Annotated in this window: 56 protein-coding genes, 1 tRNA gene and 2 pseudogenes (1 of these 59 cut by a window edge); 47 read left to right on the top strand and 12 right to left on the bottom strand. The window is 54.0% G+C overall.

What is annotated here, in order from left to right; genetic code table 11:
• Window positions 1-98: 98 nt before the first annotated feature.
• Window positions 99-767, bottom strand: a complete 669-nt coding sequence (locus tag E6C55_RS18460; protein ID WP_168735735.1) for an IS110 family RNA-guided transposase — start codon at window positions 765-767, stop codon at window positions 99-101.
• Window positions 768-1,149: 382 nt separating this feature from the next.
• Between E6C55_RS18460 and E6C55_RS18455 the strand changes: the two genes are divergently transcribed.
• The 4 genes from E6C55_RS18455 (at window position 1,150) to E6C55_RS18440 (ending at window position 5,699) form a co-directional block, all read left to right on the top strand.
• Window positions 1,150-1,237: transfer RNA gene (locus tag E6C55_RS18455), tRNA-Leu, on the top strand.
• A gap of 749 nt (window positions 1,238-1,986) precedes the next feature.
• Window positions 1,987-3,552, top strand: coding sequence for a helix-turn-helix domain-containing protein (locus E6C55_RS18450; RefSeq protein WP_168735734.1), 1,566 nt, complete (start codon window positions 1,987-1,989; stop codon window positions 3,550-3,552).
• A gap of 61 nt (window positions 3,553-3,613) precedes the next feature.
• The gene (locus E6C55_RS18445; RefSeq protein WP_136371284.1) at window positions 3,614-4,660 is read left to right on the top strand and encodes an ABC transporter substrate-binding protein; all 1,047 of its coding nucleotides are present in this window, start codon (window positions 3,614-3,616) and stop codon (window positions 4,658-4,660) included.
• A 16-nt stretch (window positions 4,661-4,676) separates the two neighbouring features.
• Window positions 4,677-5,699, top strand: a complete 1,023-nt coding sequence (locus tag E6C55_RS18440) for an NAD(P)/FAD-dependent oxidoreductase (protein WP_136371283.1) — start codon at window positions 4,677-4,679, stop codon at window positions 5,697-5,699.
• Window positions 5,700-5,827: 128 nt separating this feature from the next.
• Here E6C55_RS18440 and E6C55_RS18435 read toward each other — a convergent pair whose 3' ends face one another.
• Complete coding sequence (locus tag E6C55_RS18435; RefSeq protein ID WP_136371282.1) at window positions 5,828-7,444, bottom strand: response regulator; 1,617 nt, start codon at window positions 7,442-7,444, stop codon at window positions 5,828-5,830.
• Entirely contained in the window at window positions 7,437-9,230 is a 1,794-nt protein-coding gene (locus E6C55_RS18430) for a cache domain-containing sensor histidine kinase (RefSeq protein WP_136371281.1), read from the bottom strand. The genes E6C55_RS18435 and E6C55_RS18430 overlap by 8 nt, the downstream gene beginning before the upstream one ends.
• A gap of 143 nt (window positions 9,231-9,373) precedes the next feature.
• On the opposite strand from E6C55_RS18430, the gene E6C55_RS18425 reads away from it, so the two are divergent.
• The 19 genes from E6C55_RS18425 to E6C55_RS18340 all read left to right on the top strand — a co-directional run bounded on the left by E6C55_RS18425 (window position 9,374) and on the right by E6C55_RS18340 (window position 36,785).
• Complete coding sequence (locus tag E6C55_RS18425) at window positions 9,374-10,753, top strand: ABC transporter substrate-binding protein (RefSeq protein ID WP_136371280.1); 1,380 nt, start codon at window positions 9,374-9,376, stop codon at window positions 10,751-10,753.
• Window positions 10,754-10,819: 66 nt separating this feature from the next.
• The gene (locus E6C55_RS18420) at window positions 10,820-11,701 is read left to right on the top strand and encodes a carbohydrate ABC transporter permease (protein WP_136371279.1); all 882 of its coding nucleotides are present in this window, start codon (window positions 10,820-10,822) and stop codon (window positions 11,699-11,701) included.
• Window positions 11,698-12,516: a carbohydrate ABC transporter permease gene (locus tag E6C55_RS18415; protein ID WP_136371278.1), complete on the top strand. Its 819-nt coding sequence runs from the start codon at window positions 11,698-11,700 to the stop codon at window positions 12,514-12,516. Before E6C55_RS18420 ends, E6C55_RS18415 begins: the two co-directional genes overlap by 4 nt.
• Window positions 12,517-12,603: 87 nt before the next feature.
• Window positions 12,604-14,574, top strand: coding sequence for an alpha-galactosidase (locus E6C55_RS18410; protein WP_168735733.1), 1,971 nt, complete (start codon window positions 12,604-12,606; stop codon window positions 14,572-14,574).
• Between the two features lies 1 nt (window position 14,575).
• Window positions 14,576-15,502 (top strand): glycoside hydrolase family 43 protein, encoded by a 927-nt coding sequence (locus E6C55_RS18405; protein ID WP_136371276.1) that lies wholly within the window; start codon window positions 14,576-14,578, stop codon window positions 15,500-15,502.
• A gap of 5 nt (window positions 15,503-15,507) precedes the next feature.
• Entirely contained in the window at window positions 15,508-17,937 is a 2,430-nt protein-coding gene (locus E6C55_RS18400; RefSeq protein ID WP_136371275.1) for a glycosyl hydrolase family 28 protein, read from the top strand.
• Between the two features lie 445 nt (window positions 17,938-18,382).
• Window positions 18,383-18,769, top strand: a complete 387-nt coding sequence (locus tag E6C55_RS35430) for an S-layer homology domain-containing protein (protein WP_136371274.1) — start codon at window positions 18,383-18,385, stop codon at window positions 18,767-18,769.
• A 35-nt stretch (window positions 18,770-18,804) separates the two neighbouring features.
• The gene (locus E6C55_RS18390) at window positions 18,805-19,443 is read left to right on the top strand and encodes a hypothetical protein (RefSeq protein WP_136371273.1); all 639 of its coding nucleotides are present in this window, start codon (window positions 18,805-18,807) and stop codon (window positions 19,441-19,443) included.
• Window positions 19,444-19,456: 13 nt separating this feature from the next.
• Window positions 19,457-20,656, top strand: a complete 1,200-nt coding sequence (locus tag E6C55_RS18385; protein ID WP_136371272.1) for a hypothetical protein — start codon at window positions 19,457-19,459, stop codon at window positions 20,654-20,656.
• 171 nt (window positions 20,657-20,827) lie between these two features.
• Window positions 20,828-22,582 carry a sensor histidine kinase gene (locus E6C55_RS18380; protein WP_168735731.1) on the top strand — a complete coding sequence of 585 codons (1,755 nt, stop codon included), beginning with the start codon at window positions 20,828-20,830 and terminating at the stop codon, window positions 22,580-22,582.
• 10 nt (window positions 22,583-22,592) lie between these two features.
• Window positions 22,593-24,227, top strand: a complete 1,635-nt coding sequence (locus E6C55_RS18375; RefSeq protein WP_168735730.1) for a response regulator transcription factor — start codon at window positions 22,593-22,595, stop codon at window positions 24,225-24,227.
• A 148-nt stretch (window positions 24,228-24,375) separates the two neighbouring features.
• Entirely contained in the window at window positions 24,376-26,130 is a 1,755-nt protein-coding gene (locus E6C55_RS18370) for an extracellular solute-binding protein (protein WP_168735729.1), read from the top strand.
• A gap of 76 nt (window positions 26,131-26,206) precedes the next feature.
• Window positions 26,207-27,106, top strand: a complete 900-nt coding sequence (locus E6C55_RS18365) for an ABC transporter permease (RefSeq protein ID WP_136371268.1) — start codon at window positions 26,207-26,209, stop codon at window positions 27,104-27,106.
• Window positions 27,107-27,121: 15 nt separating this feature from the next.
• On the top strand, window positions 27,122-28,015 hold the full coding sequence (locus E6C55_RS18360) for a carbohydrate ABC transporter permease (protein ID WP_136371267.1): 894 nt from the start codon (window positions 27,122-27,124) through the stop codon (window positions 28,013-28,015).
• A gap of 78 nt (window positions 28,016-28,093) precedes the next feature.
• A complete protein-coding gene (locus tag E6C55_RS18355) occupies window positions 28,094-31,819 on the top strand; it encodes a cellulase family glycosylhydrolase (RefSeq protein WP_136371266.1) in 3,726 nt (1,241 codons plus the stop codon).
• A 27-nt stretch (window positions 31,820-31,846) separates the two neighbouring features.
• Window positions 31,847-34,255, top strand: a complete 2,409-nt coding sequence (locus tag E6C55_RS18350; RefSeq protein WP_136371265.1) for an alpha-L-rhamnosidase-related protein — start codon at window positions 31,847-31,849, stop codon at window positions 34,253-34,255.
• The gene (locus E6C55_RS34755; RefSeq protein WP_330999637.1) at window positions 34,255-34,647 is read left to right on the top strand and encodes a sulfatase-like hydrolase/transferase; all 393 of its coding nucleotides are present in this window, start codon (window positions 34,255-34,257) and stop codon (window positions 34,645-34,647) included. Before E6C55_RS18350 ends, E6C55_RS34755 begins: the two co-directional genes overlap by 1 nt.
• Window positions 34,647-35,348 (top strand): sulfatase family protein, encoded by a 702-nt coding sequence (locus E6C55_RS34750; protein ID WP_230986740.1) that lies wholly within the window; start codon window positions 34,647-34,649, stop codon window positions 35,346-35,348. Before E6C55_RS34755 ends, E6C55_RS34750 begins: the two co-directional genes overlap by 1 nt.
• Window positions 35,349-35,966: 618 nt before the next feature.
• Window positions 35,967-36,785 carry an SDR family NAD(P)-dependent oxidoreductase gene (locus E6C55_RS18340; RefSeq protein WP_136371264.1) on the top strand — a complete coding sequence of 273 codons (819 nt, stop codon included), beginning with the start codon at window positions 35,967-35,969 and terminating at the stop codon, window positions 36,783-36,785.
• A gap of 121 nt (window positions 36,786-36,906) precedes the next feature.
• On the opposite strand, the gene E6C55_RS35425 is transcribed toward E6C55_RS18340, so the two are convergent.
• The 3 genes and pseudogenes from E6C55_RS35425 to E6C55_RS34740 form a co-directional block, all read right to left on the bottom strand.
• Window positions 36,907-37,029, bottom strand: a complete 123-nt coding sequence (locus E6C55_RS35425; RefSeq protein ID WP_168735728.1) for an HXXEE domain-containing protein — start codon at window positions 37,027-37,029, stop codon at window positions 36,907-36,909.
• Window positions 37,030-37,040: 11 nt separating this feature from the next.
• Complete coding sequence (locus tag E6C55_RS34745) at window positions 37,041-38,309, bottom strand: hypothetical protein (RefSeq protein ID WP_230986743.1); 1,269 nt, start codon at window positions 38,307-38,309, stop codon at window positions 37,041-37,043.
• Window positions 38,221-38,400, bottom strand: a pseudogene (locus E6C55_RS34740) (acetylxylan esterase); the annotation flags it as partial. The pseudogene E6C55_RS34740 and the gene E6C55_RS34745, both read right to left, overlap by 89 nt.
• Before the next feature lie 215 nt (window positions 38,401-38,615).
• Here E6C55_RS34740 and E6C55_RS18320 point away from each other — a divergent pair.
• The 6 genes and pseudogenes from E6C55_RS18320 to E6C55_RS18300 all read left to right on the top strand — a co-directional run bounded on the left by E6C55_RS18320 (window position 38,616) and on the right by E6C55_RS18300 (window position 49,101).
• Complete coding sequence (locus E6C55_RS18320; RefSeq protein WP_136371262.1) at window positions 38,616-39,536, top strand: ABC transporter permease; 921 nt, start codon at window positions 38,616-38,618, stop codon at window positions 39,534-39,536.
• On the top strand, window positions 39,533-40,399 hold the full coding sequence (locus tag E6C55_RS18315) for a carbohydrate ABC transporter permease (RefSeq protein ID WP_136371261.1): 867 nt from the start codon (window positions 39,533-39,535) through the stop codon (window positions 40,397-40,399). The genes E6C55_RS18320 and E6C55_RS18315 overlap by 4 nt, the downstream gene beginning before the upstream one ends.
• Window positions 40,400-40,476: 77 nt before the next feature.
• Window positions 40,477-42,123, top strand: a complete 1,647-nt coding sequence (locus E6C55_RS18310) for an extracellular solute-binding protein (protein WP_136371260.1) — start codon at window positions 40,477-40,479, stop codon at window positions 42,121-42,123.
• Between the two features lie 185 nt (window positions 42,124-42,308).
• Window positions 42,309-44,621 carry a helix-turn-helix domain-containing protein gene (locus E6C55_RS18305; protein ID WP_168735727.1) on the top strand — a complete coding sequence of 771 codons (2,313 nt, stop codon included), beginning with the start codon at window positions 42,309-42,311 and terminating at the stop codon, window positions 44,619-44,621.
• Between the two features lie 19 nt (window positions 44,622-44,640).
• Window positions 44,641-44,958 (top strand): annotated as a pseudogene (locus E6C55_RS35420) (fibronectin type III domain-containing protein); the annotation flags it as partial.
• A gap of 21 nt (window positions 44,959-44,979) precedes the next feature.
• Window positions 44,980-49,101: a sugar-binding protein gene (locus tag E6C55_RS18300; protein WP_168735726.1), complete on the top strand. Its 4,122-nt coding sequence runs from the start codon at window positions 44,980-44,982 to the stop codon at window positions 49,099-49,101.
• A gap of 198 nt (window positions 49,102-49,299) precedes the next feature.
• Here E6C55_RS18300 and E6C55_RS33870 read toward each other — a convergent pair whose 3' ends face one another.
• On the bottom strand, window positions 49,300-49,674 hold the full coding sequence (locus E6C55_RS33870; protein ID WP_168735725.1) for a hypothetical protein: 375 nt from the start codon (window positions 49,672-49,674) through the stop codon (window positions 49,300-49,302).
• A 63-nt stretch (window positions 49,675-49,737) separates the two neighbouring features.
• Here E6C55_RS33870 and E6C55_RS33865 point away from each other — a divergent pair, with 63 nt between their 5' ends.
• From E6C55_RS33865 to E6C55_RS18240, 12 genes are all read left to right on the top strand, one after another.
• The gene (locus E6C55_RS33865; protein ID WP_330999636.1) at window positions 49,738-50,862 is read left to right on the top strand and encodes an amylo-alpha-1,6-glucosidase; all 1,125 of its coding nucleotides are present in this window, start codon (window positions 49,738-49,740) and stop codon (window positions 50,860-50,862) included.
• A gap of 13 nt (window positions 50,863-50,875) precedes the next feature.
• Window positions 50,876-51,961, top strand: coding sequence for a Gfo/Idh/MocA family protein (locus E6C55_RS18290; RefSeq protein WP_136371256.1), 1,086 nt, complete (start codon window positions 50,876-50,878; stop codon window positions 51,959-51,961).
• A 275-nt stretch (window positions 51,962-52,236) separates the two neighbouring features.
• Window positions 52,237-54,462 carry a helix-turn-helix domain-containing protein gene (locus E6C55_RS18285; RefSeq protein ID WP_168735723.1) on the top strand — a complete coding sequence of 742 codons (2,226 nt, stop codon included), beginning with the start codon at window positions 52,237-52,239 and terminating at the stop codon, window positions 54,460-54,462.
• A 260-nt stretch (window positions 54,463-54,722) separates the two neighbouring features.
• Entirely contained in the window at window positions 54,723-56,450 is a 1,728-nt protein-coding gene (locus E6C55_RS18280; protein WP_330999635.1) for a type 2 periplasmic-binding domain-containing protein, read from the top strand.
• 119 nt (window positions 56,451-56,569) lie between these two features.
• Window positions 56,570-57,427 (top strand): ABC transporter permease, encoded by an 858-nt coding sequence (locus tag E6C55_RS18275; protein WP_136371291.1) that lies wholly within the window; start codon window positions 56,570-56,572, stop codon window positions 57,425-57,427.
• A gap of 11 nt (window positions 57,428-57,438) precedes the next feature.
• Entirely contained in the window at window positions 57,439-58,320 is an 882-nt protein-coding gene (locus E6C55_RS18270; protein ID WP_136371254.1) for a carbohydrate ABC transporter permease, read from the top strand.
• 27 nt (window positions 58,321-58,347) lie between these two features.
• Window positions 58,348-59,625, top strand: coding sequence for an alpha-L-fucosidase (locus tag E6C55_RS18265; protein ID WP_136371253.1), 1,278 nt, complete (start codon window positions 58,348-58,350; stop codon window positions 59,623-59,625).
• Between the two features lie 58 nt (window positions 59,626-59,683).
• The gene (locus tag E6C55_RS18260) at window positions 59,684-64,981 is read left to right on the top strand and encodes a FlgD immunoglobulin-like domain containing protein (RefSeq protein ID WP_136371252.1); all 5,298 of its coding nucleotides are present in this window, start codon (window positions 59,684-59,686) and stop codon (window positions 64,979-64,981) included.
• A 25-nt stretch (window positions 64,982-65,006) separates the two neighbouring features.
• The gene (locus E6C55_RS18255) at window positions 65,007-66,215 is read left to right on the top strand and encodes a Gfo/Idh/MocA family protein (protein WP_136371251.1); all 1,209 of its coding nucleotides are present in this window, start codon (window positions 65,007-65,009) and stop codon (window positions 66,213-66,215) included.
• A 39-nt stretch (window positions 66,216-66,254) separates the two neighbouring features.
• Window positions 66,255-67,406, top strand: a complete 1,152-nt coding sequence (locus E6C55_RS18250; RefSeq protein ID WP_136371250.1) for a Gfo/Idh/MocA family protein — start codon at window positions 66,255-66,257, stop codon at window positions 67,404-67,406.
• Between the two features lie 29 nt (window positions 67,407-67,435).
• Complete coding sequence (locus E6C55_RS18245; protein ID WP_136371249.1) at window positions 67,436-68,611, top strand: dihydrodipicolinate synthase family protein; 1,176 nt, start codon at window positions 67,436-67,438, stop codon at window positions 68,609-68,611.
• A complete protein-coding gene (locus E6C55_RS18240; RefSeq protein ID WP_136371248.1) occupies window positions 68,611-69,417 on the top strand; it encodes a sugar phosphate isomerase/epimerase family protein in 807 nt (268 codons plus the stop codon). The genes E6C55_RS18245 and E6C55_RS18240 overlap by 1 nt, the downstream gene beginning before the upstream one ends.
• A gap of 123 nt (window positions 69,418-69,540) precedes the next feature.
• Here E6C55_RS18240 and E6C55_RS33860 read toward each other — a convergent pair whose 3' ends face one another.
• Genes E6C55_RS33860 through E6C55_RS18230 form a run of 3 tightly spaced genes read right to left on the bottom strand, consistent with a single transcriptional unit; the run spans window position 69,541 to window position 71,879 of the window.
• Entirely contained in the window at window positions 69,541-69,711 is a 171-nt protein-coding gene (locus E6C55_RS33860) for a hypothetical protein (protein ID WP_168735721.1), read from the bottom strand.
• 25 nt (window positions 69,712-69,736) lie between these two features.
• Window positions 69,737-70,789, bottom strand: coding sequence for a Gfo/Idh/MocA family protein (locus E6C55_RS18235; RefSeq protein WP_136371247.1), 1,053 nt, complete (start codon window positions 70,787-70,789; stop codon window positions 69,737-69,739).
• Window positions 70,782-71,879, bottom strand: a complete 1,098-nt coding sequence (locus E6C55_RS18230; RefSeq protein ID WP_136371246.1) for an FG-GAP repeat domain-containing protein — start codon at window positions 71,877-71,879, stop codon at window positions 70,782-70,784. The genes E6C55_RS18235 and E6C55_RS18230 overlap by 8 nt, the downstream gene beginning before the upstream one ends.
• A gap of 156 nt (window positions 71,880-72,035) precedes the next feature.
• On the opposite strand from E6C55_RS18230, the gene E6C55_RS18225 reads away from it, so the two are divergent.
• The 3 genes from E6C55_RS18225 (at window position 72,036) to E6C55_RS18215 (ending at window position 77,567) form a co-directional block, all read left to right on the top strand.
• A complete protein-coding gene (locus tag E6C55_RS18225) occupies window positions 72,036-72,869 on the top strand; it encodes an AraC family transcriptional regulator (RefSeq protein ID WP_136371245.1) in 834 nt (277 codons plus the stop codon).
• A gap of 263 nt (window positions 72,870-73,132) precedes the next feature.
• Window positions 73,133-75,502 (top strand): glycoside hydrolase family 95 protein, encoded by a 2,370-nt coding sequence (locus tag E6C55_RS18220; RefSeq protein WP_168735720.1) that lies wholly within the window; start codon window positions 73,133-73,135, stop codon window positions 75,500-75,502.
• On the top strand, window positions 75,480-77,567 hold the full coding sequence (locus tag E6C55_RS18215; protein ID WP_136371243.1) for a hypothetical protein: 2,088 nt from the start codon (window positions 75,480-75,482) through the stop codon (window positions 77,565-77,567). The genes E6C55_RS18220 and E6C55_RS18215 overlap by 23 nt, the downstream gene beginning before the upstream one ends.
• Here the strand turns inward: E6C55_RS18215 and E6C55_RS18210 are convergent.
• Together E6C55_RS18210 and E6C55_RS18205 are read right to left on the bottom strand one after the other, a co-directional pair.
• Window positions 77,540-79,369 (bottom strand): sensor histidine kinase, encoded by a 1,830-nt coding sequence (locus E6C55_RS18210; protein ID WP_136371242.1) that lies wholly within the window; start codon window positions 79,367-79,369, stop codon window positions 77,540-77,542. The genes E6C55_RS18215 and E6C55_RS18210 overlap by 28 nt on opposite strands.
• Window positions 79,366-80,421, bottom strand: a complete 1,056-nt coding sequence (locus E6C55_RS18205) for a response regulator (protein ID WP_136371241.1) — start codon at window positions 80,419-80,421, stop codon at window positions 79,366-79,368. Before E6C55_RS18205 ends, E6C55_RS18210 begins: the two co-directional genes overlap by 4 nt.
• 274 nt (window positions 80,422-80,695) lie before the next feature.
• Between E6C55_RS18205 and E6C55_RS18200 the strand changes: the two genes are divergently transcribed.
• The 3 genes in view from E6C55_RS18200 to E6C55_RS18190 are tightly spaced (at most 60 nt apart) and all read left to right on the top strand, a layout consistent with a single transcriptional unit that may run on beyond the window.
• Window positions 80,696-82,336 (top strand): ABC transporter substrate-binding protein, encoded by a 1,641-nt coding sequence (locus E6C55_RS18200; RefSeq protein ID WP_168735719.1) that lies wholly within the window; start codon window positions 80,696-80,698, stop codon window positions 82,334-82,336.
• 60 nt (window positions 82,337-82,396) lie between these two features.
• Window positions 82,397-83,299 carry a carbohydrate ABC transporter permease gene (locus E6C55_RS18195; RefSeq protein WP_136371239.1) on the top strand — a complete coding sequence of 301 codons (903 nt, stop codon included), beginning with the start codon at window positions 82,397-82,399 and terminating at the stop codon, window positions 83,297-83,299.
• A protein-coding gene (locus E6C55_RS18190) for a carbohydrate ABC transporter permease (RefSeq protein ID WP_136371238.1) crosses the window boundary here: on the top strand, window positions 83,296-83,892 show its 5' portion. 222 nt of this gene lie beyond the right edge of the window; the window shows 597 of its 819 coding nt (coding positions 1-597); the start codon lies at window positions 83,296-83,298; its stop codon lies off the right edge, out of view. The genes E6C55_RS18195 and E6C55_RS18190 overlap by 4 nt, the downstream gene beginning before the upstream one ends.

Here is an 83,892-nt window from a genome sequence, read left to right as displayed (position 1 = left end):
TCGGGTGGTCCATTCCTGCCGACGTTGTTCTTTCCTTGACATGAGGCAACCTCCTGCTCGATCTGAAGTAGCCTCATCTTCTCATGTACGGACAGCACTTAGAAGGTGTGCATGGTTTGACGCTTACACAACGCCCCACTCAGAGCATCCATGAGTTGGGGCAGTTTTTTCTTGATTGTACCCTTGACAAGGGATTCGACAACGTCTTGGTTCAAGCAGCCATCCGCCATGATTTGCTGGAGCAACGCGCGTCCGGAAACGCCAAACACATCCGAGATGACGGAAGACAACTTGATGCCTCCCGACTCAAGAACCTTCTGGATCCGGTTCTTTTCCGCACTCGCATGTGAGACCAACTTCTTGCGATGGCGCGTCAGTTCGCGGAGTTCTCGAATGTCGGCAGGCGGAACGAAGCTTCCCTCGATGAGCCCGGAACGCAGTAACTTGGCGATCCACTCGGAATCGGCAATGTCGGTTTTGCGACCCGGAACGTTCTTGATCCGCTGTGCGTTGGCGAGCTTGATGTTCATGCTGCCCTCCAGCACGTGGTAGACCGGTTTCCAGTACACCCCAGTGCTCTCCATGGCGATGTGTGAGCAGTTGGCTTCGGTCAGCCACTCGAGCAGTTCATGCAAACCTTTGGACATGGTGGAGAACGTACGAATTTCTTTCTTTGGCCTGCTATCAAGCGAGCCGGTGAGTAAGCAGGCGACAACGGTGTCCCGGTGAACGTCGAGTCCACAGCAGCGTTCTAAAATGGCTTCCACAGCAAAAATCCCTCCAGTAAGAAGTGATGGAGGGACAGACAGGTCGATGAGAGGCAGGATTTTTTTACACGTGCTCATCACTACTGTGATGGCGACAATGGATTGTGCTCATGACGACCACAAAAAGGTTTTTTGCTCGGGGATATACCACCATTAAAAACCACGTATTCCTCTGCCCCTCTCAACCTTATCTTTGACAAATAAACGGGGAAATAGACTCGCAAAGGCTCCCCTTTTTCATTCATGGATTGTGATCGGCACGATCATGAAAGTTTTTTGAGACAAAACTAAGCAAATCGGATGAACGCTTTACAAGACTGTCTGCGCCGTCTATACTAAGTCATGTCGTCTTCGAGAGGCAATGCTTCGAAGCGTGACATATGCGGACGTGGCGGAATTGGCAGACGCGCTGGATTCAGGTTCCAGTGGGCTAACCCCCCGTGGAGGTTCGAGTCCTCTCGTCCGCACCATCTTAAATCTCTAGGATCTTGAATTCGTCTATTTAGACGGCGTTCAAGATCTTTTTTGCATGCCTGGAATGTGCAACGCGTTGCTGATGACCTGCGCCGACGACATCTTGGAGCTGTAGTTCAGATGGGCATAAATGTTTGATCCGTTCCCCCAACTTGTTCACGTAGATATAATCTGCGTATTCATCGGAATACGATTTTTTGTAGAGCAGCTTATTTCTCTGTTATTCCTCCAACAGTCGCAGAAGTAGTTCCTGAAATGCCGGAACGAGTGGGAGCGTACGGTGACTTGATTTATTTGTTGCCCGGTCTTTGACGACTGTGATTCGTTTACCCTCATAAGATACGGGAATGACCGTGTGCAGTGAAGTGGCTCTTTTTGGGCCGCTCGGTTTTATCGGCGGGATTGGTTAAGATCATGTCCATTTGAAGCGCGTGTTGCAGCGCCTGACGGATATAAGCATGAAAGTGCTGGACGGTACTTGCAGAGAGTGCAGAGAGCTTAAATTCCTCTTAGTACGTACTGGTAGAAGTCGAGCAGATACTTTGTTTGAATCGGTCTGCTCGTTCCGTCCTATGCTATAATTGCACGGGAAGATGCGGTGTCAATTGCCTTATCCTCCAATGCCGAACGATGAGAAACAGCGAGGTGACTGCGCGTGTCCAATCTGCCCCCTTCGCGAGTGGTGTGGGAGTGGAATTGCGAGATGTTTCATACGTCCGAACAGGCTATGGGAACAGGCATATATATGCAAGAAAATACGTTGCTGCTGATAGTCGAAGGCAGGGTGGAGTGGCGGATCAATGGCCAAAGCCAAGTGCTTGAGCGAGGCAGTCTGCTTGGAGCGGAAGCGAATTGTCTGGTCGAATCCGTCGTGTCCGCGGCTTCGCCTCTGCGCGGCTGGAAGCTGACCTTCTCCTTATTTCAATTATCTTCCATCAGCCCTGTCATTCAGCAAGCCCATCTTGTGAACTGGCATGCGCCAGGCGCAAAGAGCCATTGCCTGCAATCGCTTGAAGAAGACGAATTGCTCGCCGTTGAGCGGGAGCTGGAACAGGTTACGCGGAACGTGGACTTGGATGCCATTGTATTGCAGGCCGTGTGCGGCAGACTCATGCTGCTGCTTCATAAGAAGCAACAAATGCTCAGTCAACGTCCGGAGCTGGAGCAAGCGGCGCTGCATATGAAGCGGCAGTACCACGCTGCTATCACTCGCGAGCAACTCGCTTCGCTTGCAGGGTTGAGTGTTTGGCATTTCTCCCGCAAATTCAAGGACGAATACGGCGAGACGCCAATGGATTATTTGAGCCGCATCAGGATGATGAGAGCGCAGGAGCATTTGATTGCGGGCGTCAGGGTGCAGGAAGCGGCACGTCTGAGCGGCTTCGCGGATGTCTTCTACTTCAGCAAGCGATTCAAGCAAAGTATAGGCATTGCGCCTTCCGGTTATATGGAAACGATCGATACACGCAGAATAGCCGCGACTTCATCGCTGCTGGCAGAGTATCTGCTGTCGCTCGGTATTGTGCCGCGGCTTGTGTTGGCGTATATACCGCTAGTTGCGAATCATCAGAGCGAGCTTATGGATCGGTATCAGGTGACAATGCTTGATAGCCCGCAATATTCCGATTGTGCAACGGCGCTCTCCCCTCATTCGCCCGAGCTTATTATTGCGCATCAGATGACCGAGAGCGAGAGGGAGAGCCTTGGCGCCCTTGCTCCCGTTATCCATGCCTTCACCAACGACTGCCGAAGCTTGCTTGCCAGATTGTCCGGCCTGTTCAACAAGCGGGAAGCGGCAGCCCGGCAGTTGAAGAGCATGGAGGGGATTGCGCGTTCGGCGCGACAGCAGCTCATGGCTTGCGGAGGCTCGGATGAGACCGTGCTGATCCTGCGAGTGGAGTCGTCGGGATATCGATATGTTAACAGTCGCCGCGGCTTCGGCGCTTCCTCGATTATTTACGGTGATCTGAACCTGAAGCTGCCGCCGGGATTAGATACGGACAGGGCCGCATGCACTCCAATTACGCCGGATGAGCTGGCTCGGGCCAACCCCGACCATTTGTTTATCGAGAAGCGGGTCTCCCAAGAGGGAGGCGCTGATCGTATGATGGAGCAATTGCAAAGTCACGCCCGCTGGCGCGATATCGCTGCCGTTCGGCATGGACGCGTCTATCCGGTGACGACGAGGCTGTGGGTGAACGGCTGCGGTCCGGTAGGATACGGCGAAATTATTGCGCAAGCGGTGTCATGCATCACCGCGCACAATTGTCCATCTCATTGCACACAGTCCGACATGGAGCAGGGGAGATGAATTTGCTATGATCTTAAATGATAACGATTATCATTACTAGATCAGAGGAGAGAAATGTAAAATGAAACGCGCAACTTTGGCAGTGATTCTTATTCTGACGGGACTTCTGCTCCTGGCTGCCTGCGGCAACGCCGAGCTATCGTCGAGCCAGTCGCCGACGAATGCCTCAACCAATAACGAACAGGCTGATCCTTCCCCGTCTGCGTCGGTGGAACCTGCAAGCACGGATGCTGCAGGCGAGGAGTCGGCCACACGCATGGTAACCGATATGTACGGCGAGATCGAGGTGCCCGTTGCTCCCAAGCGCATGCTGGTGACCAATACCCGGTATGCCGAATATTTGATCGAGATGGGTATCACACCCGCGTTCGTGTTGTATGTAGCGGAATCCGAGCCGGACTTCCGAAGTGAATATTTTACGGAGCATGGTGTGGAGATGATCGAATATCCGCAGTATGAACAAAACTTCGAGTTGCTGGCGAGTCTCGACACTGATCTGATTGTCGTCTCCGGCAATGGTACGGACGAGGCTACCTATGAGCAATTGAGTAAAATTGCGCCGACAATTGCCGTTCCGGGTTCTTTCTTCATGGAGGACGGCATGCCAGCTCTGGCACAGGTGTTCGATGTCGAGTCCGAATACGAGCAAGCCATCGCTTCCTATGATCAGTATGTTCAAGAAGCTGTCGCCAAGCTTTCGCCGTATACGACGGGCAAGACGGTCATGGTGCTGCGTGTCGAACCGAAGCAGTATCGCTTCCTGGGCATGAACAGCGCCGGGGCGAGTCAATTGTTCTATCGCCAGCTAGGCTTCGTTATACCCGAAGCGCTGGAGGGAGGCGAGTCCTGGTTTAATCCATTCTCGCTGGAGATTCTTCCGGAGATCAACCCCGATTATATTTTCATTGAGAAACGGGTTGCCGAAGGATCCGATAGCGATGAGTCATGGAACGATCTGATGAATAATGTGCTATGGAAAAATCTTGATGCTGTCAAGCATAATCGGGTATTCCCGGTTGAAACCAGAGATTTGGTGCAGGGAGAAGGCCCGATTGGCTTCCGTCATCTGATTGATCAGATTGTGACCGATATTACATCGGCTGAGTAAATGGAGACGCGCATTCATGGATATCTATGACTTGACCATCGTCGGGGGCGGCCCAGCGGGTATGTATGCGGCATTCTACAGTGGCATGAGAGCAATGAAGACGAAGCTGATCGAAGCGAAGCAAGAGCTTGGAGGCTTCATGAGGATGTATCCGGAGAAGACGATCTGGGACGTTGGCGCCGTGGGGCCTGCCCGATGCGAGGAGTTAATCGCAGTATTGGAGAAGCAGGCTCGAACCTTCCATCCGACTATTGTGCTGGAGCAGGAAGTGCATCATCTTCATCGTCGGGAAGACGGCGTTATGGTGCTGACCAGCGGTTGCGGACAACAGCATCTCACGAGAACGGTGCTTCTCTGTGCAGGCAGAGGCATAATAGACCGGCAGAAGCTGGAGCTGGAGGGCGCCAATCAATACGAGGTATCGAACCTTTATTACACCATTACCGACGTTGGCTCCTTCCGCGGGCAGCATGTGCTGGTGTCCGGCGGGGGCAATTCCGCAGTCGATTGGGCCAATGAGCTGCATGATCACGGAGCGAAGGTTACGGTCGTTCATCGTCGCGAGCAATTCGATGCGTTGGAGTACAACATCGCGCGTATGCACGAGCATGCCCAAATTCTGACGCCTTATACGCTGCATCGCCTGCATGGTCAGCAAGAGAGCATTGAGAGCGTGTCATTGATGAATACCGTCGATGGTACGATTCACCGGATGGCGGTTGATTCGGTGGTTGTGAACCACGGGTATAAACGGGATTACGGTCCGCTGCTCGAATGGGGATTGATACAGGAGAATAATGGCATACGAGTGAATGAGCGCATGCATACGGACGTTCCCGGCGTATTCGGGGCGGGGGATTTCGTTGACTATGGCAGCAAGGTTCGCTTGATCGCTGGCGCTTTTAACGATGCGGTGCTCGGCGTCAACAGTGCACTGCATTATTTGGACCCCGTTGCCAGCAAGCAGCCCAGTGTGTCGTCACATAATGTCCGGTTTCGTGAGCTGAATCGCAAGCTCCGGGAACGGAGCCGGGACTAGAACCGCATGCTGCTGTCGTGCTGTTTCACTATTATCCGCGGGCTGGATGATCATCCGGACAACCGGTGTTCGAGCGACACAAAGCCGACGAATCTATGAATTTCCTCATAGGCTCGTCGGTTTTGTATTTATGACGACCGTGGCCCGCGAGCGAATTCCGAAGGAGTCATTCCGGTCTTCTTCTTAAAGGTCTTGAAGAAGTAACTGGTGCTGTTGAACCCGCACAGGGCGGCGATATCCTTCAGGTCTTCCCGGCCGTCCTCCAGATAGGACTTGGCTCTGTCCAGTCGGGCATCGGACAAATATTCGGCGAAACCGATGTTGACCTCGTTCTTGAACAAGGTGCTTAAGTAAGCGCCACTGATGCCGATCCGGTCCGCCACTTGGGTGAGCGAGATATTGTCCGACAGATGGCTGCGGATGTAACGAATCGCTTGAACGGTATAGTCGGAGTAGCTCCCATTCTCGTCGGCCCGAGCCAGATCGAAATAACGAGCAAACAGCGAATGGAACCACCCTTTGACTTCCTCGAGAGTCTCGAACGCGGCTAGCCTCTCGTGCGGAGGGACGGCGTCCGCATAGAGCATGCTTAGATCCGAACGAATCTCGCGGAACGCGCGGTGCAGCAAGCTTAACAGATCGTTAAACAACAGTTGGCAGCCGTTCATGCTGAGCGCCGCGGCTTTGATCCGCGCGAATAGATCGTCCAGGACGGCGAATAAGCCTGCTGAATCCCGGGTTCTCAGACAGGAGGTCATGCTTTTCTCCGTCTCGATCTCGAGTCCCGCGAACGAACCGCTATCCTTGACGAATGACGCGCTTCGGAGCACCACGCTTTTGCCCAGATGGAACCGGTCCTGCAGCTGCTTCTCCGCTTGCGCATAGCCTTGAGGAATATGCGTCGGCGTCGGGCATGACGGTCCGATGCTGAAGCTGGCGGATAGGTTCAGGAAGGTTCGGAGGCAGCCTGCAATGCGCGAGATCGCATCGCCAACCGACCGGTCGACGGCGCTCTCGCTGCGCAGGCCGGGGAACGAGATCAGGATGGCGAACCGGTCTCCCCCGATATGGCACACCGCGCCGTTGCCGAGCTCGCCCAGGATCTCCTCGACGATATTCAAGATGGAGAATCGCTCGAGTTCGGTCGCTTTCAACGTAGCGCGCGATTGGCGTGCCCGATAGTTGTCGATGGACAGAATGACGGGGACGAGATGCCGGGGATCCAGCTTCAAGTTCAGAGTCTGAACATGATGTTCGAATTCCTCGGGACTGTAATGAAACCCCGCGATCAATTGGGCGATAAATCTTGTGCGCAAGGCGAGGAACTGGTTCGCGTCCGGGCGTTCGCCGCCAGCCTGCCAGGGCCGGGCATCCAGCACGTCCTTGACACGGAACAGCGTTGCGCCAAGCTCTTCCGGATTCAGTCGGTGCTTAAGCAGGTAGTCGACGGCGCCGTTGCGCAAGGTGCCCTTCACGTAGTCGAAGTCGTCGTAATTGCTGAGCATGACCATTCTGCAGCGCGGGAACCGCCGGGCCAGCTCGTCCGATAACTGCAGGCCGTCCATGACCGGCATGCGCAAGTCGGAGACGACCAAGTCGGGGTTCTCCCGTTCGACGATCTCCAACGCTTCGGCACCGTTCGCAGCTTCTCCGCACAACGCGAATCCGTGCTGCCGCCAATCGAGCATCAGCTTCAAATTCGTCCGTACGAGCAGTTCATCGTCAACGAGCAGAGCTTTATACATAGCGTTGCGCCTCCTGCTCGGTCAGGATCGGAACGCTTAACTCTACCGTCGTGAATCGATGTTCCTCGCTCCAGATGCTCAGCCCGTACGGTTCTCCGAACAGGGTGCGGATACGGGATTGAACGTTGGCCAGCCCAATGTGGCGTGCGCCTTGGGACGGAGAGTCGAACGCTTCAAGCTGGGCGGCGTTCATGCCGACGCCGTTGTCTTGAACCCTCATGATCAGCCGCTCTTCGCTTACGAACAGCTTGATATGAATCGCGCCTTGCGTCTTCAGCGGAGCGATGCCGTGCAGCAGCGCGTTCTCCGCAATCGGTTGAAGCAGCATCTTCGGAATCATCAACTCCTCCACCTCTTCCTCCATGCTGTAGTGAACCACGAATTTATCGCTGTAACGGAATTTCTGGATACTGAAATAATCTCTTAAATAATCGATTTCTTCCTTCGCGCAGACGAACGACCGGCCATCCATCTGCGCGTGCATCAGGCTTGACAGCGATTCGGCGACCAGCTTGATGTTATCGGTTCCTTGCAGAATGGACAGGAACTTGATCGTGTTAAGCGTGTTGTGCAGGAAGTGGGGATTGATCTGAGCCTGCAGCGCACGGATCTCCGCCCGGCTTCGCTCGCGTTCGGTGGATCGGACTTCGGCGACCAGTTGGCGGATTCTGCGGGTCATCGAGTTGAATTGGTTATAAAGTTGGCCGATCTCATCCTTGGACTTGATCTCGATGGAGATGTCGAGGTTGTTCCGGGACACTTCCTTCAATGCGCGGCTCAGCCTCAACAGGTTCCGGGTAAGGAACGAGGAGAGAAGCAGGATAACCAGAATGGCCGCGGCGGAGAAAAGAAGCGAGACGTTCAGCATCTTATCACGCGTGGACGAGGAGCCGGCGAGCAGACTCGATTTAGGAATCAGGACCATCGTCGTCCAATGGGTGAAGGAGGAGCTTCGATAGACGGCGTACATGTTCCCTGTCGACAAGCGCGAATAGAAGCTCCCTCCATCGGCATCCAGACGGGCGACTAGCGAAGCGAGATCGGACTCGGTCAAGCTTAGGTTCGGCTGGTCGAGGACGGGCTGGCCCGTTTGCGTATCGAAAATAAGGACGTTCCCGGAATTGCGAATGTTGGTGGCGAACAGGTCTTCCACGACTTCGTAATCGACGTCGGCCGCGACGAAGCCGATGGTTCGCCCGCCGCCGCGAATCGGCCGCGCGATCGTGATGACCTTCCCCTTGCGCGCATCCGCGCTGCTGACGAGGCGAGGATTCGAGTGAGGAGGCCAGAGGATGGCCTCATTGCTCGGGCCCGTCAGCTCGCTAAACGACGGCTGCGACCGCAGAATGTCGAACGGAGTCGTCACGCCGTACTCGATCGTATGCCCAGCCAGATCGGAGATCGTGATTCCCGTCAGGTAATGCTTGAACATGGACACGTTGACCAGGTAGTTCTGAATGTCCCGCTCGGTTTGAATAAGCTCCTGCTTGTCCATGACGTCGTATTCTCCGATGTACTTGCGCACGAGGGCGTTCATGTATTCTCCCGTATTCACGGATAGCAGCGCCACGATCTTGTCGATGTCGCGCAGAGTCGTCTCCAGATTATCGTTCGAGACGTTAATCATCGCCGCGGTCGCCTGACCCGCTTGCCGCTCGGCATCGGCCGTCGAGTTGGCGTACCACATATAAACGGTAACGGACATAAACGTGATGAACAAGAGAAGAATGATGGCGGAGAGCTTGAATTTGATGCTGTTCAGACGGAGGCGAAGCGGCCGGTTCATCGGATCATCTCCATTTCCTCGTGGTGGCGGGAGCTCGTATTTAATAAAAATAAAGCGTTTTTAAAGAAAATACAATCCTTCCGAATTGGGATATTCGTTATATTCTTAATGCAACGGATAATAGCTGACAAGGGGCGAGAACGATGCAACAACGGAAAAAAAAGCTGATTCTATCCGCACTCTCGGCAACGATGGTATTGACAATGGCGGCTTGCGGTTCGAACGACAAGGAAGAGGGAGGAGCGTCTCAGGCGGCGTCTCAGGCAGCGTCGGAATCGGTATCGACGGCTTCCGGAGATAAGCCGCAAGAGGTTAAGACGCTGTCGCTGCTCATGTTCACCGACTGGTATACGCCAGGCTGGCAGGCGCTGGAGAAATATATCGGCGATCATTCTTCGGAGCTCGGCTTCAAGCTGGATATTCAGAAGATTGCGGGCGGAAGCCAAGGCGAGCAAATCCTGAAGACGAAGATCGCCACGAACGACCTTCCGGACCTGCTGCAGAACTATGGGCCGAAGTGGATGGACCAGAACGCGAATGCGCTTGACAAGCTTGTCGATCTGACCGGGCTGGGCAGCTTGGCGGATTATGACGAGACGGCAATGGATGGGGTATACAAGTACAAAGGCAAGTATTATTCCGTTCCGATCGATGCGACGACCTTGATGGGCGTGTTCTACAACAAGAAGGTGTTCGCCGAGCTGAAGCTGACGCCTCCGACTACGTGGGACGAGTTCCTGACCGTCAGCGAGAAAATCAAGGAAGCGGGCAAGACGCCGGTTTATTACTCCGGCAAGGATACGTGGACGCTGCAGACGATCCCGCACTTCGGCTTCTCGCAGGATATCGTGAGCAGCGGCAAGTCGTTCCCGGACTTCTGGGAGGACATGAACACGAACAAGAAGCATTACGCGGAGCTGACGAACTTCATCGATACGATCAAGAAGTCCAAGGAGCTTATCGATAAAGGGTACGTGAACAAGTCGTATCTGTCGGATACGTACGATTCCGCGCAGCAGGCGATAGCGGACGGCACGGCGGCCATGCACGTCAACGGATCTTGGTTCATCGGCGAGATCATCAAGAAGTTCCCGGACAAAGTCGACGACATCGGCGCGTTCCCGTTCCCTCTGACGGGCGACAACTATGTGAATATCTCGCCTCCGGGCTCCTTGTCGGTGACAACATCGGCGAAGGACGTCGAGCTTGCGAAGCGCGCGGTCGACTTTATCGCTTCGGCGGAGGCGCAGCAAGTATACGCGGAAGCGCAGCCCGGCATCTATCTGAACAAGAAGGTAGACGTACAGTTGTCGCCGGCCATCGCCGACCTGAATCAAGCGTTGAAGGACGGGAAGGGCATCCTGCACTGGCAAGGCAACGGAGAACTGTATCCGTACGGTTCGTTCGACAAGTTCATGCAGGATTACTACGTCGGCGGCAAGACGGCTGAGGAAGTGGCGCAGGCTCTTGACGAAGAGACGGCCAAGAACGCGAAGTCCAAAGACGATCCGAACTGGAAATAAAGCCGATCGCCCCTCACTCCATCCGCCTGGAGGGGCGATTCTCTACATAAATAGGAGTGGAGAAAGATGAAATCAACTAGAAACAAGCCCTACACGTACGCTCTCATCCTGCCGGGAATTTTGCTGTACGTCGCTTTTTTTCTCGTGCCGTCCCTCTTCGGAGGCGTCCTGTCGTTCGCGAATGTCGACCGGTTCTCGTTCTCGGCCATTCGATTTGCGGGCTGGACGAACTTTATCAACGTGTTGACCGACGACTATCTAAGCGCGGCGATCCGCAATTCGTTTATCTTCGCTTTCTCCACGACCCTTCTTAAGGTCGGCATCGGCATGGCGCTCGCCGTCTTCCTTAATCGGAAGCTGCGTACCAAAAATTATTTGCGAACGGTGGCCTTCCTGCCTGCGGTGCTCAGCACGGTGGCGGTCGGCGTCTTCTTCACTTCGGCGCTGCACCCGACGACAGGCATGATCAATCGGTTTCTGTACGCGGTCGGGCTCGATGCGCTGGCTCAGGACTGGCTGACCAATCCGCATCTGGCCATATATTCCCTTGTCGGTATCGAGACCTGGAAGTGGTCCGGCTTTACGATGGCGATTCTGCTTGCGGGGCTTCAGTCGATCTCCCATGACTATTACGAATGCGCCGATATCGAGGGGGCTTCCGGCTGGCAGAAATTCCGCTCGATCACGTTCCCGCTTGTGCTCCCTTACTTCAACAACGCGCTTATCGTCAATCTGATCGGCGGGCTTAAGGTGTTCGATCTCGTGCAGGCGGTAACGCAGGGAGGACCAGGCTCGGCGACGGAAGTATTCGGCACGCTGGTGTTCAAGTCGTTCGGCAGCGGCCGATTCGGCGAAGGGGCCGCTGCGAGCATTCTGCTATCGCTGATCGTCATCGCGATTACGCTGCCAACGTGGAAGCTTATTTCTCGCAAGGAGGTGGAGCTATGAGCCGCCAGCGGTCGCGTTGGGCAGCGGAATCGGCAGGCATTCTTGCGAGTCTGCTCGTCGTCTTGCCGCTATTTTTTGTCGTCGTCAATTCGTTTAAGGATAAAGCCGGCGCGGCGGCCATGAGCCTCGCTCTGCCTAAGAAGTGGTACTTCCTGGACAATTATTCCGAGATGATAGACGCCGGAGGAGTGCTGACGGGGCTGAAGAACAGCGCGATCGTCACGTTCATTACGGTGGCGGCTCTGGTTATCCTGTCCTCGATGACCGCCTTCACGCTGCAGCGGAAGAACACGCGGATGTCCGGCCTGCTCTACTTGCTCGTACTGCTAGGCCTGATGATTCCGCTGCAGATCATTCCCGCGTACTTCGTTACTTACTATTTGCATGTCCAAACGTACCTGGCAGCCATCGTCATGCTTGTGGTGACGAATTTCTCGTTCGGGACGTTCTTGTACACCGGATTCTTCAAAAGCATTCCTCGCGAAATCGACGAATCGGCGATCATGGACGGGGTCGGGCCCTACGGGCTGTTCTTCAGCATTATTTTCCCGCTCCTTCGACCGGTGACCGTCACATTGATCATCATTGCGTTCATGGGCGTATGGAACGACTTCGGAATTACGATTTATTTCCTGAACAGTCCCCGGAATTTCACGGTGACGCTGACCATATTCAACTTCCTTGGCACGTACAGCTCGGATTGGAACCTTATCTTCGCGAACGTCGTGCTGGTATCGGCGCCCGTCGTATTGGTCTATCTGCTGCTGCAGCGGCACATTATCGACGGGATGACCGCAGGGTCCGTCAAGGGATAAAGGAGAGAAGCCGAATTGTTCGAACAAGAAGGAGAATGCTATCGAATTTCGCTAGCCGGGGCCAGGATCACCGTCGAAGGCGAGTACATGACGCTCGCCTTAGGCGGGAAATCTTATGCCGTATGTTTGAATCCGATTTTAGACGGATTCCCGTTGCCGGTCTCGTCGTGGAAGCGGGAAGGGGAATCGCTGTTGGGAGAGCTCCCGGACGTCCGATTCCGCGTGAAGCTGACGGCCGGGGAATCGCAAATCGAATATACTCTCGACGGGACCAGCTCGTTCCATGGCGAGATTCGCTATTTCGCCGGAACGGAGTGGACCGATTCCGTCGTCCGGGGTTTTCTGCCGGACCATTACAATCGGGTATTCCAGTCGGGGGAGTCGGCGGAATTCTCGTTCGGCGCGGCGGCCAAGGAATCGCAATTCGATCGCGGGCTGGAGCGGATCTGGATGACGTGTCCGGCCCCGAAGACGCTGGCCTTCCGGGATAAATGGGCGGACGAGGGCCCGTGGTGGGGCGTTATCGTGCCCGATCCGCTTCCAACCTATGAGACGATCGCGGGGTTCCGACAAGGCCGCTTTGATCTTGCGTTCACTCACTTCTGCGGGGTGGCCTACAACGGCCGGTTTCCCAAGGTTCAATTCCACTTCGGACTCGATTCGGAGACGGCGGTTCTGGATCGCTACGTGGATTATTATCGGGAGAACGGGTATTTGCGGGAGCGCGGGCAAGGATTCGAATGGTGGAGCCGCCCTATCTTCTGTACCTGGGGGCAGCAGGAATATCTGGAGGGCAGTTGCGACTTCGAAGCTAACCCCATGACGGAATCCTCGTTGGCCGATTGGGTGGACCGCTTGGAGGAGAAGACGGGCGGCCATCCGTTCACGCTGATCGTCGATTCCCATTGGTTCGATCATTATGGGGAATACGGCGTACACCCCGGGCGATTCGGCAACGTTGCCCGGTTCCGCGGCCTTATCGACTCCTTTAAAGAGCGCGGGCATAAGGTCGTGCTCTGGTACACGCCTTTATGGGTATCGAAGACGTCCCGCTTGGTCCGCGAGCACCCCGAGTACCTGGTGAAGGACTTGGACGGGAATCTGGGCCGAGTCACGAATACCGAAATTTACGACTTCGTCTATCTTCTCGATTGCTCTCGCCGGGACGTGCGGGAACATATCCGCGGCACGGTGCGTTATCTGCTGTCGGAAGAGGAAGGATGCCTGAACGCGGACGGCTTTAAGATCGACATGAATTATTACGGTCCGGTCGGAGGCAAGCACGCTATCGACAACTATGATTGGGGAATCGGAGAGAAGCTCTGGTACGAGCTCATTCGATTCATCGGGACGGAAGCGGAATCGCTCAAGGCGGATGCCTTCCTGACGCTTAGCGGGGCAGAACCGTACTTGCAGCCTTGGGCGCCTGCGCAGCGGCTTAACGATCTGTTCCCCGTCGTGCCGGAGTCGCCCGATCCGTGGTATCGGCGAGCCGCGCTGGTCAACAAGATGTTGCCCGGCGTGCTGATCGACGTAGACGGGTGGCCGAGCGCCCGAACCCGGTCGGCTGAATACTGGATGGTGTCTCCGACGTTCGGCGTTCCGGTCACATACCACCTGGATGGCTTCGATACGAAGGAGAAGTTCGGCGAGGCCGACTTCGCTCGGATGAGGGCGGCGTGGAATGTTTATTCGAATGCTCCGATTACGACGGATATGGCCGTCCATATCGATCCGGACCGCCGCACGTTCTACCGAAAGTACAGATCGGGGCCGCTTGCGGGCTTCTTCTCGGCGATTGCCTTGCATAATAGCTGTCTGCTTACCTACAGCGAGAACCTCTTGATGGCGGCTTCGATAGCCGATATGGTCGTGGAAGCGCCGTTGCCTCCGGGAAGAACGGTCGCATCCGCCTACAAGAGGATGAGCGGGATAAACGTCCTCCTCGATTGGGAAGAGAACGGCGAGGCCGGAACCGTTCGGTTCCGGGTGGAGGATTGCGGCAAAGGGATTGAGGCAATCGTCTTGGAATTAGCGGAAGCGGAGAGGGGCGTCTGACATGAGGAACAGAAACGAGATTCAAATTCGCGATCCGTTCGTCTTGCCGGTGCCGGAAGAGGGAGTCTACTATTTATACGGTACGACAGACCGAAACGCATGGTCCGGCCCCGGTACCGGCTTCGATGTTTATCGCAGCAGCGACTTGGAGCGGTGGGAAGGGCCGTTCCCTGCGTTCCGGCCTGAGGAAGGCTTCTGGGCGAACGAGAACTTCTGGGCGCCGGAGGTTCATGTCTGGCGGGGACGCTATTACATGTTCGCCAGCTTCAAAGCAGAAGGGCAGCGGCGCGGCACGCAGATCTTGTCCGCTGCCGATCCGCTCGGTCCGTTCCGGCCCGTTACGGATCGGCCGCTAACGCCGCCCGATTGGGAATGCCTGGACGGCACGCTCTACGCGGATAGGCAAGGGAATCCCTGGATCGTCTTCTGCCGGGAATGGCTGCAGGTGACTGACGGAGAGATGTACGCCATGCGGCTGACGGAGGACCTGACCGAGCAGGCGGGAGAACCGTTCAAGCTGTTCTCGGCGACCGAGGCTCCGTGGGTGAGGAGCACGACATACGAGATGCCCGGTCGGGAGGCGGTTTACGGTTACGTGACGGACGGTCCGTTCCTGTTCAGCACTGCCGAAGGGGAGCTCTGGATGCTGTGGTCGAGCCATGGGGACGAAGGATACGCGATGGGCATCGCCAAGTCGGCTTCCGGGGAGATTCAAGGTCCTTGGATTCAAGAGGAAGAACCGTTCTTCCGGCGGGACGGCGGGCACGGCATGCTGTTCGCGGATTTGAACGGGCAACTGACGCTGGCGCTGCATTGTCCGAACCGGACGCCGGATGAACGTCCAATCTTCTACCCGGTGCGGGCGGAAGGAGAGACGCTTATGCTGTCGGAAGAGGCTTACAGAACGATATCCTATTCAGGAGGCTGATCCACTTGAAGAAATTATCGATTCGGCTCATACGTCTGCTCATCGCAGCGGCATTGTTCGTCGCTCCGTTCGGCGTGGCCGTTCCCGAGACGAACGCCGCCGGTACGGTGACGGCGTATAGCGCTCCGGCTGGCGCGCCGCGCTCCTATGATTTTACGGTCGATGCCGGGGGCAGCTCAATCGACTTATATGGAGACAACAATGGCTGGGGCCAAACAGTATCATACGGCTACTTCGACATGACCGGCTCCGTGACGGTGGCGGTGACGGTCAACTTCTCCTTTTCCTCGTATAAGCTCGCTCCCGCGTCTCTTGGCCTAACCTCCACCCGGAGCGGGAATACGATTCAGTTCACGTTAAACGGGCCGACGAACGTATCGCTTATTTTGGACGGAGACTACCAGGGACGTACGCTTCACTTGTTCGCCAGCGCTCCCGATCCCAGCGTTCCGAGTCCGACCGACCCGAACGTCATCTATATCGGACCCGGCTATTACGACTATTCTTCGACTCCGACCACGACGATTACGGTCGGTTCGGGTAAGACGCTCTACATCGCCGGAGGAGCGTTCCTTAACGGGCATATCGAAGTGCGGGGAGCCTCGAACGTCGCGATCCGGGGCCGGGGAATCGTCAGCATGGCCTACACGTCGACTTATTTGAATCAACCGATCAGCGTCTTGTCGAGTACGAACGTCCAGATGAGCGGCATTATCGTGGATCGAAGAATTGGGTCCTGGTCGAGTCTTATCGACAACAGCAGCCAGGTGAGCGTCAGCGACTACAAAGTTGTCAGTCCGACTTATGCAAGCACGGACGGGCTGAACCTCGTCAATTCCCATGACGTGACGATCGATCGTTCCTTCTTCCGCACGGCGGATGATTGCATCGCGATTAAGGGCGTCGTTACGCCGGGGTACAACGCGAGCGACAATCCGGCGAACGGGGCGCCTAATTACAACATAACCATTCAGAACAGTCAATTCTGGAGCGATGCCAACGACGTATGGGCGCTCGGAGCGGAGACGCAAGCCGCGTACTACGAGAATATCCGATATATAAACAATGACGTCCTTTACAGCTTTGACGACCGAGACAACCATGGGGTTATCCAGGACCGGGCTGTCATGGACATCACGGCGCTGAACGGGACTCAGTTCCGGAACATCCTATACCAGGATATCCGAGTCGAGCAGAGCGTCAGGCTCGTCAATCTATCGTTCGCGGACAGCTTCTGGTTCGGCTCGCTGCCGGGCAACCAGAGTTACCCGGGGCTGATCAGCGGCATTACGTTCCGGAACATTACCGCCGAAGGTACCGGCTCGAACGAGATCCGGCTGTGGGGCTGGGATCAAGGCAAGCCGGTCAGCGACGTCTTGTTCGAGAATGTATCGGTTAACGGGCAATATCTAACCGATTTAGGAGCTAAACCGTTTAACGTAAACGGCTTCGTGAAGAATGTCGCCGTCAGGCGCTCGACCGATCCGGTCGATGCTTACATCGGCGGGCTGGATTTCTCCTCCGTTCAGGGCTACAAGCAATGGTCTTACCTGGAGTGGAACGGAACCGGTTATCAGAGCATGACATGGAGCGCGGCGGATAACAAGTGGAAGGGAACGGGCTCGTATATCGGAATGTGGGGGCCGAATTTTATTCATCCGGAGAATAACGACGCGGTCAAAGCATGGCAGGCGCCGAGCGCGGGCACGATCCAGATTAAGGGCACCGCGGCCAAGTGGGATGCGGGCGGCGGCGACGGCGTACGGATCAAGATCATGAAGAACAATACCCAGCTGTGGCCGGCGACCGGCTGGCAGGCGATCGCGGCAACCGATCGGCTCGGCGTCCAGTTCGGCATCATCGAGAACGTCGCGGTCGGCGACTTCATCTATATCGTCGTCAACAAGAACGGAACCGACAGCTATGACACGACCGTACTGGACGCTATGATTACCTACAAGCCGGTCTATAACGCATCGACGGACTTTCTGTCCTATCAGGGCGGATGGAACTGGAATTACCTGCAGGGCAACGCCGCTTCGTATACGAGCATGAGCTGGAACGCGACAGACCGAACCTGGAGAGGGACGAATACCTGGAACCTCATCCATGACGGGGGCTTGATGCACCCGGATGCCGACGACACCGTGAGGGCATGGACGGCTCCGGTATCGGGCACGATCAGCGTGACGGGCACCGCCAGGAAGCAGGACACGAACGGAGGAGATGGCGTTCGGTTCAAGATCCTGAAGAATACCGCGCAGCTATGGCCGGCAAGCGGATGGCAGACGATCGCATTCAATGACGCAACGGGCGTCAGTCATGCCTTGACCGTCAGCGTGACGGCCGGCGATGTGCTTTACTTCGTGCTGAACAAGAATGCGAGCAATAGCTTCGACACGACTTACTGGAGCCCGACAATCACGTATTCATAGCGGGAACAGCCCCCTCAAGCTCCGTGATCATGGAGTTTGAGGGGGCTGAAGCCATTCTGCGTACCAGGTAAAACGCTCAATTTGTTCTTTACAAACCATCAAATTATTATCAATAGAGGTCTAAAGTCCCTGTTTCGTTGACGGTACATATTAAAAATAGAGGGTTTTGACGAAGAGCGTTGTGGAGGGGACATGCGCACATCTTCGTTCTTGGCAGGGATATTTACTTTATAGGGGAAGATATCTATGTTATACCAGAGTTGGAAACGTCTTGGGATTATTAAGGGAGCGATACTTGGTTGCGTGTTGTTGCTCTTGACAACGTTGCTGCCTGTTGCATCGGCTGTCGCAGATGAGATTGATAGCGAGGTGTCGGAAGAGGCTTCAGTGCATATCGGGACTGACCAGCAAGCGGCAGTCACTTCAACGCAGCAAGACGAATTGAGTGGCAATTGGGCGGAAGAGACACTGCGTCAGTGGCTGGCGGGAGTCGATTACTCGCGAGGAACTGGCGGTTGTCATTGCACGATTGTTGTATGTCGAGAACACTGATCTTTCGGGGTTGTCCGTTTTTGTCGACAGCGATCAAATCGCGAGCTGGAGCGCGCCGGCGGTTGCCTGGCTTGTAGAGAAGCAGTTGCTTAAAGGTTATCCCGACGGAACCTTCCGGCCGAAGCAGTCGCTGACCCGGGCTGAAGCTGTAACCGTGCTGACGAGAGCGCTTGCCCTGTCCCAGCCGGCACTACGCTGTTCCAGAAGGCGGGGACATATGGTTCGGCCGATAATACGACTGTTATCAACGGGAATGCGGTTGTCGCTGCCGCGGATGTAACACTGCAAAATCTGGTAATTAAAGGAGACCTGTTGTTGACGGAAGCTGTTGGCGAAGGCGATGCATTCTTCCGGGGAGTTACCGTTGAAGGTGCAGTAATTGTGCGCGGCGGCGGTGAGAACTCGGTTCATTTCGAAGACTCGGTTCTCGTCAGAATCGTGGTGGACAAACCGACAGGCACCGTGCGTATTCTGGTAGCCGGAGCCAGCAGCGTAGAAGAGGTTGTTGTTCAATCCTCCGTGAAGCTGGAAGAGTCGCATCTGACGGATATCGGCTTCAAAAACGTCTCGTTGGCAGAAACATTGCCGGTCGGATCCCAAGTTGAACTGAGCGGGCATTTCGAGTCGATGTCGGTCATGTCTGCCGATATTAAGGTAAACCTGACCAGCGGTGCGATTGATGAATTGCATGCGTATCCTGCTGCTAGCGGGCTGGAGCTCGAAATGGCGGCCAATGCGATCATTGCCGATCTGGTTCTGGATGCGCTTGCGAATGTGACAGGGGAAGGCAAGGTGACGCGGGCTACGCTGAGTCCGGAGGCGGCTAGCGATTCGGCAACGGAAGGAAGCGGGAGTGCGAGCAGCACTGATGGAGGTTCAACGCCCGAGCCCCACTCCGAGTCCGGACCCTCACCCGTCGGAAGACGAGCCGATCTTTATAAGCTTGGCGATTGAGGGCGGAGATATCGTGCAGCGATACTCGCCTGATGAGGATTTTGCACCGGAGGTAGCCGAATATCTGACGGTAATTGTGCAAGTGTTCGCCGATGCAGAAGACAGCAAGCCCTTATTCGGCGGATGTACATTGTATTCAGGCTCGAGTTGCACCATTCCAAGCGCGTATGTGCCAGAGGCTGAAGATGAGTGGTACCTGAAGGTGTTCGACGGCGAAGAATTGGTAGCTGAAGGCCCGTTTGTTATTGCATGGAGCGATGCGACGCGCTTCGATGCAGTAGATGGCATCACCGCAGAGGCGGTTGCGCCCGCAGATTGGGCTGAGCGCTGTGAATACTGCTATCTGGATGGCTTGGCATCCATGATCATGCTATCGATTGATAGGGAGAAAGTAATTGCCGCCCAGCCGGAGGCTCAATTTTTCCCTACTTTCACCGAGTTGGTCTCTGTGCCGCAGAGTGAATTTGTCGACGACTGGAAGCTGGATCACTTCAAGTACATTTACGGTCGCAGCGGGCTGCAGAGCTTGACTGATGAGTATCAGGGCGACACGATCCAGTTGCCGGTGACTACCTATAGCAACTCGGATGATCTCATTTCGTACGTTGTGCTGTATGAAGAAGATTATGCACCGATCGGCTACTATTCGAGCGTGCATGCGATGACGACGGCAACCCTGGCGGAGAACTTGACGCCGACGAATTTGTGGCAGCCGCTTGGCGGTTACGGCGACGGCATTGACCCGGACTATTCAGACGGATATGTGGAACCCTGCACGGAAGGTCCGGAGATTTGCAGCAATGCTCAACTGAACGATTTAACTGTCGAAGGCTATACCCTGTATCGACAAGAGTTCGGAAAAGATACTGAACTGTTCGAATACGACAAGGGGACGTTAGGGTATACGATTGCTACGGATCGTACCAAGGGTGCGCATACAGTTACCGTCACGGTAGACGCACCGGCGTATTCGACCGTCAATTACGCAGTGAATGCATCGGGCTTGGTGATTAAGACGGGGATGCTTGCTGCGGGACAGCAGACGATTGCCATTGATGTGCGGCCGGGTGTCGACTACAAGCTTGAACTGTATGTTACAAGCGGGGACAGCATTTATTACAAAAACTATCAATTAAACCTGAACTACCCGCGCACTTTGCAAGAAGGATTTATTTTGGAGATTAATAAAGAGAAGGCTGCCGCACGGGAGTAGTCCCGACGGCAGCCTTCTTATCATTTATCGACCAAATTCCGGCGCGCACGAAACTAGGTGCTGATGATAACGGGACCGGGGCTGGACGGAACAAAAGAAACCGTTTACACTAAAAAGAACTGCTGGGGCAGGAACTGTTCGTTGACCGCTTCCGCCGTGGGGGGCATACGAATGTTTGTTTTTATTAAAAATTGGAGCTTTGGCATATGGCCCAAGCTTGTCCTTATTTTTTTGCTTGGCATTCTACCGCTGTATGGATTGAGTCTGGCGATGTCCCATTCCGGCACGAGCACGGTTCAATCCAGCATTACCAAGTCCGTGGGGGCGAGCCTGCAGTATTACCTTAGCTCGTTCGAAGCCGAAATGCAGAAGATCAGCGACCTCAAACAAGCCTATATCGCCGACGACGATTTTCAGAAGCTGTCCGATCTGGCCCCCTCGATGAGCCCCTTCGAGCAAACGCAATCCATCCTGCGCATTCAGGACCGCCTGGATTTGTTGAAGACATCGAGCCTCTATGTTGACGAAGTCAAGGTTTATTTCCCTATGCTTCATCGCACGATCTCCACCGATAATTACTATGGGGTAATGGAAGAAAGCGAGATATCTGCATTGGTCCTGGCACAGAATAATCACTGGACCTTGTTCCATTCGCAGGATAAGCTCTTGATGGCCCAGGTATACCCGGAGCCAGCCCAGCCCTCCTTCGAGGTAGGATTCGCGCTGGAGATCGAACTGTCGATTCCGAAGATTAGAGAGCAGTTGAATCGAACGCTCCTATCCGGCAGCGGTGGAGCGATGCTTGTGGATCGGAACGGCAACTGGGGGGTAATCGGAGGAGACGGGGAGCGGTTGGCCGAGAGCTTCGACGATTTTTTGAAGCGGCCGGAATTCCAGGGTGTAGACAGTGCACAGGGGACGGTCCAAGACGCGAGCGGAGAAAGCTATCTGGTTACATTCCGTTGGTCCGAGTTGCTTGATGCCGTGGTCGTGATCGGTGTTCCGAAGCATGAGGTGCTGGGGCCGCTGGAGAAATATCGGCTCTGGTATCGCTATCAGTTGTTGCTCACGATTGCTGTCATATTATTTTGCTCATACTGGATATTTCGGCTCATTCACCGCCCCCTTCGCAAGCTGCTGAGTGCATTGCGCCAGGTGGAGAGGGGCCAACTGGACGTTCAGATCTCGGATCGTTCAAGGGATGAGTTTAAGTATTTGTATCTCCAGTTCAACCAGATGACCGACCGAATTCGCTATCTGATCCAAGAGGTATACGAGCAGCAACTGCGATCGCAGCGCTCGGAGTTGAAGCAACTGCAGTCGCAAATTAATCCACACTTTTTATACAACAGTTTCTTCATTCTTCGCCGCATGGCGCAAATTCCCGATATCGAGAGCGTCAAGAGAATGACCATCTACCTGGGAGAATATTTCCGCTTTATGACGCGCACAGGCAGGGATGAGGTCGAATTGGGACAAGAGGTTGGCCATTCACGAACATATGCAAATATTCAATCGATGCGTTTCGGCTCAAAGATCGAGGTTCAATTTGAGGATCTGCCGGGAGAGTACGCCGATCTCAAGGTTCCTCGCCTGATTATTCAGCCTATACTTGAGAATGCCTATCAGCATGCGTTGGAGGATCGGATCGGTCAAGGGCGGCTTCGGATCAGCTATCGAATCGAGCCAGAACGACTTTCCATTCTTGTCGAGGACAACGGAGAGTCCCTCGAAGAGGAGGTCCTGGACCGTCTTCGCCGCGATATGAGGCATGCGGACCACAATGAGGAAGTGACAGGTCTGTTGAATGTGAACCGCCGATTAAAGCTGAAATTCGGCGAAGAAGGCGGAATGGAACTGAGCAGAAGCCCCGATTTTGGAGGATTGCTGGTAACATTGAACATCCCGCTCGAATGGGGGAAATAAGATGTACAGATTGCTGATCGTCGACAACGAACCTTTGATCGTGGAGGGACTTGCCCATTTGATAGAGGAAACGCCCATTTTTGACCTTGAGATCTATCGGGCATTCTCAGCGGACGAAGCGTTAAACTGGATGCATCGCACCAAGATGGACATTGCCCTGCTGGATATCCGGATGCCGGGCATGACCGGCCTGGAGCTTCAGCGGGAGATCAAGAGCCAATGGCCGCGCTGCAAAATCATCTTTCTGACCGGCTACGACGATTTCGGCTATATTCAAGAGGCTATTCGCAACGACAGTGTGGATTATTTGCTCAAAACAGATGGAGACGAGAACATTGTGCGGGCCGTGGAGAAGGCGATCTCGCAGTTGGACAGAGAGTGGGACTCCGATCGTATCCTTGACCAGGCGAAGCGACAATTACGTCTGGCGGCGCCTACTCTTCAGAGAGAGCTGCTGTGGGATATCCTGCAAGGAGAAGCGGGGCCGCCCGGCCAACTGGACAGTCAGTTCCGACAAGTGGAGCTCGAACTGGATGCGAAGGAGCCTGTTCTGCTCGTAATCGGGACTGTAACACATTGGGATCAGACTTATCGTCCCGCCGACCGTGCCTTGTTCCTATATGCTGTCAGCAATATTGCCGACGAGTTGTTGGCGCGCTTCGCCCGAATCCATTGCTTTGTCCGGGACAAGCTGCAGTTGCTCATCTTCGTACAGGCGAAGGAACGGTCGGAATGGAGTCGTGCGGTTCGATTCGTACACGGCACCCTGGAGCAACTGCAAGAAACCTGCGAGCGGTTGCTGAAATTGTCCGTCTCTCTGGCTGCTTCAAGCGAAGCGGTCACGTGGAAAGAGCTGCCTGAGCAGTATGAAGCGTTATCTCTGCTGCTGAGCAGAGGGTTGTTAAAGGACGGGAATCGTCTGCTGATTCCTGTCGCCGAGCCGGACGCCGCCAAACGGAAGAGCTTGCAAGCCGAGCATGCGATCCGTGTCGCGCTCAATCGGATCGACGATTTGCGGATGTTGCTGGAGGCAGGACGGAGAGAGGACTTCTTGACCCGTTTTCATGACCTCATGATGGATATCACGAATCATTCCGAAGGGATGGGCCATTATCGTCTCGAAGCATACTATCGGCTAATCTCCTTGTTGACTTCTTGCATGAATCAATGGGGTGTTCAGGAACGGAATGTATTTGAATGGAACGGTTCCCGTCTGCAGAGCATGAATCCACTGTCAGATTGGCCGGAGATCTGTCGAGAATTCCGTGTTATGGGTGCGCGGCTGTTCGAGCTCAAGGGGGAGGGAGAGAGGAATGAGACGGAGAAAACAATTAACGCTCTCCAACGATATATCGACTTGCATGTGGGAGGGGATTTGTCCCTGACCCGACTGGGCGAGGTTGTCGGCTACAACCCGTCTTATCTTTCTCGATATTACAAACAATGCACGGGACAAGGCCTGTCCGATTATATCGTTGAGACCCGTCTTCAGAAAGCAAAGGAGATGCTGGGCGACCAGCAAGCGAGAATTGGAGATATCGCCGCGGCTCTCGGTTTTATGTCCGAGCCTTACCTGTACCGCTTCTTCAAAAAACAGACGGGCCTGACGCCGCAGGAATACCGCGACGGCAGCAAAAACAAATAAAAGCAGCCCCTCGACGAACCTTGCTCGCCTGCCAAGCGGGCTTTTTTTGCATCCTTCTCGCGGCCGAACGCTTAGCGGAGATCTTGTAAAGGGAAGATAGGAATTGTAAATGACGGACAGTAGAAGGCCGAGAGAAGGCTCTTCTATAATGAATAGCAAGGGAACCCAATCAAAAGAAGGGGGCAACACCATGACGTTAAAGAGATGGACGTTGACAATGATGACGACGGGACTGATCGGATCGATGCTTTTGACTGCCTGCAGCGGCAATAATGAAGGCAAATCTGTCGGCAATTCGCAGGAGGGAACCGCCCCTCCTGCGAGTGCAGGCTCCGCAAGCATTGCTTCCGGTGGCGATGGGACGACCACAGATCCAACGGCAGAGCCGCTGGGCAAATACGACCCGCCGATCAAGTTGACCTCTGCGAGGGGGGTAGACAGCACGTACAAATACGAAGCAGGCGACGATCTCGAGCACAACGTATGGACCCGCGCCTATCAGGACGACCTGGGGATTGACTTCTCCTACGACTGGACGGTAGCTGCCGCGCAATACGATGAAAAGCTGAATATAGCCATCGCCTCCGGCGACTTGCCTGACATGTTTACCGTAAACGCGACTCAGTTGAAAAATCTGGTCGATGCCGGGCAGATTGCCGACCTGACCTCGTCATGGGATCAGTACGCGACGGATTACACCAAGCAGATCGTGACCGAGGACGGCGGACACTCCTTGCAGTCGGCTACCTTCAACGGAAAGGTGTACGCGATTCCAAATACTCTTAGTGCGGTCGACACTGCATCCGTCTTGTGGGTTCGTACTGACTGGTTGACCAAGTTGGGGTTGTCCGAGCCGCAATCGCTGCAAGATGTGCTGACGATCGCGAAAGCCTTCGCGACCCAGGATCCGGACGGCAACGGCAAGCAAGATACGTATGGGCTGGCCGTTCATAAAAATCTCTGGGACGGCTGGGCCGGACTGGAAGGCTTCTTCAATGCTTATGGCGCTTATCCGCAAATTTGGGTGAGGGACGAAGCGAGCGGCCAACTGGCTTTCGGCACCGTTCAACCCGCTATGAAGCAGGCGCTCGCCGATCTGCAAAATTTGTATGAAACAGGTGCGATTGATCCAGAATTTGGCGTTAAAGACCCGGGTAAGGAAGGGGAACTGGCTGATAAATTCGGTTTGTTCTTCGGAAAGCAGTGGGCGCCGATCTCGCCGTTGCAGGCCGCCAAAAACCTGGATCCGGAGATGGACTGGAAGGCTTTCCCCATCTATGACTTGAATGGTCAACCAACCAAATCGCAGGCTAAATTCCCGGTTCAGTCGTATACGGTGGTCAGAAAAGGTTACGAACATCCTGAAGCGGCAGTGAAGCTGGCCAACCTGTTTGCGGATAAAATGTTCGGCCCCGATATGGAACCCTCCAAATACGGCACAACGGCGGATAATATCGAAGTTTTCCATGCAGCCGTGGCTCAAATCTGGCCGAATTCGCAGAACCAGGAAGCGCAAGCGAGCATCTCGGCAGCGTTGAACAGCAACGATCCGTCGAGCTTGACGCCTGCTCTCAAGAGCACGTATGACAACATCGTCAAATTCCGCAATGGAGACAACAGCACATGGGCATTTGAACGGATATTCGGGCCGGTCAGCTCGCAATCCGTGTTGAATCAATACTTGGAGCAAAATTTGCTGCAAAATAATGAATTCTTCGGAGCCCCAACCCCGATGATCGGTTCGAAGCAGTCGAGTCTGGATAAAATGACGTTGGAAAACCTGACAAAAATCATTATGGGCGATGCGTCAGTGGACGATTTCGACACGTACGTAAAGAACTGGAGCAATCTGGGCGGGGCCGATATTACGAATGAAGTGAACGAATGGTATGCGGCTCAGTAGAGTGCGGTAATTAAATAATGGAGGGAGAGGCGTCTGACGCCTGTCCCTTCTGCAAGGAGAAGTGGAGGAACGCAACATGAAGCAGGGCGGATGGAACCGTGAAATCCCGTTGTATCTGATGATCTTGCCCGGGGTTCTCTTGGTGTTTGTTTACTCTTACGTGCCGATGGCAGGCATTGTCATGGCCTTTCAACATTTCGTGCCGGCACGGGGGTGGTTCGGCTCGAATTGGGTCGGATTGGATAACTTCCGCTATGTAGCGGCCATGCCGGACATCGTTCAGGTCGTATGGAATACGATCTTCATCTCGGCTATGAAGCTGATCGCCGGGATAGTCGTACCGATTACGATCGCGCTGCTGCTTAATGAAGTCGGCAAGAACGGATTCAAGCGAGGCATTCAAACGCTGGTGTACTTGCCTCATTTTATGTCATGGGTCATTCTGGGCGGTGTTCTGATAGACATTTTGTCGCCGACGCAGGGGCTTGTCAACTTGATGATTAAGCAGTTCGGCGGTCACCCTATCTACTTTTTGGGCGACAACAGCTGGTTTCCGTTTACGCTGGTGGTCACGAACGAATGGAAGGAGTTCGGATTCAGCACTATCGTCTATCTGGCCGCTTTGACCAATATCAATCCGTCCTTGTACGAGGCGGCCACGATCGATGGAGCCAATCGATGGAAGCAGATGCTGCATGTGACGTTGCCGGGAATGACGCCGATTATTGTTCTGATGGTGACGCTGAGCCTGGGACAAATACTGAATGCCGGATTCGATCAAGTATTCAATCTGTACAGCCCGGTTGTCTACGAGAGCGGGGACATTATCGATACGTTAATTTATCGGATTGGTCTGGTGGATGCGCAATACTCGGTCTCCACTGCAGTCGGTTTGTTTAAATCCGTCATCTCGTTTCTCTTTATTTCCGTATCGTATTATCTCGCCTATCGTTTTGCCAATTACCGGATTTTTTAGTAAGGGGGACGGATAATGAGGTCCAATATGTCTATCAGCCGCAAATTATTCGTTTCCGGCAATTACGTCTTTCTGACGCTCTTGGCGGTGCTGTGTTTGTTGCCGCTTGTCCATGTTCTGGCACTGTCCTTCAGTTCCAGCAGCGCGGCCGGCACAGGCTTGGTTCGATTCTGGCCAGTGGACATGACGCTGTCTTCTTACCGCTTTGTCCTGGATAAACCGGAGTTTCTTCTTTCGATGGGAGTGACCGTGAAGCGGGTGCTTCTCGGCGCTTCGTTCAACATGCTGCTCATTATTCTGGTCGCCTACCCGTTGTCCAAGGAGACGAAGGCCTTTCGCCTGAGGACGCCACTGGCCTGGTATTTCGTCTTCACCATGCTGTTCAGTGGCGGCCTGATTCCGCTCTATATGACTGTACGAAATACCGGCATGCTGGATTCGCTGTGGGGGCTGATTTTTCCGACCTGGGGGATGGGTACGAATATTTTCAATATCGTCCTGATGCTGAATTTCTTCCGGGGCCTCCCAAAGGAACTGGAAGAATCGGGGGTCGTGGACGGAGCCGGGCACTGGACTGTCTGCTGGAAGATTATTGTTCCGTTGTCTTTGCCGGTGCTGGCGACCGTGGCGCTTTTTACGATCGTGTATCATTGGAATTCATGGTTTGACGGGCTGATCTTCATGAACCGGACGGAGCATTACCCGCTATCAACGTACCTGCAGACGATTCTGGTGCAGGATCAACTGGCGAATGTCAACGCGCAGGATCTGGCGAGCCTCCAAGAGGTGTCGGATCGGACCGCGAAGGCCGCACAAATTTTTATTGGATCTCTCCCTATCTTATTGGTTTACCCGTTCCTCCAGCGATTTTTCATCAAAGGCATCGTCATGGGGAGCGTAAAGGGATAATCCATATGGGTCGGGAGCCGAAAGAAACGGAATCAGATTCGCAATTCGAAGAGAAGAACCTTAACGGGAGGGAAAAGGATGAGAAGGAAGCAAGGTTGGAAGCGTATTTATGTCATGCTGGCGATCGGGATGCTGTTGACGGGATTGTTCCCGCAGGCGGGACGGGTTCACGCGGACAGCGTCACTCCCACGGGAAACTTTCAGGTAATCGGATCTAAAATCTACGATCCCGACGGCAACGAGTTTATTGCCCGGGGAACGAACATCAATGGCTTGAACTGGGTTTGGTCCAGGGAAGTGACGCAAGATGCCGATCTGATTCAGGATGTATGGAATTTTAATGTAGTTCGTGTCAATAGTATGCTGAAACCGCTGGCGGGTTCGCCGCAATTCACCACAAACAATGATCTGGACGCGATCGTCGATGCGTTCACAAGCCGCAAAGTGGTGGTGATGTTCGAGGCGCACGATTTTACGAACGGAATTCCCGAGACCAATCCGGACGATCCGAATAAGGCTACTTTGGCGGATCTGGAGGATTGGCTGGAAGAGTTGGCGGAGAAATACAGCGATAATCCTTACGTATGGTTCAATCTATACAATGAGCCGGGTGGAGCCCCGGTTCCGCAGTACGAGACCGTATCGAGAGAGTTGATATCGACCATTCGGCAAGAAGCGCCGGACAATATCATCGTCGTGGACGGAGGTTACTCCGGTCAAGATACCCCTGCCGGAACCGATCCGGTATCGGATGCGCAAAGCAGCATTCTGACCTATGGGCAAGGAATTGTGCAAGGCAACACAAATGTGATCTTCAGCGTTCATATGTATGGCAATTGGAACGGCGCAGTCGAGAGATTCGAGGATTATATCGATAGGGTGCATAATAAAGGTCTTGCCATTATTATCGGGGAATTCAGCAGCAACGCGACAACAAGCAAATTGTATTCCGCCGTGAAGGCGGCTATTCAGGTAAGCGCCGAGAAAGGGATCGGTTGGTTGACCTGGTGCTGGGTCAATGGAGACGGATATCTCACCGCGACGGACGATGGAGGCGGATACGGCGTAGACCGGACCAACGGAGACAAGCCGACGAATTTAACCTGGTTCGGGGACAAGGTGTGGGATTACGCACATGGACAAGTGCCAGCGTTTGATAAACACGATCTGTCGGTAGCAGAGGTCATTCCAGACAAGGGCCGGATAAGCCAGGGAGATGAGATTCGCTTCGCTGCGACGTTGCAGAACGTGGGGGATGTCGATCTGTCGGGAACGGTGAAGGTGGACTTCCGGTCCGGGGGTCAGGTTGTCGCCACTGGCGAGTATACAGGAACCATCCCTCGCTTCGGATCGGCTTCGATCGTCTCGGACGCAATCACGGTATCGTCCTCCGATATGGAAGTTACCGTCGCAATTGACACGACCAACAGCACGTACGGCATTGATGACGATAGTAACAATAATGAGAGAACCCTGGAGCTGTCGGGAGGAAGCCCGAGCGGATCCGGTTATGATCTGATGCCGGAAGCGATAGCGTTAAGCAAGAGTCAGCCGAAATACGGCGATCTGGTCGATATCGATGTTACAGTGAGGAATCAGGGGGATACGGCCAGCCCGAACAGTTGGACAACCATCAATTTTTACGTAAACGGGATTCGGATGAACTATGTAGGGGATACCGTCTCCATTCCGGCAGGCGAGACCCGAACGTTCACGTTGGAGAATTACCTGATTACGCAGACGAAAGATTTTGCACTTGCCGCCAGTCTGGATAATAAGGACGGCGATCTCAACCACAGCAACGATAAAATATTCAAAACGATACTGTTGCAATCGGATGAAGAGAATGAGGATGTGAATCTGGTTCTCAATCCCGGCTTCGAGAGCGGAACGGCAACGAATTGGCAGTTCTGGGGCGGCTCCGGCACAGGCAGTGTCTCATCGGAAGCCGGCGATAGCCACAGCGGCGACAACGCGTTAAAGGTCAGTTCCGGCGGAGGCGGCTATTATCTCGAACTGGAACCCCATACCTCTTACGTCTTATCGGCATATGGCAAAAATGCCGTTGCCGGAGATACGTTCTCTTTCGGAATCCAGTATAACGTCGACAATGCGGGAACGCCGGAAAAGCACATCGTCAATTTCAACTCTACCGACTATTCGTTTGGACAATTCATCTTCACGACGCCGGACAATATTACTGCCGGGACGACAAACGTATTCGTGTGGAAAGGGGCGGGCACGGGAGCGTTCTACCTGGACGACATCACATTGCAGAAGGCGACGAATTTAGTCCTCAATTCCGGCTTCGAGAGCGGAGCGGCAACAAATTGGCAGTTCTGGGGCGGCTCGGATGTCGGGGCGGTAACCTCGGCGTCCGACAACGTGCATGGCGGCGTCCATGCTCTGGAAGTGAGCCGTCAAGGAGGAGGGTACTACCAGGATCTGGAGCCCAACACGACTTATGTGTTGTCGGCGTACGGCAAGAATGCCAATGCCGGGGATACATTCTCCTTCGGGGTTCAATATGACAAGGATGATGCGGGAACGCAGAACAAGCATATCATCACGTTCGATTCTGCTGACTATACGTCCGGACAGATCTCCTTCACGACGCCGGACTATGTGAAGGCCGGGACGGCAAATGTATTCGTATGGAAAGGATCGGGCACGGGGGCGTTCTATCTGGACGACATTACGTTGCGGAAAGCGACGAACCTGCTGCTCAATTCCGGGTTTGAGAGCGGAACCGCGAGTCCGTGGCAGCTCTGGGGCGGTTCGGGCGCTTCTGCCGTGACCGACGCGGCAGGTGCGGTCAACAGCGGCTCTTACGCCCTGGAAGTCACGCATCACGGTGGCGGACAGTACTTGGAGCTTGAGCCGAACACCACTTATATTGCGTCAGCCTACGGCAAAAATACCAATGCGGACAGTGTCTCCTTCGGCGTGCAATATCAAATCGACGACGCAGGAACCAACGAACAGCATACAACCCTGTTTTTCGGCACGACCTATATGACGCGACAGACGGTATTTACAACGCCGGCTTACATGAAAGCCGGGACGGCAAACGTCTTTTTCTGGAAAAGCACGAATGCCACGTCAGCTTCTTATTTGGACGATATCGTTCTGGCTAAGGCGCCAATTCAGATGCCCCCTGTTCCAGGCTTGTTGGCGGTAACGTCGGTGACGGCCGAGTCGGCCGTTCTGTCATGGACGGCTGCACAGGATAGCGGGCAGACGACCGGGTATCGAATTTACAGGGATAATGTATATCTGGATACGGTAGCAGGAAACGTGCTCTCGTACGAGGATTCCGGGTTAACGCCGGCGACAACGTATTCCTATGTCGTGAAAGCGGTGGATGAAGCGGGCAACGAGTCTGCAGCGAGCAATGAAGTTGGCGTCACCACAAACTGGCGTTATGAAGCGGAGAATGCGGCATTGACCGGCGTAGCTGTCGCCTCGACGAGAGCCGGGTATTCCGGCAACGGGTATATCGATGCTGCCTCTTTTGATGCATACGGGGACAAACTGGCGTTCACAGTCAACGTGCCGAGCGCCGGGACGTATCGACTGACTTTCCGATATGCGGATTCTCATGACAAGCCCAACAGCGTCCTGGTCAACGGTTCGAAGCAGGTGACCTCCTTCATTAATTCCGTAGGGGCGTGGGCGACGCTCGATTACGGCGAAGTCGAGCTCAATGCCGGCGACAACGCTATTGAATTGGTGCACGACTATGGGGATTACGGATGGGTGGACATCGACTACATCGAAGTCGGCTATGCGGAACAGGAATAAGCGGAAGCGGCCCGAGGAGAGTATCGAATGGAAGAAAACAAGGAATGGCACGCAAAGTGGATCTGGAGGATGGATTACCCATGGTCAACCGATCCCGGGGTTCACGAATTGGTCTTGTTTCGCCGTTCCTTTCAAGTAGGAAACCCGTCCGGTGCAAGACTGAATGTAAAAGTTTCGGCGGATAGCCGATACCGCCTCTATCTGAATGGAGAATCGGTATCCGTCGGCCCCTGCAAGGGTGATTCGTACACTCACTATTATGAGACAGTCGAGCTCGGCGGCAAGCTGCGCAAGGGAGAAAACGTGCTGGCGGCGAAGGTACTGCATTATGCCGCCAGCCAGCCGCACCGAATGGGCATCAGCGGCCCGATCTCGATTCACCGCTCGAATGCCGGGGCCTTCTTGCTGGAAGGGGCCGTGGAGGAAATAGGGCAGATCGAGCAGCGGCTGGATACCGACGAACGGTGGTTATGTCATCTGGAGGAAGGCTTCGCAATGCTCCCAAGCCGGCTGATTCCATGGCTGGGCGGCTGTGAATCGGTCGACGGTTCGAGAATGTCGCACGGCTGGGCCCGGCAGGACTACGACGATTCCTTGTGGAGGCCGGCGGTGGTCGTTTGCGATACGGGAGACAGGTTCGGCGAATTGACTCCGTGGCAGTTGTCTCCTCGTCCAATTCCGGAACTCATTGAGGATGCCCGAAGCTTTGCCGCCGTGTCCGAGGCCTGCGATGAGCTGACGGCGAAGTCCTTGTCCGCGCTGCTGAGGTCCGAACAAGGAGGGACGCTGAAGCTTGCGCCGCACACCCGGTTCAAGGTCGAACTGGATGCGGGCGAGTTGTCCACCGGGTACTTGCATGTGGCGATTCGAGGCGGCAAGGACAGCGAAGTCCGCCTGCTCGCCGCAGAATGCTACGAGCACCCGAATTCAACGCCCGACAGGAGAATCAAAGGAGTTCGCGACCGTGCCGCGGACGGGAAGCTGATTGGCGAGACCGACAGCTACCGGGTGGCCGGTGTCGGAGGGAAAGAGCTGAACGAGGAGGTGTACGAGCCTTTCTGGTTCCGCACGTTTCGCTACATTGGCCTGGTGATTGAGACGAAGGACGAGCCGCTGGAGTTGACGCGCATCCTGTTCCGGGATACCGGCTATCCATTGGAGATATCGGGCGAGTTCGAATGCTCGGACCCGAACTGCAACAAGCTCTGGGATCTGTCCGTGAATACCCTGAGAAGGTGCATGCACGAGACCTATGAGGATTGTCCGTACTACGAGCAACTCCAATATACGATGGACACTCGCTTGCAGATGCTATTCACGTATCGGCTTGGCGCGGACGATCGTCTGGCGCGACGGACCTTGTATGATTTTCATAGCTCTGCACTGCCTTCCGGTATGCTGCAATGTCGCTATCCATCCGAATACAGGCAGGTCATACCTGCATTCTCTCTGTTCTGGATCGATATGCTGCACGATCATTACATGCACTTCGGAGATATTGCCGTGCTGCGCCGTTATCGGCATACGATTGCCGGCTTGTTGGACTGGTTTGAGCGGAGATTGACGATAGACGGGTTGGTTGGGCCGACGCCGAGAGCTTATTGGACATATTACGATTGGGTCGAGCAATGGCCGGGCGGAGCGCCGAAGGCGCATGAATATGGCCCGGTGACGTTGTTAAGTCAGATGTATTCAGCCGCGCTGCAGCAAGCTGCCGAATTGTTCGAGGCGACGGGATGGATGGACGCGGCTTCGGAGGCGACAAGTCTGGCCGAGCGGGTTAACGCCGCTCTGTTGCGGCACTGCTGGCATGCGGAGAGGAAAATGTTCGCTGACGGCCCGGACGTGGAAGATTTCAGCCAGCATGCCCAGATCTGGGGGATCGCCTGCGGAGCAGTTCGGGGAGATGCGGCCGCAGATCTGATTGAGCGAACACTCCGGGATCCGGAACTGGCCGTTGTGTCTCTTCCCATGACGTATTCGTTGTTCCGCGTATTGTCCGAGCTCGGCATGTATGAACGTACCTCCGTTCTCTGGGAACGGTGGAAGGCGTTCGCGGATATGAACCTGACGACCTTACCGGAGATGGCTCATGGCAATCCACGCAGCGATTGTCACGCATGGAGCGCTCTCCCCTTGTCGGAATACCCTGGGGGAATTCTCGGTGTTCAGCCGGGCGCTCCGGGCTACAATGTCATTCGCGTTGCGCCGCAGCCGCTCAACCTGACCTGGGCCAAAGGCAAATCGGCAACTCGGCATGGACCGGTAACGGTTGCGTGGCATCGGAAAGACGGACGATTCAGCCTGGAGGGAGAAGGTCCTGTGGGTATTCCCGTGGAGATCACGCTTCCGAATGGAGAAGTCATGAGGGTCGCCGCGGGCGGGCAGTTTCGATTCGAGTGCGATGAGGCAACGTGGAAGGTGGAAGGGATTTGATGCGAATTATTTACTTGGATATTGACTCGCTGAGGCCCGATCACATGGGGAGCTATGGCTATCCCAGGAATACGACACCGAATCTGGATATAATCGCGGATCAGGGAGCTCGATTTAATCATTGCTATTGTGCCAGTTCACCTTGCGTTCCTTCAAGAGCCAGCTTTATGTCCGGGAGATTTGCGCAAAATCACGGCGCTTTAACCCATTGGGGTCCAGGATATGACTTTTATTATCCTGAAGGCGACGGTCACAGCTTAAAATATCCTTTCTTTACGAGACATTTGCGGGAAGCGGGATACAAGGCGGTAACGTTCTCCTCCTTTGGTGATCGGCATCATGCCTGGTGGTACTTCGCAGGCTGGAATGAAACAAGCATGTCGGTGAAATAATGGATACATTGAAATCATTGGGCATTGAGGACGAGGTTGTATGGGTAATTAGTGCAGACCACGGAGAATCAATGGGCGAACAAGGCATCTATATGGAGCATGCAAGCGCCACGGAAGCCGTTCATCACCTTCCATTAATTATTAAAATTCCTGGAATAACTCAACCGGGCAAGGTGTATGAGCAATTCGTCTATAACGTTGATGTGATCGCTTCTATAACAGATTTGATCGGATTGAATGTGCCCCAGGGCTGGGACGGGCGTTCCTTTATGCCCATTTTGAAGACGGAAGCTGCTGAGGAGTATGAGGCGCGTCCATATTTGGTCATGGATCATGGACTGAACACCTGTCAACGTGCCATTCGGGATGCGCGTTGGTACTTCATTCGTACCTACCATCCAGGATTCTATCGATTTGATGATGTGACCTTGTACGATATGGAGAACGATCCCCACCAATTGCATAATGTGGCGAGTCACTTTCCCGAGATCGTTCATTTAATGGATCATCGGATCCAGGAATGGCTGCAAGAGCAGCAGAGCAAACATGGTCTTATCATGGACCCTATGCAAGAAGTGATTCGATCAGGACCCTGGAGATATGTAACGCCGGAGGCTTGGGCGGAACGTTTACGCTCAGAGGGGAGAGAAGCGGAAGCAGATTCGATTCTGGAAAAATGGCGGCGTAACCATTTTGAATAAGTCTTGCGCAAATAATGACAGCCGATAGGTATCAGTCGAAACTGCTCCAGATATCGTCCGGAGCTGTTTCGTTGCTTAGGAGAAGTCCCATTTCTCTCGAATGTCCAATTTTGATTAACTTTTTGATTGTTTCCGAGGCGCCTTTGTGGCACTAGGATAAGGAGGCGTGAGACGCCGAAACTTTTGATAATATAAGACTTTTCGCAGTTTTTGGTTTCCCTAAGGGACTTGCTTTTTGTTCCCGTTAGCGTGCGCGATTCAGGTGCCAGTTGTAGCAATACCGTGGAGGTTCGAGTCCTCTCGACCGCACCATACCTAAAACGAAACCCTTCGAATTAAATTCGAAGGGTTATTTTTGCAATCTCAATAGGACATGGATTTTCTCGGTGGAAGGTGTTATGAGAACGATGGTATAATCAGTTTAAATGAACCGAAGAAGGTGAAGGCCAATTATGGATGCACAGGAAGCGTGGAAAGAGCTGTTTTCTGCCCAAAATGAGCGATTTGTATATCACACTTCGAATGAAAATATCGTCATAGAAGTGCGGCCAAAACCTATGCAGAGAAGTTCATAGTCGATTTGAGCGAAATAAAATCGGTAGGAGAGATGAATGCCCAATGAGTATCTTTCGCGAGAAGGCTTGTTTGGTTACAGGCGGCGGGTCCGGGCTTGGGCGGGAAGTATGCAGCCAATTAGCGGAGCGGGGAGCTTGTGTGATCGTTGCCGACCTGAATGAAGAAGCCGCACGCGATGTCGCACAGAAGATTTCGAATCATGGCGGTACGGCGATCGCTTCCTATGTGGATGTGACAGACCCCAAATCGATAGAAGCTCTTATTGATGCAACATTGGCGCAATACGGAAGATTGGATTATATGTTCAACAATGCCGGCATAACGGTAGTTGGCGAGTTTCGGGACTTGCCGCTTGATGAGTTGAAGAAGGTGTTGGACGTCAATCTGACCGGAATTCTTCACGGGTCCCACTATGCCTATCAGGTCATGGCCAAACAAGGATATGGGCATATTGTGAACACCGCTTCGGGCTTCGGCCTTGTGCCAGGTCCGACGAATCTGCCGTATACGATGGCGAAATTCGGTGTTGTCGGGTTGTCGGAGACCATGCGCTGCGAAGGCTTGGATCTGGGCATTAAAGTGAGCGTTATCTGCCCCGGCTATATTCACACATCCATGATCGACAACATGCGCACTTTCAACGCCGACGCTGCGGATGTCATATCGCAAATCCCTGCCAAGATGGTTGACCCTCGGCAAGCAGCCCGTCTTGTACTGCGGGGAGTCGAGAAAAATCGCGCGATCATTGCTTTCCCGTCCTATGTAGGTGTATTGACCTTCTTGTACAGGTGCTTTCCTCGGTTGTTCCTTCGTTACTCTCTCACCACGATCCGCAATTTCAGGAAAATCCGCAAAGAATGAGCCCCTGAGCGCTGCGCGATCTCGATCAGCTTGTATCGCTCTGTGATCACCTGTCTCCCCTATGGGGAGCATATCATTTTTGGGTCAGCCTCTTAACTTATTCTTACAAGAAGCAACGCATTCACACCATGATCAAACCCGGATTCCATTCTCTGTACTTATTTCCTGTATAAATATGGATGGCACAGTTCATCAAGCTAAAAATGACAATTAACAAACCGAAGCCGATATGAACCCTACACAATAGTCCGAAAATCAGGAACGCCCAGCCTGCGGCAAAAATCGAGTGTGTCGCGAGCGACGGAGGTGGAGAAAGGACGCAAATGTTTGATCAATACAGGGATTAGAGCTTCCAGATGGCCCCATTCCTCCAGATAGAGCTGCACCTAACCGTGCCGACTTCCCGTCTCCAGCGATCGTGCCAGCTTGCGAATGGCCGCCGCCTCGTCGCCGTCGGCATGATACAGCAGCGCCAGCAGCAGATTGATCTCCGCCCGATAATATTGCAGATTCATCGACTCGGCATATTGGGCGAGTCGCTCCCCGTACGCCAACCCCTCGCGAACAAGCCCCAAACATAGATGCGCGCGAAGAATCGTGACATATCCATACCGCTTGATCTGTAGCATACGCTGCGACTTGAAGTCGAGTCTCTTCCAGTATGGCGAATGCCGCCTCGGTCTCTCCGGTCGTGATACGCAATTGGATGAGGGTCAGCGATGCGGGGATGACGATGCCGGTGTCCAGCAGATCAAGCCCGATGCTGCGCCCGCGCAGCAGGAAGCGTTCCGCTTCTGCGAACTGTCCGCGCATATAGTAAGATTCGCCAAGTATCGTCTGGATGATGCCGTATCCTTGGTTGTCTCCAGCCCAGTAGCCGGGGCGGGCGATCGCATTGTAATGGTTGTATAGCATGCCCGGGCCTTGGAGCAGCGAGGCCGACTCCATCATAAGCGACCGGCCGCGTTCCAGATCATAGCGCAGCAGTGCGACGCGCGAGCGGATCGTGGCGAAGTAGCCGCGAAGATTCTCGCCGGTTGGAGTGAAGGTATAGGGGAGGTTGTCCGACATGCTCGCTTCGGTCTGGTCGATCAAGCTTTGTGCCGCCGAGAGGCGGTTGTCGTTCACGAGCAGGTAAGCGTAGAGCAATGCAAGCGATGGGCGGGCGACGATCTCCTTCATCGGGAATAGAGCGAGCAGGTTGAGCAGGCTGTCGCTCGGGCACTTGAGCGTAGTCGCGATATCGCCCAGCAGCAGCGCAGTCGCACGCTCGAAGTCCGGCGTTCGCAGCGCATGGTGCACCGCTTCCGCCAACATGCCGTTCGCTTCGGCCCAACGGCTGATATTCGCGTTGATGGCGGCAGGCAATTGCTCGTCTGCTGCATGGAGTCGGGTGCGCAGCCAGACGGCGAACAGCGGTACATAACGATAACGGCCAATCTCCGGAGTTGCCCGAATACCCGTGGAACACGATAACAGCCGGATGAGGTGCTGCCGCATTGGCAGGCCGAATGTACTTGGCATGAATTCTGGCTTCCCGCACGCCGGTAAAATAAAGATCGAAGCAGTCCGCCTGCGGAGTGCGGAACGAGCTGGGCACCATCTCCACCTGCGGTCCATTATAGAAAGCGGAGCCGACTTGGCAATAAGAGTGCGCCATTTTACCGGGTTTTCCGGGCAAGTGGCGCACTTTTTTAAATCAAAAAGCGTTATTAGAAATTGTGAGCGGCGTAGTTCGGCGGTAATCTTGAGGAGTCCAATTCGAATTGGTTCACATGGAAACGCTCGCAATTCCGTTCGAACATTTAACAAACGAAAGATGTGACAGGAATGAAAAATCAGAGATCCTATTTTAAGAATAATTATGATTTGTATCTCATGCTCTTGCCCGCTGTCGCCTTTTATTTGATCTTTAAGTACACACCGATGTACGGACTGCTTATCTCATTTCAGGATTTTAATCTGTTCAAAGGCGTATTCCATAGCAAATGGGTCGGCCTGGATGTATTTAGAGATCTGCTTGACCAGCATATGTTCTGGCAATCGTTCGGCGCTACGCTCAGACTAAATCTGCTTACGCTCGCGGTGGGATTTCCAGCGCCGATTGTTCTGGCACTGCTGTTAAACGAGGTCGCCAACGACAAATTTAAGCGAGTGATCCAATCGATTTCTTACATGCCTCACTTTATATCCTGGGTGGTCGTATATGGCATGATCGTTACCTTCGTCATGCCGAACACCGGCTTTGCGAATGTTTTGCTCAAACAGATCGGGTTGCCGCAGATCGATTTTCTGACGAATCTTCACTGGTGGCTTGTCACCTATATCGGTTCGAGCGTTTGGAAGGAGATCGGCTTCTCATCCATTCTCTATCTTGCCGCTTTATCGTCCATTGACAGTGCGCTTTACGAATCCGCAGATATCGACGGCGCCGGGAGATTTCGCAAGATCTGGCATGTCACGTTGCCCGGTATCCGAAGCACGGTCGTGATCTTGTTGATTTTGCAGGTTGGACGGCTTGTGACCATCGGTTTCGAGCAGCCCTACTTGTTTGGGAACGCGATGGTTAGCGATTACTCCAACGTGCTGAGCGTCTATATTTACAAGAACGGGATCTTGCAATCTCAATGGAGCCTGGCGACTGCGATGGGATTATTCTTATCCGTTATTAACTTCATTCTGCTGATGCTGGCCAATGTGATTGCAACCAAAATGGGCGAGTCCGGATTGTTTGGGGGGAAGGCAAGATGAATCGGAAAAAAACAAGTGTCTTTTCCGTTGTCAATTATACGTTGCTGACCCTTGTCAGCCTTACCTTTTTGTATCCATTCTTGTACACGATCGCCGTCTCCTTCAGCGGTCCCCAAGCCATATTGTCGGGGCATGTGTTCCTGTGGCCGGTAGGCTCCAATACGGGCGCCTATCAAGCGTTGTTCAAGGATGCAAGCATGATCCATGCGCTGCTGTTCACGGCGCAGTTGACCGTATTCGGCGTACTTGCCAGTCTTGCGATGACGGTTGTCACGGCGTATCCGTTGTCCAAAAAAGAATTAAAAGGAAAAAACATTTTGCTCAATTTGATCATCTTCACCATGTATTTCAACGGCGGCATGATTCCGAACTATCTGCTCATCAAGCAGCTTGGCTTGCTGGACCGGATCGGAGCGCTGTTCCTTCCGGGGCTGATCGATACATTCCTTCTCATCATTATGCTGAACTACTTCCGGGGCTTGCCTGTAGAGATCGAGGAGGCGGCCAAGGTCGAAGGCGCCAACAATTTCAGAATTTTCCGCAGCGTCGTCATTCCCTTATCCATGCCGGTTATCGCGACCTTGATTATCTTCTATGCAGTCGGCTATTGGAACTCCTTCTTCGATGCGTTGCTGTACATGCAGTCAACCGACAAATACACGCTGCAATTAAAACTGTATATCGTTCTGAATGCGCTTGATTCCTATAGCACCAGTCAGGTTGAATCTTACTCCAATCAGATTATTCCGGAGAATTTAAAGGCGGCTACGGTTCTCGTTGCCACCGTTCCGATTCTAATCGTCTACCCCTTCTTGCAGAAATATTTTATTAAAGGCGTGACCATAGGCGCCATCAAGGGGTAATTCCGCAAGGCTGCCAAAGCGGTAATAACACGATGCCGTGTTGTTATAAATGAGGAAGAAAAAAAGGGAGGATACACATGTTCAGAACCAGCATTAGAAAGTCGTTGCCTCCGCTGTTGGCCGCCGGGCTTCTGGCCGGCCTGCTCGCGGGCTGCAGCGGCAACGGCAACAATGAGAACAGCAGCCCGGCTCCAAGCGGAACCAGCCCCGGCAGTTCGAGTCCGGCAGCGACGAGCACGCCCAAGGAAATTGAAGAGGTGTCCGTCCTCGTGTACGATCGGGGGAATATGCCTTCATCGGAAGGCTCTCTGGAGGACAACTGGTTCACCAAGGAATTAAACAAGAGAACCGAAGAGCAGCTTGGCATTCATGTGAAATTCGTTCCGGTTCCGAACGCGCAGCGGGAACAGAAGCTGGCCGCGCTGCTGGCGGCGGGCGACGCGCCCGATATCAGCTATACCTATGACCAGGCCATGCTGAAGAATTACTCGAAGAACGGCGGCCTCGCGGATATCGCGCCGCTGCTGGACGAATTCGGCCCGGACATTAAAACCAATGTCGGGGAAGACAGGCTTGAGGCCTCCAAGATCGACGGCCAACTGACGCGCGTCTTCGCGAACGAGCCGCTGCCGGCCGACACGACCTGGATTCGGACAGACTGGCTGGACAAGCTCGGCATGAGCATGCCGACCAATGTCGACGAATTCTACAATTATTTGAAGGCGGTCAAGGAGAAGGACCCGGGGAACGTAGGCGAGAATCTCGTGCCGTTCATGATTCCGGCTCAAGGCGATACGCCGTTCCAGCGGATTGAGAATATCATTTTGCAAGGCTTCCTCCAGGAGCCGCCGACGACCGAACGCATTGGCAGCGAGCCGTTCCAGCTCTGGCCGGAGACGAAGGAAACGTTCCGGTTCTTGAACAAGCTGTACAACGAAGGTCTGATGGGACAATTGATTCTGGACAAGGACCAGTCGCAGTACAAGCAAAAGCTCGTCAGAGGAGAGATCGGCGCTACCCCCAATTTCCCTCATTATATGTATGCCACCGGCTATGGCGATCTGCTGACGACGATGCAGAAAAACGTGCCGGGCAGCAATTTTGCCGGCAGCTTCCCGTGGAAGAGCACTGCCGGCGCCGAGCCGATCTATGAGCTGTTTTTGAATTCGCTGGACAATTCCATGACCTTCTTTATCCCGAAGGCAACCAAGCATCTCGAGGCCGCGGTAAAACTGCTGAACTATATGACAACCGACGACTTCGTTAACCTCGCAGCCGGAGGGCTTGAAGGAACGGACTACAATGTGATTGACGGACTGATTACGCCGATCGACCAGGAGAAGTTTAAAGAGCGTGTTGGCTGGCTCGCGGGCAATTACAATTTGCCGGTGAAGCCATATGCCACTGACGCAGAAAAGTATAAGCGGTACATCGCCTCGCAATTTTCGAAGCAGGCCGGTGAAGACTTTGTCAAAAATACAGTTTACGGGGAGCCCGCACGCAAGTATTCGCTGCCGGTCATCAATGTGGACAGACCTGTAACCTTGAAAAACAAGACCAATCTGGACACGGTCTGGAACAACGCCATGCCCAAAATCATTATGGCCAAAACGGCGGAGTTCGACAGCACTTACGATAAAATGCTGGCATCGTGGAGATCCGAAGGCGGAGACGCCATGGCGGCGGAATGGGCGGCAACCTACAAAGAGCAGTATGGAGGCTAAGACCTGACCCTTCCTCGTCAGTTCTTGGACGAATCGCGGTTCCAATTCAGCCCTGCCGAACGGGAACCGCGATTCGAACGATATTCGCACATGCTGCCGGGCCGCAATTACTTTACAATCATGTTAAGTATGCTCTTTGGACAGGAGAGAAACTGAGCATGAACCGTATGTGGAGAATATTCCCGATGACCAGGAGAACGACCCGAAGAACGCAAATCAAATTTTTAGGTTATTTCATTATTACCAATCTGCTTGTTGCCGGGATTATCGGCTCGTTGCTGTACTGGCGCTCATCGCAAGCCATCTGGCAAGAAACGATATCCTCCGAGCAAAGCGCATTTACGGAGATGAATCGCTCGACCGAGCTGCTCATGAATCAGGTAGAGCTGTTTATGTCGCAAATCGCCACAAACCCGGATATAACCAAGATGGTGAAATACAACGAGGACGACGACTATGAAAAGATGATGGCGATTAATAACGACTTGAGCTGGAAAAAGGTACTGCTGAGCTTTATCTACAACATCTCTCTTTATTACCCCGATGAGGAGATGGTTTATGAGGTAAACTCCGGGTTTTACAAATTGGAAGATTATCCATACAGTAATCTGCTCGCGTCCGTTGTAAAGCAAGGGGGACTTCGGGAGCGGCTGCCCGTATCGCGAATCGGCAGCATGTTCGGGCCCGATCGGAATTTGAATGTCGTGTCCATTGTCGAACCGATTCCAATGGACGGCTCCGCCCCGCAAGCCTATGCGGTCATCAATATTGAGGCGAGCTATTTTCGGGATATCATTAATTCGTATATCAACAAAGACAGGATGGAAATTTATTTTACCAACAATCAAGATGAGGTTATCGCCAGCAATCGGGTTGACGGCAATTATGCGGAGATCATCGAAAAGACGGCTTTAAGCGCCTTAAATTCAGGGAGCTCCGGCTATAAAATTTCGAAGTTTAAGGGAGACAAGCTGCTCGTATCCGAGGTTACCTCCGAGATTTACGGCTGGAGATTTGTCAGCGTTATTCCTTATGACACGATCGTTGGCAAGGTTCAGTTTATCAAAAGCTACTCGATTGCCGTTATTTTGCTGGCGATTGCCCTCGGGCTTGTGCTGTCGCTGCGGTTCTCGAATCAGATCTCCGCTCCGCTTGGCGCTATTACCGAGCTGCTGAACAGGACCGGCAACAGGCAGAACGATAACGCCAAGGATGTCTTCAAATATATAACAGGCAATATTCAGCGTCTCGTCGAGCGCAATACGCAATTCGAACAGCATATGTCCGAACATCTGCCGGTGCTTAGAAACAATTTTTTGATGCACATCCTTATGGGCCATGTGCCGGAGCAGGAGGAGCTGGAAGCCAGGCTGGGCTATTATGACGTTCAATACAATGCCGACGCATGGCATAACGTCTGTATCATCCCGTTGGCGAATTTCCGCAGGCAGTCGGGTCAGCATTCCGAGCAAGAGATGAATATGCTTGCCGTCTATCTGATCGAGATGCTGAACGAATTTCTGGATAACGGACGCAGAGGGCTCGTATTGAGCACCAAGCCGGATGAGATCGTCATTATTGTGGAGCTGTCAGAGGATGGAGCGACGGAAGGAAGGAATGCGATTCCGGAGCTTGCCTTGAACATCCAGAACGTTGTGAACGAGAGGATCGGTTATATGCCCGCCATCGGGATCGGCGAGCCGACCAGACAATTTACGAGGCTGTCCGAGTCGTACGAACAGGCGGAGCGCGCACTGCAATACCAGATGCTGCTGGGCGACAGGAGCATTCTGTTCTACACCGATATTAAGAGCATGCAGGACGCCCACTTCAATTATCCGTTCAAACTGGAGAGAAGACTGCTGGAGGCGCTTGCGACAGGCGAAGAAGCCGTCGTTGTAAAGCACAACGGGGAGATATTTACCGCCTTTATGAGCGGAGGGGAGTACGGCGAAGTCTTTTATTACTACATGCATTTGTTGAATTCAACAGTGAAGTTCGTCTTTGAGATGGGCGTTAATCTGGAGCATATGACGATTGGCGGCAACCTGTATCGGGAGATTCTGGAATGCAGCAGCAACACCGAGGTACGCATTTGGTTCGAGGAATTGTTCGTTCGAATAAGCCGGAAGATCAACGAACGGACAAGCATGAAGTCGTATGGCTTCGTGCAGTCTCTCGAGCAGTATATTCAGGACAATATCGATAAGGATCTTAGCTTGGCTGTCTTGGCGGCTCAGGTGCACTTGAGTCCGGCCTATATGAGGAAATTATTCAAGGAGGGGACCGGCAGATCCATCAAGTCTTATATTAACGAGATCAGATTTGAACAGGCCAAGCAACTGCTCGTGAGCACCTCGCTTACAGTTGCCGAAGTCGGCGAAAGGATCGGTTACGGCAAGGTGCATGCCTTTATTTATTTTTTTAAGGAAAATGCAGGCATGGCCCCGGGCGAATATCGATTGAAGATCAGGCGCGAAGAAGAAGCTGAATCTTAAAAGGGGAAGAGTGACGGACATGAAAAAACGCAGCAGCTTGAAATCATGGATTGTTGGCGTGTTGCTTCTTAGTTTGCTTGGCACATGGCTTCCTGCGAGGACCGAAGCAGCGGGCAGTATTGGAAAACCTCAAAATGTAACCGCTTCAACGAGCGCATCCTCCTCTATACTGCACTGGTCCGCCCCCGCGGGCGGAACGGCACCCGATGGTTACTATATTTATCGGAACGATCAACAGGTGGGCGACGTAACCTCTGACACACAATTTACGGATTCCGCTTTGACCTCTGGCACAGCTTATGTTTATAAACTGAGAGCTTATACGGGGGCAACGCTGTCCGAAGCGGTAATCGTTCCAGTGGAGACCGGGTCCTCGGCAAGCAATCAACCGCCTGTCATTAGCAGCATATATCCGGGCGACGGAGATGCGACCTATGCGACGCAAGCTACCGTATACTTTATGACAGCTACAAGCGATAGCGACGGGACGGTTGCGACAGTAAAATATTATCGGAACGGCACGTCGATCGGCCAGAGCGCAGACGGCAGCGGATTGCGGTCCTGGTACAATGCGCCGCAAGGCGATTATTCCATTGCGGCCGTAGCCGTGGACGACTCCGGGAACAGCTATACGAAGGTTATTGAGCTTCACATTGGGACCGGCGGCAAGGTGCTGCGGCAATTGTATAAGGATTCGCTGATCAATAGCTGGATGCAAGGCACAGGATTTGGCCACGAGGTCGCCAGCACGAGCAAAGTTCAAGAAGGCGCCTATTCGCTAAGAGTGAAAGCCAATGCCGACACCGCAAATGTTTTGACCCGAATCGGCTCGGTCAATCTCAGCATCTTGCCTAGCAGGGATAACGTGGCGCTGCAGTTCTGGATTTACATCGACTCGGCCGAAGAGGCTTTCCGTCAACAGATGGGGGTAGGGATTCTTTCCTTAAACGGATCGGACACCGTCGAGAGCAGGCTCTCTTTATCCGATTACATCGGGACAGAGGATTTGCAGCAGTGGAAGCTGGTTACTATTCCTCTTAACGAATTTTATAATCATGGCTCCTTTTATAAAGGGGCGGACGGATCGCAGAGCGCCAACGCATCGGAGTTCAACTGGAATTATTTCACGGGGGCCAGCTTTAAGGCTTCTACAGCCGGTCTTCCCGCCATCTATTATCATTTGGACGACGTGAAGTATATTTCGTACACGCCTGCAGCACCGTTAACCATCGCGAGCGATAGCTTGAACGACGGCCTGCTGAATGTAGGTTATCATACGATCCTTCAAGCGAACGGCGGTGTTCAGCCTTATGCTTGGAGTGCAGCGGGATTGCCGGCAGGACTTGGCGTCAATGCCGCTACCGGAGAGTTGTCGGGAACGCCTGCCGAAGCAGGAGAGTTCACGGTCGATGTCACGGCTGAGGATAGCGAGAGCCATACGGTCGCCAAGTCCATGCTGCTGAATATAAAGCCGAGAGACGATATGGACTCGCTTCCGTCCTTTGCGGCGACGGTATTGCCCCAAACCTATCAAACGGTAAAAGGCTGGGGAATCAACCCGTCCAGCCAAAGTCCGGACTTTAACACCAAGTATGCTGCGCAGCAGGCGATTTATCAAGACCTCGGCATTACGATGTTCCGCATTGAACTGAGAGGAACGGCCGGCAATGCGGATGGGTCCTTGAATACGAGCGCTATGGATTCGCTCGCCTCCAATATTCAGACGGCTGTCGATAACGGTGTTTCTCAATATTTGCTCAACATTTTTTCTCCGCCTCCCGGCATGAAGTCCAACAATGATATATCCGGCGTCAATGCGGATGGGACGCCCGCTACGCTGCTTCAGAGTAAGGAACAAGATTTCGCTCAATATGTTGTGAACGCGTTGGATTATATTGGCGCCCAGGGTCTCCCGCTTCCCGTCGCATTCAGCATGCAGAACGAGCCCGATGCCATTGTGCAGTACCAGGCCGCTCATTATGAGAAGGAGCAATACAAACGCGTATTAAAGCTGCTGCGCAACAAGCTGGATAATTCCGGTTACGGCGATCTGTTGCTGATCGCTCCGGAAGCCGGGGCTTATAAAGAGGTCAAACACTTCTTAGGAGATCAATTTGCCGAACTGCAGGCCGATTCTGCCTTTGCCGATGCGATTGGCGCGTTCGCCGTTCATTCGTACACCCGGGTAACCGACTCGGATTCGGAGGTTCAAGCGTATGTGGACGGCGCAGATCAGTTCCCCGGAAAGGACCGGTGGATGACGGAATTCAGTCCGGCCGGCCAGCTTGAAGCGCCGACGCAGATCGATCGAGCTATCGTTTCCGCGCAAGTTTTTGCCGCCGATATGGCCTGGGTCGCGAACAATTATTGGTTCTGGTGGTGGGGATGGGACCCCAGGTATTCCATTGACGACACCGCGCAGCAGACGATTATCGACGGGGATGGCGTCAACTCCGTCAGAAAAGGCAAAATGTTCGATATTCTCGAGAAGATTTTTAACAACGTGCCGATTGGCACCGCAGTCAAGCGGATGTCAACGACTGACAGCTCGATCGTAAACGCTATGGGCCATCGCAGCGATATGGTCGCCTTTGAAAATAACGACAGCACAGTGGCGGTGCTCGTAAACACTTCCGCTGTCGACAAGCGGTTCACGATTAATGGCCTGTCCGGCGCCAGCGCCAGCGTGTATACCATCGCCGACACGAACCTGCAGCAATCCAAAAATGTAATAGGCGGTGCGATTGCCAATGTGCTGGTTCCGGCGCGCAGCGTGACGATCGCGGTCACGTCCGCCGCAGACACGACAGGTCCCGCTATCGAATTCAGCAAACCGGCGAGCCTGATTTACGACGGCAAAAAGTATATTAGTCGGGATGGGGATATCGAGATTGCCGGAACTGTAGATGAAGCTTCTATAGTCAAGGTGAATGGACAGACGGTCTCATTGGGCTCCGACAACAGCTTCTCGGCAGCGGTTGAGCTGACCGAAGGGGCAAACCGAATTCAGATCGAGGCGACGGATGCGAGCGGCAATACATCGTGGCATTATCTTAATATCGTCTACGATCCTGCTTATCTGGCCATTACGCTTGATAAACTGGCGGATAAGGTCAACATCCCGACATACGTAATTAAAGGTAAAGTGAATGCGCCCGCGACGATCAGCATCAATTCCGATTCGGTCCCGGTTGGAGACGATCTGACCTTCGAGCATACGGTGACGCTGTCGGAGGGGACAAACTCCTTTACGCTTATCGCCACCGATGCCAATGGCAACGTCTCCGAACCGGTCACGATCTCGGTAGCAAGCGATTGGCATGAGCCGATCATTGCTGTTGCCCAAGCTTCGGTCGAGACGGAGGATTCCGAGTTTGTAGTGGCAGGTCAAGTGAGCGAGGACGTAACCAGCTTCACGATCAATGGTGCAAGCTATGCGCTTCGTGCCGACCGTTCTTTCTATATCAAACAGGCATTAAATGAAGGCATGAACACATTTGTCATTGCGGCCAAGGATGAATTCGACAATGAGGGCACGCAAGAAGTGAACGCGATATTTACGAAGACGGCTGCGACACCCGAGGTGTCGTCCGACAGAATCGTTCATGCGGCCAAGACGTCGGAGGAGGTTGTCGTAGACGGGCTGTTGACGGAGGATTGGCAGTTGACGACCAAAGCGAATAAAACGATCTATAACAATCAGCTTCCCGTCAACAATATCGTGAACTTCGGAGCGAAATGGGACGCACAAAATCTGTACATCGCAGCGAAGGTAACGGATGAAGCGCTGAAATTCGGTTCTTCGAACGTATACAACAACGATGCGATCGAGATATTCGTGAATCCGTCGAACGAGAAGGCGGGGGCGTACGCAGGGCTGGACAAGCAATTATTTATCGGATACACAGCGAACAGGGACAGCATGTATGTCAATACGGGCGCAGCTTATCAAACGGCATGGCATGACACGGAGGACGGCTACACCGTAGAGGTGGCGATTCCGTGGACCAGCCTTGGGGTTGTGCCGGCTCCGGATGTTGCGATCGGCTTCGATCTGGCCAATGACGACCGGGATGTCGGCGCCAATCGGGAGAATGTCATCGTATGGTCCGGTACCAGCGATAATTACAGGAACACAAGCGAATTCGGCACGCTTGTTCTTGATGACGATGTTCCGCCGCCGGCTTCTGCGGAAGATCGTCCGAGCAAGCCGCTGCTCATGAACGACAACTGGGATGGCGACGGGAATTATGTGATCAGTATGAACATGTGGTGGGGAACAAACGGTACAACGTACAATTTGTATGAGAATGGCGTCTTGATTTACTCGCAGGTGTTGAACGGCCGGACCCCGGCCGCGCAGTCGGCGGTGCTGGCGTTGACGGGCAGAGCGAATGGAACGTATGTTTACCGCGCGGAGCTCGTCAACGCGGCAGGAAGCGTATCAAGCGACGAGATGACAGTGCTTGTCAATCGCTGAGCCATAAGGAGCAAACGTATGGAAACTTCAAATTTTATGTCTTTGGACTCTTCATTATTGGACCTTGCATCATTGCCTCAAGTGCTGGGTGAGGGAGGACTGTTTGCGTTCTCCGGTTGGGATGGCGAGACATGCGCAAGCTCGGACTTTGCAGCAACCTGGGGGGCGGAGCGATTATCCCTTCTGATACATACTCCGTTAAGAAGGAAGCTGCTCATTCCCCTGGATGACGAAGCCAGACTTCGATTCGCAACAGGCGACGCCTGTCTCTTCGAGGGCGATGCGGGTGAGACAAAGCTTGTTTTTGCCGCCTGGCATACCATCATCGGCGTATATTCGTCGGCTGAAGAATGCAGGCTGTTGGAAGAAAACGGGGAGGAGTCCGGCGTGGTTCGCGAGGACGGTTGCCAAATCTCTTGCGACAAGCGCAAGGGCGATGCTGTCGTTGTGCTTGCGACCGGAAGCCGGTTTGCTTTGGCCTTCGGCAACTCGGTCGAAGAAGCCTGTCGGAGAGCGAGAGAGGGAGTCAAGCTCGATGTCAATGGGGCCATACAAGAGCGATTGCGCATTCATACCCTTGTCCCGCGCTTGGCATCGGATCGTCGCACAGAGCTCCTGCACAAATGCGTAAGCGTTATGAAGGTTAATACTCTGGGTCCCGAAGGTGCGCATAAACGATTTTGGTCCACGCCGGACCGTGTGCCTCACAAGGATATGTGGCTTTGGGATACCGTCTTCCATTCTCTTGCCATGAATCGTTTGTCGCCCCTTATTGCCTGGGAATGCCTGGCGAGTATGCTGGATTCGCAGAGGAGCGACGGCATGCTGCCTCACCAGGTGTCGGTGCAAGGCAGGCGATCCGCTATCACGCAGCCTCCTGTAATGGCCTGGGGAATTTGGCAGAATTATATGCATCACCAACAAGAAGCCTTATTGGAAGAGGCGCTTCCCCGGCTTGAATCCTATCTGTTGTGGAATCTGAAGCATCGCGATCTGAACGGCAACGGCCTGCTGGAATGGGATATTGAGGGGGATGTCAACTGCCGGTCGGGTGAATCGGGGATGGACAATTCCAGTCGGTTCGATGAAGCCTGCAAGCTGGATGCTGTCGATTTTAATGTATTTATGGTGCAGGATATGGCCGCTGCAGCCTCCATCTGCCGGGAGCTGGGACATGCAGAGAAGGCTCTTGTCTGGGAGCAATCGGCGCTTAAGATGGAAAAGGAAATTTTGGAGACGTTATGGGACGACGAGGACGGCTTCTTTTATGACCGCAGGTTCGACGGAAGTTTCTCGAAGGTATTGGCGGTGAGCGGCTTCGTCCCTTTGCTGCTTGATGGGATTCGGGAGGATCAGATCGATCGGCTGGTCAAGTGGATGAAGGACGAGCGGCATTTTCAAACCCAATATCCGCTTCCGAGCCTTGCCATCTCCGAACCGACATGGTCGACCGATATGTGGCGAGGGCCGGTCTGGATCAACTTGAATTATTTGATTATCCTGGGTTTAAGAAAGCATAAACGTTATGAAGAAGCGGACTTCCTGTCGGAGCGAACGATTGAGCTTGTTCAAACTTATTACGAGCAATATGGCGTGACGTTCGAATATTACGATTCCGCAGACGGACGGCCCCCGATCGCTTGCGATCGGAAGGGGCCGCGTCAACTGCCCTACGATATCCGGCAGAAATATGATTCGATTCGGGACTATCACTGGACGGCAGCGCTGACGGCTTGCTTGTTGTGGCCCGCTTCCCAATAAGGAGAGAGAGTCGATGGAACCACAAATTTTAAACGTAGGCATTATCGGTTTAGGCGAGGTGGCGCAGGTTATTCATTTGCCTGTACTGGAGTCGCTTCCACAGCAATTTCGAATTGCAGCATTATGCGATATTTCGCCTAAGCTGGTTGAGCACATGGGCGAGAGATATCGGGTCGAGCATCTCTATAACGAGTACACCGACCTTGTAAAGCAGGACGAACTGGATGTTGTCTTTGTGTTGAACAGCGATGAATATCATGCGGAGTATGCAATTGCGGCAGCCGATCGCGGCAAGCACGTCTTTATTGAGAAGCCGATGTGTCTGACGCAGGCGGAGGCGGATGCCATCGTCAGCGCGCAGACGCGTAACGATGTCAAAATCATGGTCGGTTACATGAGGCGCTATGCGGCTTCATTCGTGCGAGCGGCAAGTGCAATCGGAGGTCTGGATCGTATTCAATATGCGAGAGTCAGAGATATTATCGGCCCTAATCGTTACTTCATTCAACCGACGAGTCGGGTCGTCTCCTACGACGACATTCCCGAGGCGTTAAAGGAAGAGAAACAAAGACGAGCGAAAGCGCTGGTTAGCGAAGCAACAGGACTGGCTCCCGATTCGCCGCACAATTCCATTTATCGATTGCTGTGCGGCTTGTCCAGTCACGACCTCTCCGCTATGCGCGAGGCTCTTGGTATGCCGAATGGCGTGGCCGGCGCCAGGGCGACTGACAATGGCAGCGTATTTCTTAGCGCTATATTCGATTATGGCCCTTTCTCTGTTACCTTCGAGACGGGGACCGACCAACAAGGACGCTTCGATGCGCATGTAGAGGTATATGCAAGCGATAAATCGGTGAAGGTTCAGTTCGACACTCCCTATATCCGGCATCTTCCGACTCGATTGTTCTTAAGTGAGACGGCAGGGGAACAATATACGGAATCTGTGATCCGTCCCACGTTCACCGATCCATACACTTCCGAGCTTCAATACTTGCATGACGTTATCGTAAACGACTTGACGCCAAAAACAACTCCTGAGGACTTCAAACAGGATTTGAGCATTTTCAAGATGATTATCGACGCTTTGCAGGCAAATTAAAACGATTGCAGGCCCCCGAGCTTGTCCTTGCGACGGTTCGGGGGCTTATTGCATGCTGGGGAGTTCACTCGAGCTTGACGGACTGCACGGCAGCTTGATATTCTCGATTGACAGGGAATCGGATACAATTGTGAAAGCGCATTCGGAACGAGGCAGGGGGCTCAGGCATGAGCGATAAATTAAAAAGATTCCAAAAATATAATCGCAAAAGCATTCTTATTGCCTTGCTAGTATCTTACGCTGTTGTCCTGTGTGTTCCGATCGGGATTGGCTCGTTGCTGTACCAGAAAGCAACCAATGCGATGAAGGATAATGCCATTCGATACAATATGGCCATGCTGGAACAGATGAGAGGGGTCATGGATAGCCGGATTAATGAAGTCGATCAACTGGCCTACGAGGTGACCTGGAATCCCAAGCTGCAGGAGCTGATCCAGCTTGGCAATGCGATGGACGAATCCGAGAATGCCTATAAATTTCTCGATTTTGCCTCGGACTTATGGCGGTATAAGAACGCAGGCAGCATCATTGACGACTTCTACGTCTACATCGCAAGCGGCGATACGATCCTGACGCCCACATCCAAATTAAGCTCGTCCATCTTCTATGATAAGATTCATCGATTCATGGGTGTCGATTACGCGCAATGGAAGTCCGACTTGTTAACCGGCTATCATTACAAGACCTACGGGAACTCTGTTGTGTTGGTGGACGGATTAAGTTCGGAACAAGTGATTCCGTACACTCTTTCCCTGCCCTTGGGAGAGAAGACGGCGATTAAAGGTCAACTCGTCATTCTTATTAATGTGCAGCAGATTCAGGAGATGATCAATAAGATTGAATGGGCAAGCCGGGGCTCTTTATATGTGATTAACGACCGCAACGAGATTATTCTGACGACTGCCGCTGAGCCGTTCCGGATAACGGAGAGCCAATTCGATGGGGAGAGCGGGATGATAAAAAGCGCGGAGCTAGGCAGGAATCAGGTGGCTGTGTATACGACCTCCCAACAATCCGGGTGGAAGTATGTGTCGGTCATTCCGGTGTCTGTGTTCCTCGATAATGTGAATATGCTGAGAAACTGGGCGTTAAGCTTGCTCGGCTGCTGTTTTATTCTGGGAAGCATAATCATCTATTTGTTTGCCTATCGCCAATACAATCCGATCAAGAAGATGGTTAGAACCATACAGGCGGGAAGAGGCGAATCGCCGGGCGGGATTGCGAATGAGTACGACTACATCAATCACTCCATTCTCCATAGCTTGAAGGAAGAGTCCCGGCTTAGGAGCACGATCGACGCCCAAGTTCCGGTTATCCGCGCCAACTTTTTAGGCAGACTGATTAGAGGCTATGTCGACCGCGCGGCGGTAACGACGGAGACGCTGGCCTTTATGGATATTCACTTGATATCCAATCAGTTCATGGTGTTATTGATCGATATCGATGACTGCAGCCAGTTTATTAAGGATGATTCGGAGAGAGAATGGGTGTTAATCCGTTTTGTCGTCTCCAACTTGATCGATGACCTGACGAGTGAATGGTGCCGTTGCTATACAACCGAGTTGGATAAGGATCGAATCGGGGTATTGTTGAATTTGGAAAATAATCGGCAGACGCGTGTGGAAGATGAGGTGCAGCAGATTGCGAATAAGCTTGTCGAGACCATCCATCACAAATTTAAAACAACGGTGACGATTGCAGTCAGTTCGGTTCACACGGGCCTCGAAGGCATTCGGATCGCTTACCTCGAGGCGCTCAAAGCGGTCGACTACCGTATTTTATTAGGCCACCGCCAAGCTATTCATTATAACGAAGTCAGCCAGTCGGAAGATTTCTATTCGTATCCGATCGAGATTGAGACTCAGATCGTTAATTTCGTCAAATCCGGCGATTATGACAACGTGGAGAGCATTCTGAATCAGCACTTTATCGATAATGTCGCGTTAAGGCAATTAACGCCGGAATTGGCCAAATGCCTGTTCTACGACGTTATCGGCACGTTGGTCAAGGTTATTCACTCGGCGAGCTTAAAGCACCCCGGGCTAATGGATCATAAACCGGCTCCCATCAAACGACTATCCGACTGCGGCACCTTTGACGAGATGTTGGGTGAACTGAAGGAATATTATCGCTATATTTGCGAATATATTCGTGCGAATAAGTCGGACCGCAACGAGCAGCTTATGGATAATATCGATCAGTTTATTCGCAATCGCTACATGGATGGCATGCTTGGCTTGAACCTGATCGCCGAACAGTTCCAATTGACGCCCTCTTACTTATCTACTTTGTTCAAGAAGCAGACGGGCAAGAACGTATCCGACTACATTGCCGAAGTTCGTATTGAGAAGTCCAAGGACATGCTTGCCGATTCTGCGCTGACGATTACCCAAATTGCGCATGGCGTAGGTTACGCGAACGATATTGGGTTTATCCGGATGTTCAAGAAGTATGAAGGGGTTACTCCCGGCAAGTACAGAGCAAACCTGATCGTTAAGTAGCAGAGTCAAAAACGCCGCAATCACTCGTGGCGTTTTTTTGTATTCTGGCCGCCAATTGCAGTTGATCGCATTTCTGTATAGCGAATAGCAAAACAAAGAGGGGCATAAATCACGAAACGATATAGCCATTCGCAAGGATGTATCGTATATTTTCCGCGAACGGGTCGCTTACAATCGATGTGTCGGCCGATAGAACAGAAGGATAGAACAGAAAGATCGAACAGAAAGATCGAACAGAAAATCGAGGAGGGTTACAAAGGTTGAACAACAAACACGTTACAAGCAGCAAGCTGCGCAAGCTGACTGTTCTAATGATCGCAGTATTGGCGTTCGTCGCGGTATTGTCAGGATGCAGCGATAAGAACGAAGCGGCGAATTCATCGCCTGGCGGATCGTCCGGGGCATCGTCCGAGGCAACCTCGTCTTCTTCGCCGGTTGCCTCCGAGCAACCGGCGAACGGCACCGAAGCGGAAGCGCTTCCGATTGTGAGCGAACCTCTCACTCTTACTTATTTTACGCAGTTGGCTGCGAACGCCGCACCTGTCGTCAAAGACTATAACGAGATCGCTGCCTATCAGGAGTTGGAGAAGAGAACGGGAATTCACATTGAGTGGAAGCACCCTGTGGCCGGGCAGGAGGCACAGCAGCTATCCCTCATGATGGCTTCCGGCAATCCGACGGACATCATCGAATACAATTGGACGGACGGATACCCCGGGGGAGCGGCCAAGGCCATCGCGGAAGGCAATGCGATCCGCTTGAATGAATTGATTGATCAGTACGCTCCGAATTTCAAGAAGCTGCTTGAGGAGCACCCCGAATACAAGAAGATGATTACGAACGATGACGGAGATATCTACGCATTCCCGTTCCTGCGGGGAGACCCTTCGCTGCTAACGTCGGCAGGTTTGTGGATTCGCCAGGATTGGCTTGACAAGCTGGGACTGAAGATGCCGGTGACGGTGGAAGACTGGCATACCGTTCTCAAAGCGTTCAAGGAACAAGACCCTAACGGGAATGGCAAAGCCGACGAATTGCCGTTTAACTTCGGACAGCCGAATGCGAACAAGTTCTGGTTCGACCGTACGAGCGCCTTTATCGGGGCATGGGGAATCGGCACGGGGTTCTATCAGGAGAATAGCCAAGTGAAGTACGGCGCGATTCAGCCGGAATTCAAGTCGTTCCTGCAAACGCTGCAAACCTGGTACAAGGAAGGGTTAATCGATCCCGATTATGCGTTGACGGACTCCAAAGCGATGGATGCCAAGATCACCGGGAATCTGTTGGGGGCAGGCTTCGCTTCGATTGGCGGCGGCATCGGTCGTCTCTATCAACTGATGGCCGATATCGATCCTAGCTATAAGGTCTTGGGAGCGCCGTTACCGGTGCTTGAGGAAGGCGATACCTTGCAACTGATGCAGAGGGACTTCCCATACACGGGCTTGGGCGCTTCGATTACGGCAGCGAATAAGCATCCGATCGAGACCGTCAAGTGGATGGATTACAAGTATGGAGAAGCCGGTTCATTGCTGATGAACTTCGGCATAGAGGGCGTCAGCTACAATATGGTGGATGGCAATCCGCAATATACGGAAGCCGTGACGAAGGCTCCGGACAATCTGTCGTTTGCTCAAGCTCTCTCCAAATATGCGCTGCCGGCAGCCAATGGCGCATTCGTTCAGGACAAACGGTACTTCGATCAATTCGCGGGTCTTCCGATCCAGCAAGAATCGATGAAGAACTGGATGCAGGGCGGAACGGAGAAGATGATGCCTCCGGTAAGCGTAACGGCTGACGAGAGCGCGAGATTCGCTTCCGTGATGAATGACGTGAACACCTACATTGCGGAGATGTTCGACAAGTTCGTTATGGGTTCCGAGCCCATCGAGAACTTCGACAAGTACGTGAAGACGCTCAAGAGCATGGGGATTGACGATGCCATAAGCATCGAACAAGCAGCGCTCGACAGATACAACAGCAGACCGTAGTTTGGTTGTCGCGGAAGCCGGGAGGGGAGGACGAATTCTCTTCCGGCTCTGCACCGGATGGAAGGGGAGAGCATGTGAGAACGCTTCGCAAGGACCTGCGACGGAACAGGCACATTTATATGATGATTGCTCCGGTCGTGATGTATTTTGGTTTATTTTACTATCTTCCCATCTACGGCGTTCAAATCGCTTTTAAGCAATATTCCATCATGGAAGGAATTTGGAACAGTCCATGGATTGGATTTAAGCACTTTAGCGATTTTTTCGGCGGTTATTATTTTGACCGAACGCTGCGCAATACCTTATTAATCAGCTTGTACGATATCGTCTTTGGATTCCCGGCGCCGATCATTCTCGCTTTGTTGCTTAACGAGGTAGGGCGTAAACATTTTCGCAATCTGGTTCAGACGTTGACTTATATGCCGCACTTCATCTCCGTCGTTGTCGTGGTTGGGATGATGTTCGATTTCCTGGCCCGAGGCGGCATCATCAATCAACTGACAAGCTCGATCGGGCTGGGAACGGTAAGTTATCTGCAGAGTCCGGAATGGTTCCGGACGCTGTATGTCGGTTCCGGCATCTGGCAGCAGATCGGCTGGGGTTCGATTATCTATATCGCGGCGATAACCGGAATCGATCCGACTCTATATGAAGCCGCGAGGGTCGACGGAGCCGGCAGATGGAGCCAGATGCTGCGCATCACGTTGCCGGGCATCATGCCGACGATTATTATTCTGCTTATTCTTCGTCTCGGCAACGTCATGAACGTGGGTTATGAGAAAATCCTGCTTATGTATACCCCCGTCGTGTACGAGACATCGGATGTCATCTCTACCTATGTGTATCGCAAAGGAATTCTGGATGGCAGCTTCGATTACAGCTCCGCAGTCGGATTGTTTAATTCGGTTGTCAACCTTGTATTGCTTGTCTGCGCCAATTCGTTAAGCCGTCGCGCCAGCGGGTCCAGCATATGGTAAGGGGATTATCCATGAACAGGAAGAAGAGCTTCGGCGAACGGGCCTTTGATATCGCCAATGTCAGTATTCTGACCTTATTGTGCTTTTGCACGCTGTACCCGATTTTATATATTATCTTCGGTTCGCTGAGCGATTCCGTATTGTTGGTTCGCCATAGCGGCTTCTTGTACAAGCCCGTCGGCTTCAGTTGGGACGCATACAGCATGGTGCTCAAGAACCCGATGATTGGGATCGGCTATCGCAATACGCTTTTTATCTTGGTTGTCGGCACCTTTATTAATGTGGCGCTAACGTCGCTTGGGGCATATTGCTTGTCCCGCAGAAACGTTTTGTTTACAAAGCCGATTCTCATGATGATTGTGTTCACGATGTTCTTCAATGGAGGGCTCATTCCGACCTTCATGGTGGTCAAAAATCTTCATATGGTGGATACGCTCTGGTCCGTGATCATTCCGACTGCAATCAGCGCGTACAACCTGATCGTGATGCGCACCTTTTTCCTCTCGCTTCCCGATAGTCTGGAGGAATCGGCCAAGATGGACGGAGCCAACGAATATACGGTGCTGTTCCGCATTGTATTGCCTTTGTCGATGCCCGTCGTCGCGGTGATGATTCTGTTCTACGCCGTGGGGCATTGGAACGCATTCCTGAACGCTCTGATTTATCTGAACGATCGCGACAAATTCCCGCTGCAACTGGTGCTTAGGGAGATTCTGATTCAGAACAGCACGGATAATATGACGACGGACACGGCAAGCCTGGATGCGGCAGCCGTCGCGCAATCGATCAAGTATTCGACGATCGTAATTGCGACAGTTCCGATTTTGTTTATTTATCCCTTCCTTCAGCGGTATTTCACGAAGGGCGTATTAATTGGAGCGATCAAGGAATAGATCAACTCATTCAATGGAGGCTGTGACATGGATGCAGCAACGCCAAGACCGAAGCCTACGGAGAAGCAGCTCGCCTTTATGGATTGGGAGCAGGGGCTCTTCTTGCACTTCGGCATTCGAACGTTCTATGAAGGGGTTAAGGACTGGGATGGCAGCGACATGGATGCGGCAGCATTCATGCCCAGCGAATTGAGCTGCAGTCAGTGGATGGAAGCCGCCAGCGAAGCCGGATTCAACTATGCGGTATTGACGGCCAAGCACCATGACGGCTTCGCCCTCTGGCCAACCCGGTACAGCGGATATTCGGTAGCGAACTCTCCCTGGAAGGATGGACAAGGAGATGTCGTTCGGGAATTTATCGAGGCTTGCCATCAACACGGGGTAAAGCCGGGATTGTATTATTCCCCGGCAGAGCCGTCGCTGCTTAAGGCCGAATGGAGTGCCGACGATTATGACGAGTACTTCCTCAACCAGGTGAGCGAACTGCTTGCGAATTACGGTCCGATCGAGATTATTTGGTTCGACGGCTGCGGTTCGGAGGAGCACGAATACGACTGGGAACGGATTATCGGAGAGATCCGCCGAATGCAGCCGGGAATCCGAATATTCAACATGGGAGACCCGGATATCCGGTGGATCGGGAACGAGGCGGGGATCGCCCCGCTTCGCAACTGGAACGAGGTCGACTCGCTCCCCTATTCCATCCGGACCGACAAGAAGGAGCAGGTTGCGAATGACGGCGGCGTTCTCTGGCTTCCGGGAGAATGCGACTTCCGAATGAGGCAGGAGAATTGGTTCTATAGCGATAGCGACGAGGAGACCGTCAAGAGCCTCGATGAATTGATGGGGCTCTATTATTATTCGGTAGGAAGAGGAGCCAACCTGCTCTTGAATATCGGTCCCGACCGAAGAGGCCTGCTGCCGGACAAGGATACGGCAAGGCTGCTTGAATTCGGAAGGGAGATCAGAGGAAGATTCGCCCGTCCGTTCGCCCGGGGAGCGGACTTTGCCCATACGGAGCTTCAGTATTCGTTCAGCAAGCCGGAGCCCTTCCTGCTCAACCATGTCATCCTCTCGGAGAACCTGATGGAAGGACAAGCGGTCACCGGATTCGGCATTTATATCAAAGCCAATTCCTATATGCCTCCCATCTGCGTATACGAAGGCAAAACAATCGGTCATAAAGCGATCTGCGTTTTCCCTACCGTAAGCGCATATGAGGTAACCGTGGAAATTACCGATTATGTGCATGCGTGCAAAATGGAAGACATTCAACTGTTCTACATTGTTGGCGGTCAGGCTTGATCGGAGTCCGGCAAGTGACTAGCAAATGACCGGCAAATGATAAAAGGAGGAGATTGAAATGATCAGGAAATTTCTCTTTATCTGTGCGTTATTTGGCTTGTCTCTGTTGATGCTCTCAACATCGCACAGTTATGCAAGCGATGCCAATTTATTGCCGAATGCGGGATTCGAGACGGATGCCGCCCCCGCCGACGGCATTCCGGACGGCTATGCCAAGCTTATTTATTCCGGCAGCCCGACCGTTGCGCTGGACACTTCCGAGTTCTACGACGGCGCGAAGTCGGTCAAGATCACCGGAACATCTGCAACCGATCGCGCGAGCATCTCCTATACCTATAACAATGCGTCGAGTTTGGCGGGCAACAGCTACACGTTCTCTATCTACCAGAAGACTTCAGGCGTGACCAGCTCCAATCTCGGAACGACGCTGCGCGTCAACTTCCTGGACGAGAACAATCGCTCGGTTAAGCTGCTCTTGAATAAACCGGGGGCGACAGGAACAACTGCGGGATGGGAGCAGTTGCAGACTACATTCTCCGTCCCTTACGGAACCGTCAAAATCGTCTTGGAAGCCGGATTATGGTACGCATCCGGAACGGTGTGGTGGGACAGCCCCTCGCTGAATCAAGTGAACGTATTAACCAATCCCGGCTTCGAGACGGATGCCGCTCCGGCCGATGGCGTACCGGATAATTGGACCCGAATCAATTACGGGACGACCAATGCAACCTTCGATCTGGATACCGCGACGAAGTACAGCGGTTCCCAATCGGCGCGGATTACGAGCGGGGCGGCGACGACCCGAAGCAACTATTCTCAGAAATTCGACGTATCCGCCTTCCAGGGCAAGCGCTTTACGCTTAGCGCTTACGAGAAAACCGACAATGTGGTGTCGTCGGAATACGGCACGGCAATAAGAGTATTGTTTCTGAATGCTTCGAACGTCAATATCGGTACGAACTTGTATGTGGCCGGCAATAAGGGAACAACGGATTGGACGTCGTTGACAACCGGCTTCGCCATTCCCGAAGGGGTTGTCTACGTTCAGGTAGAATGTTTTCTCTGGCTTGCAACGGGAACGGTCTGGTGGGACGATGTCCAACTGACGCCGTTTACGGACGGGTGGCTCGTCAATTCGAGCTTCGAGACTCCTTCCGAGAATGCCGATCTCCCATACGGCTGGCTGAGAGATGTATCGGGTTCTCCCACGTCCTCATTCGACTCCTCTACCCGATACGACGGAGATCAATCTTACAAGATGACAGGAACCTCAACCTCCGACACCATCAATATTTATCAGGATATATGGATACCGGCCGGCTATACGGACAATCTGTTCAAGCTGACCTCTTGGTACAAGACGGACTCCGTCGTGACGAGCGCATACGGAGCTGCGGTCAAGTTGGCCTTCTATGACAGCAGCAGCAGTCTCACCGCGAATGAAGTGGTGATTCCGGGCGCTGCGGGAACCGTTGACTGGACCAAGCTGGAGAATCTGTTCCTCGTCCCGTCCGGTACGGTCAGAATCAGGGTGTACTTATTCCTGAATCACGCTTCGGGTACGGTGTGGTGGGATCAGCCGGACATTACGCCCTATCGATTATTGAACAATTCCGGCTTCGAGCAGGATCAAGACAACAATGGCATTGCCGATGGCTGGGCAAGCAATGCCATTAATGGGGCTGCTTCAGCGTTTGACGACGGGACGGTCTATGAAGGGACGAAGTCTCTCAAGATGACCGGGACGAGCAAGAGCAGTGTCGGTTACGTCAATCAAACGTTGAACCTGCAAGCTTCCTCTGCGGGGACATCCGCTTGGGGCTACAAGATCCACGCCGTCTATAAAACGGATAATGTGCAATCCGATACGAAGGGCGCCCTCATGGAGCTTAGCTTCAGAGACAGCAGCAATGCGATCTTGTCGACGATCCAGGTACGAGCCTCCAAAGGCACGCAGGATTGGACGTCGATCGATAAGGTGGCAAGCGTGCCGTATGGAGCAACCAGACTGATTGTGCAGCAGTACTTCAATGGCAGCGGCACGATCTGGTGGGATTCCGTTAAGCTTACGCCTATACTCCTGCTCGACAACAAAGATTTCGAGACGGACGACAATTCCGACAATGTCCCTGACAAGTGGCAATTCGCCGCAACAAGCGGAACCCCGGTTAAAGCGATGGACACCGCAAACTACTATAATATCGGACGGAATAGCCATGCGGCGAAATCATTCAAGATAACGAACCTTACGCAGACGGATCAGGCGAGCTTGTCGCAGATCGTCCCGTTGTCCTCCGAATTTATGGAAGGAGGCACGATGGCGGTGAACTATAAAATCAGCCAGGTAACGGTTGACTCCGGTATTGCGGATGCGGGCACGTATGGCGCTCGCATGAAGTTATCGTTCCTTGACGCCGGCGACGCCGCTGTAGGCAATCCGCTGTATGCGATTGGAGCGAGAGGTTCGGCCATGTGGGCCACCTTGTCGAAAAGCTTTATTCCGCCAGCAGGCGCCAAGAAACTGAAGATCGAGCTTCAATTATGGAATGCGGCCGGCACGGTGTGGTGGGATCAGGCCGACTTGCTTCCCGGAAGTCAGATCGCCGCAGAATCGACCAAATTCCTGGACCTGGGGATCGTCGTTCAAGAAGGGCGGCCGACACTGTCGTGGAGAAATTCCAATAATATGGCATTCACGACGATTGAATATTCTCAGGACCCGACCTTCTCCTCCGGGTCAACGACGGTAAGCGGGCTGCTGACGACAAGCTATACGTTGCCTGTGAATGTGCAGGATGGAACTTGGTATGCGAGAGGCACAACGACGGACGCATCGAATATCACGACATCCTACGGCAATCTTCATCAATTCGATGTCCAGAGGCTGCAGGCCTTCCCGGATACGTTCACGCCGAATGGAGACGGAGCCAATGATGGAACAACGCTTGATTACATTCTTCAGGATGAGGCTGTTGTCACGTTGGAGATTCGCGATTCCGCAGACCAAGTCGTTAAGACGATCTATAGCGCAGATGCGCAGACGCCGGGCAAACGCGATATCGCTTGGGACGGCAAGAACGACTCCGGCGTTCAGGTGGCCGATGGAGCCTATACCGCCGGATTAGCCCTGGACATCGGCGGAACGACCTACACCTCCAACAAATCGATTATCGTAAACGCGGCAGACACGTCAGGCTATCGCGGATTGGAGAACGATAAGGATTGGAGCGGCTTCTACGAGGATTTCACGGAGAAGTCGATCAAGCTTACCTTTGATTTATTCGATCCTTCGACCGGCAGATTCACGTACGATTCCTTGACCAATCCGCTGTGGCCGCTGAATACGTCAGGGTATTCGTTCGCATTGGCGTACTTGTACACAACGCCGGGGAACGATTATTACGGCGATTCGATTGCGCTGAGCAGAGCCATTGCGGCATTCGATGCTGTCGTCGACAATGAAGTTGGCACGACCGGATCATGGGCGCGGGAGCGGGATCTTGACCCGAATATGGATCGGTTTGTGCTTGATTCGCTGGCCGAGACGTATCCGATGTTGGAGCCGTATCTCACTGCGGTGCAGCAGGATAAGTGGGTCGGCTTTATGGAACGCGCCGCCCAGTACCAGATTGATACGTACCAGAACCTTCCGGATGCCAATTCGACATTCGGCAATTATCCGAACCAAGATCAGGCATTCGCGCTGGCTCTTGGCGCTGTCGGTTCGATATTGGACAGCGGCAATCCGAATAAAGCGGTATTCCTGAATGCGGCGGCGGCAGTCGTTCCGTTAAGCTTGAATGAATTGACTGCGAACGGCAGCGGGGGACTGTCCTATTTTGTAGGAACGAACCCTTCGCCGTGGTATCAGAACTTGATTTCTCTGTGGGGAAGATATTACGAATTGACCGGGGATTCGCAGATTCCTTCCTTGATCGCGGAATTGACGGATTATTATCCGCTTGTTATGGAGACCGGCGGCGTATCGGAATCTGGCAGCTCGCCGGAGTTGAAGGCGTACTGGCAGAATTGGAACACGCCTCAAGGTGCGGATACGGTTGCGTACTTTACCAACGACGGCCGCAATAAGATGGTGGCCAATACGATCAAGGAACGATTAACGAGAATCTATCCGCAGGGAATGTCGAATATGCAGCAGGTTTACTTCATTGCGGCCGGCCGCAATATGACGACACCGTCCGTAACGCCGGTCAAACTAACGGACCAAGGCGTTGTCAAGGATGCGGATATTAGCGGCTTGCGAGCCAGATGGGGGGACTTCAGCGCGGTGATCACGGCCGGCAAAAATCAGCCGACGCTTGTCTCGACGATGATCAATGACAACGGCAACCCTTACGCTCTGGCAAACAGCGCCCTTAGCCAGGTGAACTTCGAGTCCAAGGAAGGGAATTTGACAGGCGAACGTCCGTCCGATTACGCCTATCTATTCCCGAACCAAGACACCCTTACGGGCGATGCCTTCGTGCAACCCGATCTATCGGTTCAACAGGTTTATGTCAATAACAAGATCGGTGCCCAGCAGGTGAGCTACATTCCTATTCCCGCCTATGACTGGTTGGTGAAGTCGGATACGACCGCCAAGTGGGACTGGAATGTGCGGCAGACCTGGATCGTCTTCAACAATCGTCTTATCGGAATGAACTCGATGAGCGTGAAGGATACGAATACCGAGCTGAACGCCGGCAGCGACAACTTCGCCAGATCCCGTCTGATCTTCGGTCCTATCAAGAACGCTGTGTTCAATACGGAGGTGCTGACAGACGACTTGTATGGCAATTACAACCGCCTGGGCTTCTGGGTAAGCAAAGAAACGACGGCCAACTGGGAATTTAACACCGGTCTGCTGGATAGCACGGAGCCGGGAACCCGGTCCAACAGCGGCGGATTCCGCAGCACCACCCAACTGGCCATTCAGAAGAAAGCCGTGAGCGGCCAAGTAACCTGGGGGCCTTACAGCGCGATGAACGCAGACGATACGATGAGCTACAATGCCGTCTTTTTCCCACTGGAAGACTATTCGACGGCCAAGGAGTGGCACGATTCGGCGGATAACAATATTACGTTCGTCACTCCCCAAGACAAGGTGCACGCGGTCATTATCCATGCAGACGACGGCTCCAATGAAGTCTATGTTGTGATCGCCAACCACTCGGCCGCGTCGGTGAGCGGCAGTATGTCCGCCGGCTTGACGGACGGAGCTTATTCCTTGAGCCAATATGCCGATAATACGGGAACTGCGGCCAGCTCATCGTCCATTACCGTTAGCGGAGGAGCTTATTCGCTGAATTACAGCTTATCGGCAGGCGGAATGGTTATTTACAAAATAAATCCTTAAATGGCATGCGAGCTAGAGAGCGGAGATGAACCTGTTGAGGCCGGTTAAAATTGTGTTGGCGGGGATTGGCGGTTACGGAGCGCACTACGTGAGGGAGTTGTTGAAGGGCGAAGGGGAATATCCGTACGAATGGGTAGGCGCGGTTGACCCTTATCCGGCGAACAGTCCGTTCCTGGTGGAACTGGCCGCTCGCAGCATCCCGGTCTATGATTCGCTTGATCGGTTCTACGAATCGGCAGACGCCGATCTGGCGATCATCTCGTCTCCAATCCAATATCATGGCCCGCAGACGTGCCTGGCGTTGTCGCATGGAAGCCACGTTCTGCTGGAGAAGCCGCTGTGCGCCCGGATGGAGGATGCCCGCCGGATGATCGAAGCTCGGGACAGGGCGCACAAATTCGTAGCGGTCGGTTATCAATGGAGCTACAGCAGCGCCATGCAAGCGTTGAAGCGGGATATCGCAAGCGGATTGTTCGGCAAGCCGAAGCGGTTCCGAACGCTGGTGCTCTGGCCCAGGTCGGAGCGGTATTATTCCAGGGGGTGGGCCGGGAAGCTGCGAGACGACCGGGGGAATATGATTCTTGACAGTGTGGCTAACAATGCCGCAGCGCACTACATTCACAATATGTTCTTCGTGTTGGGCAGGGGCGAGGGCGCGAGCGCCCTCCCTGTCCGCGTCAAGGCGGAGCTGTACCGGGCGAACCGCATCGAGAACTATGACACGGCGGCGATGAGAGCTTATACGGAGGATGGCGTGGAATTGTTGTACTACGGTTCGCATGCGGTTCGCGACACGCTGGGAGCGTTGTTCCGCTATGAATTCGAGCAAGCCGATGTCATCTACGACGACAATGCCCGAAGCGGGGCGATCGTTGCGCGGTTCCACAGCGGCGAGACCATGGCTTACGGCAATCCGAATCGCAACGGCGACAGCGCCAAGCTGCAAGCAGCCCTTGCAGCGGCTCATGGAGGGGGCCCTGTCGCGTGCGGCCTGGAAGCCGCGCTGTCCCAAACGATATGCATCAACATGATGCAGCAATCATCGCCCGATATCGTCCCGTTCCCGGAGACGATCGTGAGGCGGGGCGCCGTTATGGAGGGCGGAGAGACGGGCAACTATGTGGAGGATCTTGTCGAACAGTTGAAGCGATGCTACGACAAGGGAGAGTTGCCGGCAGAGTCCGGTATCCCATGGGCGCGAGCAGGCAGGGAAGTCGAAGTCACGAACGATTAAGTGGAAGAGTCGGAGTTTGATCGAGAAGGAGAGATTGGGATGGCAGAGCATAAGGTTGGCATTATTATGAACGGCGTCACGGGCCGAATGGGCACGAACCAGCATCTTATTCGATCGATTGTCGCGATTCGCAAGCAGGGGGGCGTGAAGCTTGCAGACGGGGATACGATCATGCCCGAACCGATCTTGGTCGGCCGTCAGGAGCATAAGCTGAGGGCCTTGGCCGAAGCGCACCAGCTATCGCGTTGGAGCACGAATCTGGACGAATGCCTGGACGATCCGAGCAACCGGATTTACTTCGACTCGCAGATGACGAACTATCGCGCGGACAGCGTCAAGCGAGCCATTGCCAGAGGCAAGCATATCTATTGCGAGAAGCCGACGGGAGCCACCCTGCAGGAGTCGCTTGAGCTTGCCCGATTGGCAGCGGCGGCCGGCGTGAAGAACGGCGTCGTGCAGGACAAGCTGTTTCTTCCCGGACTATTAAAGCTTAAGAGACTGGTAGACGCGGGATACTTCGGCAAAATATTGTCCGTGCGAATGGAGTTTGGCTATTGGGTATTCGAAGGGGATTGGCAGCCCGGACAGCGGCCTTCGTGGAACTATCGCAAGGAAGACGGCGGCGGCATTATCGTCGATATGTTCGCGCACTGGCGGTACGTGCTGGACAATCTGTTCGGAGCGATACGCGCGGTAAGCTGTTTGGGCATGACGCATATTCCGCGGCGCGTCGATGAACAAGGCTTCGCCTATGCCGCCACGGCCGACGATGCCGCTTACGCCACGTTCGAATTGGAAGGCGGAATCGTTGTGCAGGCGAACTCGTCTTGGTGCGTGAGAGTGAATCGCGAGGATCTGCTGACGATCCAAGTCGATGGGACGGAGGGCAGCGCGGTGGCCGGTCTTCGCGACTGCAAGACTCAGCATCGCGCCAATACGTGCAAGGCTGTCTGGAATCCGGATATCCCGAATCCGTATCACTTTCAAGAGCAGTGGCAGAACGTGCCGGACAACCAACTCTTCGATAACGGCTTCAAGGTGCAGTGGGAGCTGTTCTTAAAGCATATCGTGATCGACACCCCGTTCCCTTGGGGGCTGCTGGAAGGCGCCAAAGGAACTCAGCTATCCGATCTTGGGCTGCAATCGTGGCGCGAGAGACGCTGGATCGATGTGCCCGACTTGACCCTTTAATCGGATATTTGTCCAAGGAGGCAATCGCGATGCTTCAACCCTTGCAACTGCCCAAGGCCGGAGGAACGCTATATTCCTATACACCGGCGAATGCCACTCCGTTCCAATTACCAAGCGGAGGGGCTCTCCGGAGCCGGATCGCCTTCTCCGCGGCGCATGTCGTTAGCGACCCGTTGGCCGATACGGACCCCTTAAGCGACGCCCGGATTGACTGGGAGACTACATTGGCTTACCGCCATCATCTGTGGTCGCTCGGACTGGGCGTTGCGGAAGCGATGGACACGGCCCAACGCGGGATGGGACTGGATTGGCCTTCGGCCAAGGAGCTGATCCGCAGGTCGCTTGCCGAGGCGAAATCCGTGAACGGCCGCATTGCTTGCGGCGCCGGGACGGATCACCTGAAGGCGGCATCCCGTGTGACGCTGGAACAAGTCGAGTCCGCATACGAAGAGCAATGCGGGCATGTAGAAGAACACGGCGGACAGATCATTCTGATGGCCAGCCGCGCGTTGGCCGCCTGCGCGGCAGGGCCGGACGATTATGAACGGGTGTACGGCGATATTTTGCGGCAGGTGTCCAAGCCGGTTATCCTCCATTGGCTGGGCGATATGTTCGACCCGTCGCTGCGAGGCTACTGGGGATTCGAGGACACGGAAGCGGCGATGGACGTGTGCCTTCGCATTATTCGCACTCACGCCGACAAGATTGACGGGATCAAGATCTCCTTGCTGGATGCAGCCAAGGAGGTGGCGATGCGTCGGCGTCTTCCGGCTTCGGTGCGGATGTATACCGGCGATGACTTTAACTACCCGGAGTTGATTAAAGGGGATGAGCTCGGATTCAGTCATGCCCTGCTCGGAATCTTCGATGCCATCGCACCCGCGGCCGCAGCCGCCATTGCTGCACTGGATGCCGGAGACGCGGCAAGCTACTCGGAGATTATGGAGCAGACGGTTCCACTATCACGTCACAATTTCCAGAAGCCAACCTATTCCTACAAGACAGGGATCGTATTCATGGCGTACTTGAACGGTCACCAGAAGCACTTCCGAATGATTGCCGGTGCGGAGAGCGCGCGATCGATCATCCATCTGTCGGAGCTCTTCGTTCTCGCCGACCAAGCGGGGCTGCTGCAGGACCCGGAGCGGGCTGCCAGACGGATGAAGGCGCAACTTGACTTGGCCGGAATTGGAGGGGGAATCTGATGTTGAACCGGATTAGCTTAAACCAGATTACCATCGATCGGTCGAGCCTGGAAGAGGCAGTGGAAGGCTGCAGCAGGGCCGACATTCCGTGGATCGCATTATGGCGCCATAAGATTGCCGAGACCGGCCTGGCGGAGAGCAAACGACTTGTGCGCGATGCGGGCATCCGCGTGTCCAGCGTATGCCGGGGCGGGATGTTCCCGGCTGCAACGGCGAATGGACGGCAGGCCAATCTGGACGATAACCGGCGTGCGGTTGAAGAGGCTGCCGAGCTTGGGGCGGAAGCGCTTGTTCTCGTCTGCGGGCCGGCTCCGGATCGCGATATCGACAGCGCCCGCAAGTGGGTGGCCGAAGGCATCGAACGGCTCGTTCCGTTCGCTCTGGACCACGGCGTCAAGCTGGGCATTGAACCGCTGCATCCGATGTATGCCGCCGAGCGCTCCGTTATCGTTACGCTGGATCAGGCGATTACGCTTGCCGAGCGGCATAGCTCGCAGGATGTGGGTGTCGTTGTCGATGTGTTCCATGTCTGGTGGGACCCCGGGCTGTACAAGCAAATTGCCCGGGCAGAGGGGCGGATTGTCGGCTTCCATGTCTCCGACTGGATTGTGCCCACACCGGATCTCTTGATGGGTAGAGGGATGATGGGAGACGGGGTCATCGAGATCCGGCGGATTCGGGAAGCGGTGGAAGCGGCCGGATACAAGGGCCCGATCGAAGTGGAGATCTTCAATCGCGACATCTGGGATCGACCGCGGGACGAAGTTCTTATATTAATGAAGGAACGCTTCTCCATTCAGGTGTGACGCAGCCCAAGAATATGCATGACAACAGGGTATCGTATGAACCCATACGATACCCTGTCAGCAGGATCATTGCGCCAGCCGTGCTTCTCCGCATATTCGTTCACGATGTCCAGAAGCTCTCACTTACTTCGCCAATTCTCCAAAGCGGGAGAACACGGCAAGCGCCGGATCGATCGGCACCTCAGCACGCTTTACGTTAGGCGGAATGAAGATGTCCGGCGTCGCCATGATGTCGAGAATCAGGGTTTTGCAGAATACGATGCTTCCGGCGCCAATGATCGCAACTCTTCTCATATGGACCATCCTTTCCCGATAATGATTATTTGTAGTTCTGCATCAGCAGGATGTAGTCCCGGGCCAGCTTCAAATCCTCCAGCGCTTCCTTGGACTCGCACGGAGCCGGACGGAGGCCTTGCACGGCGGCGATGAAGTTCATCGCTTGCTGGCGCATGGCCGAACGGTTCGGCATGACCGGACATTCGTACGAAGGCGGCTCCTTGCCGTTGTCCTTCATGATCGTCACTTTCCCTGCCTGCTGGCGGGCGAGCGGCGGCGGCAGATCGACGCGAACGAACCCTCTCTCGAAGCACACCAACAGGCTCTCATGCCACTCGATCGTCGTTTGGTAGGGGGCCGTCTCCAGCGCGACGGTAACGCCGCTGTCGCTCTCGCCTGTCAGCAGCACGCCGCGGCGGTCGCCGAACGTGATCCGGTAGGGCTCCTGCAGCAGGTAGCGGATCGCGTTGACTTGGTGAATATAGTAGTTTACGAAAGTATCCAGTTGTCGGGTCTGATCGTCCGTCAGATAAGAAGGTCCCGGCTCCAGAGGGGACTGCGGATAAGGGTCGTCCGACGCGAGCGGGGCGTCGGCGCCTCCGATCCAATCGCCCGGCGGCATCGTCACGCGGATGTACTGCAGCTTGCCGAACTCCCCGGTTGCCTTCCACTCCTCAATCCGCCGGTGGGCGTATTCCATCGCCGGGTCGGACCGTTTGTGATACCCGACCATATGCAGGACCCGGTGCTCTTCCGCGAGCTTGACCAGTTGTTCACCCGCCTCCACGGTCAGCGAGAGCGGCTTCTCGGTGAACACCGGAATGCCCGCCCGCACAATGTCCGGGATGATGGCATAATGGGTGCGATAGAGCTGCGGCGCGACGATCGCATCCACCTTCGCGCCGTTGAGCAGCTCTTCGTGGCTTACGAATGCTTGCGGCACGCCATACCGTTGTGCGACCGCTTGCCCCAGCTTCACGCGCGGGTCGGCCAGCGCGACGATCTCGCACTCCTCCCGCAGCAAGGCATAGTTGGACAGATGCGCCATTTGGCCCATGCCGCCGACGCCTACAAAACCGATTCTAAGTTTACTCATCTTCGCTCTCCCCAGGTCCCAAATTTTCGAACAGATACAAGCCTTCCGTGCCCGGCGCGACGATGTCGGGGTAGCCGTTGCCCGTGATATCCTCAATCCACATGTAAATTCCGTTGCCGGAGGCTTCCCCGGCGGGCCCGTAATCGATGACGTGCTTCTCGAATCGGCCGCCGTTGATCTTGAAGTAGTACAGCCCGAGCGGGTCGTCGAATCCGGGATCGTTGTCGTGGGCAAGGTACCGTTTGCCTGTCACAAGCTCCAGCTCGCCGTCGAGATCGAGATCGACCAGCGCGAGGTCGTGATACTGGGAAGCCGTCGGGTCGATCTCATGGCGAATCCAACTGCGGGCACCGTCCTTGTCCAGCACTTGCTCGTACCAATGCAAGCCGTAGTCGTGCGCCTGGCCGACGATGAGATCGCACAGCCCGTCGCCGTTCACATCGTGTCCGAGAATCGGCACGCTGGCCGAGCCGAGCGAGAATTCCGGATGGAACTTCCACGGACCCGAGAACGGATCGTCGGGCTGCTCAAGCCAACCGTCGCACAGGACGATGTCCATTTTCCCATTGCCGGTAATGTCTGCGAATCCCATCCCGTGTCCGCTCGGCCGGTCGCCGATGACCGTGTGGCGGAATTGCCCGGTCCCTCTGCCGTGCTCGTCGCGAATCAGCTTGTAGAATGCCTGCGGCTCTCCCGGCGTATTCGGGAAAATCTCGGGCACGCCGCAGCCGTCGATATCGAAGTAACGAATCGTCTCGATATTGGAGGTGGGCGCGATGACGAACGTTTCCCACTCGCCGCCGCCGTCCCCCGGATTCTTGCGCCACTTCAACGCTTCGCTCCACCATGAACCGGTCACGATGTCCATCCGTCCGTCGCCGTCAACGTCCAACGGGTAATCGGAGAAGTCGTCCCGATAATGGGCGTGCGAGGCGATGTCGCAGATTTTGTGCCGGGTGACGAAGTCCGGTCCTTCATACCAATACGCCCCGCTGACGATGTCGAGTATCCCGTCGCCGTTGACGTCGAATACGGAACAAGCCTCGAAGGTCTCGTCGCTCAACCGTCTTTTTTTGAAGTGCAAAGTCATTCACACGCAGCTCCTCTCCAAGCGGATTATATTCATTATTTGTGAAAGTGCTTTCTCATCCGCCGTTGTCTTCACTCTACAATAGGTTTAAAATAAAGTTCAATGCTCATAGTTGCGAATATTGGCTATTGAAAATTGGGGTGGGGGGGAGTCGCTATGTATCCTTCGATGTTCCAGCGGATGCCAAGGCTTGCCAATTGCAACGTGTGCAAGGCGGAGCCGGGGGGACGCTTTTATTTTCCGCTTCATTCGCATGAAGACAGCTCGGAGCTGCTGTTGATCGTGAAGGGGGAAGGCGACTTCCGCGTGGACGGCAAGCCGTACCGCGCCCGGCCCGGCAGCCTGATGTGCTACAACCAGGGAATCTGGCATGAAGAGCAGTCCAGCAACGATCAATTTATCGCGCTGTACGTCGGCTATCAAGGGCTGCAGCTCAGAGGGCTGCCGGATAATTACTTGATGGGAAGGGACCGGCCGGCTATGGTCGAATTAAAGGAGCAGTTCGTTCCCGTCAGACAGTTGTTCCAGGAGACGATTGCGGAATGGCACAGCTCACTGCCGGAATCCGCCGCAATCGCCGATCAATGGCTGGGCGCCTTGCTGGGGCGGCTCGTTCGAATCATTCATTATGCGGGCGAAGTCGAGGTCCGCAAGCGCCCCGTCAGGGAATTCGTGCCGATCGCCAAGCGGTATATGGAGGAGAACTATCATACCGAGATCGACTTGAGCGTGTTGGCGAACTTGACCCATATGAACGCCTATCATTTCATTCACGTGTTCAAATCCGAGACTGGCCTTACGCCTATTCAGTACTTGATCCGGTACCGGATGGAGGTGGCCAAGCATTATTTGACCACGACAGAATTGACGATGGCGGAGATCGCGGACAAGATCGGCTACAGGAGCGAGACGTACTTCCAGAACCTGTTCAAGAGAACGATCGGCGTCTCCCCCGGCAGATTCCGCTTGGCGTCGGAAGGCTCGAATTAGTATCAAAGAATGTGGGTACGGACTGGTTCCGTCCCGATCAGAACCGGACAACGGGTCCGGGGATTCGCTTCTTTGTCCATAAGCACTCGGTTAAATGACCATTGGTGAGATCCAGATCGATTGTTGAATAATACACGTTGCCCGTGTTTTTTCACCTTGAAGCGTTTGCTGCAATCTCGTTAGTATGAATCGTGAAGGGTGCCGCCCAACGGGGGAATCCCCAAACGAAAGGTAGAGAAGAAGCGATGCGGGAAAAGCAGCGTATGCGTTTGTGGTATACGGCGCCGGCCGGGAAATGGACGGAGGCGCTGCCGTTCGGGAACGGTCGGCTGGGCGGAATGGCGTTCGGCGGAATCGGACGTGAGCGGATCCAGCTTAACGAAGATACCTTGTGGTCCGGGTATCCTCGGGATGAAGTCAACGAGAGGGCCAGCGAATTTTTGGGCGAGGTGAGGAGGCTCACAACGGAAGGGCGCTACGTGCAGGCGGAGGAGACGCTCAAGGCGAATATGCTGGGCGGATGGTCGCAGTCTTACATGCCTTTTTGCGACCTTCATTTGATCTTTATGGATTTGGAAGACAAGGTAACGGATTACCGGAGAGAGCTCGATCTGAACACTGCGGTCGTCTCCACCGAGTTCCGTTCCGATAACGGAATGCACCGCAGACAATGGTTCTGCAGCGAGCCCGACCAATTAATGATCGCGTCATTGGCCTGCGACTCCCCTGGCGGGGTTAGCTTCACCTTGAGGGCGGACAGTCAGCTGCCCTATCAGGTGTCGGCCGAAGGCAACACCTTGAAGTTAACGGGAGAATGTCCAAGCCACGTGGAGCCCGAATATGTAAAGGAGTGTGCCGAGCCCATTCTTTATGAACCGGGCCAAACGATCGTCTGTGCCCTGCACATTCGGGTCGAAGCCATCGGGGGAGAAATCGCCGCGGTTCAGGGACGGGAGCTGCAAATCAGCGGAGCGGACAGGGTAACGCTTTATGTGGCCGGAGCCACTAGCTTTGCCGGATATCGAACGCAACCCGCCGAGGCGGGAAGAAATCCCGGCGATATATGCGAAGAGAGATTAAGCGCTTGCGATGGGCGGACGTACGAGCAGCTCAAGGATCGCCATATAGAGGACTATAGGCGGCTGTTCGGACGAATGGAGCTGAGACTCGGAACGCCGGACGCGGTCGATCGGCCTACGGATGTCCGGTTGAAGAAACTGACGGACGGAGCAGACGATCCCGACCTGTTCGCCCTCTTTTTCCAATACGCCCGCTATTTGATGATCGCATGCTCCCGCCCGGGCACGCAGCCTGCTAATCTGCAAGGGATATGGAACGAAGAGATCAGACCGCCGTGGAGCAGCAACTATACGACCAATATCAATGTTCAGATGAATTATTGGCTCCCCGAGCAGGCGAATCTCAGCGAGTGCCACGAACCGTTATTCGAGATGATCGGGGAGCTTGCCGAGCGGGGACAGCAGACGGCGGACAGGCATTACGGATGCTCCGGCTGGACCGCGCACCACAATGTGGATTTGTGGCGGAAAAGCACACCGACCGCTCCCTCCCCCTGGGCTTTCTGGCCGCTAGGCGGCGCCTGGCTGTGCCGTCATCTGTGGGAGAGGTACGAATACACGCTGGATAAGTCGTTTCTCGCGAACAAAGCGTATCCGCTCATGAAGGGAGCGGCGCTGTTTCTCCTGGATTGGCTGACGGAGGACGAGAACGGCTTTCTCGTCTCGAATCCTTCGACCTCGCCAGAGAATCTGTTCCTGACGGAAGAAGGGCCGTGCGGACTAAGCGTGGCGTCAACGATGGATATGTCCATTATCCGCGAGTTGTTCCAATCTTGCTTGGAAGCTTCCCGGTTGCTGAGCGAGGACGATGAATTCAAGATGAGACTGAATAATGCGCTCGAGCGATTGTATCCGTACCGGATCGGACGGTATGCCCAACTGCAGGAATGGTATCTTGATTTGGATGAGGAGGACCCGGGCCATCGGCACTTGTCCCATCTATACGGCTTATATCCAGGGCATCTGATTACGCCTGACGGCACTCCCGAGCTGGCTGCGGCAAGCCGAATTTCCCTGGAGCGAAGATTGCTGCACGGAGGCGGACACACCGGATGGAGCTGCGCCTGGATCGTGAACCTATGGGCGCGCCTGCGCGAGGCGGAGCAAGCCTACGACTTTATCCGGACGCTGCTGACCCGCTCTACGTATCCGAATCTGTTCGACGCGCATCCGCCGTTTCAAATCGATGGGAATTTCGGCGGCGCGGCAGGCATCGCAGAGATGCTGCTGCAAAGCCATGCAGGCGAAATTCATCTGCTGCCTTCGCTGCCGGAAGCGTGGTCCGAAGGCTCGGTGAGCGGGATGCAAGCCAGGGGAGGCTTCGAGATCGGGTTGGAATGGAGCGGCGGGAAGCTGCGGTCGGCAGAAATTCGTTCTGTCGGCTGTCGATCTTGCCGCGTGCGTGCAGATGTTCCCTTGATTGTAAGCAGCATGGGAGAACCCGTGATCGTGGAGAGGCCGGACGCTTTATCGCTTCGGTTTGAAGCCACGCCTGGCCGAACATATGAATTACACTGGACGGAGGATTACAATGACGCAGAAGCATGGGCATGAACAACGATTCGGCAATTCGGCGGAAGGAGTTAGGGAACGGACGGAGAGGTTCATGGCTGCGGCGGTTGTCGCAGCCCGGGCCTGGTACGACCTGGACGGGGAATGGATCGCCGATACGAAGCCTGCGGAGACGAGAGAGCGGCTATGGCTTGCCGGAGCGTTGTATTCCGCAGGCGAGAACACATGGGCGGACGCCGTGGTAGCCCAAGGAGAGACGGCCCGTTACGGGAACATTCGTTTTAACATATTTGACACGAACTTTGCAGTGGCGCTCTTGCTTGCGCATCGCGGCAAGATGTCGGTTGCCGTTAGAGAACGGCTTGAATGCCTTGTTAGAGACGGCTTTTCTTTCAAGCCGGGAAACCGTCAGCCGGACTATCAATTTCACGGCTATAACGACAATATGCCGGCGGAGGCGACGGTTGGTCTGATTCTAGGCGGAGAGATGCTGGATTGCAGGGATGCTGTGGAACACGGATTGTGGAACTTACGTCAGCTTCGAGCGATGCTGGTGCGCAATGGCACGATCAGCGAATTCAATTCGCCGACCTATGCCGGGGCAACGCTTCATGCCATGAGTGAAATCGCCGAGCATGCGCGGGATGTGGAGGCCCGGAGGCTGGCGCTTGGAATTGAAGAACGGTTGTGGATCGACATCGCCGCCCGGTTCCATCCGGAGCTCGGCGTCATGGCGGGACCGTATTCGCGGGCTTATACGGTCGATACGATCGCCCACTCAAGCTGCATGTCCAGCTTGCTCTGGTTTTGTCTCGGCGATCGCGTTAACCCATCGCCGATGGACTTGTACGCCAAGCCGGAGGAGCTTATTCTGCACCATATGGGGGATATTCCTTTTAATGTGGCGCAATTTTGCTTCCTGGCAAGCGGCGTGTATCATATCCCGGATGTAGCTATGCAGATGTTCGATCGCAAAATGTATCCTTTTCGCGCGGTCGCGACCAACGAACTGGGAGATTCGGGAGCTGATTTCCCGGCGCGCGCTTGCCGGATCGAGACGATGCTGTACCCGGAATACGCTTTGGGCACATCCAGCACGCCGATGGGGAACGGTTCGCAAAGCTGCAGCTATTTCGTGACGTATAAACGGACAGAGCAGGTGACTTCTTTTCGGGATATTGGTACGGTATTTGCGAAAATGTCGGTGAACGGCGAAGTGCCGGGCAACGTATCCCGCGCGGCGGAGATCGCAGCCGCAGGAGAAGAGTATCGGGATAGGGAGCGCCGGACGCCGAAGGTGTATGCCAATGCTGGCGAAGAGGATTGTCTGGCTTCCCATGCCAATACATTTACTCTTCAAGCAGAATCGACCGCGCTGGTGCTCACGCATCCGCACCTGTCGCTTGGCGGTTCGGACGACGGAGCCGAGCCGGCGAAGCCGCTGACCGGACTAGACGAACTGATCATCCTTCCGACGCATGGAGGCGATGTGGAGGAGCTTATCGTCGGAGGCATCCCTCGCGAACGCTGGTCCGGTGAAGTCGAGCGCGGTCAATGGATTGTGTGCCGCACGGGAAGGCTGCTCGCAGCTTTCCGTCCGCTGGCTTATACCCGAACGATTGGTCCTGTCCGGATTATGCTTGAGTCGAATGGCAACTACAGGTTCATCCGTATCGAATTTTATAGAGGGGAGCCGCGCCTATTCACCCGGTCGGAGCTTAGCCATTGTTTCGGCGGCTTCGCGGCTGAGCATTCCGGCTTGTCGGAGTATCCGTCTTTAGCCGCATTTGCGAAGGAATGCGTTTCGGCCCGGTTCACCGACTATTTCTGGACGACAAGGCGGGTGCAATACCGGCGTCCCGCCGGCATCGTGCGACCTGCGCTGGATCTGGAAGCGTCCTGGAGTCCGGGCGCCGCGACGCAGCGTTATGCGACCATCAACGGCAATCGGGTTGACTGTCCGATTGCGGAGATCGATGGGCTTCAAGCGGAGAATCTTCCCTTTGTGAGCGAGCCGTACGCAGCGATACCTCCTTATTTCCCTTGGAAGGATTTCAAGGTGGAGTGGGGAGATTGGCCTTACGCAATCGGGGATAGGGACGCCTGATTCACAGATTTCAACGGCATGGAGACGATCGCTTTAATGCTGCCTTCTGCATCTGATTCATAAGACAGACCGTACATGTCGCCGAACTTCAGCTTGATACGTTGGTTGACATTGCGGATTCCATTGCCATCGGGCTTGCTGCGGAACAGCAGCGAGCCCTGCAAATAGTCATTCAACTGGCCGGCCAATTGGCCGTCTCCGCCGCTGCTCACGGCGAGGCGAAGCGTGTCGCCCTCGGCATAGAGCATAATGCCGAGTCTCCCGTCTCCGCCGACTTTTCCGGCACCATGCAGAATCGCGTTCTCCACCAGCGGCTGCAGGATCAGCCTCGGCATTTTATGGCCATCCAGGGTCGAATCGATGTCGTAGAAGACAGAGAATGGCTGGCTATAGCAAATGGACTGGATAACGATATATTGCCTAACCTGTTCAATCTCCTCCGTGATCGGCACAAGCTGGTCGGAATTACTGATCGCATATCTCAGCAGATTGGACAACGAGGAGACGACATTCGTGATCTGCTTCGCATCCAGCTTCATGGCCATCCAATTGATCGAATCCAACGTGTTGTACAGAAAATGAGGGTTAATCTGCGCTTGCAATGCTTTAAACTCGGCCTCTTTTTCATTAATCGCCATTTTATAGGATTCTTCTAGCAGATGGTCGATTCGGTGCATCATAAGATGGAAGCTGCTATACAGAATGCCGACTTCGTCATTGCCGGTTTTGGGCACGATCATTTGGGCGATGTTATCCTGATTGTGAACTTTCCGCATCGTTAACGCGAGTCTTCTGATTGGCTGGGAAATCCTGAAGGAGAGGAAGAGCGACAGCAGAATGCCGGCGGCAATGGCGATCAGAGCCGTTCTGACGATGACGCTCTTGACGATGGACAGCCGCGATGATATCTCTGAGTCTGGTGTCGCCCCGATTAGCATCCATCCGTTGGTTAGCTTGCGCGCATGAATGGAGTAGGAGGCATTGTCGATCGCAATCGATCCGGATTGGAAGGATTCGGAATGGTTGCCGCGGGCTTCAGCGAGAGAAACAACGGCTTGTCGAAGCGCATCGTTTTCTCCGTAGAGCGTCTGAAAATTGTTGTCGAGCACAAGAAATTCCGATGATTCGGTCATTTTGGAAGGCTCTAATTTTGCCATCAGCTGATTCATGTCGAATTTCAGCACCAGTACGCCCAAATTGATTTTTTGGGTGTTTTGGTCGTTCTTCGGATCGTCCAGCAAGTACTTGATGAGTCTGGAAACAAAAAAATGGTTGGGTTGCTCCGGGTCCTGAAACCAGCAAAGGATACCGTCCTGGCTCCAGGTTTGTTGGTACCACGACTCGGAAGAAACCTCCTTGTCCGTGTACAAGCCCGCGAAGCTGGCGTCGGAGGGGGACAGCGTATGTGCGAGCGGCTGACTGTCTGCCACGAAGAAGGTGATCTGATAGGAAGTCAGTTTGTCGTGAAGCGGAACGTATATATATTTGGCCAGTTGGCCGAGGACGATGTCTTTTTTGTTGTAGTTGGCGACAGGGTCGGATATATCGCTTGCCGCGATATTGTCGACAATCGTTTTGTCCGTGTACAGGAGCAAAGTGGCCTTGCTGATGCTGTCTAGAATCTGATCCAGATTGGTGGCGTTCTGAATCATGATCTGCTCCATATCCGACATGACCTGATGATAGAATATGCGATTGAACACGGAATAAAGCGCGGAACCGGAGCCCACAACGAGAACGAGGTTCAGTGCAGTTAGCAATAGCATGTTTTTGACGCTTATACTGACGAATTTGTTTCTCATGGCGCCCTCTCCTCGGCCTTCACATGCAGGTTCCGGTACTGGGACGGAGTAAACCCGGTTTCCCGCTTAAACACTCTGGCGAAATAATGGGCGTCCATATATCCCGCCTCCAACGCGATCCGCTGAACGGGAATTCGGGGGTCAAGCAGCAGTTCCGCGGCTTTATCCATTCTGAGCCGAGCGATAAAGCTGCTAATATGCTCTCCTGTGTACCGATGAAAAATAAGACCGGCGTAATTGGGGGTAATGTTCAATTTGTCGGCGAGCGTATATACGGTCAGATCCGGATTTTGATAATTCTCCAAAATATAAGATCTGATCCCGTTGATCAGCGCCTCCGTTCGGGAAGCTGTCCGGAGCTTGACAAGTTCGGCTGTTTGCATGTACCGGTCACGGATGAACGCCTTCATGGCTGTCAAATCGTCAATCTGTCGGAATTCCGTCAGGGAATGCGGGTTTAAGCCGGTCTTCCCTGTAAATTCGAGCAGAATTTGATGGAGCTTCAGGAAGAGGCTTCCAAACAGATCGCTGCATTCCGGCGGCATATCCTCGACGGACAACTCGCGATCGAAGAAGAGCGCCAATTCGTTCGTATCCCCGTTCCTCAAGGCCGTCTGAAGCTTCTCCTGCATGGACGAATCGTGCATCATTGCCTGCATGCTGTGCCTGACAGAGGTTTGTCTGGCAAGCTGCTTAATCCTCTGCGAAATTCCGTCCAGCTTGTCGTAATCGATCGGTTTCAGAATATAATCCTTGACTCCGAAACGAATGGCGCTTTGGGCATAGCCGAAGTCCTGGTAAGCGCTTAGGATGATGAACGCTGTATTCGGCAGCTTGTGCGATAAAATCTCGCATAGCTGCAGGCCGTCAAGCTCGGGCATTCGAATGTCCGTAATGACGATGTCCGGACGCTCGTCCAAGGCAATCGCCAACGCTTCTTGTCCATTGGAAGCTTCTCCGGCGATACGTGCGTCGATATCCGACCAGGGGATCATCTCGCGCAGGCCTTCGATCACCGCAGGCTTGTCATCTACAATAAGCACATTCAGCATCCGTTTGTTCCTCTCTTGACATGACCATGGATCACGTTTGTTTTAAAGAATATTACCACCGAGGAGATGGAAGCGCAATCATGCGGAAGGCAAGGTGTTGAATTTTACACCTTGCCGTTATTTTTCTTCTTGAAGCGATTACATGCGAACGATTACGATTTGGAATGTAATGGCGGCGCTGCCTTGCTTATCAGATATAACAAAGGGGATGAATGCATTGAGTCTTATCAAGAAATCCAAATCGCTTTCGCACAGAGCCGGAGGAGGGCGGCTAGTGCTTGCAGCGTCATTATCCTTGACGGTTATGCTGGCCGGCTGCAGCTCTAACAAAACGGAGGAGAAATCTCCTTCCGCCTCCTCGACGCAGCCTACGGCATCATCCGCTTCGGCTTCGCCGACGGCAAGCGGTTCGATTCCGTCCGACAAGGAGTTCAAGATCAAGCTTATGTCCTGGCACGGGGGAGAGGAGCAGTACGGGCCTGCCTACAATAACGCCTTTGAGGCATACATGAAGCTGCATCCGAACGTGAAGATCGAGCACCTGTATCAGCCGAACGCCAACAATGGATATACGAAGCTGCTGGACACGCAGTTCGTATCCCATGAAGCGCCGGATGCGATGATGCTCCCCAATCAGGACGCCGCCAAATATGCGAACCAGGACTATCTGCTGACATTGGACGGTTACCTGCAATTGCCCTCCGCGTACAATTCCGACCAGGCAACCTGGCTGGATACGTTCAAGGGTGGAGAGAACAGCTTCTCCAGCGCCAAATCGGGCAACAAGTACGGCGCGATCATCATGATTCCCGTAGACGGCGGCCCGGGCTCGAGCCCCTTGATTCCGTTCTATTACAACAAGGACATATTCGACAAAGCCGGCATTACGGAGGTGCCGGAGACGTGGGCCGAATTGCTGGAAGCGTGCCAAAAAATCAAGGATCTCGGAATCGATCCGGTCGCGGCTGACGGCAACCGGTTCCTGCAATGGATGGACGCATTCAGCGGCTATCAGTTGGAGCCCGGCCACGTGGCCAATCTGTTCGACGAGAAGTACCGAATCAAAGAGATGAAGGTGGATTTGCGCAGAGTCGCCATCGCAACCGGCATGTACAAAGCCGACGATCCGGTAGAAGCCGCTTCGCTCGATCTAATGAAAGAGTTCTCGCAGTATTGGCAGCAAGGCTGGGCAGCAATCAACGAAGATCAGGCCAAACAGATATTCCTGCTCGGCAAAGCAGCCATCTACATGGACGGGAACTGGGATTACTCGTACTTCGAGAAAAATATCAAGGGCTTCACGTTCGACGTCATGCCCTTCCCTGTCATCACCAAAGAAACGACGCCGTTCGCATCCGAGATGCTGCCGGTGGCGGGAGACCAGCAAAGCGGCGGCTGGGGTCTGAACAAGGATCTGGAGAAGGATGAGGAGAAGCTGAAGGTCGTCCTCGACATCTTCCAATTCCTGACCAGCAAGGAAAATCAGCAAACAATGTCGGACGAAGGCGTATTCGTACCGGTCGTCAACAATGTAGACGTCACGAGCAAAATCCAGGCCTTCATTGCCACCGACAAAAATAAAATTGCTTCGAATCAACTCAACGAGGTTCCGTTGTTTAACGAGTCCACCGACGGCAAGGCGATCCTGCAGCTGTGGTTGACCGGTCAGGCGGACAAGGCAGCGACGATGAACAAGCTTCATGAACAGGCGGTAAACAACGTCAAGAAAAAAATCGTCGAGGCGCTGGATAATGAAGTCGGCGTTCCTTCGCAAATCAAGACATTGGAAGCCCAGCTTGAAGAGTTGAACTCGACCAATGCTCCCGAGAACGTGAAGAAAGCCACGGAAGACAGCCTGGCCGTTGCCAAGCTTAAGCTGGAGTTCTATCAGCAGTTTGCCGACGCGGCCAAGTAAGCTCGGAAGAAAGGGGAGGGAAGCCTCCCCTTATTCATCCAAGAGAGGTGCTATAAGATCATGAGCGCGTTAGCTGCGGTAACCAGCAAGAAAAAGGCGGCCCGGTTTGTCGGGTATGCTTTTGTTCTGCCGGCCGTTCTGTTCACGGCAATATTCGATTATTTTCCGATGCTGGACGGCATTTGGCATTCCTTCTATAGATGGAACGGAAACAATATCGAAATTTTCGTCGGTCTCGGCAATTTCAAAGAAATTTTGAGTGACAGCGTATTTTGGACATCCGTCCGCAACATGCTCTTTTTTCTCGTCTGCAACATCGTGCTGATGCTTCCGACGCTGGTGGCAAGCATCGTGCTCTTTCGCATCAAGCATTCGCGCTGGCAGTACGCATACCGGGTCTTGATGTGCATTCCGATGTTTATTCCGGGCATTGTCATCATGCTGCTTTGGCAGTTCTTATACAACCCGCAATACGGATTCCTGAATCAACTGCTGGCTTCTTGGGGCTTGGAAAATCTTCAACAGTTGTGGCTCGGCGATCCGGCGATGGTCAAGTGGTGTCTCGTATTCATCGGGTTTCCATGGATCGGTTCCATTGCCCTGTTGATTTATTTGGCCGGGCTGCAAAATTTGGACAGCAGCATATGGGACGCAGCGGCGATCGATGGCGCGAGTCCCTTGCAGCGGGCGTTGTCCATTGAAATTCCTCTCCTGAAGGGGCAATTCAAACTGAACCTGATCAGTGTGCTCGCCGGCGCCGTTACGGGCTACAACCTTCAGCTTGTCGTCACGAACGGCGGCCCCGGCTTCTCGACTACCGTGCCGGGCTTGTACATGTATCAGCATGCGTTCGGCTCCGTCAATGCGGATTACGGGTATGCCTCGGCCGTCGGCTTGCTCCTCTTCCTGATCGCGCTGCTCATTTCGTTGCTGTCCATGAAGTTTATTAGGAGCGAAGAATGATGAAGAACACCGCCGAATTTGGCAAGCATCTATTCCTGATCGTTCTTGGCTTGCTGTTGCTGTACCCTCTAATCCTGATGCTGCAGATGTCCGTCAAAAATACGGAACAAATCGTCTACGACTTTTTCGGACTTTCCGGTCCTTTCCACTTGGAAAACTATGCGCGAGCCTGGGAGGAAGTCAGCCCGATGATCTGGAACAGCGTGGTCATGGCGGGAGGAAGCGCGATGATCAGCGTATTCGTCTCCGGGCTGGCCGGCTACGGATTCGGTAAGCTGAAGTTTGTCGGCAAGGAGCCTCTGTATTGGCTGATCTTTGCCAAAATGATGCTTCCGGGCGTGCTGAATCTGATTCCCTCCTTCGTACTGGCCTGGAAGCTCAATCTGCTGAACTCGTATTTTGCGGTCATTCTTTTTGCCGTTGGAGGCGCACAGCCCTTCTGGGTGTTCGTCATGCGGACCTTCGTGCAGGGACAGCCGAAGGAGTTGTTCGAGAGCGCCAAGGTTGACGGGGCCGGCGAATTTCGCACATTCCTGTTCCTGGCTGTGCCGCTGCTCCGGCCGGTGCTTACCTTATCGGCGCTTAACGTATTT

Origin of the sequence: Cohnella fermenti, assembly GCF_004801405.1 — a bacterium.
GTDB classification, from domain to species: domain Bacteria; phylum Bacillota; class Bacilli; order Paenibacillales; family Paenibacillaceae; genus Cohnella; species Cohnella fermenti.
The sequence above is the reverse complement of the archived record's forward strand: the minus strand, read 5'-3'. Positions and strand labels throughout refer to the sequence as shown.

Bases quoted from the DNA above. Each gene is read 5' to 3' on its own strand.
- E6C55_RS18450 (WP_168735734.1), top strand. From the start codon at position 1,987: ATGCAAGAAAATACGTTGCTGCTGATAGTCGAAGGCAGGGTGGAGTGG.
- E6C55_RS18445 (WP_136371284.1), top strand. From the start codon at position 3,614: ATGAAACGCGCAACTTTGGCAGTGATTCTTATTCTGACGGGACTTCTG.
- E6C55_RS18440 (WP_136371283.1), top strand. From the start codon at position 4,677: ATGGATATCTATGACTTGACCATCGTCGGGGGCGGCCCAGCGGGTATG.
- E6C55_RS18435 (WP_136371282.1), bottom strand. From the start codon at position 7,444: ATGTATAAAGCTCTGCTCGTTGACGATGAACTGCTCGTACGGACGAAT.
- E6C55_RS18430 (WP_136371281.1), bottom strand. From the start codon at position 9,230: ATGAACCGGCCGCTTCGCCTCCGTCTGAACAGCATCAAATTCAAGCTC.
- E6C55_RS18425 (WP_136371280.1), top strand. From the start codon at position 9,374: ATGCAACAACGGAAAAAAAAGCTGATTCTATCCGCACTCTCGGCAACG.
- E6C55_RS18420 (WP_136371279.1), top strand. From the start codon at position 10,820: ATGAAATCAACTAGAAACAAGCCCTACACGTACGCTCTCATCCTGCCG.
- E6C55_RS18415 (WP_136371278.1), top strand. From the start codon at position 11,698: ATGAGCCGCCAGCGGTCGCGTTGGGCAGCGGAATCGGCAGGCATTCTT.
- E6C55_RS18410 (WP_168735733.1), top strand. From the start codon at position 12,604: ATGACGCTCGCCTTAGGCGGGAAATCTTATGCCGTATGTTTGAATCCG.
- E6C55_RS18405 (WP_136371276.1), top strand. From the start codon at position 14,576: ATGAGGAACAGAAACGAGATTCAAATTCGCGATCCGTTCGTCTTGCCG.
- E6C55_RS18380 (WP_168735731.1), top strand. From the start codon at position 20,828: ATGTTTGTTTTTATTAAAAATTGGAGCTTTGGCATATGGCCCAAGCTT.
- E6C55_RS18370 (WP_168735729.1), top strand. From the start codon at position 24,376: ATGAATAGCAAGGGAACCCAATCAAAAGAAGGGGGCAACACCATGACG.
- E6C55_RS18365 (WP_136371268.1), top strand. From the start codon at position 26,207: ATGAAGCAGGGCGGATGGAACCGTGAAATCCCGTTGTATCTGATGATC.
- E6C55_RS18360 (WP_136371267.1), top strand. From the start codon at position 27,122: ATGAGGTCCAATATGTCTATCAGCCGCAAATTATTCGTTTCCGGCAAT.
- E6C55_RS18355 (WP_136371266.1), top strand. From the start codon at position 28,094: ATGAGAAGGAAGCAAGGTTGGAAGCGTATTTATGTCATGCTGGCGATC.
- E6C55_RS18350 (WP_136371265.1), top strand. From the start codon at position 31,847: ATGGAAGAAAACAAGGAATGGCACGCAAAGTGGATCTGGAGGATGGAT.
- E6C55_RS34755 (WP_330999637.1), top strand. From the start codon at position 34,255: ATGCGAATTATTTACTTGGATATTGACTCGCTGAGGCCCGATCACATG.
- E6C55_RS34750 (WP_230986740.1), top strand. From the start codon at position 34,647: ATGGATACATTGAAATCATTGGGCATTGAGGACGAGGTTGTATGGGTA.
- E6C55_RS18340 (WP_136371264.1), top strand. From the start codon at position 35,967: ATGAGTATCTTTCGCGAGAAGGCTTGTTTGGTTACAGGCGGCGGGTCC.
- E6C55_RS34745 (WP_230986743.1), bottom strand. From the start codon at position 38,309: ATGCCAAGTACATTCGGCCTGCCAATGCGGCAGCACCTCATCCGGCTG.
- E6C55_RS18320 (WP_136371262.1), top strand. From the start codon at position 38,616: ATGAAAAATCAGAGATCCTATTTTAAGAATAATTATGATTTGTATCTC.
- E6C55_RS18315 (WP_136371261.1), top strand. From the start codon at position 39,533: ATGAATCGGAAAAAAACAAGTGTCTTTTCCGTTGTCAATTATACGTTG.
- E6C55_RS18310 (WP_136371260.1), top strand. From the start codon at position 40,477: ATGTTCAGAACCAGCATTAGAAAGTCGTTGCCTCCGCTGTTGGCCGCC.
- E6C55_RS18305 (WP_168735727.1), top strand. From the start codon at position 42,309: ATGACCAGGAGAACGACCCGAAGAACGCAAATCAAATTTTTAGGTTAT.
- E6C55_RS33870 (WP_168735725.1), bottom strand. From the start codon at position 49,674: ATGAATGCGCAATCGCTCTTGTATGGCCCCATTGACATCGAGCTTGAC.
- E6C55_RS33865 (WP_330999636.1), top strand. From the start codon at position 49,738: ATGAAGGTTAATACTCTGGGTCCCGAAGGTGCGCATAAACGATTTTGG.
- E6C55_RS18290 (WP_136371256.1), top strand. From the start codon at position 50,876: ATGGAACCACAAATTTTAAACGTAGGCATTATCGGTTTAGGCGAGGTG.
- E6C55_RS18275 (WP_136371291.1), top strand. From the start codon at position 56,570: ATGATGATTGCTCCGGTCGTGATGTATTTTGGTTTATTTTACTATCTT.
- E6C55_RS18270 (WP_136371254.1), top strand. From the start codon at position 57,439: ATGAACAGGAAGAAGAGCTTCGGCGAACGGGCCTTTGATATCGCCAAT.
- E6C55_RS18265 (WP_136371253.1), top strand. From the start codon at position 58,348: ATGGATGCAGCAACGCCAAGACCGAAGCCTACGGAGAAGCAGCTCGCC.
- E6C55_RS18260 (WP_136371252.1), top strand. From the start codon at position 59,684: ATGATCAGGAAATTTCTCTTTATCTGTGCGTTATTTGGCTTGTCTCTG.
- E6C55_RS18255 (WP_136371251.1), top strand. From the start codon at position 65,007: ATGAACCTGTTGAGGCCGGTTAAAATTGTGTTGGCGGGGATTGGCGGT.
- E6C55_RS18250 (WP_136371250.1), top strand. From the start codon at position 66,255: ATGGCAGAGCATAAGGTTGGCATTATTATGAACGGCGTCACGGGCCGA.
- E6C55_RS18245 (WP_136371249.1), top strand. From the start codon at position 67,436: ATGCTTCAACCCTTGCAACTGCCCAAGGCCGGAGGAACGCTATATTCC.
- E6C55_RS18240 (WP_136371248.1), top strand. From the start codon at position 68,611: ATGTTGAACCGGATTAGCTTAAACCAGATTACCATCGATCGGTCGAGC.
- E6C55_RS33860 (WP_168735721.1), bottom strand. From the start codon at position 69,711: ATGAGAAGAGTTGCGATCATTGGCGCCGGAAGCATCGTATTCTGCAAA.
- E6C55_RS18235 (WP_136371247.1), bottom strand. From the start codon at position 70,789: ATGAGTAAACTTAGAATCGGTTTTGTAGGCGTCGGCGGCATGGGCCAA.
- E6C55_RS18230 (WP_136371246.1), bottom strand. From the start codon at position 71,879: ATGACTTTGCACTTCAAAAAAAGACGGTTGAGCGACGAGACCTTCGAG.
- E6C55_RS18225 (WP_136371245.1), top strand. From the start codon at position 72,036: ATGTATCCTTCGATGTTCCAGCGGATGCCAAGGCTTGCCAATTGCAAC.
- E6C55_RS18220 (WP_168735720.1), top strand. From the start codon at position 73,133: ATGCGTTTGTGGTATACGGCGCCGGCCGGGAAATGGACGGAGGCGCTG.
- E6C55_RS18215 (WP_136371243.1), top strand. From the start codon at position 75,480: ATGACGCAGAAGCATGGGCATGAACAACGATTCGGCAATTCGGCGGAA.
- E6C55_RS18210 (WP_136371242.1), bottom strand. From the start codon at position 79,369: ATGAGAAACAAATTCGTCAGTATAAGCGTCAAAAACATGCTATTGCTA.
- E6C55_RS18205 (WP_136371241.1), bottom strand. From the start codon at position 80,421: ATGCTGAATGTGCTTATTGTAGATGACAAGCCTGCGGTGATCGAAGGC.
- E6C55_RS18195 (WP_136371239.1), top strand. From the start codon at position 82,397: ATGAGCGCGTTAGCTGCGGTAACCAGCAAGAAAAAGGCGGCCCGGTTT.